This is a genomic window from Pseudomonas sp. S32 (genome assembly GCF_016648095.1).
Classification (GTDB): domain Bacteria; phylum Pseudomonadota; class Gammaproteobacteria; order Pseudomonadales; family Pseudomonadaceae; genus Aquipseudomonas; species Aquipseudomonas parafulva.
Genome location: NZ_JACVVF010000023.1, coordinates 1 through 86,582, shown reverse-complemented (window position 1 = coordinate 86,582; position 86,582 = coordinate 1). Strand labels below are relative to the sequence as shown.

Here is an 86,582-nt window from a genome sequence, read left to right as displayed (position 1 = left end):
CGGCGCATCGCGAGCTGCGCTCGCTCCTACGTTTGTTTCGGGCCAATTAGGTCTGTGCCATTGGTGCGCGTATGCCCTGGCGCATGTCGCGGTACCGTATCGCGCCTGTCACAGGCAAGACTGGCCCGGCAAGAACCGCGCGCGGGATTTCACCCACGGCAAGGCCAGCCACTTCATTGTGCTGGGTGTGCTGTTCACCCTGGCCTTCGTGGCGGTTCTGATCGGGCTGGTGCAGTTGGCCCTGCACCTGGCACGCTAGCTTACTGGTGGCTGACCCAGTACACCGCGGTGACGACCACCAGCAGGATCAGGCAGAGGATTGCCCAGGCATCCACGCTGCTATCGGGTTTGCGCGCCTTGGTTGAGTTGGCCATTGCATCGCCTCTTGTAGTGGTTATGGGAATGCACTTCACCACCAGCAGTTAAGACCAGCAATGCCCTTCCCTCAAGCAGGGGCTTTCAGTACTCGACCGGTGACGTGAGAAACGGATAACGATAGCTGGGCGGGTGACCCACTGCGCTGTAGGCCTTGAAATCCACACCGTAATCGGCAAGCGCCAGGCGCTTGAGCCAACGCCTGGCCTTCGCCTGGTCAATGCTTTGCAGCACGGGCAGGCTGTAATCGCCACCACCGTCACGGGCAAACGCCAGCCCCCTGGCGTCATCGTGCAGCATCACCATGGCCCACCCTCCCAAGGTGAAATGCCCACCCATCAGCACGCTCAAACGCCCGTCAATGCGCGCACGCAGGGCCTCGGACGAACTGTTCACCGCACTGAACACCACGTCACGCCCAGGCTTGCGCCCAGCCTCTTCGAACGCTTGCATGGCCCCAAAAGCCATTTCGTCGTTTGCCGACCACACCAGGCGGGTGTCGGGGTAACGCTGCAGCAGCAGCTGCGCCTGTTCATAGGCACGCTCGCGACTCCAGCCGCCATACACCACCTGGCGCAAGCGCACCTGCGGAAAATCCGCCAATGCCCGGCGCATGCCGTCTTCACGCCGTTGCGAGGCGGGGGTGGTCTTTACGCCAGAAAAGGCAAGCAGGTCTAACGTGCCTTCACCCTTCGGCAACTGCGCCACCATCTCATGGAGCATCTGGAAACCCGCCTGTTCATCGTTGGTGGTCAGCGTACCCAGTGGCATGGCGTATTTGTCGGGCTGGGCGGCTACCCTGCGCGCCTGGCCAGCAGTAAGGCCATTGTTGACCAGCAGCAGCTTGACCCCGGTACCCTGCGAAAGGCGCATGATTTCCGGGGCGACGTACTGCTCGTTGACCAGCACCAGGTAGTCGGGTCGCTGCGGCCCATCCAGGGCCGCGCGGGCCTGTTTCATCACCACATCGGCGCGGCGCTCGCTGTACTCTACACGCAGGTCCATGCCCAGCTCGTCCGCGGCTGCCTGCATGAAGCGGGTGTAGCTGGTCCAGAAGGTTTCGTTCGACAACCCAGGGTTGAGGAAAACCACCGAAGCCGCTTGCGCCCCCGCCGTCAGCGGCAGGGCGAGGCACAGGCTTTGGCACAGGGCCTTGAACATGGGCTGACATCTCTGCAAAGCAAACCGCGGATTATAACGCCCCCAGGCCATCGACGGCACAAATGGCAGTCAGTCTCACATAGTCCATTTGGTTCTTTTCATATGCTAAAACATCACTTTAGCGCATAACCGCAACCTGCTATCGTTCCCCGGCTCCGTACCGGAGTGCGCGGCCGTGCGCGCGAATAGCTGCATGCCTGAGACAGGACTTTTATGTACGTATACGACGAGTACGATCAGCGGATCATCGAGGACCGCGTCAAGCAGTTCCGTGATCAGACCCGCCGCTACCTGGCCGGTGAGCTGAGCGAAGAAGAATTCCGCCCTCTGCGCCTGCAGAACGGCCTCTACATCCAACGATTCGCGCCAATGCTGCGTGTCGCCGTGCCGTACGGCCAGCTGAACGCCCGGCAGGTTCGCACCCTGGCCAAGATCGCCCGCGACTACGACAAGGGCTATGCGCACATTTCCACCCGCCAGAACGTGCAGTACAACTGGCCGGCGCTGGAAGACATCCCCGACATCCTCGCCGAGCTGGCCACCGTGCAGATGCACGCCATCCAGACCAGCGGCAACTGCCTGCGCAACACCACCACCGACCAATTCGCCGGCGTGGCCGCAGACGAGGTCATCGACCCGCGCCCATGGTGCGAAATCGTGCGTCAGTGGACCACCTTCCACCCCGAATTCGCCTTCCTGCCGCGCAAGTTCAAAATCGCCATCAACGGCTCGCAACAAGACCGCGCCGCCATCGAAGTGCATGACATTGGCCTTGAGCCGGTGCGCAACGAGGCCGGCGAGCTGGGCTTCCGGGTACTGGTGGGCGGTGGGCTTGGCCGTACCCCGGTGGTGGGCTCGTTCATCAACGAGTTCCTGCCCTGGCAGGACCTGATCAGCTACCTGGACGCGATCCTGCGCGTGTACAACCGTTACGGCCGCCGTGACAACAAGTACAAGGCGCGGATCAAGATCCTGGTCAAGGCACTCACCCCGGAAGTGTTCGCCCAGAAGGTCGAGGCCGAAATGGCCCACTTGCGTGGCGGCAGCAGTACCCTGACCGAAGCGGAAGTGCAGCGTGTGTCGCGCCACTTCGTCGACCCTGATTACCTGGCGCTGGAAAACGTCGACTACGCCGCGCTGGATGCCGATTTCCCCGGCTTCGCCCGCTGGCGTGCGCGCAATACCCGCGCCCACAAACGCCCAGGTTATGTGGCGGTGACGCTCTCTCTCAAGCCTACCGGCGTGGCGCCAGGCGACCTCACCGACAAGCAGCTCGATGCGGTGGCCGACCTGGCCGAGCGCTACAGCTTTGGCTTCCTGCGCACGTCCCACGAGCAGAACATCATCCTCGCCGACGTTGAGCAGCGCCAGTTGCACGCGCTGTGGCAGGAGCTGCGTGAAGGGGGCTTCGCCACCCCGAACATCGGCCTGCTGACTGACATCATCTGCTGCCCAGGCGGCGACTACTGCTCGCTGGCCAATGCCAAGTCGATCCCGATTGCCGAATCCATCCAGCGCCGCTTCGATGACCTGGACTACCTGTTCGACATCGGCGAACTCGACCTGAACATCTCTGGCTGCATGAACGCGTGCGGCCACCACCACGTCGGCCACATCGGCATCCTTGGCGTGGACAAGAAGGGCGAGGAGTTCTACCAGGTTTCGCTGGGCGGCAATGCTGCACGCGGCGCCAGCCTGGGCAAGATCCTTGGCCCATCGTTCGCACAGGATGACATGGCCGACGTGATCGAGAAGCTGATTGCCGTGTACGTCGAGCAACGCACCGAAGACGAGCGTTTCATCGACACGTACCAGCGCATCGGCATCGACCCCTTCAAGGAACGCGTGTATGCAGCGAATCATTAAGAACAACCAGATCGTCGACGAAACCTGGCACCTGCTGCCCAAGGAAACATCGTTCGACGAGCTGACCAACTGCGACGACTACATCGTGCCCCTGCAGATGTGGCGCGACCACGCCCATGCCCTCAAGGCCCGTGACGGTGGCCTGGGTGTGTGGCTGGACAGCGATGAGGAAGCCGAAGAAATCGGCGAAGACGTGCAGCACTTCCAGGTGATTGCGCTGAACTTCCCGGCATTTACCGATGGGCGCAGTTATTCCAATGCTCGCCTGCTGCGTGACCGCTTTGGCTTCAAGGGTGAACTGCGTGCCATCGGCGACGTACTGCGCGACCAGCTGTTCTTCATGGCCCGTTGCGGCTTCGATGCCTTTGCCATCCGCGCCGACAAGAACCCGGAAGAGGCCCTGCAAAGCCTCAAGGACTTTTCGGTGACGTACCAAAGCGCCACCGACGAGCCCCTGCCCTTGTTCCGTCGTCGCTGATCATTCGCTTTGCAGCCAGTTGCGGGCGCGGGCTTGCCCGCAACTGGCTATTGCACCACGCGAAATTATCAACTCCCGCAGGTAAGCATTCTCCTCAGGCCAACCGCGTACTACGCTCCTCTTGCACAGTCACCCGCCGAGGAGTTACCTGATGTCCCGCCCACCCCTGCCCCCGTTCACCCGTGACAGCGCCATCGAGAAAGTTCGCCTGGCCGAAGACGGCTGGAACAGCCGCGATGCCGCCAAGGTCGCCCTGGCCTATACCCCGGACACTGTCTGGCGCAACCGCGTCGAGTTCCCCCGTGGCCGCGCCGAGGTACAAGCCTTCCTTACCCGCAAGTGGAACCGCGAGCTGGACTACCGCCTTATCAAAGAGCTGTGGGCGTTCACCGACAACCGTATTGCCGTGCGTTATGCCTACGAGTACCGCGATGACAGCGGCCAGTGGTTCCGTGCCTACGGCAACGAAAACTGGGAGTTTGCTGAGGACGGCCTGATGCACAATCGCCACTCCAGCATCAACGAGCACCCCATCGCCGAAACCGAACGCAAGTTCCACTGGCCGCTGGGGCGCCGCCCCGATGACCACCCCGGCCTCTCTGAACTGGGGCTTTGAAGCCAGGCCGGGCTGCCTTGGCGGCTGCGGCATGGATACGCCGGCGGGCCACTTGTTTCAACCTGGCTGCCCAAGGTGCCCTGCCTGCACGCAGTTCAGCCGCCAAGTTGTGTACAGTAGGCCTACAACAATGCCCGCACAGGAGCCCGGCACATGACCGTGACGCTGTCCCCCCTGCAGATCGACTGCGACTTCGATTCCGGCAACATCCAGGTGATCGATGCCAATGACCCCGCCCATGTACGGCTGGCCATACGCCCGGACACCCACAGTGGCCACTACCAGTGGTTCCACTTCAAGGCAAGCGGCCTTACCCTTGGGCAAACCCACCGTTTCAGCCTGGAAAACGCCTCCGGCTCCTCCTATCGCAACGCCTGGCACGGTTACAACGCCGTGGCCTCCCATGACCAGCAAACCTGGTTCCGCGTGCCCAGCCAGTTCGACGGCACGGCGCTTTCGTTCGAGGTGACAGCTGAGCAACCACAGATGTGGTTCGCCTATTTCGAGCCCTACTCACGCGCCCGCCACAACCAGTTGATCGAACGTGCCCGCCAGGTGCCTGGCATCGAGTTGCTGGCCAGTGGCCGCAGCGTGCAGGGCCGCGATATCCCTCTGCTGCGGGCCGGTGACGCCGCGCCGGGCAAGCGCAAGCTGTGGCTGATTGCACAGCAGCACCCCGGCGAGCACATGGCAGAGTGGTTCATGGAGGGCGTGATCGACCGCCTTCAAGCCAACGACGAAACCATTCAGCAGCTGTTGGCCAAGGCTGACCTGTACCTGATCCCCAACATGAACCCGGACGGCGCCTTCCTCGGGCACCTGCGCACCAACTACCCGGGCAAAGACCTCAACCGCGCCTGGCAGGACGCCAGCATCGAGTTCACGCCTGAAGTGTTCTTTGCCCAGGCGCAGATGAAGCAATACGGCGTGGACGCATTCATCGACGTGCACGGCGACGAAGAAATCCCCCACGTGTTCACCGCCGCCTGCGAGGGCAACCCGGGGTACTCTGCACGCCTCGCCCAGCTTGAAGAGCACTTCCGCAGCACCCTGTGCAGCCTGACGGCTGACTTCCAGACGCAGCACGGCTACACCCGCGACGCGCCCGGCCAGGCCAACACCACCCTGGCCTGCAACGCAGTCGGCATGGCCTACGACTGCCTGTCGCTCACCTTGGAGATGCCTTTCAAGGACCATGACGACGCACCCAATGCGGTCACCGGCTGGTCGGGCGCACGGTCGAAGGCACTGGCCAGCGCCGTGCTGGATACGCTGGCGAACATGGTCGACCGCTTGCGCTGAGCCTCAGAACTGAACGTCCAGTACCACACTGTCGGAGTAGCTCGCGGCCGGGGGTGTGGGCTGGTCGGTGTACACCCTGGCGTTGTAGTTAAACACCTGGCTGCCGGTGCCGGTGCCCGCACCTGGGTTGATGTCTGCATCGGCGCTGGCACGCCTGGCGCTGCCCGCCGCTCCCCAGCGCACCGTGCCTGCGCTTTTGAAGATGTCGTAGGCCAAGTAGTTGTTGGCGCTGGACTTCATGCGCCGACGCCCCCCAGCGGCGTTTTGCCCGTCATCCAGCCCAACGGTATAGCTGCTGCCCTTGGTGCAGGAAACGTTGAGGCTTTGGGCCACCGTGCCGAAGGCCGTTACCACGGGTGCAGCGGCAAAGGTGATGTTGGGCGTGGTGATCTGGCAATCATTGGTGACGGTAAGGCTGACGGTAAGGGCCTGCACGCCCTCACTGTTGTCACGGCCAACACATAATCCAGCCAGGCCAATGCCTTCGCAGTAATTCCAGGCCCAACCCAACGTCAGGGTCTCCTGATACACGCCCGCCGCCACGTTGCTGCCGAGCTGGGTACGCAGATAAAGCGGTACTGCCTTCGGCGCGCCACCCAATAGCCCCAGTAATTCGAGGATACCGGTACGGCCGTACTCGAACGCCACGCCTCGGGTGATCGGGTAACGGCTGGTGGCATCGGCGTACAGGGTGTAGGCGATTACATCGCCATTGGGGCCCACCAAACCGCCTGTGGCGGCTTGCACTGTCAATTTGAAGGAGTCAGACGCGCTGAGCACCCCAAGCACAGTCCCATTGCATTGCAAACCGGCGTTGAGCGTGGAGGCCGATTGCACTGCGCTGCGCACCTGGGTGGAATTGAGTGTGCCGAACAGCGCTGGCGTGGTGGGCACGGCCGCACACTTGGCCCACGCCGGCCCGGCACACAGCAGCGCCACCAGTGCCCAGCCCTGGCCTGGCAGGCCACTCATCTGCACACCAGTGGGCCGACTTGCGCTATGGCACCCGCAGAGTCGGGCAATGTGAATTCGACATTACAACGCCCACCCCCTTCGACCTCGACCTGCAACTGGTTGGCGGTCGCCAGGTTTTCCAGATACACCAACCCGTCCCAACCCACCACCGCCTGCGCGCCCGTCTGCGTGTGTGTGACACGGCTGCCCAGGCTCAGGTGGCGCTGCCCGGCATCCACCAGCTCGATACTTGCCGCCAGCACCCGACGCAATTCGAACTCCAGCAAGTAACCACTGCCACGGCGTACGGCCACCCGCTGTTCCACCTGGGTGGCGAGCACGTCGGGCGGCAGGTCCATAGGGTCGATTTCATATTTGCCGCGGTAGTAGGCACTGCTGTAAGGCACTAAAAGCTGGCCGTTGGCATTGGTGCGCCCCACCTGCTGGTTCTCGTAGCGCACCGGTACGTCGGCATAGCCCGCAGTGCTTACCACCACAAAGGCATCATCGATGCGGTTGGCGGCAAACAGGCCCTCGCCCATCCACACCAGCGACCCGCTGACGTCGGCCCAACGGGTCATCGCGCCGCTGCTGCCGTAAACCCCGGCCTGCATCTGCACCGCCTGCAGGCGCCAGGTCAGGTCAGCCTGACGGTAAGCCTGGCGGTCACTGCCCGTGGCATAACCCAGGTTGTAGCCCACACCGGTGGCCAACGGCGTGGCGTGGCTGTAATTGACGCGCTGCAAGCTTTGCCCCTCCCTGCTACGCTCGACGCCAATGGCCAACGTACCGCTGAGGCCAAGCGGAATCACCCACTGCGCCTGCACGGCCCATTGGCTGCTGCTCAGTTCACGGTTGGCCGACAGGTACAGGCTGCTGTTGCCCCATAACGGCCTGCTGTAGCTAAGGTTGAACAGACGGGTACGGGTGCCGTCGCCGGCGCGCACATCGAAATAGCCTGCGCCTACGTTGCCGTATTCGTTCAGGTTCAGGCTGACCGTTAGCTGCTCGCTGCTGCGGCTCAGTTGCATATCGGGCCTGTCGACGCGTGTCAGGTCGGCATAGTCGCCGCGACGCTGCAGCCGTTGATAGCTGAAGCCAAGGTGCTGGCTGTTGTATTGGTAACCCAATGCCAGTTGATGCCCTTGGCCGCCCTGGAAACGGCTTTGCGTCAGCGCCCCATTGATAACGCCGAACTGGCCCGCGCGCAGGTTGCCGCCCAGCCCGCCCAACGTCAGCGAGGGCGCAACTTCGGCGTGGGTTTCCAGGGTAAAGGTGTCACTCAGGCCGTGGCGCAGGCTGGCCGATGACACGCCCGGGCCATAGCCGAAATCACGCACACCGTAGTCGCGGCGCAGGCTACCGGCCGCCAGCGCGTAGTCCGACATGCCCTTCTGCAGCAGGCTGCTGGTCACGTAGAACGGCAACGTGGTGGACACTTGCCGGCCCAGGGCGTCGGTGGTCACCACCACAGCCTCACCCGCCCCATTGATAAACGGCACGTTGGTCAGCGTATACGGCCCCGGCTGCAATTGCGCAGTGCTGGACCGGTAACCATTGATGAACAGCTCCAGCGAGGTGGGCACAGCCGCCTCCCCGGCGAAGGCCGGCAACGGGTAGGTCACCAGGTCTGGCCGTGCTGCAAAGTCGCGGGCCACCTGCAGGCCACCCAGGCGTACCGAGCTGCTCCAAGGCAGTGCCGCGGTGATCAGGTCCCCCGCTTCGTAGGTCAGCAGGCGGTGCTCATCGGTGAAACGCCAGGTGGTGTCGTAGCGTAGAAAACCCTCGCGTGAACTGCGCCGGCCCCTGTCGTTGAATGCGCTTCGCCACTGGCCGGTGCTCGACAGCGTGCCCCAACGGTCGAACACCCGCAGTTCGTTCCACGCAGCCAGGTAGGTGCCCGCATCATCGGTGTCGTTCAGGTACAGGTCGTAATTGAACAATGCGCCAAAGCTGCTGCGTGCCTCACTGGGCGGGTACAGGGTGCGATCCCCTACCTGCTGATCAGGCAACCACGCGGCCGGCACCTGCAAAAGCAGGCGCTGGTTCTGGGTATCGTAGTCACTGTGAAGGCCCGCAACCGCGTCCAGCGACACCTCGCCGACCGGGCTGCCTGGCAGGTTCAACCCCGCTGCCTGCAACACGGCGCTGTCCACGTATAACTGCCCGGCGCGCTGTTGCACCGGCACCAGTTCAGCCTTGGGCATCTGATTCACCAACAGATCCAGATAAAGGGTAGCGTCGGCCACCGCCGACAGTTCGGTGGGCGGCGGGGGCAGCTCGTCCGCCAGCACCCATGGCGTTAGCTGCCCAGCCATGACCAGCAGCAGGCACCCACTGCAGGCCGTCGTGCACCGCTTCACTCGCGGGTCCCCACCATCGCCGGGCCCTCCCTGGCCCCTGCACCGCACGCCAATGCGGCATCCTTACTGCCGACTGATAACGGCGTCGCCCTGCCCGTTCACCCGGGCTTTCAGCACACTGCCGGCGCCAAGCGCCTGAGGGGCTGGCCACTGCATGGTGGCGCCAGGCAGCACATACCCCAGCAACCCATCGGCCAGCGGCCTACTCTGCGCGCCGTGCTGTAGCACGGCATCGGTCAGGCGTGCATGCACCGGGCCGACATTGCGCAGCTCCACATAAGGTTTGCCCTGTACCGTTACCGGGCGCCAGGTCAGCTGAGGCTTGCCCACGCCCTGCGCTGCGCGCGGGTCGGCAGGGTCCGGCTTGCCCCGCAATCCCTCGCCGTACACGAACAACGGGACCGAGTAGCGCATCTGCAGGCGTATCGCTGCCATCGTCCCCGCGTCGGCCTTGTCCAGCGGGATCACGGGCGGGATTTCGTCGATCACGATGCGGTAGGCCTGCTCTTGGCCGGCCGGCGCGGCGCCGGTGCGTGTCAGCCTGATCAACTGCTTCTGCCCGGGGGCGAGTGTGGCAACCGGTGGGCTGCCGATGATCTCGCGCTGGGGCTTGAACTGCTCCTTGGCCTCCAGCTGACGCCAGGCGAACACGCGCACCTGCAGGTTGGCCGCCACGGTGCCACGGTTTTCCAGCCATAGCGCGCCGGCTTTCTGGCCGGCCTCCAGCACCGGGTCGATGGGCCAGATGAGCACAGACGTTGCAGCCCCCACCTGAAAGCTGGCCCAGTACATCAGCATCAGCCACCAGCACCTGCCTGTTCTGCCTGGTTTCATGGAGCCCTCCCTGGACTCTGCGCGTGGCAACCGGGTTGGCTACCAGCTGAAAGTGACTTGCACCACGTCGGAATAGGTACCAGGCGGCAGGTTGCCGGGCAATTGCACCCGCCCGTACAACGCCAGTTTGACCGCCGCAGGGTCGGTGTATGCGACACCCACGCTCTGCCCGATACCCAGGCCCTGGGCCAACGCCGCATCCCGGTACAGCTGATAGCTCAGCAACTGCGCGCCACCCGCCCGCTTGAGATTGCGCGCGCCGCCTGCGCCGTTCTGGCCCCCATCCAGGCTCATGCTCAATGCCACACCCGGCGTGCACTGAAGGGTGACGGTGGCACCCCCAATTGCCGCAGTGAGCGTGGCGGTGGACAGCGCTGACTGGCTGCCGTAATCCAGCGTGCCGTACTGGGTAGCGCCGCCCACCACCAGGCACCCCGGCACGACCTGAGCCGACACGGTGAAGCTGCTGACCGTGGCTGCGTCCAGCGGCGCTGCCAGCAACAGGCCTAACCCGGCGAAGTACCCCACAAACCTTGCGCGCATGGTTCAGAACGTCAGTTCGACCGCCACCGTGTCGGTGTAGACACCGGCAGGCAGCCCGGCCTTGCCACGTGCCTGGCCATACAAATTGACGGTCTGCGCCACCCCGGTGCTGGTCGGCAGGGTAATGGTGCCATCGATGGCGAGCAGCTGCGTGCGCCCGGCATCGGTGTAGAAGTCGTAGGGCACGAAGTTGCCCGCACCGTCAGCCAGCGCCCGTGTGCCACCGCTGGACTGGCCGTCGTGAGCCCCGGCCCGCACCCGGATGGCCGGTACTGTTCCTGCCGAACACAGCACGCTCAGGGCGCCACCGGCCCCTCCCAGCACCTGGGCATTGGCGGTGCCGAACAGGGCATCCTGCGTGCCGAAGTTCAAACTGCCGAAGTTCAACCCCGACGTGCCCGAGCTGCCATTGACCTGGCAGGCTGCGATCAGCGTCAGCGTGGAATTGATGGTGCCGGCGGTGGTCGCGGCCTGCGCGGGTGAAGCCAGTGCCAGGCACAGGCCGACCAGGATGCAGCATGAGAGGTGGGTTCGCATTGACGTCTCCTTGGGTTGCTACCAGTCCAATGTCACTCTCAGGGTGTCGCGGTAGAGCCCGGCCGGCAGTGCATGGGGTTGCGCTACCAGCACACCGTAGATGGGGATGGGTACCTGCCGGGTAGTACCGATGGTGAACGCACGGGGTTGGCCGACGTCGTAGCGGCTGTAGCCGCTTGGGTCGACGGCCAGTTGGTAGGGCAGCAACTCGCGCCCATTGCTAAGGCGGCGGATGCCATCATCACCGTTCAGGCCGCCGTTGATATGCACATTGAAGGCCCGCACTTCGGGGGTACAGCTGATCTGCAGGCTGCCCGGCCCGACATCGCCGAACAGGCCACGCAGCGCAGAAGCCCAGTCCGGCTGGCGCTCGCCTGAACCTGCTGGATCAGGGGTAACCACCGCTGCAGGGATGGTCATGTCGCTGCTGATCATGCAGGCAGCGCTGATTACCAGCCGTGCCTGGATGAACCCGCTACTGCTGCCGTGCGCTACACCACCCGGGACCAGCAGCGGCCCTACAGTCAACAGCAGCAGCGAAGCGCGGCTCATGGCGTAACCTCCCTGTTCGGCCCTTGTCGATCTATGCTGGGCTTGAGCGTAGCAGTGAGGCGCATGGGCAAACGGGCGGGGATGCCGTTTTTTGGTATTAGCAAAAAAGCGATAGGGCACGCGATACACCCCAACGCACTGAGCCGAACGCTTTGCAGACGGCGCGCTCAAATTGGCAAACAACGGCAACCCGAGCGATATTCTGATAGGGTGTATCACCATCATCCTGCCCAGACTCATGCGGCATGCATGGACCTAATCGACAGGAGCGTTTTCATCAATGACGACAGACTTGACGCTGGCCCAGGCGGTGGAGCGCTGTGCCCAGGAACCTATCCAGATTCCCGGCAGCATTCAGCCCCATGGTTTTCTGCTTGTGCTTGATGAAAATGACCTGAGGGTGTTGCAGGCGAGCGAGAACGCCCAACAGTGGTTAGGCATATCCGCTGCATCGCTGGTTGGTTCGCCCTTCAGTGACGTTGTCACTGGCGACTTCGATTTGCGCGCGCATCTAGGCAGGCTTCCTCAAGATGAGGTTTTCCCGTTTCATATCGGCGACGTGCAACTTCGCGAAGGCGCTCCATACCGTCAAGCATTGCACTTGCTGGCCCACCGCCATGATCAGGCGCTGATCGTCGAGTTGGAGGCGCCACGTCTGCCGGAAGATTTGGCCTCGCAGGGCGACTATTACCCCTTGGTGCGCAACTTCATAAGCACCGTGCATCTGGCTGGCACCCTTGAAGAACTGCTGCACCAGACGGTGCTGCAGCTCAAGCGCGTCACCGGTTTTGGCCGGGTGAAGGCCTATCGCTTCGACGCCGAAGGCAATGGGCAAGTGCTGGCGGAGGTCGCCGACCCCGATTACCCCAGCTTCATGGGCTTGTGCTTCCCGGCATCCGATATCCCGGCCCAGGCCCGTGAGTTGTACCGGGTCAACCGCATCCGCGTCATCGAAGATGCCAACTACCAGCCGTCACCGCTGGTGCCGGGCACCAACCCGCTCAGCGGCAAACCGCTGGACATGAGCTTTGCCAGCCTGCGCAGCGTGTCGCCGGTACACCTGCAATACATGCGCAACATGGGCACACTGGCCTCCATGTCGCTGTCGATCGTGGTGGATGGCAAGCTGTGGGGGCTGATCTCCTGCCACAACGCGCAGCCTCGCCCGGTCGACCTGCGTACCCGCACCGCCTGCGAACTGCTGGCCAGTGTGCTGTCGCTGCAGATTGAATCCCGCGAGTCGCACGCCGACACGCAGCGCCTGCTGGGGTTGCGCCAGCACATCGTGCGGATGATTTCGTCCATGGCTGACCATGACAGTGTCAACGAAGGGCTGCACGCCCTGCCCGAGGTGTTGTTGGCGTTTGCCGATGCCCAGGGCGCTGCCGTGATCTCTGCAGACCGTTGCGACCTGTATGGCCAGACACCACCCGAGTCGCAGGTCACTGCCCTGGTGCACTGGTTGTCCCGACGTACCGGCGGTCACGTCTTTCATACCGACAATGCGCGCCGGGACGTGGACGAGTTGCCTGAACTTGGCAACCATGTGGGCGGCATACTGGCGGTGGCTATCTCGCAGATCCATTCCCATTACCTGCTGTGGTTCCGGCCCGAGCAGGTGCGCACCGTTGAATGGGCGGGGCAGCCGACCAAGCGGGTGGGGCCGCAAGGTAACCTGGACCCGCGACACAGCTTCGAGCGCTGGCAGGAACAACTGAGCGGCTATTGCGCCCCGTGGGACCCACTGATTGTGGAGGGGGTCAGCGAACTGCGTACGGCCGTGATGGGCATCGTGCTGCGCAAAGCCGAAGAAATGGCCCAACTGGCGGGTGAACTGCGCCGCTCCAACAAGGAGCTGGAGGCGTTCTCCTACAGCGTGTCCCATGACCTGCGTGCGCCGCTTAGGCACATTGCCGGCTACACCGAACTGCTCAGCGAAATCGAAGGCCCCGGCTTCAGCGAGCGCGGCAAGCGCTTCTTGCAGCATATCGGCGAAGCCGCTCATTTTGCCGGCAGCCTTGTCGACAATTTGCTACATTTTTCACAAATGGGCCGCTCAGCGCTGCGCATGTCAGATGTAGACCTCAATGCCTTGATCGATGCCATCCGTGCGGAACTCGCACCGGATTACGCGCGGCGTGAAATCATCTGGACCATTGCGCCCTTGCCCAAGGTTTACGGAGACCCCGCCTTCATCAACCTGGCGTTGAACAACCTGCTGGCCAATGCCATCAAATACACACGTGGGCGCACGCCTGCCCGCATCGAGGTGTTTGCCGTGCAGCATGCCGAGGAAGTCGAGGTGTGCATCCGTGATAACGGCGTTGGCTTCGACATGGCGTACGCCAACAAGCTGTTCGGGGTGTTCCAGCGGCTGCACCGCATGGAAGACTTCGAAGGCACAGGGATAGGCCTGGCGAGCGTGCGCCGTATCATCGAACGCCACGACGGCCGCGTCTGGGCCGATGGCCAGATCGACAAAGGCGCCAGCTTCCATTTCACTCTACCGCGCCACCCCGCGACACACTGAGGTACCGTTACCATCATGCTCAAACCCATCCTGCTGGTCGAAGACAACCCTCGGGACCTGGAGCTGACGCTCCTGGCCCTGGAGCGTAGCCAGTTGGCCAACGAAGTCATCGTGTTGCGCGACGGCGCCGATGCCCTCGATTACCTGCTGCGCCGTGGCGCCTACGCCGACCGCGACGACGGCAACCCTGCCGTGTTGCTGCTGGACCTGAAACTGCCGAAAGTCGATGGCCTCGAGGTGCTCAAGGAAGTGCGCGCCACGGCTGAGCTGCGCAGCATCCCGACCGTGATGCTGACGTCTTCGCGCGAAGAGCCCGACCTGCTGCGTGCCTATGAACTGGGCGTGAACGCCTACGTGGTCAAACCAGTCGAGTTCAAGGAATTCGTCGCCGCCATTTCCGACCTCGGTGTCTTCTGGGCCGTGCTGAACGAGCCACCACCTGGCTCCCTGCGCTTGACCCGCCGCGGCAACTGAGGCTCATGCAACGATGCAGTCTACCCCGCTGAACCTACTGATGGTCGAAGACAGCTCGATGGATGCCGAGCTGACCCTGATGCGCTTGGAGCGCAGCGGGCTGCACGTTCAGTCGCACCTAGTGTTCGACCACACGGGTGTCGAAAATGCCCTGCGCGACGGGCGCTACGACCTGATCCTGTGCGATTGCGTACTGCCCGGCTCGTCGGGTACCGACGTGCTGTCCATCGCCCAGCGACTGGCGCCGGACGTGCCGTTCATTTTCCTGTCCGGTATCTACGGCGAAGAGCATGCGGTGGAGATGATCCGCCTGGGTGCTACCGATTACGTACTGAAAAAGAACCTGCCGTTGCTGCCCAAGGCCGTACGCCGCGCCCTCACCGAAGTGCAGGAGCGTCAGCGCCGTCGTCGGGCTGAAGAGGCCCTGGCCGACGTGGAGGCGCGTGCACGCATTGCCATCAACGCTGCCGGCATGGGCACCTGGGACCTGCGACCACAGGAGGGCCTGCTGGTCTGGGACGAACGCGCCAAGACACTGTTCGGGCTGCCCCCCTCCACCGAAATGAGCCTGGAGGTGTTTTACGCCGGTATCTTTCCCGAAGACGTACCGGCAGTGCGTGATGCGGTAGAGCAGGCCATGCTTCCCGAGAACGGCGGCCACTACCGCATGGAATTCAGGATCATCCAGCCAAACGGCCAGGAACCGCGCTGGCTGCTCAGCAGTGGTCAGAGCCTGTTCGTGGACGGCAAGTGCGTGCGGTTCTCCGGCGTACTGCAGGATATTCACGCCCAGCGGGTAGCCACACAGGCGCTGCGCCAGCTCAACGAGATGCTTGGCGAACGGGTTGAACGCCGCACCCGCGAGCGTGACCGGGCGTGGGAGCTGTCCCAGGACCTGCTGGCCGTACTCAACAAAGACCTCACCCCTGTGGCGCTCAACCCTGCCTGGGAAGCCAGCCTGGGGCTGTCTCGCGAACGCCTGAGCCAGTCATCGCTGCTGCACCTGCTGCCCGAACCCGACCAGGAACTGCTGCTCACCGAGCTGGCTGCCCTCGCCCATGGCCGCACCAGTGCCCGCTTCGTCGGGCGCATTCTGCACGCCGGCGGGCAACAACGCTGGCTGTCGTGGGTAGTGGTGCCGGAAGATACCCTGCTGTACGTGGTGGCGCGGGATATCACCAGCGAGCGTGAGGCTGCAGTGGGCCTGGCCGATGCCAACGCCCGCCTGCGCGAACAGATCAGCGAACGCGAACGAATCGAGGCCGCACTGCAGCAAATGCAGCGCCTTGAAGCCGTTGGCCAGTTGACCGCGGGGGTTGCACACGACTTCAACAATTTGCTCACGGTGATCCTCACTGGCGCGAGCTTCCTGGAGCGGGACCTGAACAAAGGTGACCTCGACAAGGCACGCTCCCGCCTGACCCACGTGCGTGAAGCGGGTGAGCGCGGGGCCAAGCTGACTTCGCAGTTGCTGGCATTCTCCCGCCGTCAGCGCTTGGAGCCAGTACCCCTCAACCTCAACCGCACCCTCGATGGCCTGGAAGAACTGCTGCGGCGTACGCTGGGTGGCAACGTTTCGGTGCGCCTGGACCTGGACCGGGCGCTGTGGCAGGCCCTGACCGACCCCACCCAGACCGAGATGATCATCCTCAACCTGGCCATCAACGCCCGCGATGCCATGCCCGATGGCGGCCAGTTGACCTTGGTGACCCGCAATACGCGCATAGACACCCCCCCTCAGCGCCCGGAAGATCCGGACCCTGGTGAGTACGTAATGCTGAGCATCCGCGACACAGGCTGCGGCATGAGCGAAGAGGTGGTGGCCAAGGTGTTCGAGCCATTTTTCACTACCAAGGACATCGGCAAAGGCTCTGGCTTGGGCCTGGCCCAAGTATTCGGTTTCGCCAAGCAGTCTGGCGGCGGTGTGCGCATCGAAACCACCCCGGGGCGCGGCACTCAGGTGGCCGTCTACCTGCCGGCAGTCAAGGACCACATTATCAGCGAGCCTGCCACCCCGGTGGTTAGCCAGTCCATCAGCGACAGCGGCAGCAACCGCACCGTGTTGTTGGTAGACGACGATCACCTGGTGCGCGACATGCTTGGCGACGTGTTGCGCCAGTACGGTTATGAGGTGCGCCAGGCGCACAGTGGCGAGCAGGCACTAGCGCTTCTGGATGACGGTATCGACCTGCTGCTCACCGACTTTGCCATGCCGGAGTTCAACGGTGCGCAGCTTGCCGTTGCCGCTCGCGAACGCTTCCCCCAGCTACCTGTGGTATTTCTAACCGGCTATGCAGAGCTGCAAGGCCTGGACCTTCCGGGCAGCGTTGTGATCCAGAAGCCCGTTCAGGCGGACGACCTGGCCAGGGCACTGGACGAAATGCTGGGCGTACCGGGGTAAACCTGTGCAGTCGGGGCCACTCAGCCCCGACTCGCCCACATACCGAGTGCCAAACGACAAAAACGACGAAACCAGCGCTTACGTGATAAGCACTGGAAAGATGTTTTGATCTCAGAAAATGGCAGGGGCGGCTGGATTCGAACCAACGCATGGCAGGATCAAAACCTGCTGCCTTACCGCTTGGCGACGCCCCTGTATCAGATGCAGCAACCGCTGCCCGGATAATCCCAATAAGGTGACAACGTGTTGTTGTCTTGGAATGCGCGGCACTTTAACAACAATGTTGCTGCCTGTGAAGCCCCTAATCGAAAAAAAATGCCAAAAAAACAGCGGCTTAGTCATTAGCAGCAAAAAAGATTTACCGCTCGTCGCTTTCCTGCCGCCGCACCTCAACACAATCGCATTCGCTCCTTCAAATCAGATAACCCCAACGCAGTGACCAAGGAGGACCCTATGCCTGTTTCTCACGACCTGTATCAGGACTTGCACTACCCCCGTGAAATCGTCCAGCAGCGTCGTCAGCAGGACCAGACGCTGGACCGCTTGCTGGACGAGTACGTCGACATCGATAACCAGGTGCTTGCAGCCGAGTCGATTTCGGCCGGCAACTTCGTCGATGAGGACCTGCGCCACCTCAAGGAACGCCGGCTTGCGGTGAAGTACATGATCGAGCGCCAGCTGGAACGTAAAGCCTGAGATCGGGGTTTTGCCGGTGGTGACCTATCGCGGTAAGTGATGGTTGACGGTCACTTTCTCTATTGGTCAAATCCGCGGCACTCGGGCAAGCTTCCGGGCGCCCGTTTATTGCCCAAGGAGCTCAGTTCGTGCCTGCCTGGATCCCTGCCCCGCTACGCCAGCTTGGCCAACGCCTGCGCCCTGCCGACGCTGACCGTCATGCACTGCTGACGTGGTTCGAGGAAAAAGCCCAGAGCCGTGGCTACGCGTTGAGCGACGGTCAGCGGCGAGTGATTGCGTGCATGGCACAGCAGTTGAGCCAGTTTGAGCAGGGGCAGCCGCCTAGCCTTTACCTGCATGGCGCGGTCGGGCGCGGTAAAAGCTGGCTGCTGGACGGCTTCTTCCAGGCTGTGCCTGTGCAGGCAAAGCTACGCCTGCACTTTCATGACTTTTTCGCCCGACTGCACCAGGGCATGCACCGCCACCGCGCCCTGGACGACGCCATGGCCGCTACCCTCGACGAATTGATCGGCGAGTGCGAGGTGCTGTGCTTCGACGAGTTCCATGTGCATGACATTGGTGATGCCATGCTGCTTAAGCGCCTGTTCGATGCCTTGTTCGCTCGCGGCATCTACCTGCTGGTCACCTCCAATTATGCGCCGGAAGGGCTGCTGCCCAACCCGCTTTACCATGAGCGCTTCCTGCCTGTCATCCGCCTGATCAACACCCGCATGCAGGTCATGGAAGTGGGCGGGGACATCGACTTTCGCAGCCTGCCGGCCAACCGCGAACACCAGTGTTTCACCCGCGGCCACTATGTATGGCCAGGCGATGCCGGGCAGCGCCTGGCCCTGAAACTGCCCGAGGCGGCACCCGGGGTGCTGCACATCAACAACCGTTCACTGCGTGCCAGGGCCGTGGATGGCACACGGGTGATGTTCACTTTCGACGATTTGTGCGAGCAGCCTACCGCCGTGATCGACTACCTGGCGCTCGCCCGCCAGTTCAGTGAATGGATCATCGACGGGCTGGACGACCTGGCGGACTGTTCGCTGGCGGCGCAGCAGCGGTTCGTCAATCTGGTGGATGTTTTGTACGACCACGATCGCCAGGTGACCGTCATTGGCAAGCGTCCGCTGGCAGACAGCCTGGATGGCGCCATCGCCGACCTGATGCGTACCCGAAGCCGGTTGGGGCAATTGCATCAGGTCGGCCCTGGCCCGACCTGACCGGCACTGTTTTCACACCGCTTTAGGCAGCTCGGCCAGCACCGTTTCGATTTCCTGAAGCACGGCGGGATCGTCCAGGGTAGAGGGTGGTATGTAGGCCTGCCCGTCAGCAATTTTGCGCAGCAACGCCCGCAGAATCTTGCCCGAACGCGTCTTGGGCAACCGCCGCACCAGCCGCACCCGGTTGAAACAGGCCAGCGCACCGATTTCTTCACGCACCCTGGCCACCAGGTCTGCCAGCAACTGCGCCTCGGTAGTGCCCGCGCCATCTTTCAACACGACCAGGGCGAGCGGCACCTGCCCCTTGATATCGTCATGCACGCCGATCACCGCGCATTCGGCAATCGCCGCGTGGCGTGCCACCAGGTCTTCCATTTCCCCTGTGGACAGCCGGTGCCCGGACACATTGATGACGTCGTCCGTGCGCCCCATGATGTAGACAAAGCCGTCGTCGTCCAGGAAGCCGCCGTCGCCGGTGTGGTAGTAACCAGGGTAAGTGTGCAGGTAGGCCTGCAGGTAACGGTCGTGGTCCCCCCACAGCGTCTGGCTGCACCCTGGGGGCAAGGGCAGTGCGATCACGATGGCGCCCTGCTGGTGGGTGCCCAGCAGATGGCCCTCGTCATCCAGCACGCGCACGTGGTAACCCGGCACTGCGCGGTTGCTCGATCCCGGCCTGGCCGCACTGCCTTCAAGGCCTACGCACGGCGCGGTCACGGGCCAGCCGGTTTCGGTTTGCCACCAGTGGTCGTGCACCGGTTTACCGGTGACGCGCTCCAGCCATTGGTGGGTGCTGGAATCGAGCTTTTCTCCGGCCAGGAACAACTGACGCAGCGAACTCAGGTCGTACTGGCCAAGCAGCTCGCCCTCCGGGTCTTCCTTGCGGATAGCGCGCATGGCGGTGGGTGCGCAGAACAGGCCGTTGACCTTGTACTGCTGCACGACGCGCCAGTAGGCGGCAGCGTCCGGGGTGCGGATTGGCTTGCCCTCGTAAAACACCGTGGTGCAACCGCACATCAACGGCCCGTAGACGATCAGCGAGTGGCCCACCACCCAGCCGACGTCCGATATGCCCCACCACACATCACCGGGCTGCATGCCGTAGATGTTGTGCATGGCATAGCGCAGGGCCACAGCGTTGCCACCGTTTTCCCGCACGATGCCTTTGGGTTTGCCGGTGGTGCCCGAGGTATACATGATGTACAGCGGATCGCCAGCGTCGAGCACCACCGGGGCGACGGGCACTGCGCCCACAAGCGCCTCGGCCCAGTCCAGGTCTCGCCCTGGTTGCAGCGGTGCCTGCGCCTGTGGCCGCTGCAACACCAGCACATGGCGCGGCTGGTGCTGGGCCAGTTGCAACGCGCGGTCGACCAGAGGCTTGTATTCGATCACCCGGTCGAACTCGAGCCCGCAAGAGGCTGTGAGCAGCAGGGTTGGGCGCGCGTCGTCGATACGCAGCGCCAGCTCGTTGGCTGCGAAGCCGCCAAACACCACCGAATGCACCGCGCCAATGCGGGCGCAGGCGAGCATGGCCATAGCGGCCTGGGGCACCATCGGCATGTAGATGATCACCCCGTCGCCCTTCTGCACCCCCAGCTGGCTCAGCAACCCAGCCAGGCGGGCTACCTCATCGCGCAGCTCAAGGTAGGTATAGGCTTGCTGCGCCCCGGTGACAGGTGAGTCGTAGACCAACGCCAGTTGTTGCCCCCTGCCCTGTTCGATCTGGTGGTCCAGGGCGAGGTAACAGCTGTTCAGACGGCCATCGGCGAACCAGCGATGCGTGCCGTCGGCATTGTCCTGCAGGGTGATGGCAGGGGCGCGATACCAGGCGATCGACCGGGCCTGTTCAGCCCAGAAGGCAGCCGGGTCGGCGATGGAGTGTGCGTAGCTGTGCTGGTAGCTCATGTGCAATGAACCCGATCGTTGTTGTTATTGAAGGGCGAATGCTGAGTATGGCCGGGCTGACCCGGCGCGCCAGGCGGCTAAAGGCCTAACCGACCTGCAAATTTGCAGCGATCAGGTGCGAGCACCTACCACGGCCTGCCTTTACCCCGCTCAGTGCCTTTCCACTAGAATGGGCCCTCCCTTGCCGAGGCTGCACCATGGACATCGATCAGGCCCGTACCTTTCTGGAAATCGTCCGCAGCGGCAGCCTGGTGGCCGCAGCCGAACGCCTGTTCGTCTCACAAACGGCCGTCACCGCGCGGGTACAGCGTCTGGAGCAACAACTGGGTTGCCAACTGTTCGTCCGTGGCCGCAGCGGCACCAGCCTGACCCCTGATGGCGAGGCGTTCGTCAGCTACGCCAACCAGCTGGTGCAGACCTGGGAGGCCGCGCGCCGCGAGCTGCCGTTGCCCCCGGGTTGCCAGCAAATGCTGCACGTGGGTGGGGAGGTAAGCCTTGGCAACCCGATGATGCTGGGCTGGGTCAGTGCCCTGCACCGCGAGCTGCACGGCTACGCCATACGCAGTGAGGTCAGCGACGGCGACGCGCTGCTGCGCAAGGTGGAAATGGGCCTGCTGGATGCCGCGCTGGTGTACCAGCCCAGCTACGGCCCGGGGATGCAAGTGGAGCAGTTGATGGAAGAAAAACTCATCCGCATACGCCGGGTGGATCGGCCTGAACCCTACGTGTACATCGACTGGGGGGATGCCTTTCGCAGGCAGCACGACGCGGCGCTGCCGGAGTGCGCGCGGGCTGCACTGAGCTTCAACCTTGGCCCGCTGGCGTTGCAGTTCATCCTTGACCAGGGCGGCAGTGGCTATTTCCGCACGCGAGTGGTGCAGGCTTACCTGGACAGTGGCGTGTTCGAGCGGGTGCCGCAAGCACCCGAGTTCACCTACCCGACCTACCTGGTGTATTCACGCGAGCGCGACAGCGCAGCACTGCAACAGGCGTGCGCCACGTTGAGGCGCCTGGTGGCCGCAGACCAAAGTGACTGGTCACAGCGTTGGGACCCGGCTATCTGACGCCTTTGCCTGGCTGAGCACCTGGCGCTGCAGGCCCGCGATCACATCGGTCTGAGTGATGACGCCGACCAGGCGCCCGGCCTCCAGTACCGGCAGGCAATGCAAGCCTCGTTCACACAACAAGGGCAGCAGGGTATCCAGCGGGGCCCTGCTGTCGACGCTCACCACCTGGCGGCTCATCACCTGCTCCAGGCGCAGCACTTCACCGCCCAACAGCCGACGCCAGCCTTGCCGCTGCGGTCGCATGGCGGGGCCGAGCAGGTCGCTGACGGTGACGATGCCCACCAGTTCACCGTTGACCAGCACCGGCAGCGCTTTTACGTGATGGCCGGCCAGGCGCTTGCAGGCTTGCGCCAGCGGCATGTCAGGGGTGGCGAACTGCACGTCACGGGACATTACCGAGGCTGCGGTCAAACCGCCCAGGCTGCGCCGCAGCGCCTGCTGCTCGGTCGCCAGGATGATCTGCTCCAGTTCATCACGGCTGACATCGACGAACTCACCGAGGGCCTCCAGGGCCTGGTCCAGGTCTTCACCCCGTACGCCAACCCGTTCGCGGGGGGGCGGGTCCTGGGTGTGGTGCAGGTCCTTGCGCGAGGCCAGGCCTTTTGGGTAAGCCGCGCCCGTGCAACGGTTGTAGAGGATGGCCACGACTACCAGCACCCCTGCGTTCAACAGCACTGGCTCCAGCAGGTGCTCGCCCATGGCGGTGAGCCCTGGGTCGGCAAGCACCACGCTCACCGCAACACCGCCACCGGGCGGGTGCAGGCAGCGCATCAGACACATCACCAGTATCGAAACGCCCAGGGCGCTGGCCGCCACCCACAGCTCAGGCCCGCAGGATTGCCGCATGGCCAGCCCGATGATGCCGGCCAATGCGTAGCTACCCACCACGGGCCAAGGCTGGGCCAACGGGCCGGAATGCACGGCGAACACCAGCACCGCCGAGGCAGCCAGAGGGCCTAGCAGATGCAAGGCAATGGCGGGGCCGAATACCAAACTGGTCACCCAGCCGGCGAGGAATAAACCCAGGAGTGCGCCAACACCTGCACGCAGCCATTCTTTCGGCGGCGTATTCAGGGGCGCTGGCAGCCATCGGTGCAGGCGATTAGGGGGTCGTGAGGCGGTCATCGGGTATTGGATCTATCTTGTGCAGGGAATGGGCAACCGTACAGCGCCTTGTCATTGAGCAACGGGTTCGCTCAAGGGCGGGATTCTGCACGGGCCAACGCCACCGAACCAATTCAAAAAAATGCGCTTCAGGTGCAATTTTCTTGCACCGCGAAGCCAGACATTGAGGATGGTAGGCCCGTTTCAAGCCCCCTTGCGCGGCAGGTCGAGCGTGACTCGCAAGCCACCCAGGGGGCTCTGCGCGAGCGACAGGGTTCCACCCCAGGCGTCGCAGATATCGCGCACGATACCCAACCCCAGGCCGTGGCCGTCGACCTGTTCGTCCAGCCGCGAACCGCGCTCAAGCACCTGCTGCCGGCGGCTTTCTGGGATACCAGGGCCATCGTCGTCCACCCACAGTTGGTACCCGCCGGCCGTGGAAGCGATCCCCAGGCGCACTTCACTGTCCGCCCACTTGCAGGCGTTATCCAGCAGGTTGCCCAGCAGCTCAAGGCTGTCTTCCCGGTCCCAGGGCAGCAACAGCCCGGCGGGCACGTCACGTTCCAGCCGCAGGCCCTCACCGTGAATCATGCCGAGTGTGCCAAGCAGCCCCGGCAGCTCGGCGTCACAATCGAACTGGGCGCCGGGCAAGGCATCGCCGGCCAGGCGCGCACGGTTGAGTTCGCGCGCCAGGCGCTGCTGGATCTGCTCCAACTGCTCACGCATCTGCCCGCTGAACCCAGGCACCCCGTGCAGCCGGTCGCTGGACGCCAGGCTCAGCAACACCGCCAACGGTGTTTTCAACGCATGGCCCAAGTTGCCTAGGGCATTGCGCGAGCGGCGCAGGCTATCTTCGGTATGATTGAGCAGGTGGTTGATCTGCCCCACCAACGGTGCCAGTTCGCTGGGCACCTCGTCGTCCAGCTGCGAGCGCTGGCCCTGCTGCAACTGCGCAATCTGCCGCCGGGCACGTTCCAGCGGCCGCAGCGACCGGGTAACGGTGATGCGCTGCAGTACCAGCACCAAAGCCAACGCCACCAGCCCCATACCCAGGCCGATCTGCTGCAGGCGGCGGAACCCCTCGCGTACCGGTGAGTAATCTTGCGCGACACTGATCGAGATATCCTGGCCCAGTCGCCGGTAGTCGGCGCGCAGGGTCAGCAATTCCTGGCCCTCGGGGCCCAGCTCGTGCCGGTCGGACAGGCCAGGCGCGGAAGGCTTGGGCATGTTCATGTCCCACAACGAGCGCGACCGCCAGGTGCCCTGGTCGAAATCAATGCGAAAGTAGTGGCCAGAAAACGGCCGTTGGTAGGCGGCCGAGATACGCCGCTCGTCCAGTTGCAGCCCGGAGGGCCCTCGCACCAGCGCCACCAGCAGGGTTTCACTTTCATTGCGCAGGCCGTTTTCCAGGTAGCGCTGCAGGCCAGCTTCGAACAACCACAGCGTAAGCTGCGCCAGCACCACCCCCACCACCACCAGCACAGCCACCAGGCCCAGGCTCAGGCGTGCCTGGATCGACTTCATGCAGCGCTACCGGCGTAGAGGTAACCCTGACCGCGGCGGGTTTCGATCACGCTGCGCCCCAGCTTGCGGCGCAGGTGGTTGACATGCACTTCCAGTACGTTGGAGTCGCGCTCGGTTTCACCGTCGTACAGGTGCTCGGCCAGGTGGGTCTTGGAGAGGATCTGCTGCGGGTGCAGCATGAAGTAGCGCAGCAGGCGGAATTCGGCAGCCGTCAACTGGATGTCCACACCCTCACGGCTCACGCACTGACGGCGCTCGTCCAGGTGCAGGCCCGCCGCCTCCAGCGTTGGCTGGTTGGCCAGGCCACGGGCGCGGCGCAGCAGCGCCTGGATACGCAATTGCAGTTCTTCGGGGTGGAAGGGTTTGCTGAGGTAGTCGTCGGCACCAGCCTTCAACCCCTCGATACGCTCGGCCCATGAGCCTCGCGCCGTGAGGATGAGCACAGGCGTAACCAGGCCGGCTGCCCGCCACTGGGCCAACACGTCGAGGCCAGGCAGCCCCGGCAGGCCGAGGTCGAGGATAATCAGGTCGTACGGCTCGCACTGGCCCTGGTAGGCCGCATCGCGGCCATCGGCCAGCCAATCGACCGCGTAGCCCTGGCGTTGCAGGGTGGCTGTCAGTTCATCGGCCAGCGGCACGTTGTCCTCGACAAGCAACAGGCGCATTCAGTCATCTTCCTCGTCTTTGAGCAGGGCGCCGGTACTGGCGTCGAGCTTGATTTCGCGCACCACGCCCTCCGCCGTCAGCAGCTCGACTTCGTATTCATAGCGGTCGTGTTCTTCTTCGAGTTCGGCCTCGAGCAGACGCGCCCCGGGGTGACGCCCCAGGGCGGTCTGCAGCAGGTGCTCGAGGGGAAGGATGACACCCTTCTGGCGCAACGCCAGGGCCTCGTCCTGGTCCAGGTCACGGGCAGCGGCCAACGAGCACACTGCCAGTAACGCCAGGGCCAGGTAGCCTACCGCCCGTGGTAGCTGACTCATCAGCTGTCCCGCTCGTCCTTCACGACTTCACCGGTCTTGGCATCGAGGGCCACGTCCCACTCGACGTTCTGGGCATCGCGCAGTTCCACCTTGTAGATGTAGCGGCCGTATTCGTTCTCAAGCTCCGAGTCGGTAACGGTGGAACCCGGGTGTTTGGCGATGGCGGCGGCCTTGAGTTCGTCCAGCGACTTGATGGTTTTGGCGTTCACCAGCTTGACCACTTCATCGGGCTGTACGTCCTTGGCGAAGGCGGCGTTGGCACCCAGGGCAAGGGCGGCGGCGGTGAACAGGGCAGTCAAGGTTTTCATCGTAGGGTTCTCCTGGAAGCTGTACAAGTTGTCTACGCAATCAACATTACCCAGCCGTCCTTAATTGAACCTGAAAAAGCTGGCGACATGATAGCGCAGGCGCTGCACGCTTCACGATCAACCCCTTCAGCCCCTGCCTCGCCCTATAATGCGACACTCTCTGCCCAGGACCCCAGCCATGAGCGCCATCCACATCAAATACCCCGCCCTCACCTTCAAGGCCGGGCGGCGCGCACTGGGCCAGGTGCGTGAACGCGGGCTGCAGGCGGCGGATGTGGGCATATTGCCTGGGGCTGCGGGCGGGCCCAAACCGCTGGGCATCCAGGGCCTGGACCTGGCGCTGTTCGGCGAGTGGCTGCCATCGGCCCCGCGCCCCCGCGCCCTCATCGGCGCATCGATCGGTGCCTGGCGCTTCGCCAGCGCCTGCCTGCAAGACCCGGTCGCCGGCCTGCGCCGCCTGGGCGAGCTGTATACCGAGCAGGATTTCGCCAAGGGCGTAACCCCCACTGACATCAGCCGCAGTTGCCAGCGCATGCTCGACGACCTGCTGCAAGCCCGCGACGGTGAGGTGCTTGCCAACCCGCACTACCGCCTGAACATTCTGGTGGTCAAAAGCCATGGCCAACTCGCCCACGACCATCGGGGCCGCCTGGGTATCGGCCTGGGTTCGGTGGTCGCCAGCAACCTGCTGGGCCGTGCCCGGCTGGGGCGCCACTTCGAACGCGTCATCCTGCACGACCGGCGCACGCCCCCACCCCTGAACGAACTGACAGACTTCCCTTCCCGCTACTTGCCGCTGGACCTGGCGAACCTGCGCCACGCCCTGCTGGCTTCGGGCTCCATCCCCATGGTGATGGAAGGTGTGAAGGACATCCCCGGTGCTGGCGCAGGCACCTACCGCGATGGCGGCCTGCTCGACTACCACCTCGACCTGCCTTACCAAGGTGACGACCTGGTGTTGTACCCGCACTTTACCGACAAGGTGGTCCCCGGCTGGTTCGACAAGGCCCTACCCTGGCGCAGGGGTGACCCCACGCGCCTGCAGAACGTGGTGCTGCTCACACCGTCCCCGCAGTACCTGGCAGCCCTGCCCTACGGCAAGCTGCCTGACCGTAATGACTTCAAGCGCTTCATGGGCGACGCACCCTCACGCAAGCGCTACTGGTACAAGGCCATTGCCGAAAGTGAGCGGTTAGGTGATGAGTTGCTGGAACTGGTCTCTACGGGACGCCTGACTGATCGCTTACAACCTTTGTAGAAAAACCGGGCCGGACTGATCAGTATCTGGCGCCAACAGAATCATGGAAGCGTTGCCTGTGAAAAAGGTTAAGATGGCGCTCACTCCATCTTGCGCGAGTCAGGCCTCACAAAACGCGGCGACCTCGGTCTTTTCCGACGCCTCCTCATCAGCAATCGAGCAGCCCGTCGAAATGCCAGTTTCTGCCAAGGCTTTCATCTCACCAGCTTTACAGGTCCACCCGTGGAAATTTTCAAAGAGTTCACATTCGAATCGGCTCACCGCCTGCCCCATGTTCCCGAAGGCCACAAATGCGGCCGCCTGCACGGGCATTCATTCAAGGTTGGGCTGCACCTGACGGGCCCGCTCGACCCGCACACCGGCTGGATCCGCGACTTCGCCGAGGTCAAGGCGATCTTCAAGCCGATCTATGACCGGCTGGACCACAACTACCTCAACGACATCCCTGGCCTGGAAAACCCTACCAGTGAAGTGATCGCCAAGTGGATCTGGGAGCAGGTCAAACCCCTGCTCCCAGAGCTGTCCAAGGTGCGCATTCACGAAACCTGCACCAGTGGCTGCGAATATACCGGCGACTGACTTCAGCCCTGCGGGCGGGGATGCGGGGGCACCGGCACTTCCGTTATCTCCAGGGTCACCAGGCCCCGGACGCCTTTCCAGTCATTGAGGTAAGCCCGGGTGAAGTCTTCGATCCGCCTCACGGTCTTGCCGGAAGGGTTGCACAGGGTGAGGTTGAAGCGGCGCAGCCCAGGGGCCAGGCGCTCAGGGTCCAGCCCGTCCAGTTGCCACAACGGCGCAGTGGGCTGATCCCAGGGGTAAGGGTCTGCGGGCACGCCGTACAGGCCCAGATAGCCATCGATGTTGCTGTCAAGAACGCGTTCAAGCTGCGGCCATAAACCCAGGGTTCTGCCGGAATAGGCCGGGCGGATGTCATAGACGTACTGCTCGCCGATACGGTACACGCCAAACCAGAACCGCTCACACAGCACGCCGTCAGCCTCGGGGTATGCCGGCAGGCGCCCGCACCTGACCCAGCCGTCATCACGGTCGCCGCTGTTAACGGTGGCCCACACCGGAACGAAGGTTTTCGACGTATCAGGGTCGACCTGCGCCGCCGCAGCCACATGCGCCGGGTGCCACCAGCAGCGCGCGTTGAAACACAGGTAAGGTTGGAACTGGTAGTAGCTCATGTCGGTTCATCCCAGGCTTCAAAGCCCGGAAGCGTGCCGCGGCACTGCCCGCTTCGGCAGGTGGAAATAGCCTACTTCAAGGTTTCGGCAAGGAATGCCGGGGCGATGTAGCGCTGGTAATGCGCTTCGGACAGCAGGAAGAACTCTCGGTCGATGGCGTCGCGCAGCTGTGGCAGGTCCCAGTCTCTGAACTCGGGCAGCAGGGCCATGCCGTAGGCCTCTACATCGCGGATCATGCGCGCCCCCCGGGCGATCAGCTGGTAAGCCCAGCAGTACTCCGACTGCTGCTCGACAAAACGGATGGCGCGCTGCTCCAATTGCTGGCGCAGCAATGCTTTGTCGAACACCTCCAGTTTGGCCATCATCACCTGAACCAGCAGTTGCTCCAGCCGCAGCCACACGGCGCGCTTTTGCTCGTCGTCATAACCGTTCCAGTTGATGACCTCGTGATGGAAGCGCTTGCAGCCACGGCAGACGGTGTCCCCATACACCGTGGAACACAGGCCGACGCAAGGGGTCTTGATGGACTTGTTGGACATGAAAAACAACGGCTTGAAGGAGGAATACCGGGCCATGTTAGCCCTTTGTCTAACCGGGGTCACCCGTTAAAGTCATGTTCGCCGCCTTACCTTCGGGCATTTTTTACCGTAGAATCATTCGGCCTTTTCGAAGGCAACAATGTCCGTTGGAAGCTGTTTTCAAAGCGTCACGAGCACAGTTGATCCGGCAGAACGGCGTTGGCCCGGGCCCTGCACCCTCAGCAGCCCTGGCCAGCCCTCATCAGTTTCCCGTTCTGCAGGCGTAAAACTTTGAAAGCAGCTTCTGTAAGGATTCCTTGCGACCCTGGCTGGGCGGCCCAAGAAGCCGTCATTGCGCACGGGTGCACGGAATGCTGGATGAGCGTCCCGGACCCCCTTTAGGGACCACTGATGAGGGAAATAACTGTGCTTGAAGCCTACCGCAAACACACCGAAGAGCGCGCCGCTCTGGGTATCGTGCCCCAGCCGCTGAACGCCGAACAAACTGCAGGCCTGGTCGAGCTGCTGAAAAACCCGCCGGCCGGCGAAGAAGCCTTCCTCGTAGACCTGATCACCAACCGCGTACCGCCAGGGGTAGACGAAGCAGCCTACGTCAAGGCCGCTTTCCTCTCCGCCGTGGCCAAGGGCGAAGCCAAGTCCCCGCTGATCGACCGCAAGCTCGCCACCGAGCTGCTGGGCACCATGCAGGGCGGCTACAACATCGAAACGCTGGTCGCGCTGCTGGATGACGCCGAACTGGGCGCCGTCGCGGCCGAAAAGCTCAAGCACACCCTGCTGATGTTCGATGCCTTCCACGACGTGGCCGAAAAAGCCAAGGCGGGCAACGTTCACGCCAAGGCCGTGCTGGAATCCTGGGCTGCTGGCGAGTGGTTCACCTCGCGCCCTGCCATCGCCGACAAGTACACCCTGACCGTGTTCAAGGTGCCTGGCGAAACCAACACCGACGACCTGTCCCCAGCACCTGATGCCTGGTCGCGCCCTGACATCCCGCTGCACGCCCTGGCCATGCTGAAAATGGCCCGTGACGGCATCGAGCCAGAGCAACCCGGTTCGGTCGGCCCGCTGAAGCAGATCGAGGCGGTACGTGCCAAAGGTTTCCCGGTCGCCTACGTGGGTGACGTGGTCGGTACCGGCTCGTCGCGTAAATCCGCCACCAACTCGGTGCTGTGGTTCTTCGGCGACGACATCCCGTACGTGCCGAACAAGCGCGCCGGTGGCTTCTGCTTCGGCACCAAGATCGCCCCGATCTTCTACAACACCATGGAAGACGCCGGCGCCCTGCCGATCGAATTCGACTGCACCAACCTGGGCATGGGCGACGTCATCGACGTGTACCCGTACAAAGGTGAAGTGCGCCGCCACGACAGCGACGAACTGGTCACCAGTTTCGCGCTGAAAACCGAAGTACTGCTGGATGAAGTCCGCGCTGGCGGCCGTATCCCGCTGATCGTCGGCCGTGGCCTGACCGAGAAAGCCCGCGCCGAACTGGGCCTGGGGGCTTCGGACCTGTTCAAGAAGCCTGAGCAGCCTGCCGACTCCGGCAAGGGCTTCACCCTGGCGCAGAAAATGGTCGGCCGTGCCTGCGGCCTGCCAGAAGGCCAGGGCGTGCGCCCAGGCGCCTACTGCGAGCCGAAGATGACCACCGTCGGCTCCCAGGACACCACGGGCCCGATGACCCGCGACGAGCTGAAAGACCTGGCGTGCCTGGGCTTCTCCGCTGACCTGGTGATGCAGTCGTTCTGCCACACCGCGGCGTATCCGAAGCCGATCGACGTCACCACCCACCACACCCTGCCCGACTTCATCCGCACGCGTGGCGGCGTGTCGCTGCGCCCAGGTGACGGCATCATCCACAGCTGGCTGAACCGCATGCTGATGCCGGACACCGTCGGCACCGGTGGTGACTCGCACACCCGCTTCCCGATCGGCATTTCGTTCCCGGCCGGTTCTGGCCTGGTGGCCTTTGCTGCCGCCACCGGCGTGATGCCGCTGGACATGCCAGAGTCGATCCTGGTGCGCTTCAAGGGCAAACTGCAACCGGGCATCACCCTGCGTGACCTGGTGCATGCCATCCCTTACTACGCCATCCAGAAGGGCCTGCTGACCGTCGAGAAGAAAGGCAAGAAAAACGCCTTCTCCGGCCGCATCCTGGAAATCGAAGGCCTGGACGAACTGACCGTCGAACAGGCGTTCGAGCTGTCCGACGCCTCGGCCGAGCGCTCCGCTGCGGGCTGCACCATCAAGCTGCCGGAAAAGGCCATCGCCGAATACCTGCAGTCCAACATCACCCTGCTGCGCTGGATGATCGGCGAAGGCTACGGCGATGCCCGTACCCTGGAGCGTCGTGCCCAGGCCATGGAAGCGTGGCTGGCCAACCCTGAGCTGCTGTCGGCCGACGCCGATGCCGAATACGCCGAAATCATCGAAATCGACCTGGCCGACGTGAAAGAGCCTGTGCTCTGCGCGCCAAACGACCCGGACGATGCCCGCCTGCTGTCGCAGGTTCAGGGCGAGAAGATCGACGAAGTATTCATCGGTTCGTGCATGACCAACATCGGCCACTTCCGTGCCGCCGGCAAGCTGCTGGAGAAGGTCAAGGGTGGCATCCCTACCCGTCTGTGGCTGGCCCCGCCAACCAAGATGGACGCCCACCAGCTGACCGAAGAAGGCTACTACGGCATCTACGGCAAAGCTGGCGCGCGCATGGAAATGCCAGGCTGCTCGCTGTGCATGGGTAACCAGGCACGCGTGCAGACCGGTTCGACCGTGGTGTCCACCTCGACCCGTAACTTCCCGAACCGCCTGGGCGACGCGACCAACGTGTACCTGGCATCGGCCGAGCTGGCTGCTGTGGCTTCGATCATCGGCAAGCTGCCGACCGTCGAAGAATACATGCAGTACGCGAAGGACATCGACAGCATGTCTGCCGACGTCTACCGCTACCTGAGCTTCGACCAGATCGCCGAGTTCCGTGAAGCGGCCGCTAACGCCAAGATCCCGGTGGTCCAGGCGTAAGGCCAATAGCCAGCGGCCTTCCATAGGCCGCCAGCTGTAAAAAAAGCCCCGGCAGAAATGCCGGGGCTTTTTTGTGTGCGACAGGTCGGTGCTGCGAAGTTAGAAGCTGTCTGCCGGCACCCGCACACTGCCCTCCATCAGAATGCGCGCACTGCGGCTCATGATGGCCTTGGTCACCGTCCACTGCCCATCCACCTGGCGTGCTTCAGCGCCCACCCGCAGGGTACCCGAGGGGTGCCCGAAGCGTACGGCGGTGCGCTCGCCGCCGCCTGCTGCCAGGTTGACCAACGTGCCGGGGATGGCGGCCGCCGTTCCGATAGCCACGGCGGCGGTGCCCATCATGGCGTGGTGCAGCTTGCCCATCGACAAGGCCCGCACCAGCACGTCGATATCAGCGGCATCTACCACCTTGCCGCTGGACGCCGTGTACGAGGCTGGCGGGGCCACGAACGCCACCTTGGGTGTGTGTTGGCGCCCGGCCGCCTGGTCAACGTGCTCGATCAGCCCCATGCGCACAGCGCCCCAGGCACGGATGGTTTCGAAACGTTGCAAGGCGTGGGGGTCGCCATTGATCGCGTCCTGCAACTCGGTGCCGGTGTAACCGAGTTCGCCAGCTTCAAGGAAAATGGTCGGAATGCCTGCGTTGATCAACGTAGCCTTGAACGTGCCAACACCCGGGACATCGAGGTCGTCCACCAGGTTACCGGTGGGGAACATGGCGCCGCCAGCGCCCTCTTCGTCGGCCGCCGGGTCCAGGAACTCCAGTTGCACTTCGGCGGCAGGGAAGGTAACCCCGTCCAGTTCGAAATCGCCGGTTTCCTGCACCTCGCCCTCGCTGATCGGCACGTGGGCGATGATGGTCTTGCCGATGTTGGCCTGCCAGATGCGCACTGTGGCAACGCCGCTGCGCGGGATACGGCTCGGGTCGACCAGGCCGCTTGCGATGGCGAACGAGCCAACCGCAGCCGACAGGTTGCCGCAGTTGCCGCTCCAGTCGACGAAGGGTTTATCGATACTGACCTGGCCGAACAGGTAGTCCACGTCGTGCGCGGGCCGGGTGCTCGGCGAGACAATAACGGCCTTGCTGGTGCTCGACGTCGCGCCGCCCATGCCGTCGATCTGCTTGGCGTAGGGGTCTGGGCTGCCGATCACCCGCAGCAGCAACGCGTCACGGGCAGGGCCCGGGGCCTGCGCCCGTTCGGGCAGGTCTTGCAGGCGGAAGAACACGCCTTTGCTGGTGCCGCCACGCATATAGGTAGCCGGGATCTTGATCTGGGGAGCGTGTGCCATGGTCTGAGGCATCCTGGTGATTCGGGTCCAAGGGCCGCCAGGCGGCCCCGTTTCATTCAGGCAGTGGCTTCGAGGAAGTCCTGGGCAAAACGCTGAAGCACCCCGCCTGCCTCGTAGATCGACACTTCCTCCGCCGTGTCCAGGCGGCAGGTGACAGGCACCTCCAGGCGCTCGCCGTTGGCGCGGGTGATCACCAGCGTCAGCGTGGCCCGCGGTGTACGTGCCCCCACGACGTCGTAGGTTTCGCTGCCATCCAGGCCCAGGGTGTTGCGGTCGGTGCCTGGTTTGAATTCCAGCGGCAATACCCCCATGCCCACCAGGTTGGTGCGGTGGATGCGCTCGAAGCCTTCGGCGGCAATCGCCTCGACGCCGGCCAGGCGCACGCCCTTGGCGGCCCAGTCACGGGAAGAGCCCTGCCCGTAATCAGCACCGGCGACGATGATCAGCGGCTGCTTGCGCTGCATATAGGCCTCGATGGCCTCCCACATACGGGTCACCTTGCCTTCCGGCTCCAGCCGCGCCAGCGAGCCCTGCCTCACGCTGCCATCGTCGTTGCGCACCATCTCGTTGAACAGCTTGGGGTTGGCGAACGTGGCACGCTGGGCTGTCAGGTGGTCACCACGGTGGGTGGCGTAGGAGTTGAAGTCCTCTTCCGGCAGGCCCATTTTGGCCAGGTACTCGCCTGCTGCGCTGTCCAGCATGATGGCGTTGGAGGGCGACAGATGGTCGGTGGTGATGTTGTCCGGCAGCACAGCCAGCGGGCGCATGCCCCGCAGGGTCCGCTCACCCGCCAGGGCGCCTTCCCAATAGGGAGGGCGGCGGATGTAGGTGCTCATCGGGCGCCATTCATACAGCGGCGCCACCTTCGGCCCGCGATCCTCCTCGATGGCGAACATCGGAATGTAGACCTTGCGGAACTGCTCTGGCTTGACCGCAGCGCGGACCACGGCATCGATTTCTTCATCGCTTGGCCAGATGTCCTTGAGGCGGATCTCTCGCCCGTCGACCACGCCGAGTACATCCTTTTCGATGTCGAAGCGGATGGTGCCGGCAATGGCGTAGGCCACCACCAGCGGCGGCGACGCCAGAAACGCCTGTTTGGCATAGGGGTGGATGCGCCCGTCGAAGTTGCGGTTACCCGACAGCACGGCAGTGGCATACAGATCGCGGTCGATGATTTCTTGCTGGATCACCGGGTCCAGCGCGCCAGACATGCCGTTGCAGGTGGTGCAGGCAAACGCCACGATGCCAAAGCCGAGCTGCTCCAGTTCCTTCTCCAGCCCAGCCTCCTCCAGGTACAACTGCACAGCCTTGGAGCCCGGCGCCAGCGAAGACTTGACCCACGGCTTGCGAGCCAGGCCCAGCCTGTTGGCATTGCGCGCCAGCAGGCCGGCAGCGATCACGTTGCGCGGGTTGCTGGTGTTGGTGCAACTGGTAATGGCCGCGATAATCACCGCGCCATCAGGCATCTGCCCCGGCACCTGCTCCCACGCGCCCGCGATACCCTTGGCCGCGAGATCGCGGGTAGCGACCCTGGCATGGGGGTTGGAAGGGCCGGCCATGTTGCGCTCCACGCTGGACAGGTCGAAGCTCAACGTACGCTCATACACGGCGCCTGCCAGGCTGTCTGCCCACAGGCCGGTGACCTTGGCGTAGGTTTCCACCAGGCGAACCTGCTGGTCGTCCCGCCCGGTCAGGCGCAGGTAGTCGATGGTCTGCTGGTCGATGGCAAACATCGCCGCCGTGGCGCCGTATTCGGGGGCCATGTTGGAGATGGTGGCGCGGTCGCCCAATGTCAGGGCGCTGGCGCCCTCCCCGTGAAATTCAAGGTAGGCACCTACTACTTTCTGCTTGCGCAGAAACTCGGTCAGGGCCAGCACCAGGTCGGTGGCGGTAATGCCCGGGGCCAGCTTGCCGGTGAGCTGCACACCCACGATCTCTGGCAGGCGCATCCACGAGGCGCGGCCCAGCATGACGTTTTCCGCCTCGAGGCCACCCACACCGATGGCGATCACACCCAAGGCGTCGACATGGGGGGTGTGGCTGTCGGTACCGACGCAGGTGTCTGGGTAGGCGACGCCGTGATCACTGTGTACCACCGGCGACATCTTCTCCAGGTTGATCTGGTGCATGATGCCGTTGCCGGGCTGGATAACGTCTACGTTCTTGAACGCTTTCTTGGTCCAGTTGATGAAATGGAAGCGGTCCTCGTTGCGCCGGTCCTCGATGGCGCGGTTCTTGTCGAAGGCCTGGGGGTCGTAGCCGCCGCACTCCACGGCCAGGGAGTGGTCGACGATCAGTTGCACCGGCACCACCGGGTTGACCTGCGCCGGGTCGCCGCCTTTGTCGGCAATGGCGTCGCGCAGGCCGGCCAGGTCGACCAGCGCCGTCTGGCCGAGGATGTCGTGGCACACCACGCGTGCCGGGAACCACGGGAAATCCAGGTCGCGCTGACGCTCGATCAGCTGCCCCAGCGAGGCGTCCAGGTGGGCAGGGTCACAGCGGCGCACCAGGTTTTCGGCCAGGACGCGGGAGGTGTAGGGCAGGCCGTCGTAGGCGCCGGGCTTGATCGCCTCGACGGCTGCGCGGGCATCGAAATAATCCAGGTCGGTACCTGGCAGGGCTTTGCGGTAGGCAGTGTTCATATCGTTATCAGGCTCGCTCACGGATAGCGTTCAAACTGATTGTGCAAGCAACCCACGCTCCTTGTGGGAGCGGGTTCACCCGCGAAGCAGGCAGCCCGGTGATGGCACCGGCTTCGCCGGTGTTCGCGGCTGAAGCCGCTCCCACGGGCCCCTGCTGAATCAAGCGTTTATGTAGGGCTCCCCCGGCCAGGATTCATCACCGCTGCTCAATCGCCACAAATGGCCGCTGCTCCACGCCCACGTACTCGGCGCTTGGGCGGATGATGCGGTTGTTGGCGCGCTGCTCGAATACATGCGCGGCCCAACCTGTGAGCCGCGAGCAGACGAAGATGGGCGTGAACAACTTGGTCGGGATGCCCATGAAGTGGTACGCCGACGCGTGGTAGAAGTCAGCGTTGGGGAACAGGCGCTTCTGCTCCCACATGGTCTTGTCGATGGCCTCGGAAACCGGGTACAGCACCGTATCCCCCACTTCATCGGCCAGCTGCTTCGCCCAGCCCTTGATCACCTCGTTGCGCGGGTCGGATTCCTTGTAGATGGCATGGCCAAAGCCCATGATCTTGTCCTTGCGCTCAAGCATGCGCAGCAACTCGGCCGTGGCCTCCTGCGGGCTCTGGAAGCGCTCGATGAGCTCCATGGCTGCCTCGTTGGCACCACCGTGCAGCGGGCCGCGCAATGCGCCGATGGCCGCCGTGATGCACGAATACAGGTCGGACAGCGTTGAGGCGCATACGCGGGCGGTGAAGGTGGAGGCATTGAACTCGTGTTCCGCGTAAAGGATGAGCGAAACGTTCATCACCTTCACATGCAGCGCACTGGGTTTCTTGCCGTGCAGCAGGTGCAGGAAATGGCCACCCAGGGTGTCTTCGTCACTGTGGCAGTCGATGCGCACGCCATGGTGGCTGTAGCGGTACCAGTAGCACATCACGGCGGGGAACAGCGCCAGCAGGCGGTCGGTCTTCTCGACCTGGGCGTCGAAGGTGAGCTCGGGCTCCAGCGTGCCGAGCATCGAACAGCCCGTACGCATCACATCCATGGGGTGGGTGTCACGCGGGATGCGCTCGAGCACCTCCTTCAAGGCCTGGGGCAGCTCACGCAGCCCTTTCAGCTTGTGCTTGTAGTCGGCAAGTTCGGCCTGGCTGGGCAGCTCGCCGTACAGCAGCAGGTAGGCAACTTCCTCGAACTCGGCACCGGCAGCCAGTTCGCGCACGTCGTACCCACGGTAGGTCAGCCCGGCACCGGCCTGGCCCACGGTCGACAGCGCGGTCTGGCCGGCCACCTGCCCGCGCAGGCCAGCGCCACTGAGTACTTTTGCTTCGGCCATGGTGTTTCTCCTTTCTTGAATTTGTTATCGGAATGCTGTTTGGCTGATGGGTTTGGCTGAGGCCTTTATCGCGAGCTTTGCTCGCTCCTACAAGAACGGGGGGTCAGGCCTTTTTCTGGGCAAACAGGGCGTCCAGGCTTTGCTCGAACGCGTGGTAGCCGATGGCATCGTAAAGCTCCATGCGGGTCTGCATGGTGTCGACCACGTTCTTTTGCGTGCCGTCGCGGCGCAGGGCGGTGTACACGTTTTCGGCCGCCTTGTTCATGGCGCGGAATGCCGACAGCGGGTAGAGCACCAGCGACACGCCGACCGAACCCAGCTCATCGGTGGTGTACAACGGCGTGGCGCCGAATTCGGTGATGTTGGCCAGGATCGGCGCCTTTACCCGGTCGGCGAACGTCCGGTACATCGACAACTCGGTGATGGCCTCGGGGAACACCATATCGGCGCCGGCTTCGACACAGGCGGCAGCCCGGTCCAGCGCGGCGTTCAGGCCCTCGACGGCCAGCGCGTCGGTGCGCGCCATGATCACGAAACTGTCATCGGTGCGGGCATCGGCGGCCGCCTTGATGCGGTCGACCATTTCCTGCTGGCTGACGATTTCCTTGTTGGGCCTATGCCCGCAGCGCTTGGCACCAACCTGGTCTTCGATGTGAATGGCGGCAGCGCCGAACTTGCTCATCGAGCGCACGGTGCGGGCCACGTTGAAGGCCGATGCGCCGAACCCGGTGTCCACGTCCACCAGCAACGGCAGGTCGCAAACGTCGGTGATGCGGCGTACATCCGTGAGCACATCATCGAGGTTGCTGATGCCCAGGTCCGGCAGGCCGAGCGACCCGGCAGCCACGCCACCACCGGACAGATAGATGGCCTTGAAACCGGCGCGTTTGGCCAGCAGTGCATGGTTGGCATTTATGGTGCCGACCACCTGCAGCGGCTGCTCGGCGGCAACGGCTTCGCGGAAACGCTGGCCGGGTGTGCTCTTAACGGTCATTTCTCACCTCTTGGGCTGTCAGTGCGGGCGTCCAGGTAGTGGCGCTCGATGTTGCGCTTGGAGGCGCCGATGTGGCGGCGCATCAGGAGTTCGGCCAGCTCGCCATCACGCTCGGCAATGGCATCGAGAATACGGTGGTGCTCGGCAAATGCCTGGCGCGGGCGGTTAGGCGTGGCGGAGAACTGGATGCGGTACATGCGCACCAGCTGGTACAGCTCGCCACACAGCATCTTGACCAAGGTCTGGTTGCCGCTGCCCTGAATGATCCGGTAGTGGAAATCGTAATCACCCTCCTGCTGGTAATACCCCACACCCGCCTGGAAGGCTGCATCTCGCTCATGGGTGTCCAGTACCCGGCGCAGTTCTTCGATATCGGCCACACTCATGCGCTCCGCCGCCAGCCGGCACGCCATGCCTTCGAGCGACTCACGAATCTCGTACAGCTCGATCAGTTCGGCATGGTTGAGCGACACCACCCGCGCGCCCACATGGGGTATGCGCACCAACAGGCGCTGCCCCTCGAGGCGGTGGATGGCCTCGCGCAGGGGCCCACGGCTGATGCCATAGGTACGGGCCAGCTCCGGCTCGGAAATCTTGCTGCCAGGGGCAATGTCACCTTTGACGATGGCCGCCTGGATGCGCCGAAACACATGCTCGGACAGGGTTTCCGATTCGTCCATCAGGGCCGGGCCAACGGCGGAGAGGTCCTGCATATTGTCGACACCTTGTTTAATCCATACGGTGAAATTAGCCAAAAAGGCATACTCAGTCAAAGGATAAATTTGGATTGTTGACAATTATGCTGACCAGAACTTCTCCTGGCTTGTCGCTGTCAGATCGCGCACCGCTGGCGTCAATACGTCGGCGTGATAGAATGCCGCGCCTCCGATGGAGTATGGATAGCCTGACTGCCAACGCCGTACGCGTGTTGACAGTTCAACGAGGAAGCTTGTGCAGCAGTTGCCAGTCGCCTTACCCCGAAACTTGCACAATACCGCGCCAGGACTATGAGACTTACACCTGCTTTATTACTGCTTTGCCTCACCCTGCTGCCGGCCCTTGGCCAGGCGGCGGGCAAGACCGTGTACGGGCTCAATGAGTACGCACGCCTGGGTGACCTTGACCTGGAGGTGGCGGCCAAGCTCGACACCGGTGCCAAGACCGCCTCGCTCAGTGCCCGCGACATCAAACGCTTCAAACGCAACGGCGAAAGCTGGGTGCGCTTCTACCTGGCCATCGACGCCGCCCACTCTCACCCCATCGAACGCCCATTGGCGCGGGTGAGCAAGATCAAGCGCCGGGCCAGCGACTACGACGCTGACTCCGGCAAGGCATATACCGCGCGGCCGGTCATCGAGCTCGATATCTGCATGGGCCAGGCCCGGCGCACCATCGAAGTCAACCTCACAGACCGCAGCGCCTTCCAGTTCCCGCTGCTGATCGGCTCTGAAGCCCTGAAACACTTCGACGCACTGGTCGACCCCAGCCTTAAATATGCGGCCGGCAAACCTGCCTGTGCCACCGACGCTCCCAAAGCAGAGTAACCCCGATGCGCTCTCTTACCCTCCACCTGAAAGTCCTGATCACCGTACTGGTGCTTCTGGGCGTAGCGGTCACGGCCTATCAGATCCTGGCACTCGGCATCCCGGTCACCGAGGATGAAACCGACGACCTGTGGAACATCGACGCCAAGATCGAATTCGTCGCCAGCACCAAGGACCCGGTCAAGGTGCAGATGTTCGTACCGCCACTGAACCGCGACTACGTGAGCCTCAACGAGAGCTTCATCTCCAACAACTATGGGGTCAGCGTCAACCGCGCCGACGGTAACCGCAAGGTCACCTGGTCGGCCCGCCGCGCCAGCGGCAACCAGACGCTGTACTACCGCCTGGTGCTGACCAAGCGCTACAGCACCGAAAAAGCCAAGATCAAGGGCCCGACCTTCCGTGACAGCCTGGCGGTGGACGGCCCCGAGAAGATCGCCGCAGAAGCGCTGATGGCACCGATTCGCCAGCATTCGGCCGATGTGGAAACCTTTGTCGGCGAGACCATCAAGCGGGTCAACAACCTCAACGACGACAACGTCAAGCTGCTGCTGGCCGGCGACACCTCGTCCCTGAAAAAGGCCCAGGTGATCGACCTGCTGCTGTCCATCGCCCACGTGCCGATGGAAAGAGTGCACACCATCCGCCTGGTGGCAGACACCCCGCAAACCCCTGAGCTGTGGCTGCGCAGCTTCAATGGCAACGACTGGCTGTACTTCAACCCCGATACCGGCGAACAGGGCCTGCCAAGCGACCGCCTGCTGTGGTGGACCGGTGACGACAACCTGATCACCGTCGATGGCGGCAAGAAAGCCAACGTCACCTTCAGCATGAACAACAGCGAGATGAACGCCATCCGCCTGGCCAAGCTGACCGACGAGAACACCGACGCCGACTTCCTCGAGTACTCGCTGTACAGCTTGCCCCTGCAGACCCAGCAAACCTTCATGATCATGGTGATGATCCCGATTGGCGTGCTGGTGATTCTGATCCTGCGCAACCTGATCGGCATCCAGACCCTGGGCACCTTCACCCCCGTGCTGATCGCCCTGGCCTTCCGCGAAACCCAGCTGGGCTTCGGCATCGTGCTGTTCACGGTGATTACCGCGCTTGGCCTGTCACTGCGCTCCTACCTGGAACACCTGAAGCTGCAGATGCTGCCGCGGTTGTCGGTGGTGCTTACCTTCGTGGTGGTACTGATTGCCGCCATCAGCCTGTTCAGCCACAAGCTGGGCCTGGAGCGTGGCCTGTCGGTAGCACTGTTCCCCATGGTGATCCTGACCATGACCATCGAGCGCCTGTCCATCACCTGGGAGGAACGCGGGGGCGGCCATGCCATGAAGGTGGCCATCGGTACGCTGTTCGCAGCTTCCCTCGCCCACCTGCTGATGATGGTGCCGGAGCTGGTGTACTTCGTCTTCACCTTCCCGGCAGTGCTGCTGATTCTGGTGGGCTTCATGCTCGCGATGGGCCGCTACCGCGGCTACCGCCTGACCGAGCTGGTGCGCTTCAAGGCATTTTTGAAGAAGGCTGACGCCTGATGTTTGGCCTGATCAAGACGTGGAAAGCCCTGGAGGCCCGGGGCATCATGGGTATCAACCGGCGCAACGCGGACTACGTGTTGAAGTACAACAAGCGCCACCTGTACCCGATCGTCGACGACAAGATCATCACCAAGGAGCGCGCACTGGCTGCCGGCATTCATGTGCCGGAAATGTACGGCGTGATCGAGACGGAAAAAGAGATCGAAAAGCTCGACCAGATCATTGGCGGGCGCAATGACTTCGTCATCAAGCCGGCGCAAGGCGCTGGCGGTGACGGCATCATGGTGATCGCCGACCGCTTCGAGGACCGCTACCGCACAGTGTCGGGCAAGATCATCAGCCACGAGGAAATCGAACACCAGATTTCCAGCATCCTCACCGGCCTGTACTCGCTGGGCGGGCACCGTGACCGGGCACTGATCGAATACCGGGTCACGCCCGACCAGATCTTCAAAAGCATCAGCTACGAAGGTGTACCGGACATCCGCATCATCGTGCTGATGGGCTACCCGGTCATGGCCATGTTGCGCCTGCCCACCCGCCAGTCGGGCGGCAAGGCCAACCTGCACCAGGGCGCCATCGGCGTGGGTGTAGACCTGGCCACCGGCGTGACCCTGCGCGGTACCTGGCTGAACAACATCATCAGCAAGCACCCGGACACCACCAACTCGGTGGATGGCGTGCAACTGCCCACCTGGGACGGCTTCATGAAGCTTGCCGCAGGCTGCTACGAGCTGTGCGGGCTGGGCTACATCGGCGTGGACATGGTGCTGGACCAGGAAAAGGGGCCATTGATTCTGGAGCTGAACGCTCGCCCGGGGCTGAACATCCAGATCGCCAACGACTGCGGCCTGACCCAGCGTACCCATGCCATCGAAGCCCACCTGGAAGCGCTGGCCAAGGAAGGCATCACTGAAGATGCCGAGCAACGCGTCCGGGTCGCACAGGGGCTGTTCGGGCACGTGCCCGGCCATTGATCGGGTGGGGCTGCCCCGCAGCCCCTTCCTTCACGTGGCATTGGGTGCGGGGGAATGTAAAGCCCGGTGCTAGGCGCAGTTCCTGCAGCGGTCTACAATTGCCCCCTCGCTTTTACATCGCCGTCCACACTGATGCCGACCTGTACGCTTTACCCCCTGCCCTACCAACCCGACCCCGCCACTTTTTTTGCCCGCCTGCGCCAGGCGCCGGGGGCGATTCTGCTGGACAGCGCACGCCCTGCCGCCGACCGTGGCCGGTTCGACCTGCTCAGCGCCTGGCCTGTGCAGCAGCTTCACGCACGGCCTGGCGAAGACGGCCGCGCGTTTCTGCACCGTTTGCGCGACAGCCTGGCGCAGCTTGGCACGGCACAGTTGCCAGCAGGCAGCGAGCTGCCGTTCGCCGGCGGCCTGATCGGCTACCTGAGCTACGACTTCGGTCGCCGGCTGGAGCAACTGCCCAGCCAGGCGGTGGATGACCTCGGCCTGCCGGATGCACAGCTGGGGCTGTATGCCTGGGCAATGGTCACCGACCATGTGCAGGGCACCACCCAGTTGGTGTTTCACCCAAGCCTGGCTGCTGACGAGCGTGACCGCCTGGTGAGCCTGTTCAGCAGCTCAGCGCCTGGTGCATCAGGCCCTTTCAAACTGCTCGCGCCCATGGCCGGCGACCTGCAACCGGCACAGTACCAGGCCGCATTCGACCAGGTGCAGCGCTACATTCAGGCCGGTGACTGCTACCAGATCAACCTCACCCAACGCTTTCGCGCACCTTGCCAGGGCGACCCCTGGCACGCCTACCAGGCACTGCGCCGGGCCTGCCCCACACCGTTTTCCGGCTACCAGCAACTGGCCGACGGCAGTGCCCTGCTGAGCTTTTCGCCAGAGCGGTTCGTCCGGGTCAGCCAGGGCCAGGTAGAAACCCGGCCCATCAAGGGTACCCGGCCACGTGGCAGCAACCCGGCAGAAGACGCGCGCAATGCCGAAGAACTGCTGCACAGCCCCAAGGACCGCTCCGAGAACCTGATGATCGTCGACCTGCTGCGCAACGACCTGGGGCGCACCTGCCAGATCGGCTCGGTCAGCGTGCCGGAGCTGTTCAGCCTGGAAAGCTACCCGAACGTGCATCACCTGGTCAGCAGCGTCATCGGCACACTGGCTGACGGCAGGGATGCACTGGACCTGATCGGCGACAGCTTCCCGGGCGGGTCCATTACCGGCGCACCGAAAATCCGCGCCATGCAGATCATCGACGAGCTGGAGCCCACACGCCGCGCCCTATACTGCGGGTCTTTGCTGTATGTAGATGTGCGCGGCGAAATGGACAGCTCCATCGCCATCCGCAGCCTGCTGGTCAAGGACGGGCACGTCAGCTGCTGGGGCGGCGGTGCCGTGGTCGCCGATTCGCAATGGCAAGCTGAATACGAAGAGTCGATCGCCAAGGTACGCGTGCTGATGCAGGCCTTGCAGGCGCTGTAGAGCCGTCTGCCCCGTATTTTTTTGTTACCATCACCCCATTACGAGCGCACAGCGCCACAGCCAAGATGGAAACCGCCTGATGAGCCAACCCTTCGACGTCGCTGCCTTGGCCGCGGCCTATGCCAACAAGTCCCCGCAGGACATCCTCAAGCTTGCCTTCGAGCATTTTGGTGATGACCTGTGGATTTCGTTCAGCGGCGCCGAGGACGTGGTGCTGGTAGACATGGCCTGGAAGCTGAACAAGCAGGTCAGGGTGTTCAGCCTGGACACCGGCCGCCTGCACCCGGAAACCTACCGTTTCATCGACCAGGTGCGCGAACAGTACAACCTGCCGATCGAAATCCTCAGCCCGGACCGCAACACGCTCGACCCTTTCGTCAAAGACAAGGGGCTGTTCAGCTTCTACCGCGACGGGCACGGTGAGTGCTGCGGCATCCGCAAGATCGAGCCGCTGCGCCGCAAGCTGGCCACGGTCAGCGCCTGGGCCACTGGCCAGCGCCGTGACCAGAGCCCCGGCACCCGCAGCCAGGTGGCGCCCCTGGAAATCGACAGCGGCTTTTCGACCCCGGAACGCACCCTGTACAAATTCAACCCACTGGCGCAGATGACCAGCGAGGAAGTGTGGGGCTACATTCGCATGCTGGAACTGCCCTACAACAGCTTGCACGAGCGCGGCTTCATCAGCATCGGCTGCGAGCCCTGCACACGCCCGGTGCTGCCTAACCAGCATGAGCGCGAAGGGCGCTGGTGGTGGGAGGAGTCAACCCAGAAGGAATGCGGCCTGCACGCTGGCAATCTGATCACCAAGGCCTGAAACCCATCACGGCCAGCTGCACGACGCTGGCCGGCAGCTGGCCGCAACCCATGGAGCTCAGTGCACAGGCAGTTCGACGCCTTCGAACAGGGCTTCGAGCTCCTGTTTGTTGTGGCACTGAATGGCCTTGGCCATCACTTCACGGGTGAGGTGCGGGGCGAATTTCTCGATGAAATCGCACATGAAGCCGCGCAGGAACGTACCTCGGCGGAAGCCGATCTTGGTGATGCTGGCTTCGAACAGCTCACTGGCATCCAGGGCGACCAGGTCACTGTCGAGCTTGGCGTCCACCGCCATGCCGGCGACGATGCCCACACCCAGGCCAAGGCGCACATAGGTCTTGATCACGTCGGCATCCGCCGCGGTGAAAACCACTTTCGGAGTGAGGCCGCGGTGATTGAAGGCCTCATCCAGCTTGGAGCGCCCAGTGAAGCCGAACACGTAGGTAACGATCGGGTACTCGGCCACTGCCTCCAGGGTGAGCTTAGGCAGCTTGGCCAACGGGTGGCCCTGAGGCACCACTACACAGCGGTTCCATTTGTAGCACGGCATCATGATCAGGTCGCCGAACAGCTCCAACGCTTCGGTGGCGATGGCAAAATCGACCGTGCCGTCAGCCGCCATTTCGGCAATCTGCATCGGCGAGCCCTGGTGCATGTGCAGCGAAACTTCAGGGTACTGCTTGATGAAGCTGCTGATTACCGGAGGCAACGCATAGCGGGCCTGAGTGTGGGTGGTGGCGATAGACAGCGTGCCCTTCTTCTCGTTGGAGAATTCCTGGGCGATCTGTTTGATGCTTTCAACCTTGCGCAGGATCTCCCCGGCGGTGTTGATGATGCGCTCACCTGCCGGGGTGACGCGGGTAAGGTGCTTGCCGCTGCGCGCGAACACTTCGACGCCCAGCTCATCTTCGAGCAGGCGGATCTGCTTGCTGATACCTGGCTGGGAGGTGTACAGGCTCTGGGCTGTCGCGGAGACGTTGAGGTCATGGTGCGCCACTTCCCAGATGTAGCGCAGTTGTTGAAGCTTCATAGGTTTCCCTCGGTTCAGCGATGAGTCAGCGGCAGCGGGCAGCGACGATATATAACTATATTAGTGGTTATTGAAATAAATCTAGAACTATTTTGTTACATGCCTCGGGAAGCGCCTTACACGCAGCTTCACGCTTTCCTACGACCTAGATGCTGCGACAGCGGCACCATGTAGACCGGCACCGGGGACAGCTGCAACAGCCTCACCGCTGTTCTGCCCAGGGGCACGTCAACCCCCGCGCCGGCGCTATGGCTGCCAAATATCAGCAGGTCGACGCTAAGCCGCTGCGCCTGGTCGAGGATGACCTGCGCAGGGTCCCCCTGGCGAACGCGCACCGCCTTGAGCACGGCAAGGTCGGCGTCTTCACCCAGCTCATCGCGCAGGTTTTCCAGTACACGCTGCTCGATGTTGGCCATCACCGTGCTTACCCCCTGGCTGTGCAATTGATCGAGGGTCTGCTCGTCCAGATAGCTCTGCAACAGGGATTCGGCGAACTGGCCCATGGGCTCGACGGCGTGTATCACATACAGCTCGGCCGAAAATGTGCGCGCCAGCGCCAGCGCATGCTGCATCACGAAAGGCGCATAAACACCGAGGTCGGTGGCATACAGCATGGAACGGATCATTCGACCTCCTCGACTGCCGCGGCGGCAGAGCAAGCTAGAGCTTAGCAGCGCGCCGTACACCCGCCTGGCCATCCGACGCGCCCGCATCTGCCCAGGCCTTAGCGGTTGGCGCGGGCACTCAGGAAGGCCAGTGCCTGGTGGAGCATCTGTATGCGGGGCAAGCTACAGCCGGCCGCTTGAGCGCGGGCCAGGGGCTCGGCATAGATGGCCTGCAGTTCGAGGGGGCGGCCGTGGGCGTGATCGTGGTACATGCTGGGCCAGTAATCTGGCATGCCTTCCGTCACTTCGAACAACTGCTGGGCGTAGCCCTCAGGCAGCACATGGCCACAGGCCGCTGCGCCCTGCACCACTTCATCCATCAGCGCCCGCACCAGCGCACGACTGCAACTATCGGCCATCAACAACCCGGTACTGGCACCCAGCAGCACGGAAAGCCCGTTGTAGGGCACGTTCCACACCAATTTCTGCCAACGGGCCTGCGCCAGGTCGGGCATGGCCTGCGAGGCCACCCCTGCAGCCCTGAACAAGCCCGCGCCCTGCTCGACCAGCTGCGCCCCGCCGTCGGCTGCCGGGCCGCTGTGGTAGCCGAGGTTGACGGTGCCCAGCGCCTGATGGCAAATCACCCCGGGCGCCTGGCGATTCACGCAGATGAAGCACAGCCCGCCCAGCAGGTGCATGTCCGGGCGTAATGCCGGGCGCAGTTGCTCCTCGACCCCCAGGCCGTTCTGCAGCAGCACGACCTTTGCACCTGGCGCTGCGGCCTGCACGATCAACGGGGCCAGTTGGTGGTTGCTGGTAGCCTTGGCGCCAATCAGCAACCAGTCGCACGCAGGCATCTGGGTGACCGCGGCATAGCATTGGGCGTTCAGATGCAAGGCACCGTGAACGGCGCTTTCCACGGCAAGCCCCCGCTCGCGCACCGCCTCGTACTCGCTGCGCAGCAGAAAGTGCACATCAAAGCCTGCCCGGGCCAGCATCAGCCCGTAAAAGCCGCCAATCGCGCCACTGCCGATGATGCCGATGCGTGGGTTGGTTGTGCGCATGCTGCCCTCCTTGTGGATGTGAGGCTACCTTGTACACCGGATTGACCCATTCAGGTGGGGTAATCCCCATTGTGGCGCCAACGCTAACGCGCTAAGGTTCGGCTCCCCGCTGCGATTATTCTTGCTGCTGGGCCGCACGGGGACTGTTGGCGGCCGGCACCCGTGACCTGACGAGTAACACGATGGCTGATTTACCGATCGATGACTTGAACGTTGCCTCCAACGACACGCTGATCACCCCTGATCAGCTCAAGAAGGAAATCCCCCTCAGCACCAAGGCCCTGCAGACCGTTACAGCAGGTCGCGAAGTGGTGCGCAATATTCTGGATGGCAAGGACCACCGCCTGTTCGTTGTGGTTGGGCCGTGCTCCATTCACGACATCAAGGCAGCCCACGAATACGCCGAGCGCCTGAAGGTGCTGGCCGAGGAAGTGTCCGACACGCTGTACCTGGTCATGCGTGTGTATTTCGAGAAGCCGCGCACAACGGTCGGCTGGAAAGGCCTGATCAACGACCCCTACCTGGATGACTCATTCAAGATTCAGGATGGCCTGCACATTGGTCGCAAACTGCTGCTGGACTTGGCGGAGATGGGGCTGCCTACCGCTACCGAGGCACTGGACCCGATTTCGCCGCAGTACCTGCAAGACCTGATCAGCTGGTCCGCCATCGGCGCCCGTACCACGGAATCTCAAACCCACCGTGAAATGGCGTCGGGCCTGTCCTCGGCCGTTGGCTTCAAGAACGGTACCGATGGCGGCCTTACCGTGGCCATCAATGCCTTGCAATCAGTGTCCAAGCCTCACCGCTTTCTTGGCATCAACCAGGAAGGCGGCGTGTCCATCGTCACCACCAAGGGGAACCCGTACGGTCATGTGGTGCTACGGGGCGGTAACGGCAAGCCCAACTATGACTCGGTCAGCGTCGCGCTTTGCGAACAGGACCTGGCCAAGGCCAAGATCAAGCCCAACATCATGGTCGATTGCAGCCACGCCAACTCAAACAAAGACCCGGCACTGCAACCGCTGGTGATGGAGAACGTGGCCAACCAGATTCTCGAGGGCAACCAGTCCATCATCGGGCTGATGGTTGAAAGCCACTTGAACTGGGGCTGCCAGTCCATTCCGAAGGATCTGGCCCAGTTGCAATACGGGGTGTCTGTCACCGACGCCTGCATCGACTGGTCGGCAACCGAGAAAACACTGCGCAGCATGCGCGCCAAGCTCAAGGATGTGCTGCCGCAGCGCAAGCGCGGCTGATCAGCACCTCGCTCAGTCTGACAGGTCAGTGTGAATGTCAGGCTTTGCTGGAATGACGCTGCTGGCGTTCCATGTACCGCTCTACATACGAGCAGGACGGGATGACCGTATACCCCATCTGCTCGGCGTACGCCAGGGCCTGCTCGGTCAAGGCTGCAGCGATACCCCGGCCCCGCAGAGCGTTGGGCACAAAGGTGCGGTAGATGTCGAGGGTCTGCTTGCCCAGGTCCATGTACGTCAGGTAGGCACGATGACCGTCCACACTGGTCTCGAACTGATGACCGGCCTGGTCATGGTGGATGGTCAGCGCTTCACTCATCACTACTCCTCGCAGGTCTTCCTGGCAGACCTTTTCGCCTTACAGCGGGTGGTTCATCCGGCGCACTATGCAGTACGCCGCCTCTTGGCTTTCGACCGATCCGCACAGCAGTGCGTTCGTTCGGATCTGTAGCACTCACAAGATAGTAGGCGCCCTACTAGGGGTTGCTCAAGGTGCGCACCCATGAAAGGGCAAACTCTGCTGTCGCAATTGTGGGTGGCTGCGAGCAATTGCTGTCGGATGTTGTAGGACTAAGACGTCCCATGACAGTGCAAGTCACTATTGGTTCCACAAAAAAGTACAGGTACTACAACCGCTTGCGATTACTGCACCTTTTTGTTTCACGCCTACCTTGCGCCTCTTTCTAGCGCGCAGCAGCGGGCTGTTTTTTTTTGCAGTTCTTGCGCTCTGTCAGTTTACTTACTACAAGTAATGGGTACTATGTACGCCGGCCAGTTTCTCTTTTCTGAGAGATGGCTATTTAATAGAAAGTCCTTGAAGGGGAACACGATGAACAACGTTCTGAAATTCTCTGCTCTGGCTCTGGCCGCAGTTCTGGCTACCGGTTGCAGCAGCGTCTCCAAAGAAACCGAAGCTCGTCTGACTGCGACTGAAGACGCAGCAGCTCGTGCTCAAGCGCGTGCCGATGAAGCCTACCGTAAGGCTGACGACGCACTGGCAGCTGCTCAGAAGGCTCAGCAGACCGCTGACGAAGCCAACGAGCGCGCACTGCGTATGCTGGACAAAGCCAGCCGCAAGTAATAATCCTCACGGATTGTTATCGAGCCGATCCACCTGTGGGTCGGCTTTTTTGTTGCCCGCAATAAAGCGATCGGGCTCATACAAAAAGGCCTGCACGATGGCAGGCCCTGTCACACAGTAGGCGAGGCTACTGCAACTCAGCCGGGATAGTCGACACCATCGGCGCATCGCCAGGGCCATTGGCCGGCACGGCAATTTCAACCGGCATGCCATCCTCGGCAGCCACCACGTCACGCACCATGTCCCAGTTCATGCGCACGTTGTTGGCCAGGTCTTCGCGCTTGAGCAGGGCGTTGATAACAGCCGTATGCTTGTCCACGACCGAAGGGTTGCCTTGGTCATCCAGCGGCGTGTGGGCCTCCAGGTATACCTTGCCCTGACTGACCCCAAACTTGTAGGGCTCGTTGATGATGCGTACCGGCGTGCCCACCGGCACCATACCCGAGAGCTCCAGCACATTGTTGTTGAGCATGCGGAAGCAACCGTGACTGGTGCGCATGCCGATACCGAACTTTTTGTTGGAGCCGTGGATCAGGTAGCCAGGCACACCCAGCGTGAACTTGAAGGGCCCCAACGGGTTGTCGGGCCCCGCAGGGACTACGGCCGGCAGGATGTCACCGTCCGCAGCATGCTCGGCACGAATGGAGGCAGGCGGCGTCCAGGTAGGGTTCGGCGTTTTGGCAGTGATCTTGGTGTTGGCGACCGGCGACCCCCACCCTTCGCGACCGATACCCAGCGGGAAGGTGTGCACCACATTCTGCCCCTTGGGGTAGTAGTACAACCGGTACTCCGCCAGGTTGATGACGATGCCTTCACGCGGGCCCGGCGGCAGGATGTAGCGCGTGGGCAGGATGATTTCCGTGCCGGCGCCAGGCAGCCAGGGATCGACACCCGGGTTGGCCGCGATCATTTCAAGGTAGCCCAGGTCGTTGGCGGTGCCGATGTCGGCGAAGGTGTCCTCGTACTTTGCCTTGATGACGTGCACCTGACCGACCAGGTCATCACCGGGCGGTGGCAGCGGCAACTCCAGCGCGGCGGCGGGGCCCGCTACCAGCAGGGCGGCCAGGGACAGGCTACGGGTGACGGCAGGAAAGCGCGGCAACATCCGGTAAATCCTTCGAAAGGTGAGTCAAGAGGTTCGATTGTACACCCACCCCCCGGCAAGCGGGAGGCATTGGCGCGTTGCAAGCTTTTGCAGATGATGAAAGGGGCCGGCTTCAGCTGGCCTGCAGCTCGGGCCAGATGGGCCGCATGCCACGCCGTTGTGCATCGAGTATGGCACGGCACAGGTCGCACAGGCGGCCATCGCGGTAGATCGACTGCGGCACGCCGGACCAGCGGGGGTGAGCCGGCAGCAACCCCCCGCACAATGTCCTGTCGACCGGCACGCCCAACTCGAGCTGGCGGGCGACTAGGTGGACACGCACCTCCTGGCAGGCGAACAGGTCAAGCTGCTCGTCGGGCTCGATCAGTTGATAGGCATACAGGGACCAGGCAGGGCGCGGCATCGGGGGCACTCGAAACGGGGGGCGCAACATTAGCCGAAAGCCGGCCCCGTTTAAAGCGTCACAGCAAGGGTTTTAGCGCCGGCCAGGCATTTTCCAGCAGGCGCTGCTGAGCACCTTGCGCAGGGTGGATACCATCGGCCTGCATCAATTCGGGCACCCCCCCTACCCCGTCGAGGAAGAACGGCACCAACGCGACGTGTTTGTCCGCTGCCAATTGCTGGTAGACCTGTGCAAATGCCTCGGTGTAACGCACACCATAGTTCGGTGGCAGGCGCATGCCCAGCAACAGCACCTTGGCCCCGGCCTTGTGCGACTGCTCGATCATCGAAGCAAGATTTTGTTGCAATTGCCCAGGCGGCTGCCCACGAAGGCCGTCATTGCCCCCCAGTTCCAGCACCACCACCCCAGGCTTGTGCGCCGCAAGCAGCGCCGGCAGCCGCGCCTGCCCCCCCGCGCTGGTGTCACCGCTGATCGAGGCATTGACCACCTTGTCGTCGAAACCTTCCTGCTGCAGGCGGGTCTGCAACAGGGAGACCCAACCCTGGCGGGTATCCAGCCCGAAACCGGCGCTGATACTATCGCCAACGATCAGCAGTGTCCCCGCCGTGGCGCTCTGGGCCAGGCAACACAGGACCAGCACGGTACTCAACCACCTTCTTCGCATTGGATTCTCCATGGGCCCCAGCATTCTCGTTGCGCAGAACCTTAGCAAAGTGGTCCCCAGCGCGGAAGGCGAACTGGTGATTCTGCACGCGTTGTCACTGGATCTTGCCGCCGGCGATTCGCTGGCAATCGTCGGCGCCTCCGGCTCCGGCAAATCCACCCTCCTCGGCCTGCTGGCAGGCCTTGACCAACCCAGCGCCGGTCGCGTGCTGCTGGCAGGCCACGACCTCGGGCCGCTGGATGAAGACCAGCGCGCCAGGGTGCGCGCCGAACACGTGGGTTTCGTATTCCAGTCGTTTCAACTGCTCGACAGCCTCAACGCCCTGGAAAATGTCATGCTGCCCCTGGAGCTGGATGGCCGCCGCGATGCCAGGGAACATGCCCGCACCCTGCTGGAACGCGTTGGCCTGGGCCAGCGGTTGAGCCACACACCCAGGCAGTTGTCCGGTGGCGAGCAGCAGCGAGTGGCCATCGCACGCGCATTCGCCGCACAACCCGCCGTGTTGTTCGCCGACGAACCCACCGGCAACCTCGACAGCCACACCGGCGAGCGCATCAGTGACCTGTTGTTCGAACTGAACCAGGAACAGGGCACCACCCTGGTGCTGGTCACCCATGACGAACGCCTGGCGCGCCGCTGCCGCCGGCAGATCCGCCTGGATGCCGGCCACCTGGTTGCGCCATTGGAGGCAGGATGACACGGATGCCACTGGCACGGCTGCTGGGGCTGGCTGCGCGCCAGTTGCTACGGGACTTGCGCGCCAGCGAAGTGCGCGTGTTGTTCTTCTCGTTGCTGGTGGCGGTGGCGGCAAGCACTGCCATCGGCTATTTCGGCGCCCGCCTGAACGGCGCTATGCAATTGCGTGCCAGCGAGCTCCTGGGGGCCGACTTGGTGCTGCAAGGGAGCGCGCCGGCTGCCGAACCGCAGCTCATCGCGGGGGCCGCCCTGGGTTTGCGTCACGCGCAGGTGGTGGAGTTCACCAGCGTGGTGGGCGGCGACAGCGGCATCGAGCTGTCCAGCGTCAAGGCCGCCGACAACGCTTACCCACTGCGCGGGCAACTGCGCAGCGCCGCCCAGCCCTATGCCAAAGAAACCCCTGGCGGCCTCCCCGCCCCCGGCGAGGCGTGGGTGGAGCCCCGGCTGCTGGCGGCACTGGGGCTGAAGGTAGGTGAGAGTATCGACGTGGGCATGAAAACCCTGCGCCTGAGCCGGGTGCTGACGTATGAGCCAGACCGTGCCAACAACTTCTATAGCCTAACGCCGCGGGTACTGATGAACCTGGCGGACTTGCCCGCCACAGGCGTGGTCCAGCCAGGCAGCCGGGTCACCTACCGCGAACTGTGGAGCGGCACTCCCGAGGCGCTGGCGCAGTACCGCCAGGCTGTAGAGCCGCACCTGGCAGCCAGCCAGCGCCTGCGCGATACCCGTGATGGCAACCAGCAGATTGGCGGCGCGCTGGGTAAAGCCGAGCGCTACCTGAACATGGCGAGCCTGGTGGCGGTGCTGTTGGCGGGCGTTGCCGTCGCCATGTCGGCCAGCCGCTATGCCTCCCGGCGGCTGGATGCCAGCGCGCTGCTACGCTGCCTGGGGCTTTCGCGCCGCCAGGCGCTGACCCTCTACAGTCTGCAGTTGGCCATGTTGGGCATCGCAGCGGCAGCCGCCGGTGCCGTGCTTGGCTGGCTTGCCCAGTTGGGCCTGTTCCGGCTGCTGCAAGGCCTGCTGCCCAGCACCGTGCCAGCGGGTGACGCCGCCCCCGCCCTTGCGGGGATCGCCACCGGGTTGGTAGCGCTGGCTGGTTTTGCCCTCCCGCCCATCGCAGCCCTTGGCCGGGTGCCGCCGCTGCGGGTGCTGCGCCGCGACCTGCTGCCCGTGCCGCCAGGCAGCTGGTTCGTGTACGGCGCGGCCCTGCTCGCGCTCGGCCTGATCATGTGGCGCCTGAGCCTGGACCTGCTACTGACCTTCGCATTACTCGCCGGCGGCCTGGTGGCAGCGCTGGCACTCGGCGGCCTGCTGTTGCTGAGCCTGCGCAGCCTGAGGCGCTTGCTGGCGAACGCGCCACTGGCCTGGCGCCTGGGGCTCGGCCAGCTGCTGCGCCACCCCATGGCGGCGGCGGGGCAAGCCCTGGCATTTGGCCTGATTCTCCTGGCGATGGGCCTTGTCGCCCTGCTGCGCGCAGAACTGCTGGACACCTGGCAGGCGCAACTGCCCAAGGATGCCCCGAATTACTTTGCACTCAACATTCTGCCAGACGATCGCGAACCCTTCGCGGCGCACCTGAAACAGATCAATGCAGCCGCAGCCCCGCTGTACCCGGTCACCCCGGGCCGGCTGGTGCAAGTGAACGGCGAGCCGGTGCAGCAGATCGTCAGCAAGGACTCGGCGGGCGAGCGCGCCGTGCAACGTGACCTGAGCCTGACCTGGGCTCAGGACCTGCCCACGGGCAACGCCCTGACTGCGGGCCACTGGTGGCAAGGCCTGCCGGCAGGCGACGGAGTGCCCGGCGTGTCGGTAGAAGCGGAACTCGCTGTCAGCCTGGGGTTGAAGTTGGGTGACCTGCTGGCGTTCGATATCGGAGGGCAGCAACGTCAGGCCCGGGTGATCAACTTGCGCAGCGTGCACTGGGACAGCTTTCAGCCCAACTTCTACATGATCTTCCAGCCCGGCACCTTGCAGGGCCTGCCTACCACCTACCTGACCAGCTTCTACCTGGCAGCTGGGCATGACCTGGACGTCGTCGCGCTGTCGCGTGCATTCCCTGCGGTGACGCTGTTGCAGGTTGACGCCCTGCTGGATCAACTGCGCAGCATCCTCGCGCAGGTGACGCTGGCTGTGGAGTACATCCTGTTGTTCGTGCTGGCTGCGGGGCTGGCCGTGCTGTTCGCAGGCCTGCAAGCCACGCTGGACGAGCGTATCCGCCAGGGTGCACTGCTGCGGGCGCTGGGGGCGGCGCGACCGTTGTTGGTAAAAGCACGCCGTATCGAGTTTGGCCTGCTGGGCGCAGTCAGCGGGTTGCTGGCAGCCGCGGGCTGCGAGCTGATCACCTGGGTACTGTACCGCTACGCGTTCGACCTGCCCTGGGGGCCGCACCCCTGGCTGTTGGTGATGCCGGTGGCTGGCGCACTGCTGGTGGGCGGCGCCGGCGTGCTGGGCACCCGCAGGGCGCTAAATGCAAGCCCACTGGCCGTGCTGCGCGATGGCTAAGGCGACAGAGGAAGGCTGTGCGCCTACTGGGTGTAACTGATGGTGTTGATGTACCAGCTTGCCTCGCCGGTAGGGGTGTGCACCACCACCTCATCGCCCTGCTGTTTTTTCAGCAAGGCACGCGCCATGGGTGAATCGATCGAGATGTAATCATTGCGCCCGTGGATTTCGTCGTAACCGACGATGCGAAAGCGCAGTGATGCGCCGTCGTCATTCTCGATTTCCACCCAGGCGCCGAAGAACACCCGGCCTTCCTGCTCGGGCGCATAGCTCACCACTTTCACGTCCTCCAGGCGTTTGCGCAGGTAGCGCACCCGCCGGTCGATTTCGCGCAGAAGCTTCTTGTTGTACTGGTAATCCGCATTTTCACTGCGATCACCCAGCGATGCCGCCCAGGTCACTTTCTGGGTGATTTCCGGGCGATAGACCCGCCAGAGATGATCCAGCTCTTTCTTCAGGGCCTCGTGGCCCTGAACAGTGATGATGTTGGTACTCAACTGGGCGCTCCTCAGCGGCCGGTGATCAGGCCTTGGCGGGCAATGCGCACCAGGTTGCCGATGATTTCGGCTGCGTCTTCCGGCGCGGGCGCCTGGATAACCGCCAGGTCAAAGCGATCATTGGCGTACTGGGCAAGGTGATGCCCCGTTTCGGCAAACTGGATCAGAAAGGCGCGCGCCTGGCCTCGGCGGCGAGACAGGCCTTCGAGATGGCGCAACAGGGTGGGCTGATGCTGACCACCGAGCAGAATGCGCGGTGTACGGGACGCCTGGCTGGCAGGCAATGGGCTTAAACAGACACTGGTACGTGGGCAACTCATGGCGCTTTCTCTGCCTCGCAAATCCCGCTGGGCAGCGGTGGGAGGCATCACCGAACCAGCGCTTTAGCGGTATTTGAAAACACCCTGGGGCGTTTTTGCGCCCCGCAAGTAGCTGTTTAAATCGGCGCAAGCGGTATGCTAGAGCGATGTGCCACAACTTGCAAGCGGCTCGGCTACAGCCCCCGCCAGCCCGGCCGCTCAGCGTTTCACCACGCGCTCGAGCACCCCACGCTGGCGGTTGAACGCCACGTAGTACTTGTTCACGCTGTTGACGAAATTGACCGGCCCCATGCCCACCTGCTCCATGGCAATCCGTTCGGTCTGGAAAAACCACTGGTTACCGTTGAGGCCGCGCTTGCGGGCTTCTGCGCGCATGGCCTGCACCCGCTCCGGGCCCAGGTTGTAGGCCGCCAGGACGAAGGCCATGCGCTCACGCTCGTTGATGCGCGGGCTGGAGAAGAACTTGCGGCGGATCAGCGCCAGGTAGCGGGCACTCGCTTGCACATTGCCATCCACCGTTGACGTATTGCTCACCCCTACCCGTTGAGCCGCCGAGGGGGTGATCTGCATCAGCCCATGCGCCCCACCCGCGCCGCGCGCCGTCGGGTTCAGGGTCGACTCCTTGAAGGCCAGCGCCGCCAGGTTCAGCCAGTCGATCTGCTGCGCGTCACCATGCTTCTGCAACACCGAGCGCACGGAGGCCAGGCGTTGGCGGGCCTTGCTTGCCAGGGGGTCATGCACACGGTACTGGCGGCGGTAGATACGTTCGAAAGCAGCGTCCTGGTTGCCCGGTGCACGGTAACCCTGAAGAAACCGGTCGACCGCTGCCTGCAGCTCGGGCGTATCGCGCCCCACATACCAGCGCATGGCCTGCGGCGGCCCAAGGTGCACGCCCGGGTTGAGGCGCAGCCGTGGCATTACCCTGGACCAACGCTGGGCAATCGGCTGCTCGACCACCGTGAGGTGATAGATGCCGGCCTGCACCATTTCCAGTACATCCTCCACCGCCAGCGTTGAATCAACCCATTCCACCTTGATGGGCGGGCGCTTGCGCAAGGCCAGCCGCTGGTTGACCTGCTGGATGAGCGGGCCGGCGGCACTGGCACTGGTCAGGGCGATGGTACGCCCAGACAACTGCTCCACCTGGGTGAAGCCGCGCTCACCCTTGCGCCCGACCAGCGTTAGCGCTACGTGGTCGCGTATGGGCGCAGTGGCCGTGACGCCACGCACTACCCCAGGGTCGAACAGTTCGCCCGGTGCTGCCAGGTCACCCTCGCCCCGTGCCAGGGCGCCCAGTAACTGCTCCTTGGCCCGTGGGATCAGCTTGAGCTGCAACCGCTGGCCGTCCTCGACACGCGCGTTGAGAAAATGCTCCAGGGCCCGTAGCCGATAATATTCGATGCCCACCGGTTCGCCCTTCACTTCGCCCGAACTGTTGCGGCTCTGGTTGACCAGCACGCGCAACACCTTGCTGCTGCGTATCTGCTGCAGGTCGCGGGCCTTGGCCGCAGGAATGTGCTGCGGGCCCGGCGCCCGCGCCTGTGCATACGCAGCCACGGGCAGGCAAAGCGTTAGCAGGAAAACAAGCCAGTATCGCGGCATGGGCAGCGTATCCGTGGGGTGTGGGGGCCGGTTAGCCAGGCCATCGCCACATGAGGTTTGACGGCAAAAGACCTCTACAAGCACATGAAGTTCTTGGATTTTCAGTAAAACGCAAGCTTTTGCTATGCTGGCCGCCCCGCGGCACGAGGTAGCACCATGCAACTGATCGATATCGGCGTCAACCTGACCAACAGCAGTTTCCAGGGCCGGGAGGCCGAGGTTTTCCAACGCGCCCTGCAGGCGAATGTGGCGCAACTGGTACTGACCGGCACCAGCCTGGCTGTCAGCGAACAAGCGCTGGAGCTATGCCATCAGCTTGACGAAACGGGCGCCCACCTGTTCGCCACGGCAGGCGTACACCCCCATGATGCTCAAGGCTGGGACAGCTTGAGCGAGCAGCGTTTACGCCAGTTGCTTAAAGAACCTCGGGTGCGAGCAGTGGGTGAATGCGGGCTGGACTTCAACCGCGATTTTTCCCCTCGCCCACAGCAGGAAGCCGCCCTGCATGCGCAACTGGCGCTGGCGGTGGAAACGCAGATGCCGGTTTTTCTGCACGAACGCGATGCCAGCGAGCGCCTGGTCGCGATTCTTAGGGAGTACCGCGACCACCTGGTAGGCGCGGTGGTGCACTGCTTCACCGGTGAACGTGAGGCGCTGTATGCGTACCTGGACCTGGATCTGCATATAGGCATTACGGGTTGGATTTGCGACGAACGGCGCGGCACTCACCTGCATGCGCTGGTGGGCAATGTGCCTGCAGGCCGGCTGATGCTCGAAACCGATGCGCCCTACCTGTTACCCCGCAGCCTGCGGCCCAAGCCAAAAAGCGGTCGCAACGAACCGGCCTACCTGGGCGAGGTGCTGAGGGAGGTTGCGCTGCACCGATCCGAACGTATCGAGACAACCGCTGCGCACACCACGGACACTGCACGTACCTTCTTCGGCCTGCCTTCAGTGCCCGTTGTTTCTTGATACATATCAACACCGTCGCTGGCAGCCAGCGGCACAATGATGGCACCTTGCCAATATTGTTTCCGCTCAACTCAGAGAAGACCTACCCATGGGTGCCTGGCTTAGCAACGTTTCACTGAAATACAAGTTCTGGGCCGTCAATGCGGTGGCCTTTGTCACGACCCTGCTGCTGGTGCTGTATGCCGTGCACCTGGAGCAGCGTGCGCGCGCCGAGGCAGCGCAGCGCCAGGCCGTGGCGCAGGCTGAAGTGCTTGCGGCCTGGCCGGCAGGCCAGGCACTGCCCCGCGCTGCCGCCATCGTCAGCTGGTCGACCGGGCAAACGCCGACCTTCGCCGGCGAGCCCCTCGACGATCTGCGTAACGCTCAAGGCTGGGTGAGCCTACCTGGCGATCACCTGCTGGGTGAGGACCCCATCGAGGGTGCGCAGGTATTGAGCCTGGGCGACCGCCAGGTCGCCGTGATCGCACAGGCGCCCAGCCTGCGTCAGGTCTTCGTCGAACGGTTCACCAATTACGCGGTGTGCGTATTGATCCTGATGCTGGCCATGCTAGGTGCCTCGCAGTTGCTGATCCGCTTCTTGCTCAGCCAGCTGAACACCCTGAAGGACGTGATGCTGCACGTGGAAAAGACCGGCGACCTGGCCGCCCGGGTACCGCTGGCCTGCGGTGACGAGGTTGGCCAGATGGCCGGTGCGTTCAACGCCATGCAGGCAACCTATCACCGGGTGGTCAGTACCGTCGCCCACACCGCAGCGCAACTGGACTCCGGCGCCGTACGCCTGGCTGCCAGCATGAGCGACGTGCGTCACGGCATGCTGGGCCAGCAGAGTGAGACTGACCAGGCGGCCACGGCCATCAATGAAATGTCGGCCACGGTGCACCACATCGCCCAGCACGCAGGCGCGACCCGTGACCTGTCGCAGACGGCCGACACCCTGGCAGGCAGTGGCAAGGAAGTGGTGAGCCGCGTCCAGACGTCCATTGCGGGCTTGTCCAGCGGCGTGCAGCAAACCGCCGAGATGATTCGCCAGCTGGCAGAAGACAGCCAGAAGATCAATGGCGTGGTCAGCGTGATTCACAGCATCGCAGAGCAGACCAACCTGCTGGCACTCAATGCCGCCATCGAGGCGGCGCGTGCAGGTGACCTGGGCCGTGGGTTTGCAGTGGTGGCAGATGAAGTGCGCAACCTGGCAAAGCGCGTGCAGACCTCCACCGACGAGATTACCACCATGGTGTCCGCCTTGCAGTCGGGCACCCGCGACGCTGTGGACTTCATGCAAGAAAGCTCCTACAAGGCCGACGACTGCGTGAGGCAGGCCCAGGAAGCCGGGGCCGCACTGGCGGAAATCACCGGGGCTGTAGCGCAGATGCGTGAAAGCAATACACAGATTGCCGTGGCGGCCGAGCAGCAAAGCCAGGTTGCCGAAGAGATGAATCGCGCCGTGGTGAGTATCCGCGATGTCACCGAGCAGACGGTGCAGCAGACCGTGGGCTCGGCCAACACGAGTACCGAGCTGGCCACCCTGGCCGGCGCGCTGAACAAGGCCATAGGCCAGCTAAAGCTATAGTCGCCATAGCCAGCCTCGATTGGCCCACTGCAAAGGGCCGCACTAAGCTTTGGGCATGACCGAGAGGAACTGCCCATGAACAAATACCTGCCCCACCTGCCCGCCTGGCAATGGCGACGCCACGCCCATAATCACCGCCACTCGGGCAACCCTGCGCCACACTTCATTGCCGTGCCGCTGTGCCTGCTTGGTGGGTTACTGGTGCTGTCAGGCGTGTTTGGCCTCGACCTGACGCAAACCGCCGTCGGCGCCATTGCCCTGATTGCAGGCGCGAGCCTGCAACGACACAGCCACCAGCATCCGGGCTAGATCAGGCGAATACGGTGACGGTCTGCCGGCTCAACGCCAGCAAAGCCCCGTCGGCGGCCCACAACGCGGCCGCCGCATGGCCATAACCGTCACGCGCATGTTCGGTTTCCACAGAGTAGCGGTACCAGTCAGTCGCAGCCGCCTGCGCGATCGGCTGGACGAACTCAATGGTCCAGGTCAACGTGCTGCCCGCAGCAGGATGCTTCAAGAACGGAAGCAGGCTGGGCGGCCAGGCATCCACCAATGCCAGCAGGTGAGCTTCACTGAGCGGCTGCGCCGCGATGTCGCGCAGGCGCACCCAGCCACCCATCTTGCGTGCGCTGCTGCCTGTGAACGGCAAGTCGCCCACGCCCCAGCGCAAGGCCACGTGGCGCATGAACGCGGGTGTAATCCCTGGCATGAAGGGCAACTCCTCGGCTGAATCAGCCAGGGCTTTCATGGGTTCGGGCGGCAAGGCAGGCACCTGCACCACCGAAGCGCGTGAGGCACCGAAGTTACCCTGAACCAAGGTGACCACCTGGCCGTCCTGCACGGCACGGCCCAACAAGGTGCTGACCCCCTTCCCCTCGCGCAATACCTCGGTTTCGAGCCGAAGCGGTACCTCGGGCGCCGCCGGCGCAACAAAGCTGATAGCCAGCGAGCGCACGGGGCGATCACCACCCACCCGCTGGCGCATGGCCTCATACACCATCGCTGCCATCAGCCCCCCGAACACCGCCCGCCCCTGGGCCCAGCTGACCGGCACAGTGATGTTGTCGGGGTTGGCCCTGGCGGCCTCGAGCATCTGAGTGAAGTTCATCGGGCAATTCCTGAGCAGGTCGCAAGCGACGTGTCTGCCCATCCTAGCCACCAACTGCTCACACCACAGCCTTCATATCGGTCAATGTCCAGGCTTGCGACGCACCAAGGCCTTGCGCAGGGCCTCCAGCGTTTTGTCAGACCTGCATTCAGCCTGGTGCAGCTCCTGCTCCCACTCACCTTGGCAAACCAGCAAGTCTGGATGCTCACGCACCTGCAGCAGCCACTGCAGCCGGTCATGCCAGTCGCCAAGGTCACCTTGCGCGCGCTTGAGCACCTGCTGCAGGCGCTTCCCGGCGTGATCGAGTTGCGGGTACGCCTCATCACCGTAACGTGCGCGCTTGATCAGCAGGCGCAGGCGGTGGCGGTCGTGCGCAGGGTCCTTCAGGGCAGCTTCGAGTTTTCGCCACTGCTTGACCAAGCCCTTGTCGATGCGTTTGTTCAGGGACTTGGTAAGGCCTTCGCGCCCGGCAGCCCGCAGGAACAACGGGAACGCATCGACAATGGCCAGCACGCGTGTCAGCTGCGGGCTGGCGGCGACGCTTGCGTAGCTGCTGGCGCGGCCTTCCAGGCGTTTTTGCCCGGGCTGCGCATGCCCTCGCGCCACCAGCTCTGCAGCCAGTACCTCATTGTCGCGCAGCGGTGTGGTCAGCGTGCCCAGCGACTTTGCAGCCTCTTCGAACTGCTCGACACCGGGCAGCCCACGCAGCGGCCGCAGCAGGCTGCGCAAGCGGCGCAAGGTCGTTCGCAGGTCGTGCAAGGCCTCGCTGTCGGTATCAGCAGCAAGTCGCTCGCGGCAGGCCAACAGCCGTACCTGTACGGTGAGTACCTGTGCGACCAGATGATCGAGCATGTCAGACATGTGGCGCTCCTTGGTCAGCGACCGGCACGCGACTCACGAATGTAGAAACGGGCCTTTTCGGCTTTGCGGGTGCAGCTCTCATACCCTTCGAACTGTTGCTGGGTCTTGGCACCGGTGAGCAGTGACAGCGCCTTGGAATAACTCACTGCGCCCGCGAAGCCTTCAGCCTTGGCCAAGTCCAGCTCTTTCCAGGCCGCGTCCAGTTGGGTGGCACAGCTGTCGCGGTACGCGGTTTTGCCTGCGCAGCCGGCAAGGGCCAGGGCAATCAGGGGAAGGCAGATCCAGGCTTTCATCGTTAAGACCTCGAAGATAGGAAAACAGTGGCGTTTGGACGCTCGGGCACCTGAAAAGTGCCCAGCCTGGCCCCGGCTTGCTGCACCACGGGGGTAGCCCCGCGCAATGCGCATTGAAGCCCGGGGTGGGTTCAGTGCATTGTAGGCCCATGGTTACACGGGCTGGGGACTGTACATGAGCAAACGCGTGGCACTGGTACTGGGATCGGGCGGCGCCCGGGGGTATGCGCACATCGGCGTGATCGAGGAAATCGAGCGCCGCGGCTATGAAATCGCCTGTGTTGCCGGCTGCTCCATGGGGGCGGTGGTGGGCGGCATCTATGCTGCAGGCAAGCTGGGCGAGTACCGCCACTGGATCGAAAGCCTGGACTACCTGGATGTGCTGCGCCTGGTGGATGTCAGCTTCCGCCTTGGCGCGATCCGAGGCGACAAGGTATTCGGCCAAATTCGCAAGATCGTTGGCGAAATCAACATCGAGCAGTTGCGAATCCCCTACACGGCAGTTGCCGCAGACCTCACCAACCAGCAGGAAATCTGGTTCCAGGAGGGTTGCCTGCATCAGGCCATGCGCGCCTCGGCCGCCATCCCCAGCCTGTTCACCCCAGTGATGCAGGGCAACCGCATGCTGGTCGACGGGGGCATCCTCAACCCGTTGCCGATCGTGCCTGTGGTATCCAGCCACTGCGACCTGATTATTGCGGTCAACCTCAACGCCACCAACCAGAAGCACTACCAACTGCCGGTGATCGAGCGGCCGGCTGCTTTCAAGATGCGTTTCGACGCGCTGTTGAATTCATTAGGTTCACACCTGCCGTTCCGCCGTAAACCCGCCGAGCAGCTAGTGCGCATTGCTCAGGGCATGGGTACCGAAGGCCTGGTGCCGCCAAACCCCTGGCTGGCCGATGCAGCTAACCCGCAGGCCCAGCAACCCACCGCCGCTCCCGAGCGCGAGGGGGCACCGAAGTCGGCAACAGGTTCGTTCATCATCGATAACGTGGGCCCTGCTTCCCTGCTGGACCTCATCAACCAGAGCTTCGAGGTGATGCAAACTTCGTTGGCACAGTACAAGATCGCCGGTTATCCGCCAGACGTCCTGATCAACGTGCCCAAACGTGTTTGTCGGTTCTTCGAGTTCTACAAAGCGCCAGAGCTGATTGCGCTGGGGCGGGAGATTGCGCGGGACACGCTGGACAATTATGAGGGGGCCAAGCGCTAGCGCAAGGCTGGGGGGTGGGGATTGAATACTGGGGCTGCTGTGCAGCCCCAGGTGATCACCTCAGTAGCGGGTGATGTCAGCGTTGGCTTCCAGCTGCTTGCGGTACGCAGCGAAATCCTGCTGGCCGGCGCGGGAGGCAAGATAGCGGCGGATCTGCTGCTTCTCTTCGTCAGTCGCTGCAGTGCCTTCGTTCACGCCCTTGAGTTGCAGCACCACCAGGCTTCCGTCACGCAGTACCACGCTGCCATAGACTGGCTTGTCCTTGGCCTGAGGCTTGCCCAGGCGGAAGAGCGCCTGCAGTTCAGCCGGGTCAATCCCGTCCTCGCCACGGGTCACCGCCTCATAGGCCTTCCAACCCTGGCCTTCGTGCACGCTGCCAGCAGCGATGGAACCGTCACGCAGGCCGGCGATCAGCTTGTCCGCCTTGGCTTTGAGTTCGGCAGTTGCCTTCTCCTTGGCCAGGTGGTCGCGGATACTCTTGGCGACTGCCTCCAGCGGCAATTGCTCAGGCTTGCGGTGCTCCTTGACGCGCAGCACGACAGTGGTTTCCGGGTCCAGCTCGATGGCGGTGCTGTTGGCACCCTCCTCCAGCACTTCTTCGGAGAATGCAGCCTGCACCACGGAACGGTTGGCAGTAATGCCCTCGCCGCCTTCACGACCGAACGGCGAGGAGGTATGTACCTTAAGGTTCAAGTCCTGGGCAGGTTGCCCAAGGTCGGAAGCCTCGTAGGCCGCATCCTGCAACTGCTTGCTGGCATCCACGTAACGCTGCTCCACCATCGGCGTCTTCAGGTCACGGGTAAGCTTGTCTTTCAGGCTGGCGAAGCTCGGCACCTCAGGCGCCTCCACACCCAGCAGCTTGATCAGGTGGTAGCCGTACTCGGTACGCACCGGAGTAGAGACCTGGCCATCGTGCAGCTTGTACAACGCCTGCTCGAATGCCGGGTCGTAGACCCCAGGGCCCGCGAAGCCGAGGTCGCCGCCGTTGCTGGCCGAGCCTGGGTCCTGGGAATACTCCTTGGCCAGCGCGGCGAAATCCTCACCTTTGGCCAGGCGCTTCTCGATCTCATCAGCGCGGGCCTTGGCCTGGGCGTCGGTGACCTTGTCGTTGACCTCGATCAGAATGTGGGCGGCGCGACGCTGTTCGGCAAGGTTGGCGATTTCCTTCTCGTACTGCGCCTTGAGCTGCTCGTCAGTAACCTTGGCCTGGTCGAAGAATGCCGACTTCTTCAGCTCGACATAATCAATCACCACCTGGTCGGGTGACATGAATTCCTTGGCGTGCTGGTCGTAGTGCTGCTTGACCTCTTCATCGCTAACTTTCACCGCGGCCGGGTCGACCTTGAAGGTCAGGGAGGCAAAATCGCGGGTCTGCTTTTCCAGGCGGGCGAATGCATCTACCTGCTGGTCGGTCACGAAGCTGCTGCCGGCCAGGCCGGTACGCAGTTGCCCGATGAGCATTTCTTCGCCGAGCATGTCGCGGAACTGCATGCGGCCATAGCCCATCTGGCGGATGACCTGATCGAAGCGGTCGGCACTGAACTTGCCATCGACCTGAAATTCCGGCGTCTGCAAGATTACCTGGTCGAGGGCAGCATCGGAGAAGGCGAACTTGGCATCCTTGGCGCCCTCGAGCAGCAGCTTGCGGGCGATCAGGCCCTTGAGTGCTTCTTCGCGCAGCAGCTTGTCATCCAGCAGCGCAGGGTCAAAGTCCTTGCCCAGCTGTTGCACCAGCTGGCGGCGCTGCATGTCGGCTGCCTGGCTCAGTTCGTTCTGGCTGATGGTTTCGCCGTTGACCTTGGCGGCGTCCTGGCTATGGGTGGCGGCTTGGAAGATGGCTTCGAAACCGGTCAATGCCATCAGAACGACGATGAGGCCGATGATGGTCTTGGCAATCCAACCTTGTGAATTGTCCCTGATATTTTGCAGCATGCGTCCCCCAGAGACGGCTGTACCACTGCGTCGACAACCGCGGAGCGTGGGTAGAGTCCTGATAAAAGAAAGGCGCATCCGAGGATGCGCCTTTTCTTAGCAAACGTGTCAGGCGAGAACGTTTGCGCCTCGCCTTCGGCGTGCTCGAACCGGGCATTGCCAGGTTCGGCTGAAAGAGACGACTTGTTAGTTAACGGCGTCTTTCAGACCCTTGCCAGCCTTGAAGCCCGGCACCTTGGCAGCGGCAATCTTGATCGCCTTGCCGGTTTGCGGGTTGCGGCCAGTGCGCTCAGCGCGGTCCTTTACGTTGAAAGTACCGAAGCCCACCAGTACCACATCGTCGCCTGCTTTCAGGGCACCGGTCACAGACTCGATGACTGCGTCCAAGGCGCGACCAGCAACAGCTTTCGGGATGTCAGCGGATGCGGCGATAGCGTCAATCAGTTCCGACTTGTTCACTCTAAGTCCCCTTATCTCTCTAATGAGTATGTTTCTAAGTATGTAATCAAAAACGTTTGAAACGTACGCTGGGTGGCCTGATGACAATAGCGTGCCGCTTTATAGCAAGGCCCCGAAAATACTGTCAAGGAAAGCCCCCCGGCTTAAAACTGCTAGTGCGTGCTGATTCTTTCCTTAGCATCGCTGTCGCGCTTTTCGTCCTTGGCGACAATCTCGGAAGCCACATCTGGCAAGGGCTCCGGGGCGTATTGCAGCGCAATTTGCAGGACTTCGTCAATCCATTTGACCGGTTTGATCTGAAGATCCTGTTTGATGTTTTCAGGAATCTCCTTCAAATCGCGCACATTCTCCTCCGGGATGATCACCGTCTTGATGCCGCCACGGTGAGCCGCCAGCAGTTTTTCCTTCAGGCCGCCGATCGCCAGTACCTGCCCGCGCAGGGTAATTTCGCCGGTCATGGCGACGTCGGCGCGTACGGGTATCTGGGTCAGTGCCGATACCAGCGCCGTGCACATGCCAATGCCAGCACTCGGGCCATCCTTGGGTGTAGCACCCTCGGGCATATGGATGTGAACGTCATGCTTTTCATGGAAATCAGCAGCGATCCCCAGGCTACGCGCCCGGCTACGCACAACCGTCTGCGCGGCCGTGATCGACTCGACCATGACGTCACCCAGCGAACCGGTCTTGATCAACTGGCCCTTGCCAGGGATGACCACGGCTTCGATGGTCAGCAGCTCACCGCCAACCTGCGTCCAGGCAAGGCCTGTGACCTGGCCGATCTGGTCCTTCTGCTCCGCCAGCCCGTAGCGGAACTTGCGTACACCCAGCAGGTGCTCAAGCTGTTCGCCAGCCACCTTGACCTTTACCTGCTTCTGGCCAGTGTGCTCCTTGACCACCTTGCGGCAGACCTTGGCAATCTGCCGCTCCAGGCCGCGCACGCCAGCCTCGCGGGTGTAGTAACGGATGATGTCACGGATCGCCGATACGTCGACTTCCAGCTCTTCCTTCTTCAACCCGTTGGCCTTGACCTGCTTGGGTACCAGGTACTTGACCGCGATGTTGATCTTTTCGTCCTCGGTGTAACCCGGCAGGCGGATGATCTCCATACGGTCCAGCAGCGCTGGCGGGATGTTCATCGAGTTGGAGGTGCACAGGAACATCACGTCCGAAAGGTCGTAGTCGACCTCGAGGTAATGGTCGTTGAAATTGTGGTTCTGCTCGGGGTCCAGCACCTCGAGCAGCGCCGAGGCCGGGTCGCCACGCATGTCGCTGCCCATCTTGTCGATTTCATCGAGCAGGAACAGCGGGTTACGCACGCCCACCTTGGTCATCTTCTGGATCAGACGGCCCGGCATGGAGCCGATGTAGGTGCGGCGGTGACCGCGGATTTCTGCCTCGTCACGCACACCGCCAAGGGCCATGCGCACGAACTTGCGGTTGGTTGCTGCAGCGATGGATTCAGCCAGCGAGGTCTTGCCGACGCCGGGTGGGCCAACCAGGCACAGTACAGGGCCACGGATTTTCTTGACGCGTTTCTGTACGGCAAGGTACTCAAGAATGCGTTCTTTGACCTCTTCAAGGCCATAGTGGTCGGCATCGAGGATTTCCTCGGCCTTGGTCAAGTCCAGACGTACCTTGCTCTGGGCCTTCCACGGCACCTGCACCAGCCAGTCGAGGTACGAGCGCACCACCGTTGCCTCGGCCGACATCGGTGACATCTGCTTGAGCTTGTTCAGCTCGGCTTGAGCCTTGGTCATGGCATCTTTCGGCAGGCCCGCAGCTTCGATGCGCTTTTTAAGCTCTTCGACCTCGTTGTGGCCCTCGTCGCCGTCACCGAGCTCTTTCTGAATGGCTTTCATCTGCTCATTCAGGTAGTACTCGCGCTGGCTGCGCTCCATCTGCTTCTTGACCCGACCACGGATACGCTTCTCGACCTGCAACAGGTCGATTTCGGCGTCCAGCAGCGCCAGCACGTGTTCGACACGCGCCGACAGGTCGACGATCTCCAGGATCTCCTGCTTCTGCTCGATTTTCAGCGCCATATGCGCAGCCATGGTATCAACCAGGCGGCCAGGCTCATCGATGCTGTTAAGCGATGACAGGACTTCGGCGGGGACTTTCTTGCCCAGCTGCACGTACTGCTCGAATTGCGAAAGCAGCGTGCGCACGAACACTTCCGACTCACGCTCCGCAGCGTCGGTTTCATCGATCAACGACACTTCGGCTCGCACATGGCCATCGACTTCGCTGAAGCGCTCGACCGCACCGCGCTGCTCACCCTCGACCAGCACCTTGACGGTGCCATCCGGCAGCTTGAGCAGTTGAAGCACAGTGGCTACGGTGCCGACGCGGTACAGCGCGTCCTCGCCCGGATCGTCATCGGCCGGGTTTTTCTGGGCCAGCAGCAGAATCTGCTTTTCGCCCGTCATCGCCGCCTCAAGGGCTTCGATGGACTTTTCACGCCCCACGAACAGCGGGATGACCATGTGCGGGTAAACAACGACATCGCGCAATGGCAAAAGAGGCAAGTCGAGGGTGGTCTTCATGATTTCGCCTCTACAGCGGCCCTATGGCCGGAAAACGTTGGAAATTATGCTTGGACCTAATGTGGGGGCATGCCTGCGAAATTACAAGCGCTAGCGCAGGAAAAGCAAAAAGGGGCCCGTGGGCCCCTTGATGCAGGTACTTCAACCGACCATGCCCGTATCAGGCGTCTGGTGCAGCCTTGGCTTGCGGCTCGCTGTTTTCGTAGATCATCAGCGGCTGCGAAGTGCCTTCGATGACGCTCTCATCAATGACCACCTTGCTGACATCCTTCGAGGAAGGGATCTCGTACATGGTGTCGAGCAGAACGCCCTCGAGAATGGAGCGCAGGCCACGAGCACCCGTTTTGCGCTCAAGAGCCTTGCGCGCCACGGCCTTGAGCGCATCAGAGCGGAACTCAAGGTCGACGCTTTCCATTTCGAACAGCTTGGCATACTGCTTGGTCAAGGCGTTCTTCGGCTCGGTCAGAATCTGGATCAGTGCAGCTTCGTCCAGTTCGTCAAGCGTCGCCAATACGGGCAGACGGCCGACAAATTCCGGAATCAGGCCAAACTTGACCAGGTCATCCGGCTCGACTTCACGCAGCGACTCGCCAACCTTCTTGCCTTCTTCCTTGCTGCGCACTTCAGCGCCAAAGCCCATACCACCCTTGGTAGAGCGGTTCTGGATGACCTTTTCAAGGCCGGAGAACGCGCCACCGCAAATGAACAGGATATTGCGGGTATCAACCTGCAGAAATTCCTGCTGCGGATGCTTGCGGCCGCCCTGCGGCGGCACCGAGGCAACGGTACCCTCGATGAGCTTGAGCAGCGCCTGCTGCACGCCCTCACCCGAAACATCACGGGTAATCGACGGGTTATCAGACTTGCGCGAGATCTTGTCGATCTCGTCGATGTAGACAATGCCCATCTGGGCCTTCTCCACGTCGTAGTCACACTTCTGCAGCAGCTTCTGAATGATGTTTTCGACGTCCTCACCCACATAACCGGCTTCGGTCAGGGTGGTGGCGTCTGCAATGGTGAACGGTACGTTCAACAGGCGAGCGAGGGTTTCTGCAAGCAATGTCTTACCCGAGCCGGTAGGCCCGATGAGCAGAATGTTGCTCTTGCCCAGCTCGACTTCGTCGCCCTTTTTGTCACGCTGATTCAGGCGTTTGTAGTGGTTGTACACCGCTACGGCAAGCACCTTTTTAGCGCGCTCCTGACCAATGACGTACTGGTCCAGGATGCCGCTGATTTCTTTCGGCGAAGGCAATTTGTGCGCGCTGCTCTCGGCCTGGGCTTCCTGCACCTCCTCACGGATGATGTCGTTGCACAGGTCGACGCACTCGTCGCAGATAAATACCGAGGGCCCGGCAATCAGTTTGCGCACTTCGTGCTGGCTTTTGCCGCAGAAGGAGCAATAAAGCAATTTGCCGCTGTCCTCGCCGTTACGGGTGTCAGTCATTCGATCGATCCAATCCGGTAGGCTTGCAACACAAGATGAAGGCAATTGCGGGCTTTTTCAAGTCCGCAGGCAGGCGCCATGTGCGCCCACCTGCTCTGGCTGCCGGGGTCAGGAAGCCAGTTGCCGCTTGTCGTATACCGAGTCGATCAGGCCGTACTCGGCCGCGCGCGAGGCGCTCATGAAGTTGTCGCGCTCGGTGTCACGCTTGATGGTTTCCAGGTCCTGGCCTGTGTGGTACGCCAGCAGCTCGTTCAGGCGGGCCTTGATATTGAGGATTTCCTGGGCATGGATCTCGATATCGGTAGCCTGGCCCTGGAAACCGCCCAGTGGCTGGTGAATCATCACGCGTGAGTTAGGCAGGCAGTGACGCTTGCCCTTGGCACCGGCAGCCAGCAGGAACGCACCCATGCTGCAGGCTTGGCCAATGCAGATGGTGGAAACGTCCGGCTTGATGAACTGCATGGTGTCGTAGATCGACATACCTGCGGTCACCGAACCGCCCGGCGAGTTGATGTACAGATGGATATCCTTGTCCGGGTTTTCCGCCTCAAGGAAGAGCATTTGCGCAACGACCAGGTTCGCCATGTAGTCTTCTACCGGGCCAACCAGGAAAATCACACGCTCCTTCAACAGGCGCGAATAAATGTCGTAAGCACGCTCGCCACGGGCGGACTGCTCGATAACCATCGGGACCAGGCCGCCTGCAGCCTGGATGTCAGAGCTCTGCTGAATAAAAGAATTGCGGGACATGTCCTGCGCTCACTCCCAAATAGTCATGGCTTGAATACGCACAAGCCAGCGCGAAGGCTGGCTTGTGGGGGTTTCCTACGAGAAGGGCCCGTTACTCGGCTTCGGCGGGTGCCTCGGCAGGTTTAACGGCTTCTTCGTACGAGACCGACTTGTCGGTCACAGTCGCTTTCTGCAGAACAGTATCTACAACTTGTTCTTCCAGCACAACCGAACGCACCTCGTTCATCTGCTCGTCGTTCTTGTAGTACCAGGCGATGACCTGCTCAGGCTCCTGATAGGCAGAGGCCATTTCTTCGATCATCTCGCGAACCTTGGCCTCGTCTGGCTTCAGCTCGTTCTGCTTGACCACTTCGGCCACGATCAGGCCCAGCACGACGCGGCGCTTGGCCTGCTCGTCGAACAGCTCGGCTGGCAGTTGGTCAGGCTTGATGTTGCCACCGAACTGCTGAACAGCCTGCACGCGCAGACGGTTGACTTCGTTTTCCAGCAGCGCCTTTGGCACTTCGATCGGGTTGGCGGCCAGCAGACCGTCCATGACCTGGTTCTTGACCTTGGTCTTGATCGCCTGGCGCAGTTCACGCTCCATGTTCTTGCGAACTTCGGTGCGGAAGCCTTCCAGGGTCGATTCCTTGATGCCGAACTGGGCGAAGAACTCTTCGTTCAGTTCTGGCAGCACAGGTGCCGCAACGCTGTTGACGGTGATGGTGAACTCGGCGGCTTTGCCGGCCAGGTCCAGGTTCTGATAGTCCTCAGGGAAGGTCACATTCACAACGCGCTCTTCGCCCGCCTTGGCGCCTACCAGGCCTTCTTCGAAGCCAGGGATCATGCGGCCCGAACCCAGAACCAGCGGGGTGCCTTTGGCCGAACCACCTGGGAAGGCCTCACCGTCTACCTTGCCAACGAAGTCGATGTTGACCTGGTCGTCGTTCTGGGCGGCACGCTCGACAGCCTCGAAACGCGTGTTCTGCTTGCGCAGCACTTCCAGCATGCTGTCCAGGTCGGAATCAGCCACTTCGGCGCTCAGGCGCTCGACCTTGATGGTTTCGAGGCCAGCTACGGTGAACTCGGGGAACACTTCGAAGATAGCGACGAATTCCAGGTCCTTGCCTTTTTCGAAGGACTTGGGCTCGACGGCAGGGGCGCCAGCCGGGTTCAGCTTCTGCTCGACGATCGCTTCATAGAAGGAGGCCTGGACCAGGTCACCGAACGCCTCTTGACGGGCATCGGCTTCGAAACGCTGGCGGATCACGCTCATCGGCACCTTGCCTGGACGGAAACCGGCAACCTTGGCGCGCTTGGCAGTCTGCTGCAGACGCTTGTTGACTTCGTTCTCGACGCGCTCGGCCGGAACGGCGATGGTCATGCGGCGCTCGAGAGCGGAAGTGTTTTCAACAGAAACTTGCATGGATATTCCTCGTTGCACAGACGTTAGCCGGCGTTTGCCCGACTCCAGAATCAAGGGCAAGCATTCTAGTGAGTCACGCAGCAGAAGTCACCCCACCCGGGATGCCCCCTGGACGACGCCGGTCGATTGGCTTTAAAGGCTGGGCGGCAAGCCGCCGAACCTGTCTCAATAGGGGCCGCAGGACGCCCATGACGGTCTGCGGCCGAAATATCTTGTTCAACAACTACCTTCAACGACATCGCTACCTTTATGCAGGGTCGTTGAAATGGCAGTACTCCTCCCAGCCCATGCCCAGCGCCTCTGCCACCTCCCGGTGGGTTTCCAGGCGCATCGCCTGCAGCTGCTCGGGGCTTTCGGCAATCAACTGCAGCGCCAACTCCCAAGGCTGAAGGCCTTGCTCATGAGCGGCATCTTCGAACGCCCACTCGATTTGCTGCGCCTGCTCATGCGCATCAAGCTGACGGACCTCTTCCAGCAGCTGTGGATGGGCCTGGGCAAAGCGCTGCAGCGCAAGGGCCTGACGGGCTTCTTTTGCAATCATCGGGCTGCTCCTCTGCCGACTCAACGGGCCGGGATTTCAACTGGCTGAAATCTAACAGCTTTTATTGGGCCCTCACCAGCGGATTGCAAGGGCCGGGCAGTGATTTTGCCCCGAAAATATTTGCCATGGGCTGCGCGCGACGCGCAACAAAAAAGGCGCCCGGTCCATGACCAAGGCGCCTTTCGAAAAATGGGGTGGACGATGGGAATCGAACCCACGACAACTGGAATCACAATCCAGCGCTCTACCAACTGAGCTACGCCCACCATGTTGCGGTGTTGCGGTACTGCCTTACAGAAGCATGGTGCGGACGAAGAGACTCGAACTCTTACAGCTTGCGCCGCTGGAACCTAAATCCAGTGTGTCTACCAATTTCACCACGTCCGCGTAACGCTTAAAACAAAGGCGCCAGATGCTATCGCGGCGCCTTTGAAGAATATGGGGTGGACGATGGGAATCGAACCCACGACAACTGGAATCACAATCCAGCGCTCTACCAACTGAGCTACGCCCACCATATTGCATTACAGCCTACTTGCTTGCCAAAGCTGCCTAAGTGGCGCACCCGGCAGGACTCGAACCTGCGACCATCCGCTTAGAAGGCGGATGCTCTATCCAGCTGAGCTACGGGCGCTTAAGCATGAAGCCTAACCGAACGAGAAGTTTTGCAGGCTGCTGCCAAACGGCTCATTCTGCCCGACTTCGCCAACCAGTGCTAGGCTGTGCCCGACAAGTGCGGCGAATCTTATAGGCGACCCTGTAGGTCGTCAACACCTTTTTCAAAAAAATATAAATTATTGAAGGGGTTAGGGCATTTGCCCGACCACCCGTCTTTGCCCTTGGCCGATGTCGTGCGAGAATGCGCCCTCTTTATTGTTTCCTTCTCGATGGTTAATCACGCGTCTATGACTGCACACCTAATCGATGGCAAGGCGATCGCCGCCAAGCTGCGCCAGCAGATCGCTCAACGTGTCGTGGAGCGGCGCCAGCAGGGCCTGCGTACACCGGGGCTGGCAGTGATCCTGGTCGGCACCGACCCTGCCTCCCAAGTCTATGTCTCGCACAAGCGCAAGGACTGCGAAGAAGTCGGCTTTATCTCCCAGGCGTTCGACCTGCCCAGCCAGACCACCCAACAAGCACTGACCGAACTCATCGACCGCCTCAACGATGACCCAGCCGTCGATGGCATTCTGCTGCAGTTGCCACTGCCGGCGCACCTGGACGCCTCACTGCTGCTCGAGCGCATTCGCCCGGACAAGGACGTGGACGGTTTTCACCCTTACAACATCGGTCGCCTGGCCCAGCGTATCCCGCTGCTGCGCCCGTGCACACCCAAGGGCATCATGACCCTGCTCGAGAGCACCGGTCAGGACCTGTACGGCATGAATGCCGTGATCGTCGGCGCCTCCAACATCGTTGGCCGGCCTATGGCCATGGAGCTGTTGCTCGGCGGCTGCACCGTGACCGTCTGCCACCGCTTCACCCAGGACCTGGCTGGCCACGTTGGCCGTGCTGACCTGGTGGTCGTGGCTGCCGGCAAGCCGGGGCTGGTCAAGGGTGAATGGATCAAGGAAGGTGCCATCGTGATTGATGTGGGCATCAACCGCCAGGAAGACGGCAAGCTGGTCGGCGATGTGGTCTACGAGACCGCCCTGCCCCGCGCCGGCTGGATCACCCCGGTGCCAGGCGGCGTCGGGCCGATGACCCGGGCCTGCCTGCTGGAAAACACCTTGTATGCAGCAGAAGAGCTGCACGGCTGATACTGTTGGCCACCCACAACGGCACCTCATGCAGGTGCCGTTTTTTTTGCCTTGCATTTGAGCAGCAGCCAAGCGCCGGGTAGCTGGCAAGCAGATTGCAACCCAACACATTGCACTGTGCAGCCACCCCCGCGTGCGGTTCGTCAAAACCACTGCACGCACCGTAGTAGAGCCCGGGCCACTGAAGTGCACCACAACTGGTCAGACCGGTAAGGCCAAAAACCCTTGCATTGCAGAATATTTCGGGGTTTTATGACCACGCGCTGAACAAACCGGTAAGACCACAATAATTAAGTCCTGCGCTCTTTCGCCCCGTGCGGCTATCGAAGCAAGGACACCGATCAGAGATCACTTCCATGCTCAAATGGTGCTCGCGTTCGATCTTTCTTCAAGTCGTGTTAGGCCTCGCCCTCGGCGTCGTCTGCGGACTCAGCTTCCCCGACCTTTCCCTGCAACTCAAACCCTTGGGCGACGGCTTTATCAAGCTGATCAAGATGCTCATCGGCCTGATCGTCTTCTGCGTGGTAGTGAGCGGTATCTCCGGCGCAGGTGACCTGAAGAAGGTCGGCCGCATCGGCCTGAAATCGGTGATCTATTTCGAGGTGTTGACCACACTGGCCCTGGTTATCGGCCTGGTGTTCGCCTTCACCAGCGGGATCGGTACCGGTGCCAATATTCATCTGGACCAGCTGTCCAGCGCCGACGCCAGCAGCCTGGCGGAGCGCGGCCAGCACATTCATGGTGCCACCGCCTTCTTCATGGACCTGATCCCCAACTCGGTGGTCGGGGCCTTCGCCGACAACAATATCCTGCAAGTGCTGCTGTTCTCGGTACTGTTCGGCAGTGCACTCAACCTGGTGGGCGATTCGGCGGCCGGCATCTCGCGCCTGATCAACGAGCTGAGCCATGTGATCTTCCGCATCATGGGCATGATTGTGCGCCTGGCGCCCATTGGCGTATTCGGTGCCATCGCCTTCACCACCAGCAAGTACGGCCTTGAATCGCTGCAGCACCTGGGCGGCCTGGTAGCGTTGTTCTACCTCACCTGCGCAGGGTTCGTGCTGATTGTACTGGGCACCGTGATGCGCTTGTCTGGCCTCAAGCTGCTGCCCCTGATCAAATACCTGCGTGAAGAGCTCACCATCGTGCTGGGCACCGCCTCGTCCGACGCCGTGCTGCCACAGATCATGCGCAAGCTGGAGCATCTGGGCATCGGCAGTTCCACGGTGGGGCTGGTGATTCCTACCGGCTACTCGTTCAACCTCGATGGTTTCTCCATCTACCTCACCCTGGCCATCGTATTCATCGCCAATGCGACGGGCACGCCGCTGGAAATGACCGACCTGCTGACCATTTTGCTGGTGTCACTGGTGACTTCCAAAGGCGCTCACGGCATCCCAGGCTCTGCACTGGTGATTCTGGCGGCGACCTTGACCGCCGTGCCGGCGATACCGGTGGTTGGCCTGGTGCTGGTACTGGCTGTGGACTGGTTCATGGGCATCGGCCGGGCGCTGACCAACCTGATTGGCAACTGCGTCGCCACGGTGGCCATTGCACGCTGGGAAAAGGACATCGACCTTGAGCGGGCCAACAATGTGCTCGACGGCAAACCCGGCTTTGCACACACACCCCGCAAACAACCAGGCACCCATCAACAGGACTTTTGAAAGCGTGCGGCCGGCCCCCGTGCCGGCCCTCCAAGGAGCGAACTTTGATCAGCTCATCCACCGTCGTCAATTCAGTGGTTGAAAAACTGCGCCAGGCCCTGGCCAGAGGCCAATGGCGCAGCGGCGACATGCTGCCTGGCCAGCGCGAGCTGGCCGAGCAAATGGGCATCAGCCGGCCGAGCCTGAGAGAGGCGGTGACCGTTCTGGAAACCCTGGGCCTGGTCAGATCATTGCCAGGCAAAGGCGTACTGGTGCTCGAGGGTGAGGGTGCAGTTCAAGAACGTACCCTGGACACCGGCGCGGCGGCGAGCCTTGCCGATGTGCTGGAGCTGCGCTACACCCTGGAGCCGTTCATCGTCGGCCTGGTGGCGCAATCGGCCAACAGCCAGGACATTGGCCAACTACGCCTGACCCTCATGGACATGCGCGAAGCACTGGAGGCGCACGACAGCGAGGCGGGGGTAAAAGCCTACATCGCTTTCCACGAAGCGCTGTTCGCCCTTACCACAAACCCGATCTTCCAGAGCGTGGTGCAACAAACCGGCAACGCCCTCAAGCAGAGCGCCGACATGCTGCGCAACTCACCGGAGCATCTGGCAGCGCGGCTGAACGAAAATGAAGCCGTGGTGCGCGCCATACGCGAACGCAGCAGCGCGCAAGCCAGCGCGCAAATGCGACAGCACATTCTGGCAGAAGGGCTGCGTATGGGTATTGCCCTGAATGTACCCGATGAGCACCCGACCCCTTGACCCCAGGAGAGCGACGATGAACGGCGCCCACCCTTTGCCTGCCCTGCTTGCTGCAGGGGAAACCCGGCTCTCGGCCGAGCAGATCTACCCGCGGCTGTTCGATGCGATCCTCGAACAGCGCTTGCCGCCTGGCAGCCTGCTACCCGAACAGGCACTGGGCCATGCCTTCGGCGTCAGCCGTACGGTCATTCGCCGGGTACTTGGGCGCCTGTGCGACCAACAGGTAGTGGTGCAACGCCCCAGCCACACGGCACACCTGGCGGCGCCAGACCCTGAGCAGGCACGCCAGGTACTGAGCGCCCGGCGCTTGGCCGAAACCACCCTGATTACCCTGGCGGCCGAACGTGCCCGGCCAGCGCAGGTGCGCCAGCTTCGCCAGTTGGTGGAACGCGAACGCCAGCACCACGACAATGGCGAGCGCTGCGCAGCCATCCGGCTGGGCGGCGAGTTTCATCTCAAACTGGCGCAGGTGGCGGCCAATGCCCCGCTGGCGCGCTTTCTCAACGGGCTGGTACCGATGACCTCGCTGATCATCGCCCGCTACGAATCCCCCTGCTGCGACCACTGTGCATGGCAGGAGCACGCCGCGATCATCGATGCGGTGGAGCAAGGCGACGCGCCCGCTGCGCTGGCACTGATGCACAAGCACCTCGACCGGCTTGAAGGCAAGCTCCAACTGGGTTGAGCAGTGGGCGACGCCGGATCAACGCCGGATCAGGCAGGCGCCATGGCTGACGTCGGCAGGCCGAACAGCCGGTCGAATGCCCAGTTGTAGGCAAAGGTGTAGCACGGCACCAGGATGATGAACGCCATGTCTACCAGCAGCGCCTCCACAAGGGTCATGCCTAGCCACCAGGCAATCAGCGGTATCAGGTAGATCACCAGCGTCAGCTGGAAGCCGATGGCATGCACGATGCGCCTTGCCACACTGCGCCCACGCGTACGCTGGCGGCTTTCCCAATACTCGAACACCGTGTTGTAGATCAGGTTCCAGAGCATGGCGATGGTGGTGATCATCACCGCCAGCGGGCCAGTGTGGGACGCCTGGGTGTCAGACAGGTAAGCGAGCCCGAGCGTGGACATGCACAACCCAATCAACTCGTAGAACGTCACATACACCAGCTTGCGTTTCAGACCCTGCACAGCGCTTTCCTCCAACATCACGACATGATTGCGCGAAGTTTGCTTCACCCTGCTTGACAGTAAAAGTCAGCAGCTGTCAGATGAGCTGACAGGAGGACCCGATGAATTTTTCCAGCGACAATATTCAGCTGTTTCTGAGCGTACTCGACCAAGGGTCGTTCTCAGCGGCCGCACGCACACTCAAGCGCGTACCCTCAGCTGTGAGCATGGGGATTGGCAACCTGGAGGCCGAGCTTGGCTACAGCCTGTTCGAAAGGGGCGCACGGGAAGTGCGCCCCACCGCGCAGGCCTTGGCGCTGGAGCCGCATGCCCGGCTGATAGCCGAGCAACTTGGGCTGCTGCAGGTGCATGCGTTGGAGTTGTCGCGCGGGCTGGAAAGCAGCCTCACGCTGGCGGTAGCCCCTGATATCGATCACGGCCCGCTGCTGGCGGCCATCGCCCGGCTGGGTGAACGCTATCCCCTGCTGGACATCACCTTGCTCAGCGCCCCTCAGGAAGAAGCGCTGCAATTGCTGGACAGCGGTCGTGCAGACCTGTGCGTGGCCTTCGCCGGTTTGCAGGTGGAGGGCCACCGCGGCTTTCAATTCATAGGTGAAGAGTCGCTGGTAGCGACCCTGGCCCCCACTCACCCTGCCCTGGACGGCGGCGCCATACACTACCTGGAGGACCTGACCCGGGTACGGCAGATTCTGGTGCGCAGCCGCGACCTGCCGTTGGCCGACCCGCGCCCCTTGATCGGCGCCGCGCATTGGTCCACCGACAGCTTTGACCTTGCCCTGCAGATGGTCGAGGCCGGCCTGGGCTGGGGCGACCTGCCACTGTCCCGGGTGGCGCCATTGCTGGCCAGCGGCCGGCTGGTGAGGCTGCACTTTCGCAACACACGCAACGCGCTGCAGCTGCCGGTGCATATCCTCTGGCGCAAGCAGCAGCCGCTGCAACAAGCTGCGCGGCTGCTGATCGAACAGCTGGCAGCCTGCTGAACGCCGTTTGTCGAAACGCCCTTAAGAAATTTCCGTAGGTGTATCAACCTTTTACCGGGTGAGCCGATACCCCGGTCGACAGGCCCCACAGTGCGTCATGAGCGCACGGCGCCCTCCCCTCATTGGCTCAAGGTCTCGAAACATGAACCTGAAATTTCGCCACAAGATCCTGCTCAGCGCCTGCGGTGTCGTGGTGCTGGCATTCGCCCTGTTCACCCTCTACAACGATTATCTGCAACGCAACACCATCCGCCAGAACATCGAAGCTTCGGTGGAGCAGTCGGGAGCGCTGACGGCGAGCAGCGTGCAGAACTGGATGGGCGGCCGCATTCTGGTGCTGGAAAACCTGGCACAGGATATTGGCCTGCTGGGCGCCGGCAACGAGCTGGCTGGGTTGATCGAGCAGCCCTCGTACACTCGCAACTTCCTCTTCACCTATTTTGGCCAGGCCAACGGCAGCTTCACACAGCGCCCCGATGCACAGATGCCCGCAGGTTATGACCCCAGGCAGCGGCCATGGTATGGCGTGGCTGCCAGCGCAGGGCAGACTGTACTGACAGCACCCTACCAAGGTGCCGTAGGCGGCCTGATGGTAACCGTCGCCGTGCCCGTCAAGAGCAAGGCCAATGGCGAGATGATGGGCGTAGTGGGGGGCGACGTGAGCCTCGATACCCTGGTCGAAATCATCAACTCGGTCGACTTTGGCGGCATTGGCCACGCCTTCCTGGCAGACAGCACTGGCCAGGTGATCGTGAGCCCCGATAAAGACCAGGTCATGAAGAACCTGAAAGACATTTACCCCGGCAGCAACCTGCGGGTCGCTGCAGGTATGCAGGATGTCACCCTCAACGGCCAGGAGCGCCTGATTTCGTTTGCTCCGGTTGCCGGCCTGCCGTCGGCACAATGGTACATTGGCCTGTCGATCGACAAGGACAAGGCCTACGCCGCACTCAGCCAGTTCCGCACCTCTGCAATCATTGCCATGCTTATCGCCGTGGCGGCCATCGCCGCTGTGCTCGGCCTGCTGATCCCGGTGCTGATGCGGCCGCTGACGACCATGGGCCGTGCGATGCGCGATATTGCCGAGGGCGAAGGCGACCTCACCCGCCGCCTGGTGGTGCAGAACCAGGATGAATTCGGTGAGGTGGCAGCCTCCTTCAACCGGTTCGTCGAACGCATTCATGCGTCCATCAGCGAAGTATCGTCGGCCACGCGCCTGGTTCACGACCTGTCCGAGAAAGTGGTCAGTGCATCCAACGCGTCCATCAATGGCTCTGAAGAGCAGAGCATGCGCACCAACAGCGTGGCCGCAGCGATCAACGAGCTGGGGGCTGCGACCCAGGAAATTGCCCGCAATGCCGCCGATGCATCGCAGCACGCCAGCGGCGCTAGCGAGCAGGCCCATGGTGGCCGGGCGGTTGTCGAAGAGGCGATCAGTGCCATGACCGCCTTGTCGCAACGCATCAGCGAGTCCTGCGCGCAGATCGAGACGCTCAACGCCAGTACCGATGAAATCGGCAAGATCCTCGACGTGATCAAGGGCATCTCCCAACAGACCAACCTGCTGGCCCTCAACGCGGCAATCGAGGCCGCACGTGCAGGTGAAGCGGGCCGCGGGTTCGCCGTGGTCGCCGACGAAGTGCGCAACCTGGCACACCGTACCCAGGAGTCGGCAGAAGAAATCCACCGCATGATCACCAGCCTGCAGGTGGGTTCGCGGGAGGCCGTGCACACGATGAACACCAGCCAGGTGTCCAGCGAGCAGACGGTACAAGTTGCCAACCAGGCGGGCGAACGCCTGGCCAGCGTCACCCAGCGGATCGGTGAAATCGATGGCATGAACCAGTCGGTCGCCACCGCTACCGAAGAGCAGACAGCTGTTGTCGAAAGCCTGAACCTGGACATCACCCAGATCAACGCGCTGAACCAGCAAGGGGTGGAAAACCTTAACGAAACCCTGCTGCACTGTGACCAGCTGGCTCAGCAGGCCGGGCGCTTGAAGCAACTGGTGGGCAGCTTCAGGATCTGACCCAGCGGGGGTGGCGCAACCTGGCGCCACCCCTGGTTATAACCTAATAACGAACAAGTCTATTTGGCTATAAAAAAATCTATATGCTGGCTGCATCCGATAACGGGCAAAGCTGGGCAGTCGAGTAGCGTATGGATGTAGGTTCTTTTGGGTTCACCATTGCAGGGCTGGTTGTAGGCTTCATCGTCGGCATGACCGGGGTAGGTGGCGGCTCGCTGATGACCCCGATCCTGTTGTGGTTCGGCATCAACCCGGCCACGGCTGTTGGCACTGACTTGCTCTACGCGGCCATCACCAAGGCCAGTGGCGTGTGGGTACATGCGCGTAACAAGAACATCGACTGGAAGATAACGGGCCTGCTCAGCCTGGGCAGCGTACCGGCCGCAGCGCTGACCCTGTGGTTTCTCAGCACCCTGCACACAGACACCACGGCGGTGAACGCCATCATCAAGCAGGGCCTCGCTGTGGTGTTGATACTCACCGCGCTGGCGATCCTGTTCAAGTCCCGCCTGCAGGCCTTTGCCAGCCGCCATGCCGGCGACCATTATCACCTGAGCGACCGTAGCCTCAATACCCTGACCATCCTCACGGGCGTGGTACTGGGCGTGATGGTCACGCTTACGTCCATCGGCGCCGGTGCGTTGGGCACGGTGGCGCTGTTCCTGCTCTACCCTTTCCTGATTACACGTCGCCTGGTGGGCACAGAGATCGCCCACGCCGTCCCGCTTACCCTGGTGGCCGGCCTGGGGCATGCCGGCATGGGCAACATGGACTGGTCACTGCTGGGTTATCTGCTGCTGGGTTCGTTGCCAGGCATCTACCTGGGCAGCCATCTCACCGGGCGAATCTCGGACCGTGTGCTGCGCCCCTGCCTGGCTGCGATGCTGTTGCTGATCGGCTATAAGCTGGCGTTTTGAGGCTCAGCTGACCCGCAGGCGCCACTGACCGGTACTGGCGAGCTGCAGGCGCGATAATGGCAGGATGTCGATGCGCTGGGCTGCACTGAGTGGGCAGCCCAGCACCTGCACCAGCACAGCGCGTATTACCCATGGGTGAGTCACTGCCAACCACGCCCCAGGCCTGTCGAAGGTTACCAGCCATGCCGCCATGCGCTGGCACAGCGCAGCGAACGACTCGCCACCGTGCACCGTGCTGGCCGGGTCCTGCAGCCAGTCAGCAAGCGCCTGCGGTTGCTCTGCCTGCAACTGCTTCAGCGGCATCCCCTGCCAGTCACCGAGGTCGCAATCGGCCAACAACGGCGCTACCCGTGCGTGTCCGAACCTGCTTGCCGTTTCGCGCGCGCGCTGCTCGGGTGCTGTGATCACGTGTGTATCTGGCGGCGTCTCGAAGGCTTGCCAGGCTGACTGGACCAGGAGGTCGCCAGGTGCGGGCAGGCGCCCGGCCTTCTGCGACTGGGTCAAGGCATGGCAAACGAGGGTAAGGTGCGTGGCTTTCAATGCTGAGGTCTCGCGGAAACAAGCGTACGGTTTAGCACGCCTGCTGCCCGGACATCAAAGGCAGCCGCCCCAGGAGCGGGGCGGCCGGTGCGTCAGAAGTTGATATTCAATGCCATGAACAGCGCCCTGCCCGGCTGGTTGTAGGTGTTGGCACCAGAGGTGCTGGCATTGCCACCGCGCAGGATCTGCTTGTCGAAGACGTTGTTCACTCCAACGCGCACATCGTAGTTGGCATTGAATGCGTAGCCTGCACTGACATCCACCAGGCCGTAGGCGTCTACATCCTGCTGCGCACTGGCATCGTAGTCCTGTTGGGTGCGGTAGTTGTAGGATGGCGACTTCTGCTTGCCGAACCAGGTCCCCGCCACCTGCAACGACAGCTGCTCGGTAGCGCGCCAGTCCAGGGTGGTATTGACGGTGAAGCGCGGGATGACCGAGAGCGGCTCGCCGGTCTCACGGCTATGGTTGTCCAGCATCCAGGTGAGGTTGGTATTCCAGTCCAGGGTGGGCGTCAATTCGACGAAGTAGTTGCCCTCGATGCCCTCCACGCGCGCCTTGCCGGCGTTGTCCCACTGGGTCACACGGCTACCTGTGCCGAGGGTATACAGCACATCGGTATCGCCGATGATCTTGTTTTTATAGTCATTGCGGAAGTACGTGGCACTGGTGCGCCAGCTGCCTTGGTCGTATTGCAGCCCGATTTCCTTGTTGACGCTGATTTCAGGCTTGAGGTCCGCATTACCCTGCAGGTAGCAACCGCCCCGGTTGGTTTGCAGGACACTGCAGCCGTTGCCTCGGCTGTACAGCAGGTAATTGGGGTTCGACTGGTACAGGTTCGGGGTCTTGTAGGCCCGTGCGATGCCACCCTTGAGCGACAATGCGTCGGTCAGCTTGTGGGAAAGGTTAAGGCTGGGGCTGAAGTTGTCGCCGAAGGTTTCGTGGTGGTCGAAACGCAGGCCAGGCGTGACGGTCGTGTTGCCAACCACGATGTTGTCTTCGACGAAAAACGCATGGCTGCGGGCCGTCATCTTGGAGTTGCTGCGCTCGAAGCCGGCAATACTTCCACCCCCGGCAGGGTCAGAACTCTGCGGGCGTAACGAGCCTTGGTCATTGAGCGCCTCGTACAGGTACTCGCCACCCAGGGTCAGTACGTGTTCGGTGCTGCCCAGTGCAAACGGCAGGTTCACCTCACTGCTCAACCGGGTGTTGCGCAACCGCGACATGGCAGCGCCTTCGCCACTGGGGGCACCCTCCGTGCGGCCTGCAAGGCCTTCGTTGAGGCGCCAGTTACGGACGTACTCGTAGCCTAGCGAGGTTTTGCTAGTGCCCCAGGTGAAATCCCCAAGGTGCGTGAGGTCGTAGGTGCTGCGCTGCATGACATTGGTTTCATGGCCATACAGGCTGGACACAAAATCGACATCACCACCGCCGTTGCTGTTCATGGTATCGCCCGCGAACACATTACCCTGACGGCTATAGCCCGCACTGGCTTCGAGACGATGCTCATCGTTAAGCCTCAAGCTCGCCAGGCCATTGATGTCCTTGTTGCGCACACCTTCGCGGCCCGCCACCAACGCGCTGGTGGCGTGGCCGTCGTTGATGTCCAGGTCGTCGGCATCGGTTTTGGCCAAGCCCCCGTAAACCCGCAGGCCAAGGTTTTCGTTAAGGCCGCCGCTCAGGTTGAAGTTGGCCCGCCGGCTGGCGCCTTCGGCGCTGTCTTCAGGCAATTGGGTGTACAGGCTCACGCTACCCTTGAGTTCATCGGAAGGGCGCTTGGTGATGATGTTCACCACCCCGCCCATGGCGCCTGAGCCGTAGCGGGCGGCAGCCGGACCGCGCAGGATCTCGATGCGCTCGACTGCCTCGGCCGGCACCCAGTTGGTTTCCCCACGGGTGTCACGGTCGCCGTTCCAGCCATAACGTACCGCGTTGCGGGCGTTGGACGGCTTTCCGTCGATCAAAATCAAGGTGTTTTCCGGGCCCATGCCGCGCAGGTCGATCTGCCGGTTGTTGCCCCTCGCACCGCTTGCACTGTTACCGGTCAGGTTCACACCCGGCTCGCGGCGGATGATATCGGACAAGTCATTGGCAGGTGGATGGCGCTTGATGTCTTCAGCCGTGATGATCGAGGTGCCCAGTGCTTGCCGGGCCTCACGCTCGGCCGTGATCAGTGTGTCCTGAATCACCAGTGCGTTGTCGGCAGCTGGGGCATTCAGACCTTCACCCCTGTCGTCCGTCGAGGCGGCGGTGGCCATCACGGCCGGTGACACCAGCGAGAAAAGCACCAGGGCCAGGCTGTTGGGTGAAGTTCTGCACTGCATTGCTACATCTCCTGCTGTTCATGGGCGAAACGGCCCACCCGGGGTCACCGGGAGCCCTCGCCCACCGGCCCGCACTGCTCGAGTGGCCAACAGGGATGGAAAATACATTTATTCTCAATTGTGTTTATATCGTATTTACGAAATTTACACCTTTGCAACGGAACCTTCTACAAAGCTGCGACCAGCGCTCACAAGGGTTCCATGCCCCAGGCACCCTGGCCATCCAAGCGCAGTCGATGGGTATGCAGCCCGGCGAGTGTACTGCGGTGCCCCACACTGACAAGCAAAGCGCGTGGCATCTGCTGCCGAAGCAGGGAATACATGGCGTGTTCCAGGCCCTCGTCCATTGCCGATGTGGACTCATCGAGAAACACCACCTCAGGGCGATTGAACAGTACGCGTGCGAAGGCAAGACGCTGCTGTTCACCGAGGGACAGCACGTCCGACCAGTCGCATTGAGCGTCGAGCTGGTCGCGCAAGTGGCTCAGGCTCACCTGGCTCAGCACCTGCGCCACCCGCTGTTCATCACTGAGCGAGTAAGTGGCCGGGTAAGCGATGATGGTGCGCAGGTTCCCCAAGGGCAGGTATGGGCGCTGTGAAAGGAACAGCGCATGCAGGCCTGAAGGACGCCGCACCGCACCGTCAGCGTAAGGCCACAGACCTGCCAGCGCGCGTAGCAGCGTGGTCTTGCCGCTGCCCGAAGCACCCTGAATCAACAGTGCATGGCCAGCACGCAGGTCCAGATCGAGGTCTGAGATCAGCGGGATGCCGTCCGGGCGCCTGACCTGCAAGCCCTGGACAAGCAGCCCATCGGGCTGGTCGCTCACCTCGGTGCGGGGTAACGCCCTGGCCTGCTGGTTAGCATTTAAAAAGCCGGTCAGACGATTCAGGGTGGCCCGGTACTGGGCAAATGCATCGTAGGACTCACGGAAGAACGACAGCGAATCTTGCACCTGACCAAACGCCTGCGAGGTCTGCATCACATCGCCCAGCTTGATCGCACCACTGAAAAACCGGGGAGCCTGGAGAATGAAGGGGAACACCACTGCAACTTGGCTTACCCCCAGGTTGAAACCGCTGAACTTGAGGTTTCTGAAAACAAGCGCCCAGGCATTGAGGATCAACGCGCCGAACCGGCCTAGCAGCGTGTGTCGCTCAAGTGTGCCACCTTGATAGAAAGCGATGTTCTCGGCGTTCTCGCGCATGCGCATCAAAGCGTAACGGAAGTTGGCGGTGAGTTTTTCATTGAGGAAGTTGAGCTTGATGAGTGGCTTACCCAAGCGGAAGGCTACCCAGGTGGCCAATAGCACGTACACGTACACTGCAAACACCATGGCCCTGGGGATGTCGATACCAGAAACCGTCAGCGGCGCCGATAACCCCCAGAGGATGCCGGTAAAGGCGACCAGTGAAACCAGAGCGCTCACAGCCCCTAAGGCCAGCGTCAGGGAGCTGCTGACGAACACGCTGGCATCCAGTTCGATCCGCTGATCCGGGTTGTCCACGGGCTCACTCACGAAACGACCTCGGTAGTAAGCGTCGTCCTGGGTCCAGTCACGGGTCAGGCGCTCGGTAAGCCAAACCCTCCACCGGATGCTGAAAGCCTGGCTAACGTAGAAAGCGACCAACGAGCGCAGCACGTGAATGGTTGCCAGTATCGCGAACACGCCAAGCAGTGACCAGAACGCCGTTTGGTCAAGGCCCTGCAGCGCACTGTAGAAGCCGTTGTACCAGTAAGAAAACAGCACTTCCAGGCGGACCGAAAACAGCGTCAGTATCAGCAGCGCAGCGAAGCCCAGTAGGGGCTTCCAGCTGCGCCTGGGGTTGAAATACGGGCCTGCCACCTGCCAGAACTGCTGGCCCCAGCGCGCGTAGCGAACAGCCAGGGCCGCCGTGATGGCGAAGCAGGCGAACGTAATAAACGAGGCAATTGCAAGCCAGGTCAGGCTCTGTTGCAGGGCCTGGTGCCAGTTCATTTCCATGGTGAAGTACCCTTGCGGAGTTTCCGCGAGCGTAGCACCGGCCCGGCAGGCATCAGGCATAGATGACGCAGGTTTCATATTTGCGCCAGGGTTTAATAACCCACAAAGACAAAACCCCTACCTGCATACGCAGATAGGGGTTTTGCGAAATGAATCTTGACGATGACCTACTCTCACAT

77 protein-coding genes, 5 tRNA genes and 1 pseudogene are annotated in these 86,582 nt (G+C 62.6%); 34 read left to right on the top strand and 49 right to left on the bottom strand.

Annotation, left to right across the window (positions count from 1 at the left end; all coding sequences use genetic code 11):
* Nucleotides 1–127: 127 nt before the first annotated feature.
* Nucleotides 128–259: pseudogene (locus IAE38_RS14600) on the top strand (DUF2970 domain-containing protein); the annotation flags it as partial.
* A gap of 200 nt (nucleotides 260–459) precedes the next feature.
* On the opposite strand, the gene IAE38_RS14595 reads toward IAE38_RS14600, so the two are convergent.
* Nucleotides 460–1,536 (bottom strand): ABC transporter substrate-binding protein, encoded by a 1,077-nt coding sequence (locus IAE38_RS14595; RefSeq protein ID WP_201218132.1) that lies wholly within the window; start codon nucleotides 1,534–1,536, stop codon nucleotides 460–462.
* Between the two features lie 213 nt (nucleotides 1,537–1,749).
* On the opposite strand from IAE38_RS14595, the gene IAE38_RS14590 reads away from it, so the two are divergent.
* The 4 genes from IAE38_RS14590 to IAE38_RS14575 all read left to right on the top strand — a co-directional run bounded on the left by IAE38_RS14590 (nucleotide 1,750) and on the right by IAE38_RS14575 (nucleotide 5,798).
* Complete coding sequence (locus tag IAE38_RS14590) at nucleotides 1,750–3,402, top strand: nitrite/sulfite reductase (RefSeq protein ID WP_028634487.1); 1,653 nt, start codon at nucleotides 1,750–1,752, stop codon at nucleotides 3,400–3,402.
* Nucleotides 3,386–3,880: a DUF934 domain-containing protein gene (locus IAE38_RS14585; RefSeq protein ID WP_201218131.1), complete on the top strand. Its 495-nt coding sequence runs from the start codon at nucleotides 3,386–3,388 to the stop codon at nucleotides 3,878–3,880. The genes IAE38_RS14590 and IAE38_RS14585 overlap by 17 nt, the downstream gene beginning before the upstream one ends.
* Nucleotides 3,881–4,031: 151 nt before the next feature.
* The gene (locus IAE38_RS14580; protein WP_201164301.1) at nucleotides 4,032–4,496 is read left to right on the top strand and encodes a nuclear transport factor 2 family protein; all 465 of its coding nucleotides are present in this window, start codon (nucleotides 4,032–4,034) and stop codon (nucleotides 4,494–4,496) included.
* A 153-nt stretch (nucleotides 4,497–4,649) separates the two neighbouring features.
* On the top strand, nucleotides 4,650–5,798 hold the full coding sequence (locus IAE38_RS14575; RefSeq protein WP_201218130.1) for a M14 family metallopeptidase: 1,149 nt from the start codon (nucleotides 4,650–4,652) through the stop codon (nucleotides 5,796–5,798).
* A 3-nt stretch (nucleotides 5,799–5,801) separates the two neighbouring features.
* Here IAE38_RS14575 and IAE38_RS14570 read toward each other — a convergent pair whose 3' ends face one another.
* The 6 genes from IAE38_RS14570 to IAE38_RS14545 all read right to left on the bottom strand — a co-directional run bounded on the left by IAE38_RS14570 (nucleotide 5,802) and on the right by IAE38_RS14545 (nucleotide 11,581).
* Entirely contained in the window at nucleotides 5,802–6,770 is a 969-nt protein-coding gene (locus IAE38_RS14570) for a Csu type fimbrial protein (protein ID WP_201218129.1), read from the bottom strand.
* Nucleotides 6,767–9,070: a fimbria/pilus outer membrane usher protein gene (locus IAE38_RS14565; protein ID WP_201218128.1), complete on the bottom strand. Its 2,304-nt coding sequence runs from the start codon at nucleotides 9,068–9,070 to the stop codon at nucleotides 6,767–6,769. The genes IAE38_RS14570 and IAE38_RS14565 overlap by 4 nt, the downstream gene beginning before the upstream one ends.
* A gap of 108 nt (nucleotides 9,071–9,178) precedes the next feature.
* Nucleotides 9,179–9,949 (bottom strand): fimbrial biogenesis chaperone, encoded by a 771-nt coding sequence (locus IAE38_RS14560; RefSeq protein WP_201164297.1) that lies wholly within the window; start codon nucleotides 9,947–9,949, stop codon nucleotides 9,179–9,181.
* A 39-nt stretch (nucleotides 9,950–9,988) separates the two neighbouring features.
* Complete coding sequence (locus IAE38_RS14555) at nucleotides 9,989–10,492, bottom strand: Csu type fimbrial protein (RefSeq protein ID WP_201164296.1); 504 nt, start codon at nucleotides 10,490–10,492, stop codon at nucleotides 9,989–9,991.
* A 3-nt stretch (nucleotides 10,493–10,495) separates the two neighbouring features.
* On the bottom strand, nucleotides 10,496–11,029 hold the full coding sequence (locus IAE38_RS14550) for a Csu type fimbrial protein (RefSeq protein ID WP_201218127.1): 534 nt from the start codon (nucleotides 11,027–11,029) through the stop codon (nucleotides 10,496–10,498).
* Nucleotides 11,030–11,047: 18 nt separating this feature from the next.
* The gene (locus IAE38_RS14545; protein WP_201218126.1) at nucleotides 11,048–11,581 is read right to left on the bottom strand and encodes a Csu type fimbrial protein; all 534 of its coding nucleotides are present in this window, start codon (nucleotides 11,579–11,581) and stop codon (nucleotides 11,048–11,050) included.
* Between the two features lie 280 nt (nucleotides 11,582–11,861).
* Between IAE38_RS14545 and IAE38_RS14540 the strand changes: the two genes are divergently transcribed.
* The 3 genes from IAE38_RS14540 to IAE38_RS14530 are packed head-to-tail and all read left to right on the top strand — an operon-like array spanning nucleotide 11,862 to nucleotide 16,986.
* Nucleotides 11,862–14,111 (top strand): ATP-binding protein, encoded by a 2,250-nt coding sequence (locus IAE38_RS14540; protein WP_201218125.1) that lies wholly within the window; start codon nucleotides 11,862–11,864, stop codon nucleotides 14,109–14,111.
* Between the two features lie 15 nt (nucleotides 14,112–14,126).
* Nucleotides 14,127–14,585 (top strand): response regulator, encoded by a 459-nt coding sequence (locus tag IAE38_RS14535; protein ID WP_201164292.1) that lies wholly within the window; start codon nucleotides 14,127–14,129, stop codon nucleotides 14,583–14,585.
* Nucleotides 14,586–14,598: 13 nt separating this feature from the next.
* Nucleotides 14,599–16,986: a response regulator gene (locus tag IAE38_RS14530; protein ID WP_201218124.1), complete on the top strand. Its 2,388-nt coding sequence runs from the start codon at nucleotides 14,599–14,601 to the stop codon at nucleotides 16,984–16,986.
* 119 nt (nucleotides 16,987–17,105) lie between these two features.
* Here IAE38_RS14530 and IAE38_RS14525 read toward each other — a convergent pair.
* A tRNA-Gln gene (locus tag IAE38_RS14525) sits at nucleotides 17,106–17,180 on the bottom strand.
* 259 nt (nucleotides 17,181–17,439) lie between these two features.
* Between IAE38_RS14525 and IAE38_RS14520 the strand changes: the two genes are divergently transcribed.
* Nucleotides 17,440–17,682 (top strand): hypothetical protein, encoded by a 243-nt coding sequence (locus IAE38_RS14520; RefSeq protein ID WP_201164290.1) that lies wholly within the window; start codon nucleotides 17,440–17,442, stop codon nucleotides 17,680–17,682.
* Between the two features lie 128 nt (nucleotides 17,683–17,810).
* The gene (gene zapE / locus IAE38_RS14515; protein WP_201164289.1) at nucleotides 17,811–18,890 is read left to right on the top strand and encodes a cell division protein ZapE; all 1,080 of its coding nucleotides are present in this window, start codon (nucleotides 17,811–17,813) and stop codon (nucleotides 18,888–18,890) included.
* 12 nt (nucleotides 18,891–18,902) lie between these two features.
* Here zapE and IAE38_RS14510 read toward each other — a convergent pair whose 3' ends face one another.
* On the bottom strand, nucleotides 18,903–20,792 hold the full coding sequence (locus IAE38_RS14510) for an AMP-binding protein (protein ID WP_201218122.1): 1,890 nt from the start codon (nucleotides 20,790–20,792) through the stop codon (nucleotides 18,903–18,905).
* A gap of 197 nt (nucleotides 20,793–20,989) precedes the next feature.
* Here IAE38_RS14510 and IAE38_RS14505 point away from each other — a divergent pair, with 197 nt between their 5' ends.
* Nucleotides 20,990–21,856, top strand: a complete 867-nt coding sequence (locus IAE38_RS14505) for a LysR family transcriptional regulator (protein WP_201218121.1) — start codon at nucleotides 20,990–20,992, stop codon at nucleotides 21,854–21,856.
* On the opposite strand, the gene IAE38_RS14500 is transcribed toward IAE38_RS14505, so the two are convergent.
* From IAE38_RS14500 to IAE38_RS14480, 5 genes are all read right to left on the bottom strand, one after another.
* The gene (locus tag IAE38_RS14500) at nucleotides 21,830–22,984 is read right to left on the bottom strand and encodes an HPP family protein (RefSeq protein ID WP_201218120.1); all 1,155 of its coding nucleotides are present in this window, start codon (nucleotides 22,982–22,984) and stop codon (nucleotides 21,830–21,832) included. The genes IAE38_RS14505 and IAE38_RS14500 overlap by 27 nt on opposite strands.
* Nucleotides 22,985–23,167: 183 nt before the next feature.
* On the bottom strand, nucleotides 23,168–24,487 hold the full coding sequence (locus tag IAE38_RS14495; RefSeq protein ID WP_201218119.1) for an ATP-binding protein: 1,320 nt from the start codon (nucleotides 24,485–24,487) through the stop codon (nucleotides 23,168–23,170).
* Nucleotides 24,484–25,152, bottom strand: a complete 669-nt coding sequence (locus tag IAE38_RS14490; protein ID WP_201164284.1) for a response regulator transcription factor — start codon at nucleotides 25,150–25,152, stop codon at nucleotides 24,484–24,486. The genes IAE38_RS14495 and IAE38_RS14490 overlap by 4 nt, the downstream gene beginning before the upstream one ends.
* Complete coding sequence (locus tag IAE38_RS14485) at nucleotides 25,153–25,467, bottom strand: PepSY domain-containing protein (RefSeq protein ID WP_201218117.1); 315 nt, start codon at nucleotides 25,465–25,467, stop codon at nucleotides 25,153–25,155. It lies immediately after the preceding gene.
* On the bottom strand, nucleotides 25,467–25,775 hold the full coding sequence (locus tag IAE38_RS14480) for a PepSY domain-containing protein (protein ID WP_028634504.1): 309 nt from the start codon (nucleotides 25,773–25,775) through the stop codon (nucleotides 25,467–25,469). The genes IAE38_RS14485 and IAE38_RS14480 overlap by 1 nt, the downstream gene beginning before the upstream one ends.
* A 178-nt stretch (nucleotides 25,776–25,953) precedes the next feature.
* On the opposite strand from IAE38_RS14480, the gene IAE38_RS14475 reads away from it, so the two are divergent.
* Together IAE38_RS14475 and queD are read left to right on the top strand one after the other, a co-directional pair.
* Entirely contained in the window at nucleotides 25,954–27,033 is a 1,080-nt protein-coding gene (locus IAE38_RS14475; RefSeq protein ID WP_201218116.1) for a patatin-like phospholipase family protein, read from the top strand.
* A gap of 222 nt (nucleotides 27,034–27,255) precedes the next feature.
* Complete coding sequence (gene queD / locus IAE38_RS14470) at nucleotides 27,256–27,612, top strand: 6-carboxytetrahydropterin synthase QueD (protein ID WP_201210524.1); 357 nt, start codon at nucleotides 27,256–27,258, stop codon at nucleotides 27,610–27,612.
* A 2-nt stretch (nucleotides 27,613–27,614) separates the two neighbouring features.
* Here the strand turns inward: queD and IAE38_RS14465 are convergent, their stop codons facing one another.
* A complete protein-coding gene (locus IAE38_RS14465) occupies nucleotides 27,615–28,223 on the bottom strand; it encodes a hypothetical protein (protein WP_201164282.1) in 609 nt (202 codons plus the stop codon).
* A gap of 71 nt (nucleotides 28,224–28,294) precedes the next feature.
* Entirely contained in the window at nucleotides 28,295–28,762 is a 468-nt protein-coding gene (locus tag IAE38_RS14460; RefSeq protein ID WP_201218135.1) for a DUF1289 domain-containing protein, read from the bottom strand.
* A gap of 405 nt (nucleotides 28,763–29,167) precedes the next feature.
* Between IAE38_RS14460 and acnB the strand changes: the two genes are divergently transcribed.
* Nucleotides 29,168–31,777 (top strand): bifunctional aconitate hydratase 2/2-methylisocitrate dehydratase, encoded by a 2,610-nt coding sequence (gene acnB / locus IAE38_RS14455; protein WP_201218134.1) that lies wholly within the window; start codon nucleotides 29,168–29,170, stop codon nucleotides 31,775–31,777.
* A gap of 99 nt (nucleotides 31,778–31,876) precedes the next feature.
* On the opposite strand, the gene prpF is transcribed toward acnB, so the two are convergent.
* The 5 genes from prpF to IAE38_RS14430 form a co-directional block, all read right to left on the bottom strand.
* Complete coding sequence (gene prpF / locus IAE38_RS14450; RefSeq protein ID WP_201164281.1) at nucleotides 31,877–33,067, bottom strand: 2-methylaconitate cis-trans isomerase PrpF; 1,191 nt, start codon at nucleotides 33,065–33,067, stop codon at nucleotides 31,877–31,879.
* Between the two features lie 56 nt (nucleotides 33,068–33,123).
* On the bottom strand, nucleotides 33,124–35,712 hold the full coding sequence (gene acnD / locus IAE38_RS14445; RefSeq protein WP_201218115.1) for a Fe/S-dependent 2-methylisocitrate dehydratase AcnD: 2,589 nt from the start codon (nucleotides 35,710–35,712) through the stop codon (nucleotides 33,124–33,126).
* A gap of 196 nt (nucleotides 35,713–35,908) precedes the next feature.
* A complete protein-coding gene (gene prpC / locus IAE38_RS14440) occupies nucleotides 35,909–37,036 on the bottom strand; it encodes a bifunctional 2-methylcitrate synthase/citrate synthase (protein WP_201218114.1) in 1,128 nt (375 codons plus the stop codon).
* A 103-nt stretch (nucleotides 37,037–37,139) separates the two neighbouring features.
* On the bottom strand, nucleotides 37,140–38,030 hold the full coding sequence (gene prpB, locus IAE38_RS14435; protein WP_201218112.1) for a methylisocitrate lyase: 891 nt from the start codon (nucleotides 38,028–38,030) through the stop codon (nucleotides 37,140–37,142).
* Nucleotides 38,027–38,743, bottom strand: coding sequence for a GntR family transcriptional regulator (locus tag IAE38_RS14430; RefSeq protein ID WP_028634516.1), 717 nt, complete (start codon nucleotides 38,741–38,743; stop codon nucleotides 38,027–38,029). The genes prpB and IAE38_RS14430 overlap by 4 nt, the downstream gene beginning before the upstream one ends.
* Nucleotides 38,744–39,037: 294 nt before the next feature.
* Between IAE38_RS14430 and rloA the strand changes: the two genes are divergently transcribed.
* The 5 genes from rloA to IAE38_RS14405 all read left to right on the top strand — a co-directional run bounded on the left by rloA (nucleotide 39,038) and on the right by IAE38_RS14405 (nucleotide 44,385).
* Nucleotides 39,038–39,574 (top strand): retropepsin-like aspartic peptidase RloA, encoded by a 537-nt coding sequence (rloA, locus tag IAE38_RS14425; RefSeq protein WP_028634517.1) that lies wholly within the window; start codon nucleotides 39,038–39,040, stop codon nucleotides 39,572–39,574.
* A gap of 5 nt (nucleotides 39,575–39,579) precedes the next feature.
* Nucleotides 39,580–41,115, top strand: coding sequence for an osmotic stress tolerance membrane protein RloB (gene rloB, locus IAE38_RS14420; protein WP_201164278.1), 1,536 nt, complete (start codon nucleotides 39,580–39,582; stop codon nucleotides 41,113–41,115).
* Complete coding sequence (locus IAE38_RS14415; protein WP_028634519.1) at nucleotides 41,115–42,095, top strand: alpha-L-glutamate ligase-like protein; 981 nt, start codon at nucleotides 41,115–41,117, stop codon at nucleotides 42,093–42,095. The genes rloB and IAE38_RS14415 overlap by 1 nt, the downstream gene beginning before the upstream one ends.
* A gap of 132 nt (nucleotides 42,096–42,227) precedes the next feature.
* Nucleotides 42,228–43,571 (top strand): aminodeoxychorismate synthase component I, encoded by a 1,344-nt coding sequence (gene pabB / locus IAE38_RS14410; RefSeq protein WP_201218111.1) that lies wholly within the window; start codon nucleotides 42,228–42,230, stop codon nucleotides 43,569–43,571.
* 79 nt (nucleotides 43,572–43,650) lie between these two features.
* Complete coding sequence (locus IAE38_RS14405; RefSeq protein WP_201218110.1) at nucleotides 43,651–44,385, top strand: phosphoadenylyl-sulfate reductase; 735 nt, start codon at nucleotides 43,651–43,653, stop codon at nucleotides 44,383–44,385.
* A gap of 57 nt (nucleotides 44,386–44,442) precedes the next feature.
* Here the strand turns inward: IAE38_RS14405 and cysB are convergent, their stop codons facing one another.
* The 3 genes from cysB to IAE38_RS14390 all read right to left on the bottom strand — a co-directional run bounded on the left by cysB (nucleotide 44,443) and on the right by IAE38_RS14390 (nucleotide 47,086).
* Nucleotides 44,443–45,417 carry an HTH-type transcriptional regulator CysB gene (cysB, locus tag IAE38_RS14400; protein ID WP_003250297.1) on the bottom strand — a complete coding sequence of 325 codons (975 nt, stop codon included), beginning with the start codon at nucleotides 45,415–45,417 and terminating at the stop codon, nucleotides 44,443–44,445.
* Between the two features lie 128 nt (nucleotides 45,418–45,545).
* Nucleotides 45,546–46,043 (bottom strand): universal stress protein, encoded by a 498-nt coding sequence (locus IAE38_RS14395; protein ID WP_028634522.1) that lies wholly within the window; start codon nucleotides 46,041–46,043, stop codon nucleotides 45,546–45,548.
* Nucleotides 46,044–46,141: 98 nt separating this feature from the next.
* The gene (locus IAE38_RS14390; protein WP_201218109.1) at nucleotides 46,142–47,086 is read right to left on the bottom strand and encodes a putative 2-dehydropantoate 2-reductase; all 945 of its coding nucleotides are present in this window, start codon (nucleotides 47,084–47,086) and stop codon (nucleotides 46,142–46,144) included.
* A gap of 182 nt (nucleotides 47,087–47,268) precedes the next feature.
* Between IAE38_RS14390 and IAE38_RS14385 the strand changes: the two genes are divergently transcribed.
* On the top strand, nucleotides 47,269–48,345 hold the full coding sequence (locus IAE38_RS14385) for a 3-deoxy-7-phosphoheptulonate synthase (RefSeq protein ID WP_201218108.1): 1,077 nt from the start codon (nucleotides 47,269–47,271) through the stop codon (nucleotides 48,343–48,345).
* A 37-nt stretch (nucleotides 48,346–48,382) separates the two neighbouring features.
* Here IAE38_RS14385 and IAE38_RS14380 read toward each other — a convergent pair whose 3' ends face one another.
* Nucleotides 48,383–48,664 (bottom strand): GNAT family N-acetyltransferase, encoded by a 282-nt coding sequence (locus IAE38_RS14380; protein ID WP_028634525.1) that lies wholly within the window; start codon nucleotides 48,662–48,664, stop codon nucleotides 48,383–48,385.
* 510 nt (nucleotides 48,665–49,174) lie between these two features.
* On the opposite strand from IAE38_RS14380, the gene oprI reads away from it, so the two are divergent.
* The gene (oprI, locus tag IAE38_RS14375) at nucleotides 49,175–49,426 is read left to right on the top strand and encodes an outer membrane lipoprotei OprI (protein ID WP_003259780.1); all 252 of its coding nucleotides are present in this window, start codon (nucleotides 49,175–49,177) and stop codon (nucleotides 49,424–49,426) included.
* Nucleotides 49,427–49,553: 127 nt separating this feature from the next.
* On the opposite strand, the gene IAE38_RS14370 is transcribed toward oprI, so the two are convergent.
* The 3 genes from IAE38_RS14370 to IAE38_RS14360 all read right to left on the bottom strand — a co-directional run bounded on the left by IAE38_RS14370 (nucleotide 49,554) and on the right by IAE38_RS14360 (nucleotide 51,598).
* Entirely contained in the window at nucleotides 49,554–50,531 is a 978-nt protein-coding gene (locus IAE38_RS14370) for a L,D-transpeptidase family protein (RefSeq protein ID WP_028634526.1), read from the bottom strand.
* A 112-nt stretch (nucleotides 50,532–50,643) separates the two neighbouring features.
* Complete coding sequence (locus IAE38_RS14365) at nucleotides 50,644–50,934, bottom strand: hypothetical protein (protein WP_028634527.1); 291 nt, start codon at nucleotides 50,932–50,934, stop codon at nucleotides 50,644–50,646.
* Nucleotides 50,935–50,992: 58 nt separating this feature from the next.
* Entirely contained in the window at nucleotides 50,993–51,598 is a 606-nt protein-coding gene (locus IAE38_RS14360; protein WP_201218106.1) for an arylesterase, read from the bottom strand.
* Between the two features lie 10 nt (nucleotides 51,599–51,608).
* Between IAE38_RS14360 and IAE38_RS14355 the strand changes: the two genes are divergently transcribed.
* Nucleotides 51,609–52,295, top strand: coding sequence for an ABC transporter ATP-binding protein (locus IAE38_RS14355; protein ID WP_201218105.1), 687 nt, complete (start codon nucleotides 51,609–51,611; stop codon nucleotides 52,293–52,295).
* On the top strand, nucleotides 52,292–54,799 hold the full coding sequence (locus tag IAE38_RS14350; protein ID WP_201218104.1) for an ABC transporter permease: 2,508 nt from the start codon (nucleotides 52,292–52,294) through the stop codon (nucleotides 54,797–54,799). Before IAE38_RS14355 ends, IAE38_RS14350 begins: the two co-directional genes overlap by 4 nt.
* Before the next feature lie 23 nt (nucleotides 54,800–54,822).
* Here the strand turns inward: IAE38_RS14350 and greB are convergent, their stop codons facing one another.
* The 3 genes from greB to IAE38_RS14335 all read right to left on the bottom strand — a co-directional run bounded on the left by greB (nucleotide 54,823) and on the right by IAE38_RS14335 (nucleotide 57,218).
* A complete protein-coding gene (gene greB, locus IAE38_RS14345; RefSeq protein ID WP_060481165.1) occupies nucleotides 54,823–55,296 on the bottom strand; it encodes a transcription elongation factor GreB in 474 nt (157 codons plus the stop codon).
* 11 nt (nucleotides 55,297–55,307) lie between these two features.
* Nucleotides 55,308–55,616, bottom strand: a complete 309-nt coding sequence (locus tag IAE38_RS14340) for a hypothetical protein (protein ID WP_201218103.1) — start codon at nucleotides 55,614–55,616, stop codon at nucleotides 55,308–55,310.
* Nucleotides 55,617–55,814: 198 nt separating this feature from the next.
* Complete coding sequence (locus tag IAE38_RS14335) at nucleotides 55,815–57,218, bottom strand: transglycosylase SLT domain-containing protein (RefSeq protein ID WP_201164271.1); 1,404 nt, start codon at nucleotides 57,216–57,218, stop codon at nucleotides 55,815–55,817.
* 156 nt (nucleotides 57,219–57,374) lie between these two features.
* Between IAE38_RS14335 and IAE38_RS14330 the strand changes: the two genes are divergently transcribed.
* The 3 genes from IAE38_RS14330 to IAE38_RS14320 all read left to right on the top strand — a co-directional run bounded on the left by IAE38_RS14330 (nucleotide 57,375) and on the right by IAE38_RS14320 (nucleotide 60,066).
* Nucleotides 57,375–58,190, top strand: a complete 816-nt coding sequence (locus IAE38_RS14330; RefSeq protein WP_201218102.1) for a TatD family hydrolase — start codon at nucleotides 57,375–57,377, stop codon at nucleotides 58,188–58,190.
* An 88-nt stretch (nucleotides 58,191–58,278) separates the two neighbouring features.
* Nucleotides 58,279–59,757: a methyl-accepting chemotaxis protein gene (locus tag IAE38_RS14325; RefSeq protein ID WP_201218100.1), complete on the top strand. Its 1,479-nt coding sequence runs from the start codon at nucleotides 58,279–58,281 to the stop codon at nucleotides 59,755–59,757.
* 75 nt (nucleotides 59,758–59,832) lie between these two features.
* Nucleotides 59,833–60,066 carry a hypothetical protein gene (locus IAE38_RS14320; protein WP_201218098.1) on the top strand — a complete coding sequence of 78 codons (234 nt, stop codon included), beginning with the start codon at nucleotides 59,833–59,835 and terminating at the stop codon, nucleotides 60,064–60,066.
* Nucleotide 60,067: 1 nt separating this feature from the next.
* Here the strand turns inward: IAE38_RS14320 and IAE38_RS14315 are convergent, their stop codons facing one another.
* The 3 genes from IAE38_RS14315 to IAE38_RS14305 form a co-directional block, all read right to left on the bottom strand.
* Nucleotides 60,068–60,865 (bottom strand): acyl-CoA thioesterase, encoded by a 798-nt coding sequence (locus IAE38_RS14315; protein ID WP_201218097.1) that lies wholly within the window; start codon nucleotides 60,863–60,865, stop codon nucleotides 60,068–60,070.
* A gap of 81 nt (nucleotides 60,866–60,946) precedes the next feature.
* A complete protein-coding gene (locus tag IAE38_RS14310; RefSeq protein WP_201218096.1) occupies nucleotides 60,947–61,726 on the bottom strand; it encodes a CHAD domain-containing protein in 780 nt (259 codons plus the stop codon).
* A gap of 14 nt (nucleotides 61,727–61,740) precedes the next feature.
* Nucleotides 61,741–62,019, bottom strand: coding sequence for a lipoprotein (locus IAE38_RS14305; protein ID WP_003250254.1), 279 nt, complete (start codon nucleotides 62,017–62,019; stop codon nucleotides 61,741–61,743).
* 175 nt (nucleotides 62,020–62,194) lie between these two features.
* Between IAE38_RS14305 and IAE38_RS14300 the strand changes: the two genes are divergently transcribed.
* Nucleotides 62,195–63,235 carry a patatin-like phospholipase family protein gene (locus tag IAE38_RS14300; RefSeq protein ID WP_060481160.1) on the top strand — a complete coding sequence of 347 codons (1,041 nt, stop codon included), beginning with the start codon at nucleotides 62,195–62,197 and terminating at the stop codon, nucleotides 63,233–63,235.
* A 60-nt stretch (nucleotides 63,236–63,295) separates the two neighbouring features.
* Here IAE38_RS14300 and IAE38_RS14295 read toward each other — a convergent pair whose 3' ends face one another.
* From IAE38_RS14295 to IAE38_RS14245, 11 genes are all read right to left on the bottom strand, one after another.
* Complete coding sequence (locus tag IAE38_RS14295; RefSeq protein WP_201218095.1) at nucleotides 63,296–65,167, bottom strand: SurA N-terminal domain-containing protein; 1,872 nt, start codon at nucleotides 65,165–65,167, stop codon at nucleotides 63,296–63,298.
* A 186-nt stretch (nucleotides 65,168–65,353) separates the two neighbouring features.
* On the bottom strand, nucleotides 65,354–65,626 hold the full coding sequence (locus tag IAE38_RS14290) for an HU family DNA-binding protein (RefSeq protein WP_201218093.1): 273 nt from the start codon (nucleotides 65,624–65,626) through the stop codon (nucleotides 65,354–65,356).
* A gap of 152 nt (nucleotides 65,627–65,778) precedes the next feature.
* Nucleotides 65,779–68,175 carry an endopeptidase La gene (lon, locus tag IAE38_RS14285; protein ID WP_201164265.1) on the bottom strand — a complete coding sequence of 799 codons (2,397 nt, stop codon included), beginning with the start codon at nucleotides 68,173–68,175 and terminating at the stop codon, nucleotides 65,779–65,781.
* A gap of 160 nt (nucleotides 68,176–68,335) precedes the next feature.
* Complete coding sequence (gene clpX / locus IAE38_RS14280; RefSeq protein WP_028634543.1) at nucleotides 68,336–69,619, bottom strand: ATP-dependent Clp protease ATP-binding subunit ClpX; 1,284 nt, start codon at nucleotides 69,617–69,619, stop codon at nucleotides 68,336–68,338.
* Between the two features lie 108 nt (nucleotides 69,620–69,727).
* Nucleotides 69,728–70,369 (bottom strand): ATP-dependent Clp endopeptidase proteolytic subunit ClpP, encoded by a 642-nt coding sequence (gene clpP, locus IAE38_RS14275; protein ID WP_023536171.1) that lies wholly within the window; start codon nucleotides 70,367–70,369, stop codon nucleotides 69,728–69,730.
* 91 nt (nucleotides 70,370–70,460) lie between these two features.
* Nucleotides 70,461–71,774, bottom strand: a complete 1,314-nt coding sequence (gene tig, locus IAE38_RS14270; protein ID WP_201210571.1) for a trigger factor — start codon at nucleotides 71,772–71,774, stop codon at nucleotides 70,461–70,463.
* 247 nt (nucleotides 71,775–72,021) lie between these two features.
* Entirely contained in the window at nucleotides 72,022–72,315 is a 294-nt protein-coding gene (locus IAE38_RS14265; RefSeq protein ID WP_201218092.1) for a DUF6388 family protein, read from the bottom strand.
* A 190-nt stretch (nucleotides 72,316–72,505) separates the two neighbouring features.
* Nucleotides 72,506–72,581: transfer RNA gene (locus IAE38_RS14260), tRNA-His, on the bottom strand.
* Nucleotides 72,582–72,617: 36 nt separating this feature from the next.
* Nucleotides 72,618–72,702: transfer RNA gene (locus IAE38_RS14255), tRNA-Leu, on the bottom strand.
* Between the two features lie 52 nt (nucleotides 72,703–72,754).
* Nucleotides 72,755–72,830: transfer RNA gene (locus IAE38_RS14250), tRNA-His, on the bottom strand.
* A 42-nt stretch (nucleotides 72,831–72,872) separates the two neighbouring features.
* A tRNA-Arg gene (locus tag IAE38_RS14245) sits at nucleotides 72,873–72,949 on the bottom strand.
* Nucleotides 72,950–73,220: 271 nt separating this feature from the next.
* Here IAE38_RS14245 and folD point away from each other — a divergent pair.
* The 4 genes from folD to IAE38_RS14225 all read left to right on the top strand — a co-directional run bounded on the left by folD (nucleotide 73,221) and on the right by IAE38_RS14225 (nucleotide 77,176).
* Nucleotides 73,221–74,075, top strand: coding sequence for a bifunctional methylenetetrahydrofolate dehydrogenase/methenyltetrahydrofolate cyclohydrolase FolD (gene folD / locus IAE38_RS14240; RefSeq protein WP_028634546.1), 855 nt, complete (start codon nucleotides 73,221–73,223; stop codon nucleotides 74,073–74,075).
* 356 nt (nucleotides 74,076–74,431) lie between these two features.
* Nucleotides 74,432–75,742: a C4-dicarboxylate transporter DctA gene (locus tag IAE38_RS14235; RefSeq protein ID WP_028634547.1), complete on the top strand. Its 1,311-nt coding sequence runs from the start codon at nucleotides 74,432–74,434 to the stop codon at nucleotides 75,740–75,742.
* Nucleotides 75,743–75,786: 44 nt separating this feature from the next.
* Complete coding sequence (locus IAE38_RS14230; protein ID WP_201218091.1) at nucleotides 75,787–76,491, top strand: FadR/GntR family transcriptional regulator; 705 nt, start codon at nucleotides 75,787–75,789, stop codon at nucleotides 76,489–76,491.
* A 16-nt stretch (nucleotides 76,492–76,507) separates the two neighbouring features.
* A complete protein-coding gene (locus IAE38_RS14225; protein ID WP_028634549.1) occupies nucleotides 76,508–77,176 on the top strand; it encodes a GntR family transcriptional regulator in 669 nt (222 codons plus the stop codon).
* A 29-nt stretch (nucleotides 77,177–77,205) separates the two neighbouring features.
* Here the strand turns inward: IAE38_RS14225 and IAE38_RS14220 are convergent, their stop codons facing one another.
* Nucleotides 77,206–77,634: a PACE efflux transporter gene (locus IAE38_RS14220; protein WP_201218090.1), complete on the bottom strand. Its 429-nt coding sequence runs from the start codon at nucleotides 77,632–77,634 to the stop codon at nucleotides 77,206–77,208.
* Nucleotides 77,635–77,735: 101 nt separating this feature from the next.
* On the opposite strand from IAE38_RS14220, the gene IAE38_RS14215 reads away from it, so the two are divergent.
* The 3 genes from IAE38_RS14215 (at nucleotide 77,736) to IAE38_RS14205 (ending at nucleotide 81,560) form a co-directional block, all read left to right on the top strand.
* Nucleotides 77,736–78,614 (top strand): LysR family transcriptional regulator, encoded by an 879-nt coding sequence (locus tag IAE38_RS14215; protein WP_201218089.1) that lies wholly within the window; start codon nucleotides 77,736–77,738, stop codon nucleotides 78,612–78,614.
* Nucleotides 78,615–78,756: 142 nt separating this feature from the next.
* Nucleotides 78,757–80,643 (top strand): methyl-accepting chemotaxis protein McpA, encoded by a 1,887-nt coding sequence (gene mcpA / locus IAE38_RS14210; protein ID WP_201218088.1) that lies wholly within the window; start codon nucleotides 78,757–78,759, stop codon nucleotides 80,641–80,643.
* Nucleotides 80,644–80,774: 131 nt separating this feature from the next.
* Nucleotides 80,775–81,560, top strand: coding sequence for a sulfite exporter TauE/SafE family protein (locus IAE38_RS14205; RefSeq protein WP_028634553.1), 786 nt, complete (start codon nucleotides 80,775–80,777; stop codon nucleotides 81,558–81,560).
* A 3-nt stretch (nucleotides 81,561–81,563) separates the two neighbouring features.
* Here IAE38_RS14205 and IAE38_RS14200 read toward each other — a convergent pair whose 3' ends face one another.
* The 3 genes from IAE38_RS14200 to IAE38_RS14190 all read right to left on the bottom strand — a co-directional run bounded on the left by IAE38_RS14200 (nucleotide 81,564) and on the right by IAE38_RS14190 (nucleotide 86,403).
* Nucleotides 81,564–82,100: a histidine phosphatase family protein gene (locus IAE38_RS14200; protein WP_201218087.1), complete on the bottom strand. Its 537-nt coding sequence runs from the start codon at nucleotides 82,098–82,100 to the stop codon at nucleotides 81,564–81,566.
* Nucleotides 82,101–82,192: 92 nt separating this feature from the next.
* Nucleotides 82,193–84,421, bottom strand: coding sequence for a TonB-dependent siderophore receptor (locus IAE38_RS14195; protein WP_201218086.1), 2,229 nt, complete (start codon nucleotides 84,419–84,421; stop codon nucleotides 82,193–82,195).
* Between the two features lie 188 nt (nucleotides 84,422–84,609).
* The gene (locus tag IAE38_RS14190) at nucleotides 84,610–86,403 is read right to left on the bottom strand and encodes an ABC transporter ATP-binding protein/permease (RefSeq protein ID WP_201218085.1); all 1,794 of its coding nucleotides are present in this window, start codon (nucleotides 86,401–86,403) and stop codon (nucleotides 84,610–84,612) included.
* Between the last annotated feature and the right edge of the window lie 179 nt (nucleotides 86,404–86,582).

What these genes read in the sequence shown, in the direction of transcription:
- IAE38_RS14595 (WP_201218132.1), bottom strand. Translation starts at nt 1,536, where the DNA reads ATGTTCAAGGCCCTGTGCCAAAGCCTGTGCCTCGCCCTGCCGCTGACG.
- IAE38_RS14590 (WP_028634487.1), top strand. Translation starts at nt 1,750, where the DNA reads ATGTACGTATACGACGAGTACGATCAGCGGATCATCGAGGACCGCGTC.
- IAE38_RS14585 (WP_201218131.1), top strand. Translation starts at nt 3,386, where the DNA reads ATGCAGCGAATCATTAAGAACAACCAGATCGTCGACGAAACCTGGCAC.
- IAE38_RS14580 (WP_201164301.1), top strand. Translation starts at nt 4,032, where the DNA reads ATGTCCCGCCCACCCCTGCCCCCGTTCACCCGTGACAGCGCCATCGAG.
- IAE38_RS14575 (WP_201218130.1), top strand. Translation starts at nt 4,650, where the DNA reads ATGACCGTGACGCTGTCCCCCCTGCAGATCGACTGCGACTTCGATTCC.
- IAE38_RS14570 (WP_201218129.1), bottom strand. Translation starts at nt 6,770, where the DNA reads ATGAGTGGCCTGCCAGGCCAGGGCTGGGCACTGGTGGCGCTGCTGTGT.
- IAE38_RS14565 (WP_201218128.1), bottom strand. Translation starts at nt 9,070, where the DNA reads ATGGCTGGGCAGCTAACGCCATGGGTGCTGGCGGACGAGCTGCCCCCG.
- IAE38_RS14560 (WP_201164297.1), bottom strand. Translation starts at nt 9,949, where the DNA reads ATGAAACCAGGCAGAACAGGCAGGTGCTGGTGGCTGATGCTGATGTAC.
- IAE38_RS14555 (WP_201164296.1), bottom strand. Translation starts at nt 10,492, where the DNA reads ATGCGCGCAAGGTTTGTGGGGTACTTCGCCGGGTTAGGCCTGTTGCTG.
- IAE38_RS14550 (WP_201218127.1), bottom strand. Translation starts at nt 11,029, where the DNA reads ATGCGAACCCACCTCTCATGCTGCATCCTGGTCGGCCTGTGCCTGGCA.
- IAE38_RS14545 (WP_201218126.1), bottom strand. Translation starts at nt 11,581, where the DNA reads ATGAGCCGCGCTTCGCTGCTGCTGTTGACTGTAGGGCCGCTGCTGGTC.
- IAE38_RS14540 (WP_201218125.1), top strand. Translation starts at nt 11,862, where the DNA reads ATGACGACAGACTTGACGCTGGCCCAGGCGGTGGAGCGCTGTGCCCAG.
- IAE38_RS14535 (WP_201164292.1), top strand. Translation starts at nt 14,127, where the DNA reads ATGCTCAAACCCATCCTGCTGGTCGAAGACAACCCTCGGGACCTGGAG.
- IAE38_RS14530 (WP_201218124.1), top strand. Translation starts at nt 14,599, where the DNA reads ATGCAGTCTACCCCGCTGAACCTACTGATGGTCGAAGACAGCTCGATG.
- IAE38_RS14520 (WP_201164290.1), top strand. Translation starts at nt 17,440, where the DNA reads ATGCCTGTTTCTCACGACCTGTATCAGGACTTGCACTACCCCCGTGAA.
- IAE38_RS14510 (WP_201218122.1), bottom strand. Translation starts at nt 20,792, where the DNA reads ATGAGCTACCAGCACAGCTACGCACACTCCATCGCCGACCCGGCTGCC.
- IAE38_RS14505 (WP_201218121.1), top strand. Translation starts at nt 20,990, where the DNA reads ATGGACATCGATCAGGCCCGTACCTTTCTGGAAATCGTCCGCAGCGGC.
- IAE38_RS14500 (WP_201218120.1), bottom strand. Translation starts at nt 22,984, where the DNA reads ATGACCGCCTCACGACCCCCTAATCGCCTGCACCGATGGCTGCCAGCG.
- IAE38_RS14495 (WP_201218119.1), bottom strand. Translation starts at nt 24,487, where the DNA reads ATGAAGTCGATCCAGGCACGCCTGAGCCTGGGCCTGGTGGCTGTGCTG.
- IAE38_RS14490 (WP_201164284.1), bottom strand. Translation starts at nt 25,152, where the DNA reads ATGCGCCTGTTGCTTGTCGAGGACAACGTGCCGCTGGCCGATGAACTG.
- IAE38_RS14485 (WP_201218117.1), bottom strand. Translation starts at nt 25,467, where the DNA reads ATGAGTCAGCTACCACGGGCGGTAGGCTACCTGGCCCTGGCGTTACTG.
- IAE38_RS14480 (WP_028634504.1), bottom strand. Translation starts at nt 25,775, where the DNA reads ATGAAAACCTTGACTGCCCTGTTCACCGCCGCCGCCCTTGCCCTGGGT.
- IAE38_RS14475 (WP_201218116.1), top strand. Translation starts at nt 25,954, where the DNA reads ATGAGCGCCATCCACATCAAATACCCCGCCCTCACCTTCAAGGCCGGG.
- IAE38_RS14465 (WP_201164282.1), bottom strand. Translation starts at nt 28,223, where the DNA reads ATGAGCTACTACCAGTTCCAACCTTACCTGTGTTTCAACGCGCGCTGC.
- IAE38_RS14460 (WP_201218135.1), bottom strand. Translation starts at nt 28,762, where the DNA reads ATGTCCAACAAGTCCATCAAGACCCCTTGCGTCGGCCTGTGTTCCACG.
- prpF (WP_201164281.1), bottom strand. Translation starts at nt 33,067, where the DNA reads ATGGCACACGCTCCCCAGATCAAGATCCCGGCTACCTATATGCGTGGC.
- acnD (WP_201218115.1), bottom strand. Translation starts at nt 35,712, where the DNA reads ATGAACACTGCCTACCGCAAAGCCCTGCCAGGTACCGACCTGGATTAT.
- prpC (WP_201218114.1), bottom strand. Translation starts at nt 37,036, where the DNA reads ATGGCCGAAGCAAAAGTACTCAGTGGCGCTGGCCTGCGCGGGCAGGTG.
- prpB (WP_201218112.1), bottom strand. Translation starts at nt 38,030, where the DNA reads ATGACCGTTAAGAGCACACCCGGCCAGCGTTTCCGCGAAGCCGTTGCC.
- IAE38_RS14430 (WP_028634516.1), bottom strand. Translation starts at nt 38,743, where the DNA reads ATGCAGGACCTCTCCGCCGTTGGCCCGGCCCTGATGGACGAATCGGAA.
- rloA (WP_028634517.1), top strand. Translation starts at nt 39,038, where the DNA reads ATGAGACTTACACCTGCTTTATTACTGCTTTGCCTCACCCTGCTGCCG.
- rloB (WP_201164278.1), top strand. Translation starts at nt 39,580, where the DNA reads ATGCGCTCTCTTACCCTCCACCTGAAAGTCCTGATCACCGTACTGGTG.
- IAE38_RS14415 (WP_028634519.1), top strand. Translation starts at nt 41,115, where the DNA reads ATGTTTGGCCTGATCAAGACGTGGAAAGCCCTGGAGGCCCGGGGCATC.
- pabB (WP_201218111.1), top strand. Translation starts at nt 42,228, where the DNA reads ATGCCGACCTGTACGCTTTACCCCCTGCCCTACCAACCCGACCCCGCC.
- IAE38_RS14405 (WP_201218110.1), top strand. Translation starts at nt 43,651, where the DNA reads ATGAGCCAACCCTTCGACGTCGCTGCCTTGGCCGCGGCCTATGCCAAC.
- cysB (WP_003250297.1), bottom strand. Translation starts at nt 45,417, where the DNA reads ATGAAGCTTCAACAACTGCGCTACATCTGGGAAGTGGCGCACCATGAC.
- IAE38_RS14395 (WP_028634522.1), bottom strand. Translation starts at nt 46,043, where the DNA reads ATGATCCGTTCCATGCTGTATGCCACCGACCTCGGTGTTTATGCGCCT.
- IAE38_RS14390 (WP_201218109.1), bottom strand. Translation starts at nt 47,086, where the DNA reads ATGCGCACAACCAACCCACGCATCGGCATCATCGGCAGTGGCGCGATT.
- IAE38_RS14385 (WP_201218108.1), top strand. Translation starts at nt 47,269, where the DNA reads ATGGCTGATTTACCGATCGATGACTTGAACGTTGCCTCCAACGACACG.
- IAE38_RS14380 (WP_028634525.1), bottom strand. Translation starts at nt 48,664, where the DNA reads ATGAGTGAAGCGCTGACCATCCACCATGACCAGGCCGGTCATCAGTTC.
- oprI (WP_003259780.1), top strand. Translation starts at nt 49,175, where the DNA reads ATGAACAACGTTCTGAAATTCTCTGCTCTGGCTCTGGCCGCAGTTCTG.
- IAE38_RS14370 (WP_028634526.1), bottom strand. Translation starts at nt 50,531, where the DNA reads ATGTTGCCGCGCTTTCCTGCCGTCACCCGTAGCCTGTCCCTGGCCGCC.
- IAE38_RS14365 (WP_028634527.1), bottom strand. Translation starts at nt 50,934, where the DNA reads ATGCCGCGCCCTGCCTGGTCCCTGTATGCCTATCAACTGATCGAGCCC.
- IAE38_RS14360 (WP_201218106.1), bottom strand. Translation starts at nt 51,598, where the DNA reads ATGCGAAGAAGGTGGTTGAGTACCGTGCTGGTCCTGTGTTGCCTGGCC.
- IAE38_RS14355 (WP_201218105.1), top strand. Translation starts at nt 51,609, where the DNA reads ATGGGCCCCAGCATTCTCGTTGCGCAGAACCTTAGCAAAGTGGTCCCC.
- IAE38_RS14350 (WP_201218104.1), top strand. Translation starts at nt 52,292, where the DNA reads ATGACACGGATGCCACTGGCACGGCTGCTGGGGCTGGCTGCGCGCCAG.
- IAE38_RS14340 (WP_201218103.1), bottom strand. Translation starts at nt 55,616, where the DNA reads ATGAGTTGCCCACGTACCAGTGTCTGTTTAAGCCCATTGCCTGCCAGC.
- IAE38_RS14335 (WP_201164271.1), bottom strand. Translation starts at nt 57,218, where the DNA reads ATGCCGCGATACTGGCTTGTTTTCCTGCTAACGCTTTGCCTGCCCGTG.
- IAE38_RS14330 (WP_201218102.1), top strand. Translation starts at nt 57,375, where the DNA reads ATGCAACTGATCGATATCGGCGTCAACCTGACCAACAGCAGTTTCCAG.
- IAE38_RS14325 (WP_201218100.1), top strand. Translation starts at nt 58,279, where the DNA reads ATGGGTGCCTGGCTTAGCAACGTTTCACTGAAATACAAGTTCTGGGCC.
- IAE38_RS14320 (WP_201218098.1), top strand. Translation starts at nt 59,833, where the DNA reads ATGAACAAATACCTGCCCCACCTGCCCGCCTGGCAATGGCGACGCCAC.
- IAE38_RS14315 (WP_201218097.1), bottom strand. Translation starts at nt 60,865, where the DNA reads ATGAACTTCACTCAGATGCTCGAGGCCGCCAGGGCCAACCCCGACAAC.
- IAE38_RS14310 (WP_201218096.1), bottom strand. Translation starts at nt 61,726, where the DNA reads ATGTCTGACATGCTCGATCATCTGGTCGCACAGGTACTCACCGTACAG.
- IAE38_RS14305 (WP_003250254.1), bottom strand. Translation starts at nt 62,019, where the DNA reads ATGAAAGCCTGGATCTGCCTTCCCCTGATTGCCCTGGCCCTTGCCGGC.
- IAE38_RS14300 (WP_060481160.1), top strand. Translation starts at nt 62,195, where the DNA reads ATGAGCAAACGCGTGGCACTGGTACTGGGATCGGGCGGCGCCCGGGGG.
- IAE38_RS14295 (WP_201218095.1), bottom strand. Translation starts at nt 65,167, where the DNA reads ATGCTGCAAAATATCAGGGACAATTCACAAGGTTGGATTGCCAAGACC.
- lon (WP_201164265.1), bottom strand. Translation starts at nt 68,175, where the DNA reads ATGAAGACCACCCTCGACTTGCCTCTTTTGCCATTGCGCGATGTCGTT.
- clpX (WP_028634543.1), bottom strand. Translation starts at nt 69,619, where the DNA reads ATGACTGACACCCGTAACGGCGAGGACAGCGGCAAATTGCTTTATTGC.
- clpP (WP_023536171.1), bottom strand. Translation starts at nt 70,369, where the DNA reads ATGTCCCGCAATTCTTTTATTCAGCAGAGCTCTGACATCCAGGCTGCA.
- tig (WP_201210571.1), bottom strand. Translation starts at nt 71,774, where the DNA reads ATGCAAGTTTCTGTTGAAAACACTTCCGCTCTCGAGCGCCGCATGACC.
- IAE38_RS14265 (WP_201218092.1), bottom strand. Translation starts at nt 72,315, where the DNA reads ATGATTGCAAAAGAAGCCCGTCAGGCCCTTGCGCTGCAGCGCTTTGCC.
- folD (WP_028634546.1), top strand. Translation starts at nt 73,221, where the DNA reads ATGACTGCACACCTAATCGATGGCAAGGCGATCGCCGCCAAGCTGCGC.
- IAE38_RS14235 (WP_028634547.1), top strand. Translation starts at nt 74,432, where the DNA reads ATGCTCAAATGGTGCTCGCGTTCGATCTTTCTTCAAGTCGTGTTAGGC.
- IAE38_RS14225 (WP_028634549.1), top strand. Translation starts at nt 76,508, where the DNA reads ATGAACGGCGCCCACCCTTTGCCTGCCCTGCTTGCTGCAGGGGAAACC.
- IAE38_RS14215 (WP_201218089.1), top strand. Translation starts at nt 77,736, where the DNA reads ATGAATTTTTCCAGCGACAATATTCAGCTGTTTCTGAGCGTACTCGAC.
- mcpA (WP_201218088.1), top strand. Translation starts at nt 78,757, where the DNA reads ATGAACCTGAAATTTCGCCACAAGATCCTGCTCAGCGCCTGCGGTGTC.
- IAE38_RS14205 (WP_028634553.1), top strand. Translation starts at nt 80,775, where the DNA reads ATGGATGTAGGTTCTTTTGGGTTCACCATTGCAGGGCTGGTTGTAGGC.
- IAE38_RS14195 (WP_201218086.1), bottom strand. Translation starts at nt 84,421, where the DNA reads ATGCAGTGCAGAACTTCACCCAACAGCCTGGCCCTGGTGCTTTTCTCG.
- IAE38_RS14190 (WP_201218085.1), bottom strand. Translation starts at nt 86,403, where the DNA reads ATGGAAATGAACTGGCACCAGGCCCTGCAACAGAGCCTGACCTGGCTT.